The organism is Microbacterium sp. Root166 (assembly GCF_001427145.1).
In the GTDB taxonomy this organism is placed as follows: domain Bacteria; phylum Actinomycetota; class Actinomycetes; order Actinomycetales; family Microbacteriaceae; genus Microbacterium.
Window position 1 is genome coordinate 1 of sequence record NZ_LMGL01000003.1, and the last position, 113,296, is coordinate 113,296.

The following is a 113,296-nucleotide window of genomic DNA, read 5'->3' on the forward strand; positions in this document are numbered from 1 at the left end:
CGATGAAGGTGCACGGCGCCGACATTCAGACGTTGACGTCGAACTTCTTCGCGGAGTTCTCCGCCCTGAACTTCGGAGATGACTGATGAGCGCGCTCAAGCCGATCCTTCGTGAACTCAAGCAGGCTGCTCTCAAAGGGGGCGTGCATGCTCGAGACAGGCTCCACCAGCTGAGCGACAACATGAACGATCATCTCGACGCGGTGGTGCGACAGGTCCGGGATGCCGACCAGTTCAACAACTCGATCGACGTCAGTCTCAAGCGCTTCAAGCGGAACCGGAATCACGACTCTGCCGAGTACAACCGGCAGTACAACGAGCAGATGGACACTCTGCAGAACATGACGGTCGGAGACTGGTTGCGGAACCGGATCGAGTACCTGGAGAACGGCCGCACTCCTGACTCCCTGCAGGCGCAGCGGACCGCTCGAGACAGTGCCCTGAACGACAAGTACGATGAGCTCCGCGATGAGGGTCTCAGCCCGCAGGAAGCGCAGCAGGCTGCAGAGAGATGGCTCGCCACTCAGGCCGCCACGCACCGTCTTGACGGCATCGCCGGGGGCGACGTCACCGACGTCTCGGGTGTCGGAGACAGCAGGATCAACTCCTCGCTGGGATCCCAGTGGAGGTCTCGCGTCGGCGACATCGACAGCGCCGTCGTCGGCTACGTCGATGCGAACCCGGGCGTGGACCTCGACAACGTCTTCATCAACGTCGTGCTCCGATAGGTTGGAAAGATGATTGAGATCGCCGATTTCGTTGTGCACGCGCCAGTTCCGGCGGAGGTCATCGACGAGTATCGAGGTCGGGTTCCGGATGAGCTCGTCGATATCTGGGAGCAATACGGGTACGGCACATTCGCCGAGGGCTTTCTGCGTGTCATCGACCCGAAGCTGTACGAGACCGAGGTCGGCGACTGCATCGGCAAGACGCAGGGTGACGGCATTGCTATCCCCATCATGGTCACGGGCCTAGGGGATCTGATCACCTGGGAACCGAGCCTCGGCATCGTCGCCATCCAATATCGACTTGGCACCACCTACGGTCTCGGCACGCGATTCCGGAGCGTTTTCAGGCTCGTCGAGGATGGTCTTATCCTCAGTCGCTTGCGCGCCGAGATCTTCCCCGAGGCGGTGGCCGCGCACGGCGAATTGCCGTACGACGAATCCTTCATCTTCGTTCCGCTGTTGTCGCTCGGCGGTCAGGCGAAGGTCGAGAACCTGCACAAGCGCAAGACGATCGCCGCGATCCAAGTGGCTGTGGATCTTCAGGGCGTCATCGGGCACTGACTCGGCGATCAGACAGACGATCTTCGGGTTCCGACTCATCGGCGGATGGGGATTTCGCCCCATCGAGGGCGCGACGAGGCTCGGCTAGCGTCTTCGATGGATCCCCTCTCCTCCCTGGCCGACGGCTTCGGAAGCGGCGTCCTCGGATAGGTTGGAAACATGGTTGAGATCGTCGATTTCGTGACGCGCACGCGCGTCCCGAACGGGCGCCGATGATCTGGGAGATCGATGATCAGGAGCGCGTCGTCGAGGGAGTCGACGCCGCGGGACGCCCCGACCCTGCGTACGCCGCTGCTCTCGGCCTCGTCCGCGCGCCCTTCGGGCGCCGGTCCCTGGCATTCGCTTGCGACGTAGCGATCTGGATCGTCCTGCAGCTTCCGCTGTGGCTCGGCGCCGTCCCGCTTCTGCTCAAGCTTCTGTCGGGTTCCGTCTCCACGTACGGGTTCGTCAACCATCCCGACTTCGTTCTCAGCGTGATCTTCGCGTCGGTCAGCGCCTTCCTCTCGCTCGTCTTCCTCATCGTCCAGTGGGTGCTCAATGGTCGCAAAGGCGTCACGGCGGGCAAGTCCGTCACCGGCATTCGCACGGTGAATGTGCGCACCCTCGAGCGCCCCGGCGTCGGAGCGATCCTGCTGCGCTTCCTGATCGTGATGGCCGCCGGCATCGTGCCCGCGGGTACCGCCGTCATCCTGGCATCGCCGACCTTCGACGCCGGACGCCGCGGGCGCGGCTGGCATGACAAGGCGACCGGTGTGTGGCTCGTCGACGTGCGCAACGGGCTGAATCCCTACGACGAGAAGCGCATGCGTCTCGCGCGCAAGAAGGTGAAGATCGAACCGCTTCCCGAACGTTCGGAGCTGCCGTCTCTCGCGACCCCACGGGATCCGAGAGCGCAGCCGGAGTACCGTCCCGGAAATCGCATCAGCGCGGGCGTGCTCGGGGTGGCACGACCGCCGGAGGAGCTGCCCGTCATCGAACCGGCTCCCGCGACGATGGCCCAGCCGCAGGCGCCGCAGGCCCAGTTCCCGCAGCTGCTCACACCGACCCCGGCGCCGAACGCCGGCGTCCCTGGCCCGCTCCCGGCACCCCAGCCGGCCCCGCAGCCGCAGTCCGCATGGCAGCCGCCGGCGCTCCTGCCCCCCGCCGACGCGCCGCCGGCACCCGACGCGCCCGCGACACCGGCGCCGTCGCCCCGGCTGGCGGCGACCGCGATGCGCTTCGAGCTTCGCCTCGACACCGGCGACAGCATCCGCGTTTCCGAGCCGATCCTGCTCGGTCGCAACCCTGACGCCGCCGATCATCCAGGAGCGCGACCGATCGCCGTCGCCGACGCGAGTCGGTCGCTCTCAAAGACGCACATGTTCGTGCGGCCGGTCGACGGAGGGCTCGAGGTCGTCGACTGGCACTCGACGAACGGGTCCGCCCTGATCAGCAACGGCGTCGAGCACGCGCTCCCGCCCGGTGTGCCGGTTCAGGCAGCCGAGGGCGACAGGATCCGCCTCGGTGACCGCCTCGCAGATGTGATCCGCATATGACTCGCTGCGCACTGAAGACCTATACCGGGCGGCGCTGCCGTGTCGGAGGAGAGCCATGAGACTGAAGCTGACCCTGCACCGTCATGCGAGCGACCCCGTCGACATCGTCATCACGACGGACTCCACCGCCACGGTCGCCGATGTGGCACGCCACGTCGCCGAGGCCGATCCGGCCCGGTCCGTCGCCTTCACGGAGGGGGACGTCCTCACCCTCGCCGTCGCCCCGCCCACGGGCAAGCGCATGATCTCGCTCCAGCCGCACGTCCCGATCGGCGAGGCTCCGATCGGCTCGGGCTTCGCGGCATCCATCATCAACTACGGCCCGGGCTACACGGCATCGGAGCAGCGCGAGATCGTCGGAACGCTCCGCGCGATCGCCGGACCCCTGGCCGGCCAGGAGTTCCCGATCGCAGCCGGGCATGTGTCGCTCGGCCGCGTTGCCGGCAACGACATCGTCCTCGCCGACCCGATGGTCTCGAAGCATCACGCCCGGCTCGAGGTGGGCGCCCACGTCGAGGTGGTCGACCTCAACTCGGCGAACGGCGTGCTGGTGGACGGGGTTCAACTGCAGCGTGTGCGCGTCGAGGACGGCGGGCCGTTCGTGATCGGCGGCACGACCCTGGTGCTCTATCTCACCCGGTCGTTCGACGGATCCGCCGACGAGGAGCCGATCATCGAACGCGGTGGGGGACTGCTGTTCAACCGCAGCCCGCGGGTCGAGGTGAGATACCCGGGCACCAAGTTCAAGGCCCCGCGTCTGCCCACCGAGAAGATCGGCAAGATCTTCCCGTGGGCGATCATGGTCGCCCCCATCCTGATGGGCGGCGCGCTGTTCGCGATGAACGGCAACCCCCGCTCTCTCCTGTTGATCGTGATGACGCCGCTGATGGCGTTGATGAACCTCGTCAACCAGTCGATGCAGAGCAAGAAGAGCGAGGGGCACGAGTTCCTGCTCTTCGAGCGGCAGTACGAACAGCTCGAAGAGGACCTCTTCCGCGGCAAGCCCGAGGAAGAGGCGGCGCGCAGCATCGAGGCGCCGCCCGTCGCGGAGGTCTTCGATCAGGCGATGCGCCTCGGCCCGATGCTGTGGACGAGACGCCCCGAGCATTGGAACTTCCTCGGTCTGCGGCTCGGCAGCTGCCGGCTCCCGGCGCGCAACGCGATCGAGGCTGCCGAGACGCCCGACGGACTTCCGGAGTACATCGACCGCATCGACCGGCTGCGCGAGCGCTACGAATTCGTCGACGACGTGCCCGTGTTCGAGATGCTGTCGGCCGCCGGATCGATCGGGATCGCCGGGCCGAAGGCCCTCGTCGCCGACTCGATGCGCGGCGTCGCGGTGCAGCTGTTCGGGCTGCACGCTCCCAACGACGTCGTCGCGGTCGCCTTCGCGGACTCCGCGTGGACGCCGGAGCTGGAGTGGCTCAAGTGGATGCCGCACACCTCGAGTGAGCGCAGCCCGTTCCGCGACAAGCCGCTCGCCGACTCCGCGCCCACCAGCGCCGCGCTGCTGAGCGCGCTCGAGGACTTCGTCGGCCGCGCCGTCGCGGCCGCCGGGAAGCCCGAGCCGCGTGGGCCGTTCAAAGAGGACTGGAGCCCGCTGCTGTTCGGCACCGACGTTGCTCGCGCGGCGGGCGAGACCGCACGCACGGCCCCGGTCTCGATCATCGTCTTCGTGACGGGCGACGCACCCGTGGATCGCGGCCGGCTCATCGACGTGCTGGAGCGCGGAGCGGATCACGGCGTGCACGCCGTGTTCGTCTCGCCCACGGTCGAATCGCTGCCTGCTGTGTGCCGCAGCTACATCGAGCTGTCCACGGCCCTCGACGATGCGCGCGTCGGCCTGGTGCGCAACGGAGAGGCATTCGAGCACGTCCGCGTGGAGGGGGTGTCGAACGCGTACATGGAGATGTTCGCGCGGCGCCTCTCGCCGGTCGTCGACGTGAGCACGGTGGTGCACGACGCGTCCGACATCCCGAGCTCGGTCATGTTCCTGCAGCTGATCGACCCCGCGATCGCCGAGGACCCGAACGTCGCGATCGAGCGCTGGCGCCAGAACACGACCATCATCGACCGATCCACCGCTCCGCGGCCGAGGCTGAAGAAAGCCGGCACGCTCCGCGCGGTCATCGGCCAGGGCGCGAGCGACGCGATGGCGCTCGACCTGCGCACGCAGGGCCCGCACGCGCTCGTGGGCGGTACGACCGGTGCCGGAAAGTCGGAGTTCCTGCAGGCATGGGTTCTCGGCATGGCCGCGGCCCACAGCCCCGATCGCGTCACGTTCCTCTTCGTCGACTACAAGGGCGGGTCCGCGTTCGCCGACTGCGTCGACCTGCCGCACTGCGTGGGGCTCGTGACGGACCTGAGCCCGCACCTGGTCAGCCGCGCCCTGACCAGCCTGCGCGCCGAGCTTCAGCACCGTGAGCACCTGCTGAACCGCAAGAAGGCCAAGGACCTGCTCGAGCTCGAGAAGCGCCAGGATCCCGAATGCCCGCCGGCGCTCGTGCTGGTCATCGACGAGTTCGCGGCACTGGCCTCGGAGATGCCGGAGTTCGTGGACGGGGTCGTCGACATCGCCCAGCGGGGCCGGTCCCTCGGCATCCATCTGATCATGGCCACGCAGCGGCCCGCCGGTGTCATCAAGGACAACCTGCGCGCGAACACCAACCTGCGCATCGCGCTGCGCATGGCAGACGAGTCCGACTCCCGCGACGTCGTCGACGACGAGATCGCGGCGAGCTTCCCGCCGAGCATCCCGGGCCGCGCGATCGCCAAGACCGGTCCCGGCCGCCTGGTGCCCTTCCAGTCCGCGTACACGGGCGGCTGGACGACGGATGACGAAGCCGCCGTCGCGGAGGTGCGCGTCGCCGAGCTGCGCTTCGGGGCCACGCGCGAGTGGGAGGCCGACCGTCCGGCCGAGTCCGACGCGCACGAGCACGATCTCGGGCCGAACGACCAGCGGCGCATCGTGTCTACCCTGGTCCGTGCCAGCGATCTCGCCGGGCTGCCGCGACCCCGCCGGCCGTGGCTCGACGACCTGTCGCCGCTCGTCGACCTGCAGGACCTGCCGAACGAGGGCGACACCCGCATCCCCATCGCGATGATGGACGTGCCCGAGAAGCAGCTGCAGGAGTCGGCCGTGTTCGTGCCCGACCGCGACGGATCGCTCGTCGTCTACGGCACGTCGGGCTCCGGCAAGTCCACCCTGCTCAAGACCATTGCGACAGCCGCGGGCATGCGTCCGGATCGCGGACGGGTGCAGGTGTACTGCCTGGACTTCGCCTCGGGTGCCCTGGGCGCCCTGGCCGCGCTTCCGCACGTCGGATCCGTCGTCGACGGCGCTGACGTCGAGCGCATTCAGCGCCTGCTCCGCACGCTCGACCAGGAGATGGACCGTCGAGCCGCCGCCTTCTCGTCGGCCAGCGCGGCATCCGTGCAGGAGTACCGCGAGCTCGTCGATCCGAACATGCCCCGCATCGTGCTGATGATCGACAACTACCCCGAGTTCAAGAAGGACTGGGAGGTCGCGCCGGGCCGCGGGCCGTTCTATCGGACCTTCATGCGGATCGTCGGCGAAGGACGCACCCTCGGCCTGCACGCGGTGATCACGGCGGACCGCGGCAACGCGGTGCCGAGCGCCGTCTCCGCGAACATCTCGCGCCGCGTGGTGCTGCGCATGGGTGACCCGAGCCAGTACATGCTGCTGGGTGCGCCGCGCGACATCCTCGACGAGCAGTCCGCACCCGGCCGCGCGGTCATCGACGGGCATGAGGCGCAGATCGCCGTGCTCGGTGGCACGTCCAACGCTGTGGAGCAGACCAAGGCGCTCGCCGCACTCGGCGCTCGCCTGCGCGGCATCGGCGTGCGCGACCTGCCCGAGATCGGTGCGCTGCCGACGATGATCCCGACGGTCGAGATGCCGGCGCACGTCGAGGGGATGCCGGTCTTCGGCGTCGCCGACGACACGCTCGCGCCGCGCGGATTCGAGCCGATCGGATCGTTCGTGATCTCGGGGCCGCCCGCGTCGGGACGGACGAACACGCTGAAGGCCCTGGTCGTCGCCATGGAGCGCTTCGACCCGGCCGTTCGGCTGTACCACTTCGGCAGCCGCCGAGCGGACCTCAAGGACTTCCGGCCGTGGGTGCGGAGCGCCACGAAGCCCGAAGACGAAGCGGAACTGGCCGCGGAGCTGACCCAGCTCGTGATCAGCGACGAGCCGGGCGAGCGCATCATGATCGTCATCGAGGACATGCCCCATCTGGCGGACGGCCCGGCCGATCGTCCCATGCGCACGCTGCTGCAGGCGATGAACAACAGCGAGCACATGCTGATCGGCGAGGCCGAGATCAGCCGTGCGAGCGGCAGCATCGGAGTGCTCGGCGAATGGAAGTCGGGCCGCCAGGGAATCGTGCTCAAGCCCGACACCTACGACGGCGAGGCGATCTTCAAGAACCCGTTCGGCCGCGTCAAGCGCTCGGACTTCCCGGTCGGGCGCGGCATCTTCGTGCAGGCCGGCCGTGCGGTCACGATGCAGGTCCCGCTCGTCGTCGAGCCCGTGAGCGCCGAGACGGTCGTGCCGGCGGCCGCCACGCGCGCCGAGACCAAGCGCGCAGCGACACATGGGTAGTTCTCCCCATGTGCGGGTTTGCGAACCTTCGCTAGCCTCAATGTGTGAGGGTCAGAAAGACCCGAACAGGACGAACGCTGGGAGGCGGGTTTCATGGCCGGACATGACTTCGGAGCAACATACAGCGAGATGGAGACTGCGGCGCAGCGTCTGCGCGACGGGCGTCAGACCGTCACGGACACGCTGAAGGAACTGCAGGGCATCATCGACGACCTCGTGCAGGACGGCTTCAAGACCGAGAACGCGTCGGATGCCTACGCCACCGCGTACTCGGAGCTGACGACGTCGCTCGACGACGCCTCCGAGGCTGTCAACGACATGGCAGATGCCCTCGACCGCATGGCCGACAAGATCCGCGACACCGACGCGGAGATGGCCGGCGGCTGAGCCGATACATCGTCAGAGGTCGTGGTGCGATCGCACCACGACCTCTGCTGTGTGCGGCCGCCGGATAGGATCACAGACATGAACGGAGCGCTGAGTCGATGAGGGCATCACAGAGCTACTGGTACAACCTCACGACGCAGTCGGTGCAGCGCGCCGACGAGCGTCCTTCCGAGGACACGATCGGCCCGTTCGCCTCCGCCGAAGAGGCCGAGGAGTCACCCGCCGTGCTGCTCGAGTACGCGCGTGCGTGGCTCGACAGCGAAGAGAGCGAACCGTTTCGCGAACTCGCCGCTGAGAGCGACGACGGCGTCGACCTCGTGTGAGGGTCGACGCGTGAGATTCCACCGCGGTGTCGCGGCCGCGGGCGTCGTGCTGCTGCTCGCCGGCCTGGCCGCGTGCGCTCCGTCGCTGCCCGCCACCGTCGTGCCCGACACCAAGGTCACGGTGGGCTGGCCGGGCGCGCTGACGTCGCTGAACGCCGCCGCTGCCCCGACGCCCGGGAACCTCGACATCGCGGCGGCGACCCGCGGCACCTTCGGCGACACCGTCGACGGCTCGTTCGTGCCCGACGAGGGCTTCGGTAAGGCCTCGATCGTCGGCGACGACCCGTTCACGGTCCGGTACGACCTCGCCGAGCCGGCCTGGTCCGACGGCATCCCGCTCGACGCCGCGGATCTGATCCTCGGCTGGGCGGGTGCCAGCGGGTACTTCGCCGAGGACGTCGACGCCGAAACGGATGCGGATGCCGCGCCCGTCGTCTCGGCACTGGACGAGTTCGCCCGGGCGATCGAAGTCACGTTCCCGGAGCCGACGATCGCGTGGCAGAGCGCCGTCACCGTGTCGGTCCCCGCCCACGTCGTCGGCCAGCGCGCGTTCGGCCTGGACGATGCGATGGAGGCCAAGCAGGCTGTCATCCGTGCCGTTCAGGAAGAGGATGCCGCGGCGCTCGCTGAGATCGCCGAGGTATGGAACCAGGAGTTCGCCGTCGCCGAGAAGACCGACGTCGCCGCCGATCTCCTGCTCTCGAGCGGCCCGTTCCAGATCGACGGAAGCACGCTCTCCGCCGACGGCCGGAGCGTGACGCTCGTGCCCAATCCCTCGTACCGCGGTGCCGCGGGTCCGCAAGTCGCCCAGATCGAACTCGTGCCGCCCGGGGATGACCCGATCGCGACGCTCGGCGAAGACCTGGATGTCGTGCAGGTCGCACCGACCTCGGCGAACCGGGCCGCGATCAGCGAACTCGAGCGCCGCGACTTCCCGGTGCAGACGACCCACGACGGGGGCGTCTGGACCGTCCTGCTCAGACCAGCCGGCGTCTTCGCGCAGCCGGCTGCGCGCAGCACGTTCCTGCGGTCCATCCCCGCCCGCGAGGTGGTGGAGGCCGCTGCCGGCGAGTGGTCGTCGGCCTACACGGCGACGACCTCGGTGGTGGCGGCGCCGGGTTCCCCGGCCTACGACATCGTCGCCGAGGACTCCGGCTTCGCGACCTCGCTCGGCGCGCCCAGCGAGGAACCGGCGCTGGAGCGTGAGGCCGCGGGCGTCGTCGCCGGCACGCCGGTGTGCGTGCTCTACGACCGCGGCAGCGAGTTCGCCGCGGGGGCGTTCGCGGCGATGCGGGACGGACTGGGCGCCGAAGGGTGGAACCTGACCGACTGCGGCAGCGACGACGTCGACGCGGCTATGGGCCAGGGCGGGTGGGATGCCGTGATCGCGCGCGTTCCGATCCCGCAGACGCCCGAGGAGTTCGCCGCGCAGTGGGGCGGTGGGAGCGCGGCATCCCTCACCGGCCATGCCGACGCCAACCGCGACGCCCTGATCGCTCAGCTCGCCCAGACCGTCGACGTCTACGAGGCGAGAGAGGTGCTCGCCCAGATCGAGTCCACGATCGTCGGCGCCGCCGTCGCCCGCCCTCTCGCGGTCAGCCCGCAGGTGACGGTCACAGACCGCGAGGTGGCAGGCGTCACCGCGCGGAACGGTTCGCTCGCGCCGCTGCTGTACGGGGTCGCGCAGTGGACCGCGGTGCCATGATCCGCCCCTGAACCGCGACCACGGCCATGTCCGATTTCCGCGAGCGGATGTCGGCGGCCCGTGTCAGGCTGGGGTCATGAGCATCCCGGCCATGACCTTCGACGAGCGGTACCGCGCCATCGACTCGCGCGACTCCCGCTTCGACGGGCAGTTCGTCACGGCCGTCCGCTCGACCGGCATCTACTGCCGCCCCAGCTGCCCGGCCCGCACGCCCAAGCCGGTGAACGTCACGTTCTATCCGACGAGCGCGGCTGCCCACGAGGCGGGCTACCGTGCGTGCAAGCGGTGCCTGCCCGAGGCGGCGCCAGGCTCGCCGCAGTGGAATCTTCGGGGCGACACCGCGGGCCGCGCCATGCGCCTCATCGCCGACGGGGTCATCGAGCGTGAGGGCGTTCCGGGGCTCGCCCGCCGGCTGGGCTACTCGCCCCGGCATCTCACGCGGCTCCTCTCCGACGAGCTCGGCGCCGGACCGCTGGCCCTGAGCCGTGCGCACCGCGCGCAGACGGCGCGCATGCTTCTGGTGGGCACCGGGATGGCGGCGGCCGATGTCGCGTTCTCGTCGGGGTTCGCGAGCGTCCGGCAGTTCAACGACACCGTGCGCGAGGTGTTCGGCATGACGCCGCTCGAGCTTCGGGCACGACGCCGCGTGAGTGGAGCCGACGCTGCGCCCGGCGCGATCGACCTCGTGCTGCCGCACCGCGGTCCACTCGACGCCGAGGGTCTGTTCGCCTGGATGGCGGCGCGCGCAGTCTCGGGTGTCGAGACGGCGACGGCCGAGACCTTCTCCCGGGTTCTGCGGCTGGACGGCGGCCCCGCCTGGTTCGAGCTGCGCGTCGACGACGCCGGGCGCGTTCGCCTCCGGGCCAGGCTCACGCAGCTGTCCGATCTGTCGACGCTCGTCACCCGCGCGCGGCGGCTGTTCGACCTCGACGCCGACCCCATCGCGATCGACGAGGCCCTGTCGCGGCATCCCGAGCTCGCCGACGTCGTGAGCGGACTGCCCGGCATCCGGGTGCCCGGCGCCGCCGATCCGCACGAGATGCTGATCCGCGCGATGGTCGGCCAGCAGATCACAGTGGTGGCGGCGCGCACCGCGCTCACAGCGCTCACCGCAGAGCTGGGCGAGCCCGTCGACGGCTTCGACGGCGTGACGCGCCTCTTCCCGACGATGGCCGCGATCGCCGAGCGCGGTCACGAAGTGCTGCGCGGACCCGCGGCTCGCATCCGCGCGATCACCGGCGCGGCTGCGGCGCTCACCGACGGCACGCTCACGCTCACGACCGGCGACGACGGGCCGCAGCAGCGCGAGACGCTTCTGGCCATGCCGGGAATCGGTCCATGGACCGCCGACTACGTCCGCATGCGGGTGCTCGGCGACCCCGACGTCACGCTCCCGGGCGATGTCGCCGTCCGCAGCGGCGCAGCCGCCCTCGGGATTCCCTCCGACCCCGCGGGCCTGACGGCCTGGGCCGCCCGCACCGCCCCGTGGCGCAGCTACCTGACCGCGCATCTCTGGCGCGCCGTGCCGCCCAAGCCCAAGCCCATGCGCGCGCCGAAGACGGCACGCGCACTCCAGCCCGCCCGCATCACCGCCCCGAAGGAGCAGTTCGCATGAGCACCGCGACCATCCAGACCATCGACACCCCCGACGGCGCGTTCACGATCCTCGCCGACGACGACGGACGCGTGCTCGTCTCCGGCTGGACCGACGATGTCGAGCGGGTCATCGGGCGCCTCCGCGCCGCCGACCGTCCCGCCACCGTGCGTCACGGGCGAACGGATGCCGCGGCCGCTGTGCAGGCGTACTACGACGGCGACCTCGGCGCGATCGACGACGTGGCGGTCGCCCAGCGGGGCACGCCGATGCAGCTGATCGGCTGGGCCGCCCTCCGCCGCATCGAGCCGGGGCATCCGCTCACCTACGCGGAGTTCGCTGCCGAGCTCGGCTCGCCCCAGGCCGTGCGGGCGGCGGCATCCATCTGCGCGCGCAACGCGCCCGCGCTGTTCGTGCCGTGCCACCGCGTGCTGCGCACCGGGGGAGCGCTCGGCGGCTTCGCCTGGGGGCTCGACGTCAAGCGCCGGCTCCTCGACCGCGAGGCCGGAGTGCCCGCGCTGGTCTGATTCTCCGCGCCGGGGATCGATGCCGGTGTTGCGTTCAGCGAACTCCCAGGTCTAGGCTGGAGGGCTGTCGCGTCGTTCGCCCGTCGCGCAGTCCCGTCCGCTCTCACTTTGGAGGATGCCATGTATCAGGCCGCCATCGCCGCGAAGACCGCCTTCGTCCTCCGTATCGCTGGGCCGCAGCGCCGCCGCATCCAGGGGTAATCGCACCCCTTTTCGCGTGCCGGCTCATGCCGGCTTCGGCATACCGCCGCCCTCGGGAGCGTTCCCTTCATCAGCGCTCCGTCGCGCCTCGCGCACCGTCGACCCCATCCGGGTCATCCGCACTCCATCCCCACAAGGATCATGACCACCACCGCACCTCCCTCGCTTCCTCAGCCGTCGTCCGCGCCGCCGAAATCCACCCTCGCCGCGCTGGCGCGGCTGCTGCCGTTCGCCAAGCCCGTACTGCCGCGCCTCATCCTCGGAGCCGTCAGCGCGCTCGTCGCGAGCCTCCTCGCGCTGTCGATTCCTCTCGTCCTCGAGCAGATGGTCGAGGGTCCCATCAGCTCGGGCGACTTCACCCTCGTCGTCTGGGGTTCCGTCGCGATCCTCTTCCTCGGCCTCGCCGAGGCGCTCATGGTCTGGCTGCGTCGCTTCTTCGTCGTCGGACCCGCCACCAAGGTGGAGTACGACCTCCGCCGGGGCTTCTACTCGCGCCTGCAGCGCCTGCCGGTGTCGTTCCACGACCGGTGGCAGTCCGGTCAGCTCCTCAGCCGCATGATGCAGGACATCAGCATGCTCCGCCGCTGGATGGCGTTCGGCATCGTGCTGCTCGTCGTCAACGTCATCACGGTCGCCGTCGGCACGCTGCTCCTCTTCCGCTGGCACTGGCTGCTCGGAATGATCTTCCTCGTCACCTCCGCGCCGCTGTGGTACACGGGCTACTGGTTCGAGAAGACCTACGGCAGCCTTGCGCGCCAGAGCCAGGACCAGGCGGGGGACCTCGCCACCTCCGTCGAGGAGAGCGTCCACGGCATCCGCGTCCTGAAGGCCTTCGGCCGTGGCAAGCACGCGCTGCAGAAGTTCACCCGGCAGGCCGAGACGCTGCGCGAGACGGAGCTGAGCAAGGCCCGCGCGATCGGCTGGATCTGGTTCTGGCTCGTGCTGCTGCCGGACATCGCCTTCGCGCTGTGCCTGGGCGCCGGCATCTACCTCACCTCGATGGGGCAGCTGCAGGTGGCCGAGCTCATCGCCTTCTTCGCGATGGCCACGGTGCTGCGCTGGCCGATGGAGTCGATCGGCTTCCTCTTCTCGTTCACGCTCGACGCGCGCACGGCGACCGACCGCATCTTCGAGGTGTTCGACGAGGACAACACGATCGTCGATCCCGCCTCGCCGAAGACCATCGACCGCCCGCGCGGGGAGCTCGTCTTCGAGGGCGTGCACTTCCGGTATCAGGATGCCGCGACCCGCGAACGCGATCTGCTCGACGGCATCGACCTGGCGCTGCGTCCCGGCGAGACCATGGCGCTGGTCGGCCTCACCGGGTCGGGCAAGACGACGCTCACCACGCTCCCGGCACGCCTGTATGACGTGACCGAGGGCCGCGTGACGCTCGACGGCGTCGACGTGCGCGACCTGACGCTGGACGAGCTGCGCCGCCACGTCGGCATGGCGTTCGAGGACGCCACGCTGTTCTCGCAGTCGGTGCGCGACAACATCCTGCTCGGCCGTGAGGACCTCGCGCCCGGCAGCCCCGAGGCCGAGGCCATCCTGCGCGAGGCGCTCGACGTGGCCCAGGCGGGCTTCGTCGACGAGCTCCCCGACGGCGTCGACACGATCATCGGCGAAGAGGGCCTGTCGCTGTCGGGCGGTCAGCGGCAGCGGCTCGCCCTGGCACGTGCCGTCGCGGCTCGACCCGCCGTGCTCGTGCTCGACGACCCGCTGTCGGCGCTCGACGTCGACACCGAGGCGCTGGTCGAAGACGCGCTGCGCGAGGTGCTGCACGCCACCACCGCACTGGTGGTCGCGCACCGCCCGTCCACGGTCATGCTCGCCGACCGCGTCGCCCTCCTCGAGTCCGGACGCATCACGGCCGTCGGCACCCATTCCGAGCTGCTCCGCGAGAGCGAGCACTACCGTCACGTGATCTCGAGCCTCGAGGTCGAGCAAGCCCGCCTTCGGGAGAGGGAGGTGAACCTGTGAGCACCGCAACCGTCTCCGGCACCAGCGGCGAAGACCGCTCCGACTACACCCGCGACGAGAGCAAGGCGATCCGCAAGCGGTCGCTGCGCCTTCTCGGCACGCTCGTGACGCCCGTGCGCGGGCAGCTGTGGCTCGCCGCCATCGTGCTGGTCGTGTCCACGGCCTTCCGGGTCGCCGGTCCTGCGCTCATCGCGTACGGCCTCAACCAGGCACTGCCCGCCGCCGTGAACCAGATGAACTGGCTCCCGACGATCGGCGTCGTCGTGGTGTACCTCGTCACGGGCATCGCCGGCGCAGCGCTGATCGGCTGGTACGTGGTGGTGGCGGCTCGGCTGACCCAGGCCGTCATGCTGGACCTGCGCAAGCGCATCTTCCTGCACACCCAGCGCCTCAGCCTCGAGTTCCACGAGTCGTACACGTCCGGCCGCATCATCTCTCGTCAGACGAGCGACCTGGACTCCATCCGGGAGCTGCTCGACGGCGGCCTGAACGAACTCGTCTCGGGCCTCCTGTACGGCGGCTTCACGCTCGTCGCCCTGCTGCTGCTCGACTGGCAGTCCGGCGTCATCCTCGCGGTGATGGGCATCCCGCTGTTCCTGCTCATGCGCTGGTTCTACCTCAACTCGCAGGTCGCCTACCGCGAGTCCCGCGTGGTCAGCGCGAAGGTCATCGTCAAGTTCGTCGAGACCATGACCGGCATCCGGGCCGTCAAGGCCTTCCGCAAGGAGACCCGCAACGACGACGAGTTCGGCCAGCTGGCCAGCGACTACCGCGACGTCAACATGCGCTCGATCCGCCTGTTCGGCATCTTCGAGCCGGGACTCATGGCCGTGGCATCCGTCACGGTCGCCCTCGTGCTGCTCTGGGGCGGCTACCGGGTGCTCGACGGCACGATGCTCATCGGAACGCTGCTGGCAGCCGTCGTCTACGTGCGCAACTTCTTCTCGCCGCTGCAGGAGGTCGCGTTCTTCCTGAACTCGTACCAGTCCGCGACGGCCGCCCTCGAGAAGGTCTCGGGCGTGCTGGAGGAGGAGCCCACCGTTCCCGATCCTGCGAAGCCGGTCGACCTGTGGGCCGCGCGCGGGCACATCGAGTTCCGCGACGTGCTGTTCGGGTACTCGAAGGACCGCGTCATCCTGCCGGACTTCTCGCTCGACATCCCGGCCGGGCAGACCATCGCGCTCGTCGGCACCACGGGCGCCGGCAAGTCGACGCTCGCGAAGCTCGTGTCGCGGTTCTACGACCCCACCGAGGGCCGGGTGACGCTCGACGGCGTCGACCTTCGGTCGCTGCACCCCAAGGACCTGCGCCGCGCGATCGTCATGGTCACGCAGGAGGCCTACCTGTTCAGCGGCACGGTCGCCGACAACATCGCGCTCGGAAAGCCCGACGCGACGCTCGACGAGATCGAGGCGGCCGCGCGGGCTGTCGGGGCGGATGCCTTCATCCAGGCGCTGCCCGACGGCTACGCCACCGACGTCAACAAGCGCGGCGGCCGGGTGTCGGCGGGGCAGCGTCAGCTGATCTCGTTCGCCCGGGCCTTCCTCGCCGACCCGGCGGTGCTGATCCTCGACGAGGCGACGGCCTCGCTCGACATCCCGAGCGAACGCCAGATCCAGGACGCCCTGCAGACGCTCCTGGCCGACCGCACGGCGATCATCATCGCGCACCGCCTGTCGACGGTCGCGATCGCCGACCGCGTCCTCGTGATGGAGCACGGCCGCATCATCGAGGACGACGCGCCCGAGGCGCTCATCGGCGGCGACGGCCGCTTCGCCAGGCTGCACGCGGCCTGGCGCGAGTCGCTCGTCTGATCCCCGTCACGGATGCCCCGCCCGCGCCTCGCGCGCGGGACGGGGCATCCGTCTTTCCAAGCCCGTCCCTCGGTCAGACGCGCGCGTTCGACACGGCCGTGGCGAGCGGATGCCCCGTCCCCAGGTCGAGCAGTGCCATGACGCCGTCGATGCCTTCGCCTGCGGGCTCGCGGAGCGTGACCTCGAGCGGGCTGGACTCCAGGCGCTCGACGAAGGCGTCGTGCAGCATCGCAGACCGGAAGACGCCGCCGATCGCGCACACGTCGGCGGGCTCTCCCTCATCGAGGACACGGCCCAGAGCTGCCTCCACACTGTGGGCGAGTTCACGGCCCGCGCGGACGGAGATGTCGCGCGCGACCTCGTCGCCCGCTGACGCGAGCCGCGCGACCTGCGCGGCGAAGGAGGCGACGGTCGAGACCCGGTCGTCCGAGGACTGGAGGTCGATGTATGCCTCGGACAGGTCCGGCCAATGCTGCTGTGCGACGTCGCGCAGTGCCGTCTCCGGGCCCCGGCCGTCGTAGGCGCGCATCACTGCCGCGAGCGCTTCGCGGCCGATCCAGAAACCGCTGCCGGCATCGCCCATGAGGTAGCCCCAGCCGTCGACGCGAGCGACCTCCGTGCGGCCCACCGCCAGGGTGACGACGCCACCGCCCGCCGCGACGACCGCGCCGCGGGCGTCGCTCATCGCGCCGAGGAAGGACGTGGTGGAGTCGTGAGCCAGGGCCACCTCGCGCACCGACGAGCCGTCGAGGAGGGTGAGCAGTGCCGAGGCATCCGCTTCCCTCGATGTCAGGCCGGACACGCCTGCCGCCACCGCAGTGGCACGCACGCCCGTCCGGTCGAACGCCTCGCGAGCAGCTGCGGCCAGCTGTGGAAGGAGGGGCTCGGCGGTGCGGATGCCGGGGAGGAGGATGTCTTCCGAGCCGCCTCCCTGACGGACCCGGACCTTGATCCCCGTCTGCCCGGCGTCGAGGGCGAGCATGCGCGTTCGTCCGCTCATCGCGGACCTACGGTGGGGGTCAGGTCGAATCGCGGCACGACGTTCACCCTAGCCCGCCGGGCAGCAGTGCCCCGGGGACGAAAGAAAGGGCGACGGGGCCTCGATGGGGGAGGGGTATTCGAGACCCCGCCGCCGGCTTCGGGCGCCCGTGGCGGACTATCTCGCCAGGCGCTTCGCGGTCGAGGCGTTGCGCGAGATCAGAACCTGACCTCTGCGATGACCTCACCGTACTCGGTCTCCCCGACCGGAGTGAAGCCCATTCTCTGGAAAAATGCCTCGGGTCCGCCCTCGCCGGCCTCGTAGATGACGCACAGGCGGTCCATTCCGCGGTTGCGCGCCTCTTCGAGCAGCTGCTGCACGGCGAACCGGCCGACGCCGCGACCCTGGTCGTCGGCGTCCACGTTGATGCGCCAGAGCACGGAGCGGAAGTGATCCTGGGGTGCTTCGGGGTCGAAGTTCGCACTGACGAACGCGACGACCTCTTCGCCGTCGAGCACGACGCGCTGCCACGTCGTCTGCGGGTTGACCACCGTCGCGGCGATGCCGTAGCTGACCGGTGCGAGGTACTGCTCCTGGCCGGGCTTCAACGAGAGGTTGTTGACCGCCACGATCGTGGATGCGGACAGTTCGACGAGTCGGAGGTCACCCATACTCCACAGGCTAGCCCGGATACGTCGTACGGGCACGAATCGGTTCTCCACGTAACGAGGAGTTCATCTGCCGAGATATCTCGATATCGAGATAAATCGCCATTGCGATAGTCTGGAAACACGACCCGAACGGAGACGAACCCGGTGACCGACTCGACCATCATCTACACGTACACGGACGAGGCCCCGGCTCTCGCGACGGCATCGTTCCTGCCGATCGTGCAGGCCGTCGCAGGTCAGGCCGGCGTCGACATCGAGACCCGCGACATCTCGCTCGCGGGCCGCATCCTGTCGGCGTTCCCGCAGAATCTCACGCCCGAGCAGCAGGTCGGCGACGCGCTCGCCGAGCTCGGCGGACTCGCCACGCTCCCCGAGGCGAACATCATCAAGCTCCCGAACATCTCGGCGTCGATCCCGCAGCTGAAGGCGGCCGTCGCCGAGCTGCAGGCCGCCGGCTACGACATTCCGGACTACCCGGACGACGCCGAGAGCGTCGAAGACAAGGACATCCGCGCGCGCTACGACCGCATCAAGGGCTCCGCCGTGAACCCGGTGCTCCGCGAGGGCAACAGCGACCGCCGTGCGCCCCTGTCGGTGAAGAACTACGCCCGCAAGCACCCGCACCGCAACAAGCCGTTCGCCGACGGATCCAAGACCCGCGTCGCAACCATGGGCCGCGACGACTTCCGCTCCAACGAGAAGTCCTTCGTCTCGCCCGCCGACGACGTGCTCACCATCCAGCACGTCGCCGCCGACGGCGCCGTCACCGAGCTGAAGACCGGCCTCAAGGTGCTGCCCGGCGAGATCGTCGATGCGACGTTCCTGTCGGCATCCGCTCTCGACGCGTTCCTCGCGCAGACCCTGAAGGATGCCGCGGCCGACGACGTCCTGTACTCGGTGCACCTCAAGGCCACGATGATGAAGGTCAGTGACCCGATCATCTTCGGCCACGTGGTCAAGGCGTACTTCGCCGACGTGTTCGAGACCTACGGCGACAAGATCGCCGAAGCCGGACTCACCCCCAACGACGGCCTCGGCGCGATCCTGGCCGGACTGCCCTCGGTCGAGGGCGGCGACGAGATCGTCGCGGCCATCACCGCCGGTCTCGCGCGCGGTCCCCGCCTCTCGTACACCAACTCCGACAAGGGCCTCACGAACCTGCACGTCCCCTCGGACGTCATCGTGGACGCCTCGATGCCGGCGCTCATCCGCAACGGCGGCAAGCTCTGGGGCGTCGACGGCGGCGAGGACGACACGCTCGCCGTGATCCCCGACTCGTCGTACGCCGGGGTCTTCCAGACGGTGATCGACGACGTGAACGCCCACGGCCCGCTGGACCCCGCCACGATCGGCTCGGTGCCCAACGTCGGCCTCATGGCGCAGGCCGCCGAGGAGTACGGCAGCCACGACAAGACGTTCGAGATCGCGGCCCCCGGCGTGGTGCAGGTGCGCAACGCCGCCGGCGACGTGCTGCTCGAGCACGACGTCCAGCCCGGCGACATCTGGCGCGCGACCCAGACCAAGGACATCGCGATCCGCGACTGGGTGAAGCTGGCGGTGACCCGTGCGCGCGCCAGCGCGACCCCCGCGGTGTTCTGGCTCGACGAGACCCGCTCGCACGACGCCGAGCTCATCACCAAGGTCAAGACGTACCTCGCCGAGCACGACACCGACGGCCTCACGATCGAGATCCTCGCTCCGGCCGCCGCGACGCAGTACTCGCTCGACCGGCTCCGCAAGGGCGAGGACACCATCTCGGTGACCGGCAACGTGCTCCGCGACTACAACACCGACCTGTTCCCGATCCTCGAGGTCGGCACGAGCGCCAAGATGCTCTCGATCGTTCCGCTGCTCTCCGGCGGCGGGCTCTTCGAGACGGGCGCCGGCGGCTCTGCACCCAAGCACGTCCAGCAGCTCGTGTCCGAGAACTACCTGCGCTGGGACTCGCTCGGTGAGTTCTTCGCGCTGGCAGCCTCGTTCGAGCACCTGGCGACCTTCACCGGCAACATCAAGGCGCAGGTGCTTGCCGACACGCTCGATGCCGCGACCGGGACGTTCCTCGAGAACGACAAGTCGCCGGGCCGCGCGCTCGGCACTATCGACAACCGCGGCAGCCACTTCTATCTCGCCCTGTACTGGGCGCAGGAGCTGGCCGCGCAGCAGGTCGACACCGAGCTCGCCGCGGCCTTCGCCCCGGTGGCCGAGGCCCTCGCCGCGAACGAGGCGACCATCGTCGCCGAGCTCAACGCCGTGCAGGGTGCGCCCGCCGAGATCGGCGGCTACTACCGTCCCGACCACGAGCTGGTGACCGCCGTCATGCGCCCGTCGAAGACCTTCAACGAGATCATCGACGGCCTCGCCTGATCAGACGAACGAGAAGAGCGGATGCCCCGGCCTGGGGCATCCGCTCTTCTTTTGTCTGCGGTGTTCTGCGCGGGTCAGCCGTGGACCCAGACCTCGGTTCCGACGGGGGCCCAGCGGTACACGAACTCGGCGACGTTGGTGGGCATGTTGACGCAGCCGTGGCTCATGGGGTTGCCGAAGTTGTTGTGCCAGTACGTGGCGTGGAAAGCGATGTCAGGGGCGAACCAGGTGAGCCACTTCACGTCCTTGGTGCAGTAGCTGTCAGTGCGGCTGGGGTCGCGGCAGGCGGCACCCAGGTCCTGCTCGGCAGTGTGTGCGTACACGCGGAAACTGCCCGTCGGGGTCGGCGTGGCCGAGCGCCCCGACGAGATCGCGTACGACTGCACGAGGTTGCCGTTCTCGAACATGTACGTGCGCTGGTCGCCGAGGTCGACCTCGATGCGGCGCGCGAGCGCGACCGTCGTCACCGGCACCTCGTTGACCGGGAGCGCGAACGCGCCGCTGCCCTCGGCGAGCTGGGACGCGAAGTCCGAGGCGACGTTCGACGTGTCGCCGACTTCGCGCCCGCTCTGGCCGCCGGATTCCTCGCGGAGCACCTTTCCGGCGGAGTCGGTGATGACCTTGGCGTTCTCGGGCGCGCGGTTGACCGCCGCTGCGAGCGTGTCGACGTGAGGCTGGATCGCTGCGGCGTCGGCGGTGATCTCGAAGGTGTCGTCGTCGCCGGGAGCGACCGTGAGCCACGAGGCCGCGGTAGCGCGGTCGATCGGCACAGTGCGCTCGGCGCCGATGTAGAACCCGGCGGTGTCGAGGATCGTGTTCAGCTGCCCGACGGTGCCCTCGGCGACGTGCGTGGGGATGTCGGCTTCGACCGGGACGGCTTCGACCGGGAGCTCGATCTCGCTCTGACCCGACGCGAAGGCGTCCGTCAGAGCCTGGCGGACCGTTTCGAGGTCGATGCCCGAGCCGGGCTCGGCGGGCACGGTCACGTAGGACGTGCTCGCGGCGTCGAATTCGACCTGTGCGTCCACGGGGTCGGCGTAGAGCTCGGGAGCAGCGGCTCGCAGGACGGACGTGGCGGCCTCGTCGTCGAGCTGGACCACGACCTCGTCGGCGGGCGGGAACCAGGCGGTCACATTCCACATCGGGTGCTCGGCGAAAGCGGTCTCGGCCAGGCCCGTGGCGTCGACGGACGCTCCGAGGTCGGCTCCGGTCACTTCGACGTCGCCGCCGGCGCCGGTGAGGACGATCGTCGTGTTCGCGAGGCGGGCCTGCACGGCCTCGGCGGCTGCGCCCGGCGTGAGCCACCCCACCGAGACGCCGGCGATCGAGGTGCCGGGTGCGATGAGAACGAGGGATGAGGCGACGAGACCGGTCACGGCGACGCCGGCGCCGAGCCCGATCCACAGGGCCTTGCGGCTCTTGCGCGGCTTCGGCTCGGCGGGCGCCCAGGCGTACGCCGGCGCATCCGGGCCGTTTCCGGTGGGAGCGGCGCCGACGTGCGTGCTCTCCATCGCGACGGTGGCGTCTTCGACCTCGCCGGTGGCGTCGGCCGGGTCGGCATCGGCCGGGTCGGCGTCGACCGGGTCGGCGTCCCGCTCGACCGCGGGCTCGTCGAGGACGACGGTTGTGTCTTCGGGAGAGGCATCGTCGAGGACGACGGTGGTTTCTTCGGGGGAGGTCTCATCGACGACCTCGTCGGTGCCGTCGACATCGGCGGTCTCGGGCTCGACGGCGGACTCGGGCTCGACAGTGCTGCTCTCGACAGTGCTGCCCTCGACGTCCGCCTGATTCTCGCCATCGACGACGGGCGGAGTGCCCTTGGGCAGCTCCGCATCTGCGTCCGGCTTGGTCGCCAGATCCGTCACGTCATTCACCCCCCGGCTAAGAGCAACGATGCTCTCATGGTACGGGACCTATATAACGATTCGGTTGTGGAGCCGCCTGCGGCCGATGTCTCACTCTGCGGGGGCGCAGAGCTCCTGGAACTGGGTGGTCGTCTCCTGGAACTCGGCACCGAGCTCTTCGATCTCGCCGAGGCGATCGGTCTCGCCGGCGACGATGGCCGCCATCACGTCCGCGACCTGCTCGAACATGCTCTGCAGGGACGGCACGAGCGCCGCCACCTCATCGTTGGTGATCTCCGCAGAGACGTCGGACAAACTCTGCGCCGCGGCCTCCATGGCCTCGACGGCGGCGGCGGGATCGTCGGTGTCCAGGCCCTCGAACTCGGCCGTCGCGCCGCTGATCGTCTCCTGCACGATGGTGCACGCCTCTTCGGTCGTCTGCTCTCCGCCCGAGTCCTCGGCCGGCGCGGAGCTTGACGATTGCGGTGCCCCGGAGCCGTTCGACGCGGCCGTGCAGCCGGTGACCCCCAGCAGGGCGACGGCAGCGAGCGCCAGTCCGACGAAGCGGGGGGAGGTGAGCGTGCGCATCGCTCCACTCTAACCCCGCCCGAATGTAACAGTTTTGTAAACACCCCGTGCAAATGCATCCCGAGGCTTGCGGGGACTTTGTTCGTAAGGTCTACTAACAAACATGACTGCATCGGAAGCGCAGCGCGGCCCTTCCACTCTCGAGTTGCCGCGCCTCACCGGACCCCACGGTCGCGCCTTCGGGCCCGGAGGGGCCCTTCGCCAGGGCGGCAAGGTGCTGCCCGAGCATGCACGCGGCCACAACCGGGCACTCCTGCTGCAGACCCTCTTCCACCAGGGGGCCATGAGCCGGGCCGACCTCTCCCGTGAGACCGGCCTGACCCGCGTCACGATCTCGGACCTCATCGCGGAGCTGATCGCCGACGGCTTCGTCGCCGAGATCGGCGTCCGCGAGGCCTCCGGTCCCGGCAAGCCCGCGATGCTCGTCGACCTCGACCGTGCCGGCCACCGGATCGTGGGCATCGACCTCTCCGGAAGCGACACGTTCATCGGCGCCGTCCTCACGCTCGACGGCGACATCGTCGCCCGCCGGGAGGTGGCGCTTCCGCCCGCGGGCGATGTCGTGGCCACCGTCATCGAGCTCGCACGCGAGCTCGTCGCCGACTCACACGCTCCGGTGCTGGGGATCGGTGTCGGCGCCCCCGGTGTCGTCGACGATCGCGGCGTCATCCTCACCGCGCCCAACTTCGGCTGGGCGGGCTTCGACCTCGAGGGTGCGCTGCAGGAGGCGCTCGGCCTTCCCGTCCTGGTGGCCAACGACGCCAACGCGGCGGTGCTCGCCGAGTACACGTTCGGCGGCGCCGGCGACGACGTGCTGCTGGTCAAGGTCGGGCGCGGTGTGGGCTCGGGTCTGCTCGCCGCCGGGCAGCCGATGCGCGGCAGCCGCTTCGCCGCCGGCGAGATCGGCCACGTGACCGTGGGCACCGATGGCGGCCCGACCTGCGTGTGCGGCAAGGTCGGATGCCTCGAGGCCTGGCTCTCGGTGCCCTCGCTGACCGCGCGGCTGGCCGAGGCATCCGTCTCCTCCGAACGTGACGGCATCCTCCGCGATGCGGGGGAGCGCCTCGGAATCGCACTGGCGCCCGTCGTCGGTGCTCTCGACCTCTCGGAGATCGTGCTGTCCGGCCCGCCGGAGCTGCTCGGCGGAGCGCTCGCGGAAGCGACGGTGGAGACCCTTCGTGCGCGCACGCTCGCGCAGTTCCACGACAGCGTGCGCGTTCGGATGACCGAGCAAGGCCAGGACATCGTGCTTCGCGGCGCCGCGGTCATGGTCCTCTCAGGACAGCTCGGCGTGTCCTAGCAGACACGACCGATCTCGCCAGGGGCCACGGCCCCGGGCAATTCCCCCCGGATGGGTCACCCGGCCCTTCCAAAACCAGCAAGTGAACACAAAGGAAGACACCATGAACAAGAAGCTCGGAGGCCTCGCCCTGCTCGGTGCGACGGCGATCGCGCTCGCCGGCTGCGCCGGCGGTTCCGGCTCGCCCTCCTCGTCGGAGGAAGGCGCGGAGATCCGCGTCTGGCTCAATGGAACCGACACGCCTCAGGAGGCGCGGGACTACCTGGTCGAGACCTTCGAAGAGGAGAACCCGGGTTCGACCCTCGTCATCGAGGAGCAGACCTGGGATGGCCTCGTCGACAAGCTGACGACCAGCCTGTCCAGCTCAGACAGCCCCGACATCGTCGAGTTCGGCAACACGCAGGCCCCGGCCTTCACGTCGGTCGGCGCACTGCTGCCCCTCGACGACATCTACGAGGACCTCGGTGGCGAGGACCTGCTGCCCGGCTTCGTCGAGGCCGGCTCGTACGACGACACGTTCTACGCCCCGCCGCTCTACTCGGGTGCGCGCGTCGTGTTCGCGGACCCCGCGTTCGTGACCGAGGCGCCGGCCGACCTGGACGCGTACGTGACGGCCGCCAAGGACCTCGCCGCGGCGAACCCGGGCAAGTCGGGCATCTATTTCGCCGGCCAGGACTGGTACAACGCCCTGCCCTTCATCTGGGAGAACGGCGGAGAGCTCGCCGTCGCCGACGGCGAGGAGTGGGACGCTCAGCTGAGCTCGCCTGAGTCCGTCAAGGGCCTCCTGCAGGTGCAGGAGCTCATGACCACCGCCTCGCTGGCGCCGAAGGACGGCGACAACGCCGAGCCGTGGACGCCGTACTGCGAGGGCACCTCGATCCAGTTCTCGGCGCCGAACTGGGCGCTGGGTCTAGCAAGCGAGTGCGAGACGGCCGCTCCGCCGGCTGCTCCGTTCGTCTACGCGCTCCCCGGCATGGAGGGCGGCGCCGCCCAGGTGTTCGCCGGCGGTTCCAACATCGGCATCTCGGCGAAGTCCGAGAACCCCGACCTGGCCAAGAGCGCGCTCGAGATCATCCTGAGTGACGAGTTCCAGACGATCTACGGCGAGAACGGCCTCATCCCGGCCAAGAAGTCGCTGGCATCGACGCTGGGTGACACCCCGCAGGCGAAGGCGTTCACCGAGGCCGCGAGCAACGCCAAGCTCACGCCGGCGTCGCCCAACTGGGCCGAGGTCGAGGCGTCGCGCGTCCTCGAGGACTTCTTCGTCAAGATCGCCCAGGGCGGCGACGTCGAGGCCCTCGCGGTCGAGGTCGATGCTCAGATCGAGGACATCCTCAACGGCTGACCGTCACGCGGACGCAGTCCGCATCCCGGTGCCCCTCCTCGCAGCGGGCATCGGAAACCGGGCCGGCGGCGCATTCGCCGTCGGCCCGGTACCCTGTCGCCCAGAACCCAGGAGTTCCCATGTCAACGCCACCCGATGTCGGGCCGGTCGTCAGTGCGATCGAAGGCGAGCGGATCGTCGCCCCCGAGCCGCGGCAGACCGGGCGTCGTGCGACCCGCAGGGCCGGATCGTTCACGCCGTACGCGCTGCTGACCCCCGCGCTCATCGTCCTCGCGGCGATCACCGGGTGGCCGCTGATCCAGCTCGTGATCATGTCGTTCCAGGAGTTCGGCCGCGCCCAGGTCTTCGGGGCACCCCCCGAGTTCGTCGGCCTGCAGAACTACATCGACATCCTGACCGATGACGAGTTCTGGCAGGTGCTGAGTCGCTCGGTCTGGTTCGCGGCGATCTGCGTCATCGCGACGATGGTGCTCGGCATCCTGGTCGCTCTTCTCATGCAGCGCCTGGGCAAGGCGCTTCGCACTCTCGTCTCGGTCGGTCTGCTGCTCGCGTGGGCGATGCCTCCGCTGTCGGCGACCATCGTCTGGGGCTGGATCTTCGACACCCAGTACGGCGTCCTCAACTACGTGCTCGTCAACTGGTTCGGCCTGACCCAGTTCGAGGGTCACTCCTGGCTCATCGACCCGCTGAGCTTCTTCTTCGTCGCCACGATCATCATCGTGTGGGGTGCGGTGCCCTTCGCGGCGTTCACCATCTACGCCGGCCTCACCCAGGTCTCCGACGAGGTGCTGGAGGCCGCGCAGCTCGATGGCGCCAACGCCTTCCAGCGGTTCTTCCTGGTGGTCGTGCCCTCGATCCGCTCCATCCTGGTGATCGTCACGATCCTCCAGGTCATCTGGGATCTCCGCGTGTTCACGCAGATCTACGCACTGCAGTCGATCGGCGGCATCGCCGAGGAGACCAACACCCTCGGTGTGTACATCTACCGCGTGTCGCTCGGCTCGGGCGACTTCGGCGCCGGCGGCGCGATCTCGGTCTTGGTGGCCGTCCTCCTCATGCTGATCTCGATCTACTATGTGCGCCGCAACGTCAAGGAGGAGGAGCTGTGAGCCTCGCCGTAACCCCCCGCCCGGTGCAGGACGCCGGCCGCCGCTTCCGCGCCTCGCGCCGGACCGGGTCGGTCCTTGCGGCGATCGCCGCGGTGATCGTTTTCGCGTGCTCCGTCTTCCCCGTGTACTGGATGGTCAACACCTCGTTCCAGCCCAATGCGCAGGTCCGTGGCAGCGAGCTGCACTTCTGGCCCGACAACGCGACCATCGAGAACTACACGAACGTGATCTTCGATCACGCACGTGCACCATTCCTTCCTGCGCTCGGCAACTCGGTCGCCGTCACGCTGCTGAGCGTTGCCGTCTCGCTGGTCTTCGCCTTCTTCGCCGCGCTCGCGGTCACCCGGTTCCGCTTCAAGTCGCGCGCCGGGTTCATCGTCACGATCCTGATCATCCAGATGATCCCGGCCGAGGCGATGATCATCTCGACGTTCCGGCTCATGGACAGCTGGCACCTGCTGAACTCCGTCATCGGTCTGACAGCGGTCTATGTCGCCACGGTGCTGCCGTTCACGATCTGGACGCTGCGCGGGTTCGTCAACGGCGTGCCGGCCGAGCTCGAGGAGGCCGCCATGATCGACGGCCTGAGCCGGTCGCAGGCGTTCTGGCGCATCACCTTCCCGCTGCTGGCTCCCGGCCTCGTCGCGACGGGCGTGTTCGGGTTCATTCAGGCCTGGAACGAATTCATGTTCGCGCTGGTGCTCAACCCCCGGCCCGAGGCGATGACTCTGCCGGTGTGGCTGCGCACCTTCCTGGACCCGAACGGGGGAGTGGTCTGGGCCGAAGTGATGGCCGGGTCCACGCTCGTCGCCGTTCCCGTGATCATCTTCTTCCTCATCGTGCAGGGGCGCATGACCAGCGGCCTGGTCGCCGGGGCGGTCAAGGGCTGATGTGCGTGCGGGCGGGAACCGGCTCCCGAGCGGAGGCGGGACCATGAAGGTCGGTCTCGACATCGGCGGAACGAAGACCGATGTCGTCGCGGTCGACGATCTCGGCCGGATCACCGCGCGCATGCGGGTCGCCACCGGATGGGGACCGGATGCCGTCACCGCGACGGTCATCGAAGCCGTCCGCGCGCTCGCGGCTCAGGCCGGCCTCACCGCCTCGGCGATCCGCTCGGTCGGTATCGGCATCCCCGGTCAGGTGGAACCGGGCACCACGCGGGTCGTCCACGCCGTCAACCTGGGAGTCGACGAGCTCGATCTCGCAGAAGCGGTGGGTCCGGCGCTCGGCGTACCGGTCCACGTCGAGAACGACGTCAAGGCGGCGGCCGTCGGGGCGTACGCGCTGCACGGCGGCTCGGGCTCGATGGGGTACCTCAACCTCGGGACGGGCATCGCCGCGGGCATCGTGTCGGATGGCGTGCTGTGGCGCGGCGCCCGGGGTACCGCCGGCGAGGTCGGTCACATCTCGGTCGATCCGGCCGGACCGCTGTGCCGGTGCGGCCAGCGCGGCTGCATCGAGGCGCTCGGCGGTGGCGGCTCGATCGCCCAGCGATGGGGGCGGGATGCCGCGCTGCCCGTGCTCGACGTGTTCGACGCCGCGGACGCCGGTGTCGCACTGGCGATGGAGCTGCGCTCCGGGCTCGCCCGGGCGGTCGCGGCGGCCGTGCGCGTGCTGGTGCTGACGGCCGATGTCGACGTCGTGGTGCTCGGCGGTGGAGTGACGGCGCTGGGTGATCGCCTGATGGGCGACGTCGCGGGGGAGCTGGCCGCGAGCGCCGAGACGTCGTCGTTCATGCGCTCGCTGCGCCTCGAGGAGCGGGTCGAACTTCTGCCGGCCGGCTCGCCTGCCGCTGCGCTGGGCGCCGCGCTCATCGGTGCCAGCCGTGATCCTGAGGAAGCGCTCGCGCACGGCTGAGCCGGGTCAGAACACCTTGCCCGGGTTCAGGATCCCCTGCGGGTCGAAGACCCGCGTGATCTGTCGCTGCAGCTCCCACTGATCCTCGCCGAGCTCGTCCACGAGCCACCGGCGCTTGAGCACACCGACGCCGTGCTCGCCGGTGAGCGTGCCGCCGAGGCGGAGCGCCGAGCGGAAGAGGTCGTCGGCCGCGTCCCAGATGTGCGCCGGCACGGCGATCTCACCGGAGTCGTCGAGGACCGGCTCGAACACGAAGTTGGGGTGCAGGTTGCCGTCCCCGGCGTGCGCCACCGTCGGGATCGTCAGGGAGTGCTCGCGCTCGATGCGGGCGATCTCGTCGAACATCGCCGGCAGGGCGCTGCGCGGCACCGAGACGTCCTCGATGAGGGTCGTCCCGAGCCGCTCCATCGCCGGGTGCATCGAGCGGCGGATGCTCAGCAGACGCTCACCCTCTTCGCGTTCGTACGACACCGAGACGGCACCGCCCGCACCGCGAAGGATGCCGGTGATCCGCTCGGCCTCGGCCACCGCGGCCGGGCCGTCGGTCTGGATCGTGAGCTGTGCCGCTCCTCGGGTCGGCGGTCGCAGCGACAGCAGCGCATGGACGGCGGCGAGGGACGCGGCATCCATCAGCTCCATGATCGCCGGCTGCGCACCCGAAGCGGTGACGGCGGCGGATGCCTCGGCCGCCGCTCGGACACCGGGGAACGTGGCAGCGATCGTGCAGACCTCGCCGGGGACGAGTCGGCGGAGTTTCAGGGTCGCGCCCACGATGACGCCGAGCGTGCCCTCGGAGCCGATGACGAGGGAGGTCAGGTCCAGGCCGGTGACGCCCTTCACCGTCCGGTGCCCCAGGCGCAGCAGCCGTCCATCGGCCAGCACCAGGTCGACGCCCAGCACCGCGTCGCGCACGACGCCGTACTTGGCGCACAGCAGCCCGCCCGCTCCGGTGGCGATGTTGCCGCCGACCGTGGAGATGGCTCGGCTCGCCGGGTCCGGCGCCCACCACAGGCCGTGAGTGGCCAGCGCGGCGTTGAGGTCGGCGTTGAGGATGCCGGGCTCGACGACGGCGAGGAGGTCGTCCGGTCGCACCTCGAGGATGCGATCCATGCCGCGCAGCGACAGTGCGATCTCACCCGCGCCCGCGTTCGCACCGCCCGCGAGGCCCGTGCCCGCTCCGCGCGTCACGACGGCCGTCGACGTGGCGCCGGCGATCCGCAGGGTCTGCTGCACATCGGACACCGAGCGCGCGTGGACGACTGCGAGCGGCATGCCCGCTGCGGAGTGACCCGACTTGTCGGTGCGGGCGGCGTGCAGGGCGGGCGGACTCGTGTCCACCCGATCGCCGAGTGCGTTGCGCAGCTGCGCGACGACGTCGGCGGGGGCGCTCATGCGAAGCGGCGCCGTCCTGCGATCACGCCGACGGTGACCGCGACGATGCCGAAGATCAGGCCGATCCAGGCCTGCCCGAGACTCCACCAGGCGATGGTGGCCGAGGCGTAGACGAGCAGCTCGACGAGGGCGCGGACGAACGGGTGCACCGAGAAGACGGCCCGCGGTGAGACGAACAGCGCCCAGACCAGGATCGCGAGGACCGGGGCGCCGATGCCGGCGACGATGTTCCACGGGAACGGCCACGCGACGAAGCCCCAGATCGCGAGGGTCGCGAAGGCGAAGAGCTCGCAGACGAAGGCGAGGATGTCGATCGCCGACAGCGGCGCGCGCATGCCCGGCGTGGGCTCGGAAGCGGCGGCGGAACGGGCGGAGTCGGACATGATCTCCAGTTTAGGGCGGCGGATGCGGCCGCCCCGCCGCTCAGAGCAGCTCGCTCAGGGGAGCGCCGGTCATCGCACCGGGGTGGCCGCCGTCGGTGTATCGCACCTCGACCCGCGCATCGACCTGGAGGTCCTGCGCGGTGGGCTGCAGCGTCAGGGGCGCGGTTCCGTCGGGGCCGATCGTCGCGGAGCCCGCGACGACCCCGCGGATGCGGGCCTGGATGACCGCACCGGGCTCTCCAGAGACGGTGAAGTGGACGAGTGTCTGTCCGGCGACCGATGACGACGGGCTCGAGGCGATCGACAGCGTCGCACTGATCGGAGTCACGGGGACGACGCCGTTGCTGTTGGTGATGCCGCTGTCGGTGATGCCGCTGTTGGTGTTGCCGCTGTGCACGGTGCCGTTGTTGGTGCCGTCCGGGGCATTGCCCTGTCCGACATCCGCGGGTGCCGAACTCGGGTGGGTGCTGGGCGTCGTGCCCTTTCCCTTGTCGGCGGACGGCGTGCCCGCGCCGTTCTCGGAGCCCGCTGTTCCCGTGGTGCCGGCGGTGTCGTCTCCGGCAGGGGAGTCGGAGCCGGGTTCGGTGGGCAGTTCGGGGACATCGCCGGGCGCAGGTCCGTCCGCATCGCCGATTCCCGGAAGCATTGTGTCGGCCTCGGCGTCGAGCGGTCCTTGCGCTGACGCGTCGTCCGCGGCGGTCTCGGTGATCGCGGCGGTGGCCAGGTCGAGGCGTTCGGTCGCGTCGGGCAGCGCCACGGCTGCGACCACGGTCGTCGCCACGACGAGTCCGGCAGCGGCGAACCCGGCGATCCCCGCCCCGGACAAGAGTCCGCCTGTCACGCCGGTGACGGCCGCGGTCGATCCTGCCGCGGCGATTGCGCCGGCAGCGGCTCCGGTCGCGCCTGTCGCACCCGCCGTGCCGGCGGCGGTGGCCGCCACGCCCGACCCGCCGGAGGCCAGTGAGCCGCCCGCGCCGACCGCGGCCAGCCCGGAGCCGCCCGCGCCCTGTGTCACGGCTGCCGGCATGCCCGCAAGAGCGACCGCCGGGGCTGCGACGCCCTGCAGTGTCGCGAGATAACCCGCGGTGCCGGCGACTCCGACGGTGAGGGGAATCAGTACGAGAGCAAGCCGGCTCGAGACCTCTTTGGCCTCGCTGGCCACGACCGCACACCGCGTACAGCCCGACAGATGCGCCTCGAGCTTGGCCCGATCACGTCGGCCGACGTTGGCGCGCGCGTACGCACCCAGCCGCTCGATGGACCACGCGCAGTCCGAGCCGTCGGCGACGGTGCGCAAGTGCGCCTGGATCCACGCTTCGCGCAGGCCCTCGCGGGCCCGGAACGTGAGCTGCGCGACGGCGGTGGCCTTCATGCCGAGAAGCGGCGCGATCTCAGCAGGCTTCATCGCCTCGATCTCGGAGTACCAGAGCACCTCCTGCCACCGTGTCGGGAGGCTGCGGAAAGCCTGGTGGGTGAGGCTGCGATCCAGGGAATCCGCCGTCGCCTGCTCGCTCGTCGCAGGGTCCTCAAGGGCCTCGAGCGCGTCGATCGTCGTCTCCCGGGTGGATCGTCCCCAGCCTGCGGCGGTGTTGCGGATGCTCGTGAACAGGTAGGCGCGGAAGGACCCGGTCGGTCCGCCGCCCTTGATGATGGCGTGGTAGATCCTCGTGTACGCCTCTTGCACGAGGTCGTCGGCGTCTGCACCGGGAGAGATGCTGCGGGCGACGGCGATGCCGGACCGGTAGTGGCGACGCCACAGCTCGCCGAACGCGGTGCGGTCGCCGGATCGGCTGCGCAGCACCAGGTCGGCGTCGCTCACCGCGCCGGGCTCGCGGCCGGCTGCATCATCGTCGTCGATCATGTGTCTCCCGGGTGGCCGGCGCTCCCCATGCAGCTGCCGAGCCGGATGCCGGCCGCAACGGTGGCCTGCGAGCCTCATTCTCACCCCGAATCCGGGTTTTGACCAGATGCGACGGCGAATCGGCCTCCGCGTCCGAAAACATTCCGGCAACACGCGTAATAGATGGGCGATGCCGCCGTCTCATGATCAGGAGGTGTTCAGCGCTCCGATGGGGGTCAACGCGAACACCGATTGCGAGGGCTCAGCGCACCTCGCATCCGGAGGCGGGGCAGGCGGTAACTCGGGGGAGGGCCCGCCGGCCCCGCCCCTACTCCGGATACGAATGCAACCGTCCCGAAGCGGTTGCCCCAGAGCTCCGCCCGCCGCGCACCCCAACCGCGCGGCGGGCGGTCCCATCTCAGGCGGGGCTGCCCGCGATCCACACCCGCTGCACCTCGAGTGCAGCATCGAGCAGCACGGCATCGGCGATGGCCCCGATGCCGAGGCTGCCGAGATCCGCGCGCCCGATGGCGCGCGCCGGTGCTGCCGTCACCGCATGGACGGCCTGCGCGAGCGGAACCCCGGCCGCGACGACACGGCGCAGCGCGTCGTCCTGCGTCAGGGTGGACCCGGCGATGGAGCCGCCGCCCGCGAGTCTGGCCACGCCGGCCTCGACGGTCACCTCCAGCCCGCCGAGCTCGTACCGGCCGTCTCCGGCACCCGCTGCCGCCATGGCGTCGGTCACCAGTGCGATCCGGCCGGGCGCCGCCGCGAAGGCGACGGCGATGAGCTGCAGGTCCACGTGGACGCCGTCGGCGATGAGCTCGAGCGTCACGCGATCGTCGCGCAGGGCGGCGACCACCGGGCCCGGGGAGCGGTGGTGGATGCCGGGCATGGCGTTGAACGCGTGCGTGAGGATCGTCGCACCTGCCTCGATCGCGCGCTGCGCGGCCGGGGCATCGGCATCCGTGTGTCCGATCGCGACTGCGACGCCCTCCGCCACCAGAGAGGCGATGGCCTCGTGGGCGCCGGGGAGCTCGGGAGCAAGGGTGATCTGGCGGATCGTGCCGCGACCGGCTGCGAGCAGCGCCGTCACGGCGGCGGCGTCGGGCGCTCGCAGCAGCGACTCGGTGTGCGCGCCCTTGTGGCCCGGGTCGAGGAAAGGGCCCTCGAGGTGCGATCCGAGGATCGTGGGGTCCGCCTCGGCGATGTCCGCGACCATGGCGGCGCGGGCGGCGAGATCCTCGATCGACGCGGTCACCAGCGAGATCACCGCCCGGGTGGTGCCGTGCGAGCGATGCAGCGCCCGCCCCTGGGCGATCGCCGCCGGGCCGTCGTCGTAGGAGGCTCCGGCGCCGCCGTGGCCGTGGATGTCGATGAAACCGGGGGTGAGGCATCCGTCCCCGCCGTCGACGATCTCGTCGGCGTCCGGCCGCTCCGCCCCTGTGCCGCGTGCCGCGACGCGCCCGCCGTCGAACAGCACCCAGGCGTCATCGGTGATGCGGCCGTCGTCGACGAGCCGCACCGAGTGGACGAGTGTGCTCATTCGGTAGCCCAGGGGATCTCGTCGGACGGGTGGAACGCGATGCCCTGGCTCGCCCACAGCGGGCCGAGCCCGCCCACGCGGGTGCGGAAGGAGTCCCAGGTGCGCAGCTCGCTCGTGCCCGTCGCCGGCGACCAGGCCGCCTCCGCGGCGGCGCCGATCCGCGGGAAGGCCATGGTGTCGATGTCCTCCGCGGTGCGGAGGGTCTCGGCCCACAGCGGAGCCTCGACGCCGAGGATGTCGGACTCCTCGACACCGTCGACGATCGTCCCCGGCTCCCACGAGTACGCGCGCTCGACGCTCGTCGGCCCGTTCGCCCACGCGAGACCGAGGTCGGCCTTGCCCGGGTACTGCATGTCCAGGTAGATCGCGTCTGCCGGCGAGAGGATGAGGCCGCCGCCGTTCTGCACGAACGCGCGCGCCTTCGCATCGGCGCCGTCCGTGGGCCGCACGTAGCCCCAGTACTGACCGACGGTGCTGGGGGCGAGGCCCGGCGCGTCGCCTGCCTCGTGCCACGCGACGGGCGTCTTGCCGAGGTCGGCGATGATCCCGCTCGCCCGTGCCACGAACGCGGCGAAGTCGTCGGGATCGGTGCCGAGGGCCTCGTCGCCGCCGAGGTGCAGGTAGGGACCGGGGGTCATCGCGGCGAGCTCGCCGAAGACGTCGGCGACGAAGTCGTAGGTCGCTTCATCGTCGATGCGCAGCGACGAGAAGCCCACGGCGAGGCCTTCGTACGGCGTGCCCTTGGCGGGAAGCCCGCCGCCGAACTCCTGCGCCACCCGGCGGATCTCGTCGCTGATCACGGGCTCCTCGACCAGCGTGGGATAGGCGAGACCGACGGCGTGCGTGTGCCCGGGCATGTCGATCTCGGGCACCACGATCATGTGCCGCGAGGCCGCATGCGCGACGATCTCGCGGTAGTCGGCCTTCGTATAGAAGCCGCCGGGATCGCCGCCCACCGCCATCCCCGAGGCGAGTTCGGTGAGCTCCGGCCGCGAGTCCAGCTCGATGCGCCAGCCCTGGTCGTCGGTGAGGTGCAGGTGCAGCGCGTTGAACTTCAGCGCCGCGGCCCGGTCGATGTAGCCCTTCACCGTCTCGACCGAGTGGAAGTGCCGCGCGACGTCGAGCATCACCCCGCGGTAGGCGAAGCGCGGGGCGTCGTCGATCTCGACCGCCGGCACGATCCAGCGCTCACCGTCGCGGGCGACCAGCTGGCCGAGCGTCTGCACTCCGTAGAACAGGCCCGCGGGATCGGCGGCCGTGACGACGACGGATGCCGCATCCGCCGTCAGCCGGTACGACTCCGCCACGCCGCCCGGCTCGATCCGCAGGCTCACGGTGGCGTCGCCGGTGCCGTCCGGCGTGAGGCCGGCGCGGGCCTGGACCAGCGCGAGGAGGGCGGCCGCGGCATCCGGATCACCTTCGATCGATGTGTCTGCGGAGAGCTCGAACGGATCGCCCTCGACCTGCTCGAGCGCAGCGGGCAGGGGAACGAGGGCGAGGTTCGGCACAGTGCCTCCATTGTCGTCTGCGGGAGCGCAGCCCGCCATCAGCGCGAGGGCGATGCCCGCCGCGGCGAGGCCCCGTCCGCGATGACGTTTCATGTAAAGAGTCCTAACAAAAGGAATGCGGTCAGCCTAGCAGGGCGTCATCGTGGGCGCCCAGGCCGGGGCATCCGTTATGCTCGGCATGTCGCGACTGGCGTTGAGGTGGACCACCACCGGGGAGCGGCTGACTACGGCATTCGACCGCGCGCCTGGGCCGATGTGATTCCCGGCAACCCGCCGCGTACCCCGAAAGCCGCAGTCAAGGAGATCGTCATGACCGATCAGTACTTCAACGCCTCGCTCGCCGAGGTCGACCCCGAGATCGCGGAGGTGCTCGAGCGCGAGCTGCAGCGGCAGCGCGGCTACCTCGAGATGATCGCCTCCGAGAACTTCGTGCCCGTCTCGATCCTGCAGTCGCAGGGTTCGGTGCTCACGAACAAGTACGCCGAGGGCTACCCCGGCCGCCGCTACTACGGCGGCTGCGAAGAGGTCGACGTCGCCGAAGAGCTGGCGATCGCCCGCGCCAAGGAGCTGTTCGGGTCGGAGTTCGCCAACGTCCAGCCGCACTCCGGCGCGACCGCCAACGCCGCCGTGCTGCACGCCATCGCGCGTCCCGGCGACACGCTGCTCGGCCTGTCGCTCGATCAGGGCGGCCACCTCACGCACGGCATGAAGATCAACTTCTCCGGCCGCCTCTACAACATCGTCGCCTACGGCGTGGACCCCGAGACCTCGACCATCGACATGGACGAGGTCCGCCGCCTCGCGATCGAGCACCAGCCCAAGGTGATCATCGCCGGCTGGTCGGCCTACCCCCGCCAGCTCGATTTCGCGGCCTTCCGCGCGATCGCGGACGAGGTCGGCGCGCTGCTGTGGGTCGACATGGCCCACTTCGCCGGCCTCGTCGCGGCAGGGCTGCACCCGAACCCGGTCCCGCACGCGCACGTGGTCTCCTCGACCGTGCACAAGACGATCGGCGGCCCGCGCTCGGGCTTCATCCTGACCAATGACGCCGACCTCGCCAAGAAGCTCAACACCGCGGTGTTCCCGGGCCAGCAGGGCGGGCCGCTCATGCACGTCATCGCCGCCAAGGCGACCGCGTTCAAGCTCGCCGGCACGCCGGAGTTCAAGGAGCGCCAGGAGCGCGTGCTGCGCGGCGCCCACATCATCGCCGAGCGGCTGTCGCAGCAGGACGTGAAGGATGCCGGGATCTCGGTGCGCTCGGGCGGCACCGACGTCCACCTGGTGCTCGTCGACCTCCGCAACGCCGAGATCGACGGCAAGCAGGCCGAGGACCTCCTCCATGAGATCCACATCACGGTCAACCGCAACGCCGTGCCCAACGACCCGCGCCCGCCGATGGTCACCTCGGGTCTGCGCATCGGAACGCCGGCGCTCGCGACCCGCGGATTCGGCGACGCCGAGTTCACCGAGGTCGCCGATGTCATCGCTCTCGCGCTGCTGCCCGGCGCCGATGTCGACTCGCTGCGCGCCCGCGTCGGCGCACTCGCCGAGCGCTTCCCGCTCTACCCCGGGCTCGCCCAGTAGTAGCCGTCGCCCGTGAGCACGCCTTGCCGCGGCATCCGGTCTTCCGGACGATCGCTGGTGAGGCAGGCGGATGCCGACGAGGCAGGCGGATGATCGGCACGTCTCGACCGGCATGGCATGTCTCAGTGAGAATGCCGACGGTGAGGCACAGAACCAGGAGGACGAACGGATGACCGCACAGAAGCTCGACGGCAAGGCCGCAGCAGCCGAGATCAAGGAAGAGCTGCGTCAGCGCGTCGCTGCGCTCGCCGAGCGGGGGGTCGTCCCCGGCATCGCGACGGTCCTCGTCGGCGCCGACCCGGCCTCGCAGCTGTACGTCGGCATGAAGCACCGCGACTCGCTCGCGATCGGCATGAACTCGATCCAGCGCGAGCTGCCCGCCGATGCCACGCAGGCCGAGGTCGAGGCGCTGATCGACGAGCTGAACGCCGACCCGGCCTGCCACGGCTACATCGTGCAGCTGCCGCTGCCCAAGCACATCGACACCGACGCGGTGCTCGAGCGCATCGATCCGGCCAAGGACGCCGACGGACTGCACCCGACGAACCTCGGGCGCCTCGTGCTGAACGTGAACGCGCCGATCACGTCGCCGCTGCCCTGCACGCCTCGCGGCGTGATCGAGCTGCTGCTGCGCAACGGCTACGACCTCAACGGCAAGCACGTCGTCGTCGTCGGGCGCGGCGTCACGATCGGCCGGTCGATCGGCCTGCTCCTCACCCGTCGCGAGTACAACGCGACCGTGACGCTCACGCACACCGGCACGACCGATCTCGCGCACCACCTGCGCGAGGCCGATGTCGTGGTCGCTGCCGCAGGGGTCAAGCACATCGTCCGCGCCGAGGACGTCAAGCCCGGCGCCGCGGTGCTCGACGTCGGGGTGACGCGCGAGGTCGACCCCGAGACGGGCAAGTCCAAGGTCTACGGCGACGTCCACCCCGACGTCGCCGAGGTCGCGGGCTGGCTGTCGCCGAACCCCGGGGGAGTGGGCCCGATGACGGTGTCGCTGCTCATGACGAACGTGGTCGAGGCGGCGGAGCGCTCGGTCGCCTGAGACCGGGTCCCGGTCAGGCGTCCTCCCGCAGCCCGGCGGCGACGTCGAGGATGGCGGGCAGAGCTCGCTCGATCATCTCCATCGTCGCCGTGAGCGACATCCGGAAGTGGTGCGGCTGGTCGAACAGCGTGCCCGACATGACGTAGACGCCGCGGGCGCTCAGCGCATCGCAGAACGCCTGCGCGTCGCCTCCCGGCGCCCGGCCCCAGAGGTAGAACGTCCCCTCGGGGCGCGTGATCTCGAATCCGGCGGCGGCCAGAGCGCCGTACAGCCGGTCGCGCTTGCGGGTGAGCTCGGCCATGTCGAGCGACACCGTCTCGAGCACCGGCACCGAGTACTGCATCACGGCGTCGGGGAAGCCCCAGCCGATCGCGAGGCCGAGCGGCATGAGGGCCTCGCGCAGCTCCCGACGCTCCGCGGCCGGCACGCGGGGGGACAGGGCGAGGTACCCGAGCCGCTGCCCGGGCGCCAGGAGCACCTTGCCGTAGCTGTAGTCGATCATCGTCCACGGGTACGCGGCAGCGGGGCTCGCGAACTCCACGCCGTCGAAGCGGATGCGCCGGTAGGGCTCGTCCGAGAGGAGCCAGATCCGGCGTCCGTTCGCCCGCGATGCGTCCTCGAGCACGACCGCCAGGGCGTCCCACGCCGACTTCGGGTATACGCGGCCCGTGGGATTGGAGGGCGAGTTGACGATCACGATCCTCGTACGCGGCGTAATCGCCCGGGCGATGGCATCGACGTCCAGGTCGAAGGTCTCCGCATCGAGTGCCGCGCGCACGGGGACGAGGTTCATGGAGTGCAGCATCGGCTCGTAGCAGAACCACCCCGGCAGCGGGATGACGACCTCGTCGCCGGCATCTGTGAGCAGGGCGAACGCGAGCGAGATCGCACCGAAGGCGCCCTGTGTCATCGCGATGTCGTCGGGCTCGAAGTCGAGCCCGAGCTCCGCCCTGAGGCCGGCGGCGATCGCCTCCTGCGCTGCGGGCTCGCTCGTCTTGTACGCGAACCAATCCACCGAACGAGGTTCGAGCTGTTCCCGCATCGCGGCCGGCAGTGCCGGAAGCGCAAGCTCGTGCGGGTTGCCGAACGTGAAGTCCAGCGCATCGGGATCGCCGGCAAGCGCCTCGATCCGCGCGAAGAACGTGGTCACGACGTCCACCGCGGCTTTCGCCCGGGATGCGCGAGCAGACAGCACCACGGCAACCACCTCGTCCCCAGCTCATCGAGCAACGGTCACAGCATCCCAACGGCGACGGGCGGCGTCAACGGGTGCGGCTCGGTGTGGGCGCGCTCAGAGGAGCCGCGCCTCGGCCGCAGCGAGCGCGGCCTCTGCACCCGACGTCGGAGCGATCGCCACGAGGCCCCGGTAGAGCGTCACGATCGCGGCGACGTCGAGCTCGCCGGTGCGGGCGCGGTCGCAGTGCACCGACTGGATGGCCGCTTCGAGCTGGAAGCGTCCGAGCGGCCTGCCGAGCGCCGACGCCCGGCGCAGCAGCGCGCCGGCCTCGGCGATGAGCGCGGCATCCCATGAGGCGGGGTCCTGCTCGTCGATCGGTGGCCACGGCGTCGTCGCGCGGGCGGGTGCGCGCGACTGCGCGTAGGTCAGCAGCGCCGCCAGGCCCCAGGCCTCGGGCTCGTCGTCGAGCAGGCTCGCGGCCAGCACGGCGAGCCAGCGTGCCTCGTCGGCCAGCGATCCCCTCGGCTCCTCACCCTGATCGAGCCACCCGATCGCGTACGCGCCGTAGATCGCCTCGAGCACGGCGGGAAGCCGGGCAGGCATGTCATCGCGCGTGGGCACGGCGAACGGGATGCCCGCGTCGCGGATGCGCCGCTTGGCCCGGACGAGCCGCTGCGCCATCGTCGACGGATTGACCCCGAAGGCGCGTGCCACGTCGGCGGAGTCGAAGCCCAGCACGGTCTGCAGCATGAGCGGGGTCCGCGCGGCGGGGTCGATCGCGGGGTGCGCGCAGGCGAAGAGCAGCTCGAGCCGCTTGTCGGGGATCTCGTCGAGCCGCTCGACCAGGGCGGCTCCGTCCAGGGCGCGATCATCCGCGAGCGTGGCGGCCACCGCCTCGTCGAGCGCGGAGGACGTGCGACGGGCCGACGAGCCGAGCACATCGCGCAGGCGGTTGCGTGCCACGGTGAACAGCCACCCTTCGGGATTGGCGGGGATGCCGGAGCCGGGCCACGCGCGCAGCGCGCGCTCGAACGCGTCCGCCAGGGCGTCCTCGGCGAGTGCGACGTCGTGCGTGCTCGCGGCGACCAGCGCGAGGAGTCGACCGTACGACGAGCGGGCCGCTTTCTCTGCGGCGACCCGCGCGTCGTCGGCCGGAGCCATCAGCGCCCGGACGCCGTCCAGGCGCCGTCTTCGAAGCGCGTCGCGGACGGCCGGATCTCGACGGCCCCCCAGGTGAGCGACGGCGCCTTCGCGGCCCACGCGATCGCCGCGTCGAGATCTTCGACGTCGATCACGAAGGTGCCGCCGAGCTGCTCCTTGGTGTCGGCGAACGGGCCGTCCTGCACGCGCAGGGCGCCGTCCGAGGCGGTCACGGTGGTGCTGGCGACGGACGGCTGCAGCACCTCGGCCGAGATGAGGGCGCCGGCCGCTTCCAGTGCTGTGGCGTAGGCGTCGAACTCGCGCATGGCCTCGGCCATCGCCTCGGCCCCGAGGTCGCTCGGGGGCATCTCGGGGTAGTGGAGGAGGAGGGTGTACCGCATGATGTCGTCCTTTCGTCAGTGCTGCGACACTGCGATGACGATCGACGGACGCGACGATCGACAGGCGGCCGGAATTCGCCTCAGCTCGTGCCGAGCTCGTCGAGCATGCGACGCTGCTCGTCGGTGAGTCCGTCGTGCAGCTCGCGCCTGCCTGCGGCGGCTTCGGGACTCGGGATGCCGGGGGCCGCGGCATCAGGAACCGTCTTGGCCCTGTCACCGGAGGCCTTGTCGTACAGCGCACCGGCGTGCGCCTCGACCCGGTCGTCGATCGCGTCGTAGATCGCCCAGCCGATGAGCAGGATCACCGGAGGAAGGACGTAGCCCCAGAAGGCGCTGAAGATGCTGCCGCCGATCGAGACGCCGGAGAGCCACACGGTCACCATCCACACCAGGAAGGCGACGACGAAGGCGAGGAAGAACTCGACGAGCTTCTCGCCCGCCTTCGTGCGGCGATGCGCCGACTTCGCCGCCATCGACGTGAACCACTTGTGGATGAGGGGCTTGATCCAGATCGACAGCGCGGTCAGGACGATACCGGCCCACAGGGCGGCCCAGCCCACGCGCGCCGGGGTCAGGAAGCCGATGGCGAGCAGCACGACGACGTTGAAGACCAGCAGCGACACGAAGCGGACGACCCATTTCCTCATGCGTTCACTGTACGGCGGGGCCGCGTCGGCGCGGGAGACCTCAGTGGATCGACACCAGCTCGGTGATGTCGTCGTCGGGAAGCGCGTCGGCCACCGCCGTCACGGTCACCTCGACGAGATCGGCCCGCCCGGAGGTGACGGTGAGGAAGGCGGTGTCTGCGGCATCACGGCCCGTCGCGATGCGCACCAGTGTCGACCGGGGGGCGAGGGTCGTCGCATCGACGGCGCGCCAGGCGTCGCCGATCCATGCCTCGGCGACGGCGTGGAAATCCATCGGGTACACCCCCGGCGCATAGACGGCGGCCATGCGGGCGGGGATGCCGAGCCCGCGCAGCAGCGCGACGCACAGGTGGGCGTAGTCCCGGCACACGCCCTGACGTGCGAGCAGCGTCCGGGTGGCCCCGTCGGTCGGCAGCGATGAACCGGAGACGTACTGCAGCCTCGTGCCGACCCAGGACGAGACCGAGCCGAGGAGCTCGGCGGGATCGGTGATGCCCGCGAACTCGCCCCACGCGGTCGGGCCGAGCGCGTCGGACTCGGCGTAGCGGCTCGGGCGTGCGTAGACGAGGAGATCCTGCTCGGTGGCGGCGTCGGTCGACGCGGTGCCCTCGATGTGCGCGGTGTACGAGACGACCAGGCGCCCCACACCGCTGCGCAGCACGTGCACCCGCGTCCCGTGGGAGTCGGCGACCTCGTGCACCTCGACCGCCGCTCCGTCGAGGGAGGCGACGAAAGCCTCCGTCGGCGCGGCGTACTGCGCGCTCACCGCGATCGCGAACGCCAGTTCCGCGGGCTCGGTGATGTCGAGGACTATCCGGCTCGAAACGTCGCGCTGCATGGGCCCAGCCTGGCACGGCACGGTGTCGCCCGGGTGAACGGGCCGAGGGGTTGACAACCCGGCGCATCGGCGGCGATCACGGGTGGGTGGATTCCCGCGCGACCACCGCGACGCTCATCATGACGTGACGGGCCTCGACGGGTCCGCGCGGAGCGTCGAGGCGCCGCATCATCGCGTCGACGATGGCGTCGGCCATGGCGTCGTTGCCGGGCTCGATCGTGGTCAGCGCCGGCGTCGAGAAGCCGCTCGCGCGGACGTTGTCGAACCCGATGAGCTGGACGTCGTCGGGCACCTTCGTCTCGCGCTCGTGCAGCGCCCGCAGGGCCCCGAGCGCGGAGGAGTCGGTCAACGCGAAGACGCCGTCGAATGTCACTCCGCTCTCGAGCAGCTCCCTGGTCGCTCGGTAGCCGTCCAGCATGTCGAGGCCGCACGACACGATGAGCCGCTCATCGACGGGATGGGCGGCCGCCCGGTGCGCGTCGAGGTATCCCCGTGTGCGCAGCGTCTGCACCGAATCCCCCGCGGCGAGGGACCCGCCGAGGACGACGATCGATCGGGCCCCGCGGTCGAGCAGATACTCGGTGGCCAACCGGCCGCCGCCGACGTTGTCCATGAGCACGTGGTCGAATCGGGTGGAGAAGGCCCGCTCGCCCAGGAGCACGATCGGCTTGCTCGCGGGGATGCTCTCGAGATCGGCCGACTCGCTCGCCGCGACGGCCAGGATGAAGCCGTCGTAGGTCTCGAGGTGCGATGCGGCCAGCGATTCGACCTCGGCCCTGACCGCACCGCCCGTGTTCTCGGTGACCAGCCGCATGCCGCGGGATGAGAACCCTCGCGCCAGCCGCTCGGCCAGCTCTCCGTAGTACTCCGAGGCCAGCACGGGCAGCCCGAGGCCGACGAGGCCGGTCCGGCCTTTGCGGAGCGAGCGCGCGCTCTGGTTCAGGCGGTAGCCGAGTTCGCCGATCGCCCGCGTGACTCGGTCGATCGTCTCGGCGCCGACATGTTCGGTGCGGCCGTTGACCACGTTGGAGACGGTCTGCGGGGAGACCCCGGCGCGTGCGGCGACGTCGCGCATGGTGACCGGCGGGCCGGACTGGCTGCTGTGGATTGTTGGCATCGGACCTGTATCGCCTGCGGAGCACGCTCACAGCGACTCTAGTCGGGGCTGATCCGGTGCTCCTTTCGATCGGGTCTTGCCGTCTGCAACTGTGACCGCTAACATTCCGAGGACCGCCCTCTCCCGCGTCGAACGAAGCTGTGCGCGGAGCATCTTCTCAGGCCGCCGGCAGGACCCCCGCCGGCTCCTTCAGAGTGCCTTTGGAGCGCGCGGGCGAAGAGTGGTTGATCGATCAACGAGGAGGAATCTTGACCAGTCGCAGTACACCTACGACGGCGGTGCGCCGGAGGCGGATGGGCATCGTCGGTGCAGCCGTAGCCGCCACAGCCCTCATCATGAGCGGCCTGGCGATGCCGGCCGTCGCAGCCGACGAGGAGCTGATCGTCAACGGCGGCTTCGAGAGCGGACTCGACGGATGGTTCGTCAACAACGGCAACCCGACGGACACCGGCGCGCTCTCGATCGTCGCCGACGCCTACAGCGGTGCCGCGGCGGTGCGGGTCACGGCCCGCACGACCACGGGATCGGGACCGATGCAGGACGTCACCGGAAAGGTGCAGGCGGGCATGACCTACAACCTCAAGGCGCGGGTCAAGTACGACAACCCGAGCAGCCCCGCCAGGAAGCAGTTCTTCGTCACGATGCACTACGGCGGCGGCACCTACACCAACCTCGGCAGCGCGACGCCGGCACGCGGTCAGTGGGGCTACATCAACACCACGTTCACGATTCCCGCCGGGCAGAGCGTGGCCACCGCACGCATCTTCGTCGAGACCCCGTGGACGGCCACCCCGTCGGCGGATCCGAACACCCACCTGATGGACTTCACGGTGGACGACGTGTCGCTCGTCGGCGCACCGCCGCCCCCGCCGCCCTCGAAGACGGTCGAAGTCGTCGGCAAGCTGCCGGGCGAGCACAACCCGCTCATGGGCCACAAGTTCGGCGCCGACGGCTTCGGGTATGCCGAGGACGGTCGCGTGTACATGTACATGACGAACGACACCCAGGGCTACGCACCGGATCCGGTCACCGGCATCTCGCCGTCGATCAACTACGGCAGCATCAACCAGGTCACGCTGATCTCGTCCGAGGACCTCGTCAACTGGACCGACCACGGTGAGATCCAGGTCGCAGGCCCCCAGGGCGTGGCGCCGTTCACCGCGAACTCGTGGGCGCCCGGCTTCACCAAGCGGGTCGTCGACGGTGTCGAGAAGTACTTCCTGTACTACGCCAACGGCGGTGGCTCCAGCAACGTGATCACCGGCGCCAGCCCCCTCGGCCCCTGGACGAGCGAGCGCACGAGCACGCTCATCAATGGCACCACCCCCGGAGCCGAGGACGTCGCGTGGAAGTTCGACCCCGCCCCGCTCGTCGACGGCGACCAGGGCTACCTCGTCTTCGGCGGCGGCCCCGCCTCGACGTCCATGCCGGCGGCCGAGCGCTACAACAACCCGAAGAACATCCGGGTCATCGAGCTCGCCGACGACATGGTCAACACGCAGGGCACGGCGGCCGTCGTCGACGCTCCGGTGGCCTTCGAGGCCGGTCACATCTTCGAGCGCGAGGGCAAGTACTACATGTCCTACTCGTCGCACTTCGGAGGAACCGACTTCGGCGGAAACCAGACGCCGCTTCCCGGGTACCCCGGCGGCGGGCAGATCGGCTACATGATCTCGGACGACCCGATGGTCTGGCCGAAGGAGACCTACGCCGGCGTGCTGTTCCCGAACCAGTCCCAGTTCTTCGGCTCGGGCACCGGTGGCAACAACCACCAGTCGGTCTTCGAGTTCGAGGGCAAGCACTACTTCACGTACCACGCGCCCACCCTGAACAAGCGGATCAACGGCAACACCACGCAGGGCTACCGCAGCCCCCACATCCAGGAGCTCGCGTTCAACGCGGACGGGACCATCCAGCAGGTCGTCGGCACGTACGCCGGCGTCGAGCAGGTCCGCGACTTCGACCCGTACCGCGTGTTCGAGTCGGAGACGTTCGGCTGGAGCAAGGGCATCGCCACGGCGAAGGTCGACAACGGCTCGGCCCAGTTCGGCGCCGCGTCGCCGAACCTCGTGGTGAAGGACATCGACAACGGAGACTGGACGGCGCTGTCGTCGGTCGCGTTCGGCGATGCCGGAGCCGAGTCGGTCACCGTCAAGGTCAAGCCGCTGCAGGCGGGCGGCTCGATCCAGGTGCGGTCGGGCAGTGAGACTGGCGCGATCCTCGGCACGATCCCCGTCACCGGCACCGCCGGTGCGTGGACCGAGCTCACCGCGCCGCTGTCGGGTGCAGTGGGCACGCAGGACGTGTTCTTCACCTACACCGGCGCTGCGGGCGACCTGCTCGAGCTCGACACGTGGTCGTTCGCGGAGGCGCCGAGTGCGCCGACCGTGGAGGTCTCGGCCACGGCGTCGACCCGGTGCGTCGCCGGCAAGGCGGTGCTCACGGTCAAGGTGACCAACGAGGACGCCGTGTCCATCGGCGCGACCGTCTCGACCTCCTACGGATCGAAGACGTTCTCGTCGATCGCGGCCGGGAAGTCGGCTGCGCAGGCGTTCACGACCAGGCTGGCCGGCATCCCCACGGGTGTCGCCACGGTCGCGGTCACGGCGACCGTCGCGGGGCAGCCCGTATCGACCACGGTCGAGGCGGACTACGCCGCACACAGCTGCGGCTGATGCAGGACCGGGTGGCGGCCCCGATCGGCTGGGCCGCCACCCACTCTCCGCGCCCCCGCGGTGCGGCCCACGTCGGCGTCCGGACGGTCCGGCTGCTGAAAGAAGGAGCGGTGGAGGCCCGCCGGAGATGGGAGAACAACGAATGAAGAAGCCAGGAATGCTCGACCGCGCGTCGCTTCGGGCCCGGAGCCGGCGTCGCACGCTCCGGTCGACAGCGGCCGCCAGTGCGGCCGTGGTCGCCGCGGGGCTGCTGCTCGCGGTCGCACCCTCGCAGGCCGCCGAGCCGTGGCAGCCGGACTCCGGCTACACCTCGACCGACAAGGGCGACGGCAGTTACACGGTGCCGCTGATCAACGCCGACGTCCCCGACGTCTCCGTCGAGCGGATCCCGGCATCCGAGAACGACGAGGGCCGCGACATCTACTACATGATCAGCACCACGATGCACCTCAGCCCCGGTGCGCCGATCATGAAGTCGTACGATCTCGTCAACTGGGAGATCGTCAACTACGTCTTCGACCGCGCCGACATCAGCGACTCGTTCTCGCTGCGCAACGGTCAGTCGTCCTACGGCCAGGGACAGTGGGCGTCGTCGATCCGGTACCACGGCGGCAAGTGGTACGTGGCGTTCAACACCAACAACCTCGGCGGCTCGTACCTCTACGTCACGGACGACATCGACGAGGGGTCCTGGGAGCGGATCGCCCTCGGACGGGCCTACCACGACCCCTCCCTCTTCTTCGACGTCGACGGAACGCCGTACATCTTCTACGGCTCCGGGTCGACCAGCGCGGTCAAGCTCAGCAGCGACATGAAGACCGTCGTGGCCGAGTACCCGCAGGTCCTCCGCACCTCCGACTACCCCGGCGCATCCTTCATCGGAGGGCTCTTCGAGGGTGCGCAGGTGCAGTACATCGACGGCAAGTACTACATCGTCATCATCACGTGGCCCTCGGGGCAGGGACGCCAGGTCGCCCTGTTCCGTTCCGACACCCTCCTCGGCCGCTATGCGACCGTCGACGGCAGCAACCCCTACGAAGCCAAGGGCGTGCTCAACTCCAACGGATTCGCCCAGGGCAGTCTCGTCCCCATCGCGGCCGAGGACGGCGCCACCGACTGGTCGGGGATGTTCTTCCGCGACACCTTCCCGATCGGCCGCATCCCGGCGCTCATCCCGGCCACGTGGTCGGACGGCTGGCCGACGTTCGGCAACAACGGCTCGGTGCCCGTCAACGGGGCGTTCGCCAAGCCCATCGAGCTCAGCCCTGAGGAGGCCCTGTACGAGCGCCAGAAGAGCATCGTGGTCTCGGATGACTTCGACAACGACGCCCCGCACCGTGCCTACATGGACGAGGACTGGACGATCCCCGCGCCGCCGAACGTCGATCAGTCCCTGCTCGGGGTCGAGCTGCTCGCCAACCCCGGATTCGAGAGCGGCACGCAGGGGTGGATCGTCAACGACACGGCGACGATCGCCGCGACGACGGATGCCGCCACCGGCGCCGGCGCGCTGCAGGTGACCGGGCGCACCACGACGGGATCGGGCCCCGCCCAGGACGTCTCGGGCAAGGTGCAGCACTCCGTCACCTACGACATCTCGGCGAAGGTGAAGTACGTCAACCCGAACAGCCCGGCGACGAAGCAGTTCTTCGTCACCGCGCGCTACGGCAGCAGCACCTTCACCAACCTCGCGAGCGTCACCGCGACCCGCGGTCAGTGGGCCACGATCTCGGGCAGCTTCACGGTTCCCGCCTCGCAGAGCCTGTCGTCGATGCGGATCTTCGTCGAGACGCCGTGGACGGCCACCCCCTCGACCGCGCCCGACACGCACCTGATGGACTTCACGGTCGACGACGTCTCACTGAAGGGCCGTCCGCTCACGACCGAGCTGCCGCACCCCGACGAGATCGCGCCGAACGGGTCGCGCCTCGCGCTGCCCTGGGAGTGGAATCACGCCCCGGACAACCGGTACTGGTCGCTGACCGATCGTGACGGCTGGCTGCGCCTGGAGACCGGCAAGGTGCTCACGGGCAACCTCAAGCACCTGAAGCTCGCGAACGACGACGAAGCCACCTATCTCGAGGAGGCGCGCAACACCCTGTCGCAGCGCACCTTCGGGCCGCGGCAGTCGGCGGAGACCAAGCTCGACATCTCCGGCATGAAGGACGGGGATGTCGCCGGCCTCGCCGCCTACAACCGCGGGTTCTCGTACGTCGCGGTCAAGCGCGTGAACGGCGTGAACACGGTCGGCGTCGTCAACCGCAGCCAGCCCTTCACGACGGCCATCGACCAGGCGGCGATCGAGTCGTTCGTGCCGGGCACGACCGCGGCGGTCGGCTCGGCATCCGAGGTGCACCTGAAGGCGGATCTGGACTTCGCGAACCCGACCGGACAGCTGTGGACGACGTTCTCCTACAGCCTGGACGGCGTGTCGTGGAATCAGCTCGGCAATCGTGTCGGGCCCCAATCCCTCGACGGGAGCCTGACGCACTTCATGGGTCACCGCGTGGGGCTGTTCAACTACGCGACCCAGCAGGCCGGCGGGCACGTCGACTTCGACCACTACCTGCTCAGCGACACGCTGACCGCGCAGAACCTGCCGCTCGACGAGAGCGACCTCGACGCGGCCATCGCGTACGCCGGGACGCTGGAGGAGAGCGACTACCCGGAGGCCGACTGGGCCGAGCTCGAGGAGCTGCTCGCCGCAGCCGAGCAGGCTGCCGCGAGGACGCCGGGCACGCAGAACCAGATCGACGCACCGGAACGGGCCCTCAGCCTGCAGCTCGCCCGACTGGGCGTGGTGAAGGAGGCGGACCCGACGCTGCAGGTGGCGGCGACGGCGTCGACGCGGTGCGTGGCGGGCAAGGCGGTGCTCACGGTCAAGGTGACCAACGAGGACGCCGTCGCCGTCGCGGCGACCGTATCGACGACCTACGGGTCGAAGACGTTCGCGTCGATCGCCGCCGGGAAGTCCGCTGCGCAGGCGTTCACGACCAGGCTCGTCGGCATCCCGACGGGAGTCGCTCAGGTCGCGGTCACGGCGACCGTCGACGGGGAGCCGATCTCGACCGCCGTCGAGACGACCTACCCCGCGCACAGCTGCGGCTGACGCACGACATGATGGCGGTCGCCGGTCACCGGCGGCCGCCATCGTCGTTGGTCGAAGGCAACGCGAGCTGCCAGATGAGGCCGCATGACGGATGCCGCAGCCCGCGTCCTCTGGCAACTCGAGGGATCGTGGAGGGCGGCCCGGCGGGTTCAGTAAGAGGGGCGATCCGGGCCGGAGTCGTCGGCGCCGATGAACGCCGTCGCCAGGGCCTCGGAGCCCCGGGCCAGGAGCGCGACGTCCGCCCCGACGAGGATGAACCGCGCTCCCGCGTCCAGGTAGGACCGTGCCGCGGCCGGGTCGAAGGCGTTGACGCCGACGGGTGTGCCGGTGGCCCGCACGGCGTCGAACGCCCGCAGCACGGCGGCCACGACATCCGGATGCGTCTGCTGCCCGAGCAGGCCCATCGATGCCGCGAGGTCGCTGGGGCCCACGAAGACGCCGTCGATCCCGTCGACGGCGGCGATCTCGGCCGCGGCCTCGACCCCCCCGACGGTCTCGATCTGGACGAAGAGCGAGACGTGGTCGTCGGCCCCGGCGAGGTAGTCCTCGACACGGTTCCACCGCCCCGAGCGCGCGAGGGCCGACCCGACGCCGCGGCGTCCTCGCGGCGGATACCGCACCGCCGCGACGATCTCCGTCGCCTCCGCGGCGGACGACACCATGGGCACGAGGATGTTCTGCGCCCCGAGGTCGAGGACCTGCTTGAGCGTGACGACGTCGCCGATCGGCACGCGCACGACCGGGGTCACCGGGTAGGCGGCGACGGCCTGGAGCTGCGCGAGGACCGACTCGAGGCCGTTGGGGGAGTGCTCCATGTCGATGAGCAGCCAGTCCAGGCCCGCGCCGGCGCAGATCTCGGCGACCAGCGGCGATCCCGAGCACACCCACATCCCGGCGAGAGGGCGCTCGGCCGAGGCCAGTGCATCGCGGAAGGTCGGGTTCAGGTGATGCGGCATTCGATCACTCCCATCGGTCCGTAGTCGCAGCGCACGACGTCGCCCTGCGAGACCCACACCGGGCGCGTGAAGGAGCCCGCGAGGATGATCTCGCCCGCCTCGAGGCGCGCTCCGTGCTGATGGAGCTTGTTCGCGAGCCACGCGACGCCGCGGGCCGGATGGCCGAGGACGCCGGCGGCGACGCCGGTCTCTTCGATGTCGCCGTTGCGCGAGAGGACGCCGGGAACCCAGCGCAGGTCGATCTCGTCGGGGCGCTTGTGCGTCGTGCCGAGCACCATCGCGCCATAGGCCGCGTTGTCGGCGATCGTGTCCACGATCGTGCGGCCCGCGAGCTCGATGTGGGAGTTCAGGATCTCGAGGGCGGGAACGGCGTAGTCGATCGCGCGCAGCGCGTCCTCGAGCTCGCAGTCCGGTCCTTCGAGCGGCTCCTTGAGCACGAATGCCAGCTCGACCTCGACGCGCATGTTCGAGAACTGCTCGGCCGGGATATCCGCGCCGCTCTCGAACGCCGTGTCGGCGAACATCACGCCGTAGTCCGGTTCGGTGATGCCGGTCGCCTCCTGCATCGCCCGCGAGGTCAGGCCGATCTTGCGCCCCACCAGGCGCCGTCCGGCCGCGAGGCCGGCATCGCGCCAGCGGGCCTGGATCGCGTACGAGTCCTCGATCGTCGCGTCGGGGTGGCGCGCGGTGATCCGCTCGATCACGCCGTGCGTGCGGTCGGCCTCGGCCAGCTCGTCGGCGAGCCGGGCGATCACGTCGGGGTGCAGCATCCGTCCTCCTTCAGGTCACGTTAGGGGTCACAGCTGGTGGCCGAGCTTGTACTCGCCCTGCTTCCAGCTCGGCAGCTCCTCGTCCGGCTCGTCGGGACGGGTGTACGAGAACCCGTCGGCGCCGATCGTGACCGCCATCTCGGAGTCGTCGGTGCGTGAGACGAGCGGCTGCGGATTGCCGTCGAGGTCCAGGACGAGCGATGCCTCGGTGTACCAGGAGGGCACGACGGGGTTGCCCCACCAGTCGCGCCGCTGGTTGTCGTGCACGTCCCACGTCACCACCGGATTGTCGGGGTCGCCGGTGTAATAGTCCTGGGTGTAGATCTCGACGCGGTGCCCGTCGGGGTCGCGAAGGTACAGGTAGAAGGCGTTGCTCACGCCGTGCCGCCCGGGACCGCGCTCGATCGCGTCCGACCGCCGCAGTGCCCCGAGCTTGTCGCAGATCGCGATGATGTTGTGCTTCTCGTGGGTCGCGAACGCGACGTGGTGCATGCGCGGCCCGTCACCGCCGGTCATCGCGGTGTCGTGCACGGTGGGCTTGCGGCGCATCCAGGCGGCGTAGACCGTGCCGCCGGCATCCTGGATGTCTTCCGTCACCCGGAAGCCGAGGTCCTCCATGTAGGCGACCGCCCGCGGGACGTCGGGCGTGACCTGGTTGAAGTGGTCCAGCCGGACCAGCTCGCCGGGGGTGTGCAGGTCGTACCGCCAGGAGAGGCGCTGCACGTGCTCGGTCTGGAAGAAGAACTCATACGGGAAGCCGAGCGGATCCTCGACGCGCACCGAGTCGCCGATGCCCTTCGTGAAGCCTTCCGGGCGGCGCTCGACGCGGCATCCGAGCTCCTCGTAGAACGCGACCGCCCGGTCGAGATCCTCCGGGGTGCGCACGCGGTACGAGAAGGCCGCCACTGCCGCAGTCTCGCCCCTGCGCAGCACCAGGTTGTGGTGGATGAACTCGTCCGTCGACCGGAGGTAGATCGCGTCGTCGTCCTCCTCGGTGACGTGCAGGCCCAGCACATCGACGTAGAAGATCCGGGATGCCGCCAGGTCGGTGACGACCAGTTCCATGTACGCGCAGCGGAGGATGTCGGGCGCCGGTGCGGCCGGAGCGGGAATGCGGTTCGTCATGTCAGCGTCCTCGCTTGCCGAAGGTGGGGTTGTGGGCGGCGCCGAGCGTGATGTGCACGGCCTGCTGGTCGGTGTAGAAGTCGATCGAGCGGTAGCCGCCCTCGTGCCCGAGGCCGGATGCCTTCACTCCGCCGAACGGGGTGCGGAGGTCGCGCACGTTGTTGGAGTTCAGCCACACCATGCCGGCCTCGATGGCCTGCGAGAAGTTGTGGGCGCGGCGCAGGTCGCTCGTCCAGACGTAGGCCGCCAGCCCGTACTTCACGCCGTTGGCGAGTTCCAGCGCCTCTTCGTCGGTGTCGAACGGGGTGATCGCCACCACCGGCCCGAAGATCTCCTCCTGGAAGATCCGGGCATCGGGAGCGACGTCGGCGAACACCGTGGGGGCGACGTAGTTGCCGGTGGGGAAGCCCTCGGGCCGCCCGCCGCCCGCCACCAGGCGGCCCTCGGTCTTGCCGATCTCGATGTAGCTCATGACCTTGTCGTAGTGCTCGGGGTGCACGAGCGCGCCGACCTCGGTCGCGGGATCCTGCGGGTCGCCGACGATCACGCGCGAGGCCTGGGCGGCGTAGCGCTCGACGAACTCGTCGTAGATCTCGCGCTCCACGAGGATGCGCGATCCGGCCGTGCAGCGCTCGCCGTTGAGCGAGAAGACGCCGAAGATGGTCGCGTCGATGGCGGCGTCGAGGTCGGCGTCGGCGAAAACGACCGCGGGCGACTTGCCGCCGAGCTCCATCGACAGCCCCTTCAGGAACGGCGCGGCGTTCGCGAAGATGAGCTGTCCGGTGCTGCTCTCGCCGGTGAACGAGATCAGTGGGACGTCAGGATGCTTCACCAGGGCGTCGCCGGCATCCTCGCCGAGTCCGTTCACGAGGTTGAAGACGCCCTTCGGCACTCCGGCCTCTTCGAAGATCCCGGCCCACAGCGACGCCGAGAGGGGGGTGAACTCGGCCGGCTTGAGAACCACGGTGTTGCCGGTCGCCAGCGCGGGGCCGAGCTTCCACGACTCGAGCATGAACGGCGTGTTCCACGGCGTGATGAGCCCGGCGACGCCGATCGGCTTGCGGTTGACGTAGTTCAGCTGCCGTCCGGGCACCTTGTACGCGTCGTCGGCCTGCGCCACGATCAGGTCGGCGAAGAATCGGAAGTTCTCGGCCGCGCGTCGCGCTTGCCCCAGAGCCTGGGTGATCGGCAGGCCCGAGTCGAAGGACTCGAGTTCGGCGAGGCGGGTGTCTCGCGACTCGACGATGTCGGCGATGCGGTGGAGGATCCGCGAGCGCTCCCGCGGCAGCATCCGGGGCCACGGCCCCTCGGTGAAGGCACGCCGCGCGGCGGCGACGGCCCGGTCGATGTCGGCCTTCTTCCCCGCGGCGGCCCGCAGGTACGTCTCGTTGCTCACGGGGTCCAGCACGTCGAACGTGTCGCCGTCGGCCGAGTCGACGAACTCCCCGTCGATGTAGTGCTGGATGCGGCTGGGCAGATCGTCGGGCAGGTGGCGCTCGGTGGCGCGTGAAGCGGTGTCGGTCATGGGCTTGCTCCTTCGCGGAAGGTCAGAATGCCGGGAGGCCGAGGGCCTCGTCGGGGTGCTCGTGGATCATGTAGGCGTCCAGCGTGGCCGACCGGTGGCGCCGGGCGGCCTTCTCGATCTCGCCCAGCGGCGCGCTGGTCTCGATGAGCTGGAGGATGTTCTCGTGCTCGCGCACCGACTCCTGGGCGCGGCCGGGGACGAAGCTGAACGTCGAGTCGCGCAGGTGCCCGAGGCGCGCCCACTCACCGTGCACGAGGTCGAGGAGGCGCGGATTGGCGCACTTCTCGAAGAGCGCGGCGTGGAACTCCTGGTTGAGCGCGGTGAACGCTCGCGGGTCGAAGTGCTCGAGCGTCTCGATCATGAGTTCATTCACCTCGCGCGCACGCCGGATGTCCTCGACCGTCAGCCGCCGCGCGGCCAGCGCGGTCGCGGCGCCCTCGAGGATCGACAGCGATTGCATGCTGTCGCGGTACTGGGTGTCGTCGACCATCGACACCCGTGCTCCGACGTTGCGCTCGAACATCACGAGCCCCTCGGCTTCGAGCTGTCGTATCGCCTCGCGCACCGGGACGACGCTCATGTCCAGGTCGCCGGCGAGGCTGCCGAGCACGAGCCGGTACCCGGGGGTGAACTCCTGCGAGGCGATGCGCTCCTTGATCCAGCGGTACGCGCGCTGCGACTTGCTCAGTGCGGCCGGGTCCATCGCCCCGTCCGCTCGTGTCACTTCGATTCCCGCCATGCGCGGTACCTCGCCTTCCACTCCTCGTTCATCGGGAAGAGCCCGTCGATCGGATGCCCCTCCGCAACGCGCTGCGCGATCCAGGAGTCCTCGTCCTCCTGGTCGAGCGCGGCGTCGACGACCTCTTCGACGAGGCCCGGCGGGATGACGATCACGCCGTCGGCGTCGCCGACGATGACATCGCCCGGCTGGACGGTGGTACCGCCGCAGCCGATCGTGACGTCGTGGTCCCACGGCACGTGCCTGCGCCCGAGCACCGCAGGGTGGGCGCCGGCCGTGTACACGGGGATGCCGACCGCGGTGACGGCGTCGACGTCGCGCACGCCGCCGTCGGTGACGATGCCCGCGGCGCCGCGTGCGTGGGCGCGGATGGCGAGGATGTCGCCCAGGGTGCCCGAGCCTGTCTCGCCGCGCGCCTCGATCACGATGACTTCGCCCTCGCCGACCGCATCGAACGCTCGCTTCTGCGCGTTGAAGCCGCCGCCATGCGATGCGAAGAGGTCCTCGCGCAGGGGCACGAAGCGCAGCGTGCGGGCAGTGCCGACGAGTTTGGCCTCGGGATGGAGCGGCCGCACGCCGTCGATCGTGACGTCGTTCAGTCCGCGCTTGCGCAGCTGGGCGGAGAGGCCGGCGACCGGTACGGACTCGAGCTTGGCGCGGAGTTCGGGGGAGAGGGCCGTGCGCGCACGCGCGCCGCCGGGGAGCCCTGCCGCCGCTCTGGACCCCCATGCCTCGGTGCGCTGGAGGTCGTCGACGGCGGGCAGCGAGCCGAGCTCGGGGTCGAAGGCCGCCTCGCCCTGCACGACGGTGGTGACCAGCCGCCCGGTGCTCGGTCCGCCGGACGCGTCGACCTCGACCTCGACGACGTCGCCCGGCCCGGCGACCGACGAGCCGGCGGGAGTGCCGGTGAGGATCACATCGCCCGTCTCCAGGGTGAAGTGCTGCGACAGGTCGGCGACGAGCTGGGCGAGGGGGAAGAGCAGTCCGGCGGTCGTGTCTTCCTGCACGAGGGCTCCGTTGAGCCACGTGCGGACGCGCAGTCCGGCCGGGTCGACCGTGCGGGCGTCGATGACTGCCGGGCCGAGCGGGGTGTAGCCGTCGCCGCCTTTCGAGCGGACGTTGGATCCCTTGTCGTTCGCGCGGAGGTCGTAGAGCCCGAAGTCGTTCGCTGCGGTCACCCAGCCCACATGGCTCCACGCGTCGGCGAGCGGCACGTGCCGCGCGGGAGTGGCGATGATCAGGGCGATCTCGCCCTCGAAGGCCAGGAGCTCGGTGCCGGCGGGCCGTTCGATGGTCGAGCCGGAGGCGGCGACGGAGCTCGATGGCTTGAAGAAGTACGAGGGATGCTGCGGCCGGCGCCCGCGCTGGTCTGCGCGTGAGGCGTAGCTGAGGTGGATGGCGATGATCTTGCCGGGACGCCCGGGGAGGGCGCTGTAGCGCGGATCGCTGGCATCCGTCGTGTTCTCGTCCATCAGGAGCGTCCTCACTCTTGCGTCGTATCTGAAATCGTATATCATCGTGTCACCTCCGGCAACCACCCGCGTCGAGCGCATGCCGGCGGACGAAGTCGTCCACCCAGACAGAGGAGTCACCCATGAGCATTCCCCCGGACACTGCGGGATTCACGCCCACCGGGACCATCGCCAGCCCCGTCGATCGACGTCGCGTCGTCTTCGCTACGGTGGTCGGAACCACCGTCGAGTGGTACGACTTCTTCATCTACGCGACCGCCGTCGGCCTGGTGTTCGGCCAGTTGTTCTTCGCACCGCTCGGTCCGAACAGCGCCATCGTGGCCTTCGCCACCGTCGGCGTCAGCTTCCTCTTCCGTCCGCTCGGAGCGTTCCTCGCTGGGCACTTCGGTGACAAGTACGGCCGGAAGGTCGTGCTGATGTGGACGTTGATCCTCATGGGAGCCGCGACGGCGCTCATCGGCGTGCTGCCGACCTATGAGGCCATCGGCGTGTGGGCTCCCATCTTCCTCGTGCTGCTGCGCATCCTCCAGGGGATCTCGGCCGGCGGCGAGTGGGGCGGTGCGGTCCTCATGGCGGTCGAGCACGCGCCCCGGAAGCGTCGTGGGGTCTTCGGCGCCTCACCGCAGATCGGCGTGCCGCTCGGGCTGCTCCTCGCCTCCGGCGTCATGGCGCTGATGGCGATGATCGCGCCCGGCGACGCGTTCCTCGAGTGGGGCTGGCGGGTGCCGTTCCTGCTGAGCGTGGTGCTGATCTTCATCGGCTGGTATGTGCGGCGCCGCGTCGAGGAGAGCCCGGTGTTCACCGAGCTCGCTCAGCGCAAGGAGAAGGCCAGGACGCCGATCGTGCAGCTGTTCGCCAAGCACGCGCTGCTGGTGTTCATCGCGGCGCTCGTGTTCGCCGGCAACAACGCCGTCGGCTACATGACGACCGGCGGATACATCCAGGGCTACGCGACGAACCCCGACGGGCCGCTCGTGCTGGAGCGCGGTCCGGTGCTGTGGGCCGTCGCGGGCTCCGCCGTCACATGGCTGCTGTCGACGCTGGCCGCGGGCTTCATCTCCGATCGGATCGGGCGTCGCACGACCTACATCATCGGCTGGGTGCTGCAGCTCGTCGGCGTGTTCCTGCTCTTCCCCCTCGTCAACACCGGTGACATCTGGCTGCTGTTCACGGGTCTCGCGATCCTCACGATCGGCCTCGGTTTCACCTACGGTCCCCAGGCCGCGCTGTACTCGGAGCTGTTCCCGGCGTCGATCCGCTTCTCGGGCGTCTCGATCTCGTATGCGATCGGAGCGATCCTCGGCGGTGCTTTCGCGCCGACGATCGCCACGGCGCTGGTGCAGGCCACGGGCTCCACCCTGTCGGTCACGTGGTACCTCGCCGGCATGACGGTGATCGGACTCATCGCGACCTTGCTGCTGCGCGACCGCTCGGGCATCCCGCTCGGGCCCGATCACGAGGCCGCGCAGTCGGCGAGTCCGATCTACGGACTCTCGAAGGCCTGACGCTCGCCCGCCTCAGCGGGTCCGGAGTCCGTCGAGCACGACCGTGACGACGTCGTGCGCGAGGCGCTCGCGGTCGACGGACCCGCCGGGGCGGTACCACTCGACGATCGAGTTGACCATGCCGAAGATCAGGCGCGTCGCGACCGGGCCGTCGATGTCGTCGCGCACGAGTCCCTCGCGCTGCGCCTCGGCGACGAGCGCGGTGACGCGGTGGTCGAACGCCCGGCGACGTTCGAGGGCTGCGCGCTCGACGTCGCTGTTCCCGCGCACCCGCAGCAGCAGCGTGACCGACGGCAGGTGGTCCACGAGCACCCGCACGGCACCGCGCAGCACGGCGCCGAGCCGCTCGGCGGCGGTTCCCGACCGGGCCTCGGGCTCGTCGAGCACACCCTCCAGGCCGCTGAGCGCCTCATCGAGCGCGAGCGAGAGGAGCTGCTCCTTCGAGTCGAAGTGGTGGTACAGCGCCGACTTCGTCAGGCCTAGGCGGGCCGCGAGATCGGCGACCGACGTGGCGTCATAGCCCTGCTCGTTGAACAGCGCGACGGCGACCTCGAGCACCCGGGCGCGGTCGTAGCCGGGGCGTCCTCGGCGGGGGCCGGGATCGGACGGGCGGTCCGGGACGGGAAGGGCCATGGCCCCAGTGTGGCATCCGCAGGAGTTCCGCATCGGCATCCGATCTGGAATACTGAACGATCGGTAGGCAATTCGGATGTGCGCGAGGGTGCGCACCAGGGAGGGATGACGGATGCCGCGTCCGCAGGGCAGCGAGCCGGTCCATGGCTGAGGCGCTCCACGTCGAGAGCGGCGATGACCGCGTGATCGCGACGCTGTCGCGCCCCCACGTGCGCAACGCGATCGACCAGGCGATGATCGACGACTTGCACGCGCTCTGCGAGAAGCTCGAGCAGCGGCCGCGCACGCTCATCATCGCCGGATCCGACGGCGTCTTCGCCTCCGGCGCCGACATCGCGCAGCTGCGGGACCGCCGCGCCGAGGATGCCCGCCGCGGCATCAACACCCGTGCCTTCCAGCGGATCGCCGGCCTGCCGATGCCGGTCATCGCCGCCGTCGACGGCTACGCGCTCGGGGGAGGAGCCGAGCTCGCCTACGCCGCCGACCTGCGCATCGGCACTCCGAGGCTCAAGATCGGCAACCCCGAGACGGGCCTGGGCATCATCGCCGCCGCCGGAGCCACGTGGCGGCTGCCGCGCATCGTCGGCGACGCCCGCGCCGCCGAGCTGCTGCTGACCGGGCGCATCCTCGACGCACAGGAGGCGCTGGCCTGGGGGATCGTGTCGAGCCTCCACGAGCCCGACGACCTGCTGCCCGCTGCGCACGCGCTCGCCGATCGCATCGCCGCGAACGATCCGCTCGCGACCCGCCACACCAAGACCGCGCTCGCCGCACCTGCCGACGCGCACCCCGAGATCGAGCTCGAGCTGCAGGCCGAGCTGTTCGAGAGTCCCGAGAAGCAGCGCCGCATGACGGCCTTCCTCGAAAGGCGGACCCGATGACCGGGGCCGCGGGCGTGCCCGCGCGCGTCGGCGTGATCGGCGGCGGCCGGATGGGCGCGGGCATCGCGCACGCCTTCGTCCTCGCCGGCGCCGAGGTGATCGTCGTCGAGCGCGATCCCGAGGCGGCGGATGCGGCATCCGCTCGCCTGATGGAGAGTCTGCGGCGCTCGGTCGAGCGCGAGGCCACGCCGCGCACGCTCGACTCGCTCGCCGGTTCGGTCGCCGCGGTGACGGATGCCGCGGCCCTCGCCGGCTGCGGCCTGGTGGTCGAGGCGGTCCCCGAAGATCGTGACCTGAAGGTCGAGGCGCTCTGCCGTGCCGAGGGAGTCCTCGACGCCGGTGCCGCGCTCGCGACGAACACGTCGTCCATCTCGATCGACGACCTCGCCGCGGGCCTCTCGCGGCCTCACCGGCTCATCGGCCTGCACTTCTTCAACCCCGTCCCCGCCTCGGCCCTGGTCGAGATCGTCGTGGGCGCACGCACCGACGGTGCCCTCGTCGACGACGCGCGCGGGTGGGTCGAAGCGCTCGGCAAGACGCCGATCGTCGTGAAGAACTCGCCCGGCTTCGCCTCGAGCCGCCTCGGCGTCGCGCTCGCGCTCGAGGCCATCCGGATGCTCGAGGAGGACGTGACCTCGGCCGCCGACATCGATGCGGCGATGGAGCTGGGCTACCGGCATCCGACCGGACCGCTGCGCACGACCGACATCGTCGGTCTCGACGTGCGACTGGGCATCGCCGACGAGCTTCACGCGCGGCTGGGGGAGCGCTTCGCGCCGCCCGAGCTGCTGCGGCGCATGGTCGCCGAGGGGCGCCTCGGGCGCAAGAGCGGACAGGGATTCTACGAATGGAGCGAACGATGACCGACATCCTTCCCAGCTACGTGGAGGACGCCTGGTGGACCCCTGCCGATCCGCACCACGCGGCGACCGTGCTCGACGCCGCAACGGGCGAGGACGTCGCCCGGGTGAGTGCGGCGGGCCTCGAACTGGGGCGTGTGCTCGAGCACGCCCGCACGGTCGGCCAGGCGAGTCTCGGCACGCTGAGCTTCCACCAGCGGGCCGTGCTGCTCAAGCAGTTCGCGCAGGCCCTGACCGAGCGGAAGCAGGAGCTGTACGACCTCTCGAAGCACGCCGGCTCGACCGAGCGGGACTCGCTCAACGACGTCGACGGCGGAATCGGCGTGCTCTTCACGTTCTCGTCGAAGGGCCGCCGCGAGCTGCCGAGCGGCCAGGTGTACCTCGACGGCCCGGTGGAGACGCTGTCGAAGGACGGCTCGTTCCTCGGCCGCCACGTGTACACGAGGCTGCCCGGCGTCGCCCTGCAGATCAACGCCTTCAACTTCCCGATGTGGGGCGCGCTCGAGAAGTTCGCGCCGGCCTTCCTCGCGGGCGTGCCGACCGTGGTCAAGCCCGCGACCCCGACCGCCTACGTCGCGGAGGCATGGGTGCGGATCCTCGTCGAGACCGGGCTGCTGCCCGCGGGGTCGCTGCAGCTGATCAGCGGCAGCGTGCCGAAGATCTTCGAGCACCTGCGGCTGGGCGACATCGTCGGGTTCACCGGCAGCGCCTCGACGGCCGAGCGGCTGCGCTCTCACGAGAGCGTGCAGACCGGCGGGGTGCGGTTCACGAGCGAGACCGATTCGATCAACGCCTCGGTGCTCGGTCCCGACGCGGTCGCCGGCACGCCCGAGTTCGACGCGTACGTCAAGCAGCTGCTGTCGGAGCTGACCACCAAAGCCGGGCAGAAGTGCACGGCGATCCGGCGGGCGATCGTGCCCGAGGGTTCCGTCGACGACGTCGTCGCGGCGGTGCGGGCCAAGATCGCCGAGCGCGTCGTCCTCGGCGATCCGCATGCGCCGGGCGTCACGATGGGGCCGCTCGTCTCGCTCGAGCAGCGCGACGAGGTGCTGCGCAGCGTGGCCGAGCTCGAGGCGGAGGGCGGCCGGCTGCTGCTCGGCTCGGTGCAGCCGCCCCGGGTCGTGCGTGCCGACGGCTCGGTCGGCGTCGCCGAGGACGGGGCGTTCCTCGAGCCCCTGCTCATCGGATTCGCGGATGCTTCGACCCCCGCAGCCCATCAGGTGGAGGCTTTCGGACCCGTCGCCAGCGTGCTCGGCTACCGCACGGTCGAAGAGGCGGCCGACCTCGTGAGCCTCGGCGGCGGGTCGCTGGTCACGAGCGTGGCCACGAACGATCCCGGCGTCGCCGCGACGCTGCTCTCGCGCATCGCCGCCTACAACGGGCGCCTGCTGTTCCTCGACCGCGATGACGCCAAGACGTCGACCGGCCACGGCGCACCCGTGCCTCACCTCGTCCACGGCGGCCCCGGCCGGGCGGGCGGCGGCGAGGAGCTCGGCGGCATCCGGGCCGTCCTGCACCACATGCAGCGCACGGCCGTGCAGGGATCGCCCGAGATGCTCACGGCCCTGACGGGCGTGTGGCATCAGGGTGCGGCATCCCGCAATGACCGGCATCCGTTCCGCAAGTCGCTGGCCGAACTTGCGGTCGGCGATCAGATCGTGTCGGCCTCGCGCGTGGTGACCCTCGACGACATCGAGACCTTCGCGCACTTCACGGGCGACCTCTTCTACGCGCACATGGACGAGGCCTCGGCGGCGGCCAACCCGTTCTTCCCGGGTCGCGTCGCGCACGGCTACCTGCTGGTGTCGTGGGCGGCCGGGCTCTTCGTCGATCCCGAGCCCGGTCCGGTGCTCGCCAATTCGGGCCTCGAGAACCTCCGCTTCGTGACGCCGGTCTCACCCGGCGACGAGATCCGCGTGGTGCTCACCGCGAAGCAGATCACGCCGCGCGAGACCGACGAGTACGGCGAGGTGCGCTGGGACGCGGTCATCCGCAACCAGAACGACGAGCTCGTCGCCGCCTACGACGTGCTGACGCTCGTCGCCAAGGAGCTGGAGACGGCGGCATGACCGATCCGGCGATGTGGTTCCACGGTCAGCGGCCTCTGCTGCGCCGCGACCACGCGTCGGCGGCACTCGGCATGGTCGTCGAGCGCGACGAGCCGGGCGAGGCGATCGTCTCGATGCGCGTGCGCGAGGACATGCTCAACGGCTTCGCGATCACCCACGGCGGGCTGGTCTTCGCCCTCGCCGACACCGCCTTCGCGATCGCCTGCAACGAGGACGACGGCGTGACGGTCGCGGCCGGCGCGGACATCGCGTTCCTCGCGCCCACGGGCGTGGGACAGACCCTGACCGCGCACGCCCGTCGCCGCGCGGTGGTCGGTCGGGCGGGTCTGTACGACGTCACGATCACCGACGAGACCGGAGCCGTGGTCGCCGAGGTGCGCGGCCGTTCGCTCACGACCAGGCGGACACCGCCGGATGCCTGAGCGATCCGCCGCGGTTGTGGCCGCGGCATCCCGGAGCTAAACTTACTGAACGAACGGTCTGTAAATGAGGAGTCGACGATGACCACCGCACCCGACCTGACCGTGGCGCAGCCCGACGAAGCCGCCGCCCAGGCGACGTTCGACGCGCTGATCGAGGCCGAGCAGCGCATCGAGCCCCGCGACTGGATGCCCGAGGCGTACCGCAAGACGCTGATCCGCCAGATCTCGCAGCACGCGCACTCCGAGATCATCGGCATGCAGCCCGAGGGCAACTGGATCACGCGCGCGCCGAGCCTCAAGCGCAAGGCGATCCTGATGGCCAAGGTCCAGGACGAGGCGGGCCACGGGCTGTACCTGTACTCGGCGGCCCAGACCCTCGGCATCACACGAGACGAGATGACCGATCAGCTCATCGCCGGCAAGGCCAAGTACTCGTCGATCTTCAACTACCCCACCCCGTCGTGGGCCGACATGGGCGCCATCGGCTGGCTCGTCGACGGCGCCGCGATCTGCAACCAGGTGCCGCTGTGCCGAGCGTCGTACGGGCCGTACGGCCGCGCGATGGTGCGCATCTGCAAGGAGGAGTCCTTCCACCAGCGGCAGGGCTTCGAGATCCTGCTGCAGCTCATGCAGGGGACGCCCGCACAGCGGCAGATGGCACAGGATGCCGTGGACCGGTGGTACTGGCCGAGCCTGATGATGTTCGGCCCGCCCGACGACGAGTCCCCGAACTCGGCGCAGTCCATGGCGTGGAAGATCAAGCGGTTCTCCAACGACGAGCTGCGCCAGCGCTTCATCGGGATGCTCGTCCCCCAGGCCGAGGTGCTCGGCGTCACGCTGCCCGATCCGAACCTCGCCTGGAACGAGGCGGATCAGCGGTGGGACATGAGCGAGATCGACTGGACCGAGTTCCACGAGGTGCTGCGCGGACGCGGGCCCATGAACTCCGAGCGGCTGCGGCACCGCCGCACCGCGCACGACGACGGCGCCTGGGTGCGCGAAGCCGCCGCCGAGTACGCCCGCAAGCAGGCCGAGCGCGCCGAGAAGAAGGTGGCATGATGACGACCCCTGGTGCATCCCCGCGCGAGACGTGGCCCCTGTGGGAGGTTTTCGTGCGCGCGAACCGCGGACTCAGCCACGTGCACGCCGGATCCCTGCACGCGCCCGACGCCGAGCTCGCGCTCCGCAACGCCCGCGACCTCTACACCCGCCGCGGTGAGGGCACCTCGGTGTGGGTCGTGCCCGCCGACGCCATCACGACCAGCGACCCCGACTCGAAGGGCGCGTTCTTCGAGTCGCCCGCGGGCAAGAACTACCGGCACGCCGTGTACTACACCGCGTCCGAGGGGGTGCCGCACCTGTGACGGAGGCATTCGCGAAGCCGGCCCCGCCGGCAGACCCGCACGGCGACGTCAGCGTCGACCGTCTCGAGCTCAGTGCCGAGCTCGTCGGCGAGGGCGGACGCGCGGCCACGGCCGACGTCGCCGAGTACGCGCTGTGGCTCGGCGACGACGCGCTGATCCTGTCCCAGCAGCTCGGCTGGTGGATCGCGCGCGCCCCCGAGCTCGAGGAGGACGTCGCCCTGGGCAACATCGCCCTCGATCTGGTCGGGCACGCCCGGTCGTTCCTCCGCTACGCCGGCTCGTTCGACGGCCGCACCGAGGACGACCTCGCCTACTGGCGGGACGAGGCGCAGTTCCGGAGCGCGTGGCTCTTCGAGCAGCCGAACGGCGACTTCGCCCAGACGATCGCGCGGCAGTTCGCGGCATCCGTCTTCCAGTTCGAGCTGTACTCGGCGCTGCAGCGGTCGTCCGACGCCGTACTGGCCGCGATCGCCGCGAAGGCCGTGAAAGAGGTCGAGTACCACCGCGATCACGCCGTGCAGTGGACCCTGCGGCTCGCCGGCGGCACCGAAGAGTCGCGGGCGCGCATGATCAGGGCGATCGGGGACGTCTGGCCGTACGTCGACGAGCTGTTCCGCGATGAGCCGCTTCTCGAGCGCCTCGGCGATGCGGCGATCGCGCCCTCGTCGCTGCGCGAAGGATTCGACTCCGTCACCGCCGCCGTCTTCGCTGAGGCCGGTCTCGAGGTTCCGGCCGGCTTCGTGTCGGCGGGCGGCGGCCGCCACGGCCGCCACTTCTCGACCATGGGCTATCTGCTGGCCGAGATGCAGGTGCTCGCCCGTCAGCACCCGGGGGCGACGTGGTGAGCCTGTCCGAGCAGCAGGAGCGGGCGGCCCCCGCCCCGGTCGCCGCGACCGTCGCCTGGCGTATCGCCGCGGCCGTGCCGGACCCGGAGGTTCCCGTGCTGTCGATCGAGGACCTCGGCGTGCTGCGCGACGTAGCGGTCGACGGCGAGCGGGTCACGGTCACGATCACCCCGACCTATTCGGGATGCCCGGCTGTCGACGCGATCCGCGACGACATCGTGCTCGCCCTCACCGCCGCGGGCTTCGCCGAGGTCGATGTGCGCCTGACCCTCACCCCCGCCTGGACGACCGACTGGATGAGCGACGCCGGCAAGGACAAGCTGCGCGCGTACGGCATCGCTCCGCCGACCGGCCGGGCCGCGGCATCCGGAACAGGTCCCATCCGTCTTCAGATGGCCGTGAAGTGCCCGCGCTGCGGGTCGCTCGACACGAAGGAGCTGGCCCGCTTCGGCTCGACCTCGTGCAAGGCGCTGTACGAGTGCCGCGCGTGCCTCGAGCCCTTCGACCACTTCAAGGTGCACTGATGGCGGCGCAGAACCTGACCGAGCCGCGCAACGAGCGCATCGCCGAGAGCCTGCTCGCGAGCGCCGTCGGCGGCCCGAGCGGCTCACGGCGCCGCGCGCGGTTCCACACCCTGCGCGTCGCGGCGGTGCGTCCGCTGACGGATGCCGCGGCCGAGGTCACCTTCGCCATCCCCGAGCAGCTGCGCGGTGAGTACGAGTACCTCGCCGGGCAGCACGTCGCCCTGCGGACCACGCTCGACGGCCACGAGGTGCGCCGGTCGTATTCGCTCTGCCGCGCGGTGGATGCCGGCGGAGGCGGCGACGGCCCGCAGACCATCAGCGTCGCCATCAAGCGCGATCAGGGCGGCCGGTTCTCGACCTGGGCGCTGTCCGAACTGGCGGTCGGCGATGAGCTCGACGTCATGAGCCCGCAGGGATCGTTCACCTCGGGGCTCGCCGATCTCGACGGCGCCCACGTCGCCGGCATCGCCGCGGGTTCGGGCATCACGCCGCTGATGGCGCTCGCCGCCACCGTGCTCGCGCGGTCCGAGACGTCGAGGTTCACGCTGGTCTACACGAACCGCTCGACGACGGACGTGATGTTCCTCGAGGAGCTCGCCGACCTGAAGGACCGCTACCCGTCCCGGCTCGCGCTGCACCACGTGCTCTCGCGCGAACAGCGGGCGGCGCCGCTGCTGTCGGGGCGCATCGACGAGGAGCGCCTGCGGCGGATCCTCGATGCGCTCGTCCTGCCCGACACCGTCGACGAGTGGTTCCTGTGCGGTCCGTTCGAGCTCGTGCAGCTGTGCCGCGACACCCTCGCCGACGTCGGCGTCGCGCCCGAGCACGTCCGCTACGAGCTGTTCACCACGGGGGAGGGCGGCCGCGTCGAGGCGCCGTCGGGGCGCCCGGTGCAGGTCCGGGAGGACGAGCCCGTCCGCCGCATCGAGGTCACGCTCGACGGCCAGTCCTCGACCATCGAGAGCCCCGTCGCCGCGCACGAATCGGTGCTCAACGCCGCGCTGCGCGTGCGGCCCGACGCGCCGTTCGCGTGCGCGGGCGGCGTGTGCGGCACGTGCCGCGCGCGCCTGGTGGAAGGCTCCGTCACGATGACCGAGAACTACGCCCTCGAGCCCGACGAGCTCGACCGCGGGTACATCCTCACCTGCCAGTCCCACCCCACGACCGACCGCGTCGTGGTCGACTACGACGTCTGAGGCGCCATGATCTCTCTCTCGCTCGACGGCGCGCTCGCCGAGATCACGCTGGATGCTCCCGAGAAGCTCAACGCCCTCTCGCTCGAGGCGATCGCCGAATTGGATGCCGCGTACGCCGAGGCCGCGGCATCCGGTGCCCGTGCCCTGATGCTGCGCGGCGCGGGACGCGCGTTCTGCGCCGGCCGCGACATCGCCGGCGTCGACCCCGAGACCGATGACGTGCTCGGGTACCTCGGTGCCGTCGAGGCGCTGATGCGGCGGATCGCCGCCTTTCCGGCGCCGACGTTCGCGGCGGTGCAGGGGGCATGCCTCGGCGTGGGGCTCGGCCTCGCGATCGCGAGCGATGTCGTCTACGTCGCCGGCACCGCCAAGATCGGGTCGCCCTTCGTGAACCTGGGCGCGACGCTCGACTCGGGTGGCCACGCGCTGCTCTACGAGCGGCTCGGCGCGCACCGCGCCCTCGATCTGATCTACACCGGCGAGCTGCTGACGGGGGCGCAGGCGGTGGAGTCCGGTCTCTTCAGCCGGTCGGTCCCCGCCGACGAGCTGCTCGCGTTCACGCGCGAGCGCGCGGTCCGCGCGGCCGCCGGACCGACGCAGGCGTTCCTCGCGTCGAAGCGACTGATCGATCGCCTGCGCGACGAGGCGCTGTGGCGCGTGGTCGCCGAGGAGAACCGGGCGCAGGCCGAGTTGCGCGACACCGCCGACTACCGCGAGGGCTTCGCCGCGTTCCAGGAGAAGCGCAAGCCCGGCTTCACCGGCTCCTGAGCCACCCCTCTCCGTCCCGGCTGTCCGCGAGAATCGGTCCGGGGTCCGGGAACCCGTGCGTCGCGGCGAGCCTCAGCCGCCCGGCCGATTCTCGCGAGCCGGGAGCGAGGGCCGGGCGCGGCATCCTGTCAGGCGTCGAACCGTCGCCAACGGTCGTCTGGATCCGTTGCGGGCGACCACACGCGACGGGTCGGCGCCGTGTCGACGACCGCCAGGCCGCCCGCGACACCGAGAGGCCACCTGACGTCGTTCTCGCGGGCCTGAACGCGCCCGGACTGGCGACTCGGCCGCCAGCTCGGCGCGGGGCGGGTGCCGAGGGCTACGAGTTCACGCGGATGATCTCGTGCTGGTACGGCGCGACGACCGTGCCCGAGATGCGGCAGTCGAGGACCAGGAAGCGACGGGATGCCGCATCCTCGGCGGTCCAGGAGGCGAGCCGGTCGAGATCCTCCAGCGTCCGGACGACGACACCCTCGGCTCCGACGCCGCCGGCGAGGGCCGCGAAGTCGACCTCGGGGATGAGCATCGGGTCCTGTGCGAGGCCCTTGCGGCCGTACAGGTGGACCTCGGCGCCGTAGGCGGCGTCGTTCCAGACCACGGCGATGCCCCGGCCCGCGGCGACCCGCACCGCGGTCTCGAGGTCGGCGAGGGCCATGAGCCCGCCGCCGTCGCCGGTGGTCAGGACGACGGTCGAGTCCGGCCGCGCGAGCGCGGCGCCGGGCACCGACGGCCAGCCGAGCCCGATCGACTGGAACGCCGTGCCGATCATCATCATGCGGTCCGGCGAGGCGACCGGCCAGAACATGTTCGCCCAGCCGATGAAGTGGCCGCCGTCCGAGACGACGACCCGGTCTTCGGGCAGCAGCGTCGCGATGCGCGCCGCCACCGACCTCGGGTCGAGGCGCCCGTCCTCGGCGACCCCGGCTCCGGAATCCTGCGCGCGCGCGGCAGCCACGTCGACCGACTCCCGCCAGCCGCTCGGCGCGGTGCCCCGATCCCGCAGGGCTGAGGTCAGCGAGCGGGCGACGGTCGCGGCATCCCCCCGCACATATCCGCCGACGTGCGGGTGGGTCGCCGCCGGGGCGACATCGATCTGGAACACCCGGGTGCCGGGCGCGAAGAGGTCGCCGAACCGCATCGTGAACTGGTTGAGCGATGCCCCGAACACCACGGCGACATCGGCCTCGCGCACGAGTTCCATGGCCGCCTCGGCGCCGAAACCGCCGGTCACGCCGAGGTCGAACTCGGACGCGGGGAAGACGCCGCGGCCGAGGGCGGTCGAGGCGGTGAGGGCGCCGGTCAGGTCGGCCAGCTCGCCGAGCGCCTCGCCGGCGCCGGAGATCCAGGCGCCGCGGCCGGCGAGCAGGAAGGGCCGCTCGGCGCCCGCCAGCGCGGCGGCGATGTCGGCGACGGCGCCGGCGGCGAAGGGGCCCGCGGGCGTGAGAGGCTCGGGCAGACGCGGTTCCGGCGCTTCCGGCACCGGCCCCGCGTCGCGCGCGGCCACGTCGTAGGGGATCGCGAGCACCGTCGGCACCCGGTACGTCAGGGCGTGCTCGATGGCGATGACGGTGGTGGCCGCGGCATCCGCTCGGCCGACCGTGTAGGTGCGCGCGCCGACCGCCGACGCGAGCGCGATCTGGTCGACGTCCCACGGCCTCGGGCCCGAGGTGGGCTCGTCGCCGACGACGAGCACGAGCGGCACGTGCGCCTGCACGGCCTCGGCGAGGGCCGTCAGCGTGTTGGTGAACCCGGCGCCGTACGTCGAGGTCGCGGCGGCGAGCCGCCCGGAGGCGCGGTGGAACGCGTCGGCGGCGACGACCCCGCCGGCCTCGTGCCGCACCGCGGTGAACGACACGTCGGTCGACCGCTCGAGGGCGTCGAGGAAGTAGGCGTTGCCGTTGCCCATGACCCCGAAGACGTGGTCGATGTGACGGGCGATGGTGAGCGCGACGTGCGCCGAGACGGTGGGCATGGGGGAACTCCTGCAAGACGGAACGGGGGTGAGGCCGTATGTGTCTCGCGCGTTCGCGCTGCGTGCCCTTTTTTCGAGCACCGGCGGGGCCATTCCTGCCGGACGACTTCGAGTATAGGCGCGGCGCCACGGCATGATGGAGGGCATGAGGACCATCCAGCTGCGCCGGTACACGCTCGTCGACGGAGAGTACGACGCGTTCGTCGCGTGGTGGCAGGACTCGATGCCGCGGGTGCGTCCGGCGGCGGGCTTCGCCATCGACTTCGCGTACGGCCTGCCCGCGACGAACGAGTTCGTCTGGGCCGTCAGCGCCGAGGGCGACGAGGGGGCCTTCCTCGCGCTCGAGAAGGAGTACATGGCATCGGATGCCCGGGCCGAGGTCTTCGCCGGGGTGCCGCAGCGCGTCGCGGCCTACGACATCGCCTTCGTCGGGGAGCGCTTCGCCTGAGCCGCCCCGTCAGCCCGCGCCCTTGGCGGGCGTGTCGGCTCAGCTGCCGAGCGCGGCCCGGATGATCGTGGCGGACCGCTCGAGACGCCGGGCGATGTCGGCGGGTTCGTGGGAACTCGCGAGATAGACGACCGCGATCGCGGCGGGACCTCGCCCGCGGATCCCGAGCGGCACCGCGACGGCGCGCAGGCTCGGCACGACTTCGTCGTGGCTCTCGAACCAGCCGCGGGCCGCGGCATTCGTCACCTCGTCGCGCAGGTGCGCCCCGGCCGAGGCAGGCCATGACGCAGGAGGCACAAGAGACAGGATCGCCTTGCCGGGCGCTCCGCGCGTGACCGGATGCCGCGTCCCCGGCCGCTGAGCCACCGAGGCCACTGCGTGTCTCGGCTCCACACTCGCCAGCGTCACGCAGTCGTCATGGTCGAGCACGCTCAGGAAGCACGTCATGCCCAGCCCGTTCGCGAGCTCGGTGAGCTCGGGGAGCGCCTCGGCCTGCAGGTCGTGCGCGATTCCCGCCGCGAGGGCCGCCAAGCGTGCGCCGAGGGCTATGCGGCCGTTGCCGTCCCGCGTGATCAGCCCATGCTCCTCGAGGGTGCGCAGCAGACGGTACGCGACCGAGCGATGGACGCCGAGGCGACGGGCGATCTCGTCGATGGAGAGCGGTTCGCGCGCATCGGCGAGGACCTCGAGAATCCGGATGCCGCGGCTCAGCGTCTGCGATGCGGGAGCGTTCGCCTCGGCCACGGGCTCTCCTCGGTCCGCCGGCCCTTGTCGGCCCGCAGACGGTCGTATACGATGTGTTCCATACTAGAACGTTGTGTTCGAATATAGAACGCGCGCCTCCCCATCGCAAGCACCGCCGCCGCGAGCAGTCGACACCGCAGTCGGAACAGGAGTCAGGGTCATGCAGTTCCACCACCATGGGTACGTCTCCGGAGAGCCGCGCGTACAGGATGCGGCCGGATCGGGCATAGATCGCCCTGCCGACCTCCCCGACGAGATGGACGTCCTCATCGTCGGCTCCGGCCCCGCCGGGATGCTGCTCGCCGCCCAGATGGCGCAGTTCCCGGACGTGGTGACCCGCATCATCGAGCGCCGCGACGGACGGCTGGTGCTCGGCCAGGCCGATGGAATCCAGCCGCGCAGCGTCGAGACGTTCCAGGCCTTCGGCTTCGCTGAGCGGATCGTCGCCGAGGCCTACAACATCGCCTACATGAACTTCTGGGGTCCGGATCCGGAGGACCCCGCCCGCATCGTTCGCACCTCGCGCACCGAGGACTACGCGTTCAAGATCAGCGAGTTCCCGCACCTGATCGTCAACCAGGCCCGGGTGCTGGACTATTTCGCCGAATCCGCGGCGAACGGGCCGGGGCGCATCGTCCCCGACTACGGCGTCGAGTTCGCCGGGCTCACCGTCCACGAACACGGCGACCACCCCGTCGAAGTCCGGGTGCGGTACACCGCGGGGGAGCGCGCCGGACAGGAGCGCACGGTCCGCGCGAAGTACGTCGCCGGGTGCGACGGCGCCCGCAGTGGCGTGCGCGAAGCGATCGGGCGCACGCACGTCGGCGGTGCCGCGCTTCACGCGTGGGGCGTCATGGACGTGCTCGTCAACACCGACTTCCCCGACTGGCGCACCAAGTGCGCGATCACCTCGCAGGCGGGCAGCATCCTGCACATCCCGCGCGAGGGCGGCTACCTCAGCCGCATGTACATCGACCTCGGTGCCGTCGCACCGGACGACGATCACCGCGTGCGTCGCACGCCCATCGACGAGATCATCCGCCGAGCCAACGAGATCCTTCACCCCTACTCGATCGATGTGAAGGAGGTGGCCTGGCACAGCGTCTACGAGGTGGGGCACCGTGTCACCGATGGATTCGACGACGCTCCGGAGGGATCGGGCCGCAGCCCCCGTGTGTTCCTCACCGGCGACGCCTGCCACACCCACAGCGCGAAGGCGGGGCAGGGCATGAACGTGTCGATGCAGGACGGGTTCAACCTCGGCTGGAAGCTCGGGCACGTCCTCACCGGCCTGAGTCCCGCCTCGCTGCTGTCGACGTACTCGGCGGAGCGCATGCCGGTCGCGCAGCAGCTCATCGACTTCGACAAGGAGTGGTCCGCCCTCATGGCGCGCAAGCCGGAGGAGATCACCGACCCGCAGGATCTCGCGACGCACTACCTCGCGACGGCCGAGTTCCCCTCCGGATTCATGACCCGGTACGGCCCGTCGATGATCGTGACGGATGCCGCGCACCAGGCTCTGGCCGCGGGATTCCCCCTGGGCGCGCGGTTCAAATCCGTCGAGGTCGTGCGGGTGTGCGACGGCAACGCCGTGCACCTCGGCCACCACGCCAAGGCGGACGGACGCTGGCGGATCTACGCGTTCGCCGACGCATCGCCGGCGGGCGCGGAGTCGAAGCTCGCGACGTGGGCGGAGTGGCTCGCGTCACCCGAGTCGCCGGTGACCAGGCACACGCCGCACGGCGCGGACGTCGATGCGGTCTTCGACGTGAAGGCGATCTACCAGCAGCGCTTCGAGGACGTCGACATCTCGCGCGTGCCCGACATGTTCCTGCCGCGCACCGGCCCGCTCGGCCTCATCGACTGGGAGAAGGTCTACGCCGCCGGGCCCAGCGCCTGGACGAGTGCCGACATCTTCGCCGAGCGGGAGCTCTCGCGCGACGGCGTGGTGGTCGTGGTGCGACCCGACCAGTACGTGGCGGCCATCCTGCCGCTCACGGCGACCCAGGAGCTGTCCGACTTCTTCGGCCGCACTCTGGTCGATCAGCGCGCGCTCGCGACGCGGAGTTCTTGAGTGTCCGCGGGGGAGCGTTCAACCCCCGAGCTGTACATCACGTATACCGGCCGCGTTCGTGGCCACCGGGCAGAATAGCCCGGACGCAACGACGACGGATGCCGCGGCATCCGTCCATCGACGAGGGAGTTCCCGTGACCGAGAACCGTGAGACCGCGCTGCTGGAGTCCGTCCCGGACGGCCTGTTCATCGGCGGCGAGTGGCGCCCGGCGGCGGGGGGCAAGACGCTCAAGGTCTACGACCCCTCCAACGGCGCCGTCGTGAAGGAGATCGCGGATGCCTCCCCCGAGGACGGCACCGCGGCCCTCGACGCGGCCGTCGACGCGTTCCCGGCGTGGGCGGCGACCCCGGCGCGCGAGCGGGCCGAGATCCTCCGCCGCGCCTTCGACCTGCTGCAGGAGCGCAAGGAGGAATTCGCGCTCCTCATGACGATCGAGATGGGCAAGCCTCTGGCCGAGGCGCGTGGCGAGGTCGCCTACGGCGGTGAGTTCCTCCGCTGGTTCAGCGAGGAGACCGCCCGCGTGCAGGGGCGCTACGGCGCGAACCCCGAGGGCACCGGCCGCATGATCGTGTCGCAGCACCCGGTCGGCCCGTGCTTCCTCATCACGCCCTGGAACTTCCCGCTGGCCATGGCGACCCGCAAGATCGCGCCCGCGCTCGCCGCCGGCTGCACGGTGGTCATCAAGCCCGCCGAGCTCACGCCGCTCACAACGCTCGCGTTTGCGAAGCTGCTCGAGGACGCCGGTCTGCCCAAGGGCGTCGTGAACGTGTTCACGACCTCGACCTCGGGCGCCGTGTCGGAGCCGATCATCCGCGACCCGCGGCTGCGCAAGCTCTCGTTCACCGGCTCGACGCAGGTCGGGCAGCGCCTGCTCGAGCAGGCCGCGCAGGGCGTGATCCGCACCTCGATGGAGCTCGGCGGCAACGCCCCGTTCGTCGTGTTCGACGACGCCGACCTCGACAAGGCGGTCGACGGTGCCATGCTCGCGAAGTTCCGCAACATCGGCCAGGCGTGCACGGCGGCGAACCGGTTCATCGTGCAGCGCTCGGTGGCAGAAGAGTTCGCGCGCCGGGTGACCGAGCGGGTGCAGGGCATGAAGATCGGCCGCGGCACCGAAGACGGCGTGACCATCGGCCCGCTCATCAACCAGGCGGCCGTCGACAAGGCGCGCACCCTCGTCGACGACGCCGTCCAGCGCGGCGCGTCGGTGCAGACCGGCGGCAAGGAGCTCGAGGGCGAGGGCACGTTCTACGAGCCCACGGTGGTGACCGACGTGCGGCCGGGCAGCGACATCCTCCGCGAGGAGATCTTCGGCCCGGTGCTGGCGATCATCCCGTTCGACGACGAGGACGACGCGGTGCGCATCGCCAACGACACCGAGTACGGACTGGTCTCGTACGTGTTCACCGAGAGCCTCGCCCGCGGGCAGCGGATGATCGAGCGGCTCGAGACCGGGATGATGGGCCTCAACGTCGGGGTCGTGTCCAACGCGGCGGCGCCGTTCGGCGGGTGGAAGATGTCGGGGCTCGGCCGCGAGGGCGGTGCCGAGGGCATCCACGAGTACCTGCAGACGAAGTACACGCTCACGGCGAACCCCTTCGCCTGACCGCGGTCGAGTCCATCTGTGCGAAATCGCCGCTCGCGCCTGCCGCGAGACGCCGACTCGCACAGATAGGCGGCGGTGCGCGTGTCGGCACGCCACGCCATGATGGGGGCATGATCCCCGTCGCGACCCTCCGTGAAGAGCGGCTCCGGTCGCATCGGCTGAGCGCTCCGGCGCCCACCGTCGCAGACGCCGCGTCGCACATGCTGGCGACGCAGGCGCAGGAGTTCTGGGGCGGCCGCTGGGCGATCGCCTCGCGCACGGCGGGCACCCCGACGGTCCGCGATGTCGACGCGGCCTTCGACCGCGGCGAGATCGTGCGGTCGTGGACCCAGCGCGGCACCATCCACCTGCTTCCGGCGCGCGACCTCGCCTGGGTGCTCTCGATCACCGGTGAGCGTCAGAGCAGGCAGGCCGCGGCCGTCAGGCGGGCCGAGAACATCGACGACGCCGAGATGGCCCGCGCCGAGCGGCTGGCCCGCGGCGCGCTCGCCGGCGGCAACAGGCTGACGCGGAAAGAGCTGTTCGACGTCTTCGAGGCGGGCGGCGTGAGCACGGCGAAGCAGCGGGGCTACCACCTGCTCGTGTCGCTGTGCCTTCGTGCGATCGTGTGCCAGGGCCCCGTGGTGCCGCGCGAGAGCGGTCCGACGCGCGAGCAGTACCTGGTCCTCACCGAGGAGTGGGTGACGGATGCCGTGACCCCGGCCGACCCTCACGCCGAGCTCTTCTGCCGGTTCATCGACTCGCACGGCCCCGCCGGCGTGCGCGACTTCGCGTGGTGGACCGGGCTGCCGCTCGGGGTATCGCGGGCCGCGGCGGAAGCGGCATCCGATCGACTGGTGCTCGTCGACGACGAGCCCGAGCCGCAGTACCTCGCCGCCGGTGCCCGCCCCGAGGTCGACCCGGCCGCGCCTCCGGTGCTCGCGCTCCCGCCGTTCGAGGAGTACTACCTGTCGTACGCCGACCGCTCGGTGCCGTGCGCGCCCGAGTTCCTCACCGCCATCGGTCCGAGCATGAACGGCATCGTCCGGCCGATCCTCGTCGCGCGAGGGGAGGCGATCGGCGTGTGGACCCATTCGGTGGCGGTCGGACGCCACGCGGACCACCCGATACCCGAGCTCTTCTCGACGGATGCCGCGACCGACGAGGAGGTCGCGGCCGCGCTCGCGCGATACCGCGACTTCATCACGGCGTGATCACGACCTGATCACGACATATGCCGGTCGCGGTACATCGTTACCCGACCGACACCGGCCTCCCAGTGAGACCGCAGGTTTCGCCCAATACCTTGTGCGCATGAATCACCTCGCCGTGAACGAAGCATCTTCCCCGCGGCGCCCCCGCGCCCCGCGCTCGACCGCCTTCGTCTCCCTCGCGCTGATCGCCCTCGGAGTGGTGGGCTGCTCTGCCGGCGGAGGTTCGTCGGCCGATGAGGCGGGCGACTTCTCTTCCGAGGTCCAGGGTTCGGGCGGCCGCGAGGACGCCGACGCCGCCGCCGAATCCGAGGGTGAGAGCGATGAGCCCCGCGTCGTGATCATCGACGGCACGATGACCATCGTCGTCGACGACGTGACCGAGGCCACGAACGCCGCGATCGAGATCGTCGATACCGCCGAGGGCAGAATCGACGGACGCCAGGAGTACAGCGGCGGGGGAGACGGCGGCTCCGCCTACAGCACCATGGTCCTGCGCATCCCCGCGGAGTCGCTCGACGGTGCCATCGCCGAACTGCGCGCCCTCGGGACGGTGGAGTCGGTCGAAACGGCGACCACCGACGTGACCTCCGATGTGGAAGACGTCGACTCGCGCATCGCCGGCCTCCAGTCGACGATCGCCCGGCTGCAGTCCTTCCAGGCGGAGGCGACCTCGGTGTCGGATCTGCTGACGATCGAGGCTGAGATCGCCACGCGACAGACCGAGCTGGAGAGCAGCCTCACGCGTCAGGCCGCGTACGCCGACCAGATCTCGTACTCCACGCTCACGCTGACCCTGCAGTCCGAGCCGGCGCCGATCCAGCCGGAGGCCACCGGCCCCGACTCCTTCTGGAGCGGTCTCGGCGTGGGGTGGACATCGCTGATGACCTTCCTCGGCGGCCTTGCGATCATCCTCGGGGTGGCGCTGCCGTGGCTGGTCGGAATCGGCCTTCTCACGGCGGCGATCATCCTCATCGTGCGGGGGATCGGACGGCGACGCGCGAAGCGGCAGCCGGCCCCGCCGGCACCGCCGATGACCGCCATGCGCCAGGACGACCCGGCCGCTCCGGTGGGAGCGGGAAGCATGCCGCCCGCCCCTTGACGCCCGAGGCGATTTGGACGGACCCGCCCGGTCACGTAGACTCGTGGCAACCGAAGACCGCCGGTCATCAGCGTGCGCGCAAGCGCACATGATCGAAGCACTGCATCGCAGGGGCCCGCGCAGGACACGAACGTTACGGCGAAAGCCGATTTCCGCTCCGTGCGCTTGCGCCGGGGCGTTTTGTTTTGCCGTGTGAGACAGATGAGCGGATGTCGAGGCCGACGCCCCGCCATCGCGGTGCGTCACGTAGACCACAAGGAGTGACCATGGCGCAGAAGGAAGCATCGGTCGCCGAGCTCACGAAGAACTTCGAGAACTCGAACGCCGTTCTGCTGACCGAGTACCGCGGTCTGACGGTTGCCCAGCTCAAGCAGCTGCGCAACAGCATGCGTCAGGACGCGGAATACGCCGTGGTGAAGAACACGCTGACCAAGATCGCCGCGAACAACGCGGGGATCACGTCGCTGGACGACGACCTCAAGGGTCCGTCGGCTGTGGCGTTCGTGCACGGTGACTTCGTCGCCGCTGCGAAGGCGCTGCGTGACTTTGCCAAGGCAAACCCGCTTCTGGTGATCAAGGGCGGCGTGTTCGAGGGCAACTCCCTCAGCGCCGACGAGGTCAACAAGTACGCCTCGCTCGAGAGCCGTGAGGTTCTGCTGGCGAAGGCGGCGGGCATGATGAAGGCGACGATGGGCAAGGCTGCGGCCACCATCGACGCGCTTCGCGAAAAGCTGGAGACCGCCGAGGCCGCGTAAGCGACCGGCGATCCCTTTCACAAACCCCATCAACGTAGGAGAAACATCATGGCGAAGCTCACCACTGAGGAACTGCTCCAGCAGTTCGCCGACCTGACCCTCATCGAGCTCAGCGAGTTCGTGAAGGCGTTCGAGGAGAAGTTCGACGTCACCGCTGCCGCCCCCGTCGCCGTTGCCGGCGCTGCTGGTGGCGCGGGTGCCGCTGAGGCCGAGGAGGAGAAGGACTCGTTCGACGTCATCCTCGAGGCTGCCGGCGACAAGAAGATCCAGGTCATCAAGACGGTCCGCGAGCTCACCTCGCTCGGCCTCGGCGAGGCCAAGGCTGTCGTCGACGGTGCCCCGAAGGCCGTCCTCGAGGGCGTCAACAAGGAAGCCGCCGAGAAGGCTCAGGCCGCTCTGCAGGAGGCTGGCGCGACGGTTACCCTCAAGTAATCTCGTTCTTCCCCGAAGGCCCCGGATGCATGCATCCGGGGCCTTCGTCGTTCATCCGCAACGTGTTCTGCGAATGCCCTTTCTCGATTCGTGCGCGTAGATCTCATTGATTTTCCGCACAACTGTTGCGCCACCGCATCCGGCCTGTTAGAAATAGGAGCGCATTCGAGAATGCGCTTTCTCACATCGAAGACGATGAACCGGAGGATCACGGTGACGACGACGCACCGCCACGAGCAACGGCCCTCACGCGCCGACCGCGTGGCAGCCGCATGAGTGCGGTCAGCGAGCTCGGCAAGCTCAAGAACGTCAAGGACGACGGCAAGAAGCAGAACAAGGCCGCCTATCTCTTCCTGCTCCCGTGGTTCGTCGGGCTGGTGCTCGTCACCATCGGGCCGATGGTGGCCTCGTTCGGGCTCTCGTTCACGCGCTACAACCTGCTGAGCCCCCCGAAGTGGATCGGCTTCCAGAACTACGCGCGGATGTGGGAGGACGAGCGCCTCCACACGGCGCTGCAGGTGACGTTCACCTATGTGTTCGTCTCGCTTCCGCTGCAGCTCGCCGCCGCGCTCTTCCTGGCGCTCGTGCTCGACCGCGGCCTTCGCGGTCTGGCGTTCTACCGCTCGGCCTTCTACCTGCCGTCGCTGCTGGGCGCCAGCGTCGCCATCGCGATCCTGTGGCGCCAGATCTTCGGGATCGACGGCCTGGTCAACCAGGTGCTGCGGATGTTCGGCATCGAGGGACAGGGGTGGATCTCCAACCCCGACACGGCGCTCGGCACGCTGATCATCCTGAACGTGTGGACCTTCGGCTCGCCGATGGTGATCTTCCTGGCCGGGCTCCGGCAGATCCCGACGATGTACTACGAGGCCGCGTCGGTCGACGGGGCGAGCCGCCGCCAGCAGCTGCTGCGGATCACGATCCCGCTGCTGACGCCGATCATCTTCTTCAACGCCGTGCTCCAGCTGATCGGCACCTTCCAGTCCTTCACGCAGGCGTACATCGTCTCGGGCGGCACCGGCGGACCGGTCGACTCGACCCTCTTCTACACGCTGTACCTGTATCAGCAGGGCTTCACCAACTACAACATGGGCTACGCGTCGGCGATGGCATGGCTCCTGCTCATCATCATCGCCGTGCTCACCGTCCTGATGTTCTGGACCTCGAGGTATTGGGTTTTCTACGATGACCAGGATTGACGACGGTCCCGTGACCGCATCCCTCCCGACCGAGACGCTCGTCACCGGACGCGCACCCGCCCGCCGACGCAATCCGTTCCGCCGGCCGGCGACGAGCATCCTGCGCCACGCCCTGCTGCTCGCACTCGCGGCGGGCATGCTCTACCCGGTCATCTGGATGGTGGTCAGCTCGCTGCGGCCCAACGACGAGATCTTCCGCGATCCGGGCATCATCCTCGACAGCTTCGAGGTCTCGAACTACGTCGACGGCTGGACGGCGCTGAGCTACCCGTTCAACGTCTACCTGTGGAACTCGGCGATCATCGTCGCCGGATGCATCATCGGCAACCTGGTGTCGTGCTCGATGGCCGCCTACGCCTTCGCCCGCCTGCACTTCACCGGCAAGCGCATCTGGTTCGGCGTGATGCTGCTGAGCATCATGCTCCCGATCCACGTGATCATCGTGCCGCAGTACGTGCTCTTCTCCCAGCTGGGCTGGATCAACACCTTCCTGCCGCTGATCGTTCCGAAGCTGCTCGCCGTGGACGCGTTCTTCATCTTCCTGATGGTGCAGTTCATCCGCGGCATCCCGAAGGAGCTCGATGAGGCCGCCCGCATCGACGGCGCCGGCCACCCGCGCATCTTCGTGCAGATCATCCTGCCGCTGATGGTGCCGGCCCTCGCGACGACCGCGATCTTCACGTTCATCTGGACGTGGAACGACTTCTTCTCGCAGCTGGTGTTCCTGACCAAGCCCGAGCTGTACACGGTTCCTCTCGCGCTGCGCTCGTTCGAGGACTCGCAGGGCACCACCAACTACGCGCAGATGTTCGCGATGAGCGTGGTCTCGCTCATCCCGATCTTCCTGATCTTCCTGTTCGGCCAGAAGTTCCTCATCAAGGGGATCGCCACCACGGGAATCAAGTGACGAATCGTCACGCACCTCTTCGCGGGCCCGCCCCGGGCTCACCCTCATCACAGGCACCACACACACAACCGACTTCGGTCGAAAGGATGCAAGACATGCGACGCACCAGAACCGCACACCGCTGGTTGCTGTTCACCGCTGTCGGCACAGCGACGACGCTGGCGCTGACCGCGTGCGCGGGCACCACCGAAACCCCGAGCACGGCCCCCACGCTGTCTGACGAGCCGGTGACCCTGAGCTTCACCTGGTGGGGCAACGACGTCCGCCACGAGATCACCGAGCAGCTGATCGCCGCCTTCGAGGCCGAGCACGAGAACATCACCATCGAGCCGCAGTACACGGACTGGGCCGGGTACTGGGACAAGCTCGCAACGACCGTGGCCGCCGGCGACGCCCCCGACATCATCCAGATGGACGAGAAGCAGCTGTCGACCTACGCCGCCAACGGCGTGCTGCTCGACCTCGGCTCGCTCGGCGAGGGCCTGTCCACCGGCGACTTCCCCGAGGCCGTGCTCGGCACCGGTGCGCTCGACGGCACGCAGTACGGCATCCCGGTCGGGATCAACAGCTACACGATCATGGCGAACACCGACCTGCTCGAGGCCAACGGGATCGACCTGCCCGACGACGAGACGTGGTCGTGGGACGACTTCGCCGACTACGCGGTCGAGGTCAGCGAGGCCAGCGGCGGCGCCGTGGTCGGCTCGCAGTCGTGGGGCTTCGAGGACGGCGGCCTGAACAACTGGCTCCGCCAGCACGGCGAGTCCCTGTACGCCGAGGACGGATCGCCGGAGGTCGCGGCATCCAAGGAGACGCTCGCCTCGTGGTGGGAGTTCCTCCTCGAGGTGACCGAGGCCGGCGGCACGCCGGACCCGTCGGCGACGATCGAGCGTGAATCGGCCGGCCTCGCCGAGTCGTTCACCGCCACGAACCAGTCGGCGTTCGGCCCGTGGTGGTCCAACCAGGTCGCGGCGCTGCGCGACGCCAGCGGACAGAACCTCGAGCCGCTCATGGTCCCCACGCCCGACGAGGGCGAGGACGCTTCGGCGTACTACAAGCCCTCGATGTTCTGGTCGGCTTCGGCCAAGACCGAGCACCCGGGCGAGGTCGCGCTGTTCCTCGACTGGCTCGCCAACAGCGAGGAGGCAGCGGACCTGCTGCTGGCCGAGCGCGGCGTCCCCGCCAACGAGAAGATCCGCGAGTACATCACGCCCGAGCTGGGTGAGATCGACCAGGAGGTCGTGGCCTTCCTCGACGAGATCGCGCCGCGGGTCGGCGGCGCCCCGCCGGCGACGCCCCCGGGCGGCGGGGCCATCGAGACGATCATCGACCAGCACACCCAGAAGGTGCTCTTCGGCGAGCTCACTCCCGAGGCAGCGGCGGAGAGCTTCATCGCCGAGCTGCAGCGGGCGCTCGACGACGCCGCCATCTGACAGACAGCGGGCGCGCATCGACCCGGGATGCGCGCCCGACCCCAGACCGCACGGGGCCGGATCGAAGTGATGAGGGGTCCGGCCCCGGGCGGCACCGAACCGGTGGAGCGCGAATGCGCCCCACCCCGGTCGCGCACGCCCATGATTGACACACGAAGGACGAGGAGACCCTGTTGACCGAGGTCACATCGCGCCCCATCACGATGGCGCAGGTCGCGCAGCACGCCGGCGTCTCGCAGGCGTCCGTATCGCGGGTGCTCAACGGGGTCGCCACCGTCGACCCCGTCATCGTCGCGAAGGTGAACCGAGCGGTCGCGGCGCTGAACTACTCGCCCAGCGAAGCGGCGCGGAGCCTCGTGCGGGGGAGCAGCCACACCATCGCTCTTCTGGTGCCCGACCTCGAGAACCCGATGTTCCAGGGCGTGCTGAAGGGGCTCACGGTCGCGGCGGCCCGCGACGGCTATCGCGTGCTCGTGGCCGACAGCGCCGAGGCGGTCGGCGTGGAGGCCGAGATCGCCGTCGAGGCGCGCAGCAAGTGCGACGCGCTCGTGCTCGTCTCGCCCCGGATGCCGGACCCCGAGCTTCAGGACCTCATCCAGCGCACCACTCCGGTCGTCGTCGTCAACCGCAAGGTCGACGGCAGTCCGGCCGCCCAGCTCGCCGTCGACTACGGCACCGCGGTGAAGGAGCTCGGCGTCCATCTGCGAGGGTTCGGTCACCGCCGGATCGCCTACCTCGCCGGGCCGCCGCTCAGCCATGCGAACGACCAGCGGGCGCAGGGCCTCGGCGAGCTCGCTCGTGAGTTCCCGGACCTCGAGTTCATCACCGTCCCCGCGGGCTCCAGCATGGAGGCCGGCTACGACGCCGCCGACGCCGTGCTCGAGACCGGCGCCACGGCCGCGATCGCCTTCAACGACCTCGTCGCCCTCGGGCTGCTGTCGCGCCTCGGCGAGATCGGCGTCGAGGTCCCGGAACAGCTGTCCGTCGTCGGCATCGACGACATCCCGCAGTCCCGCTTCGCCGCGCCGCCGCTCACGACGATGTCGGTGCCGCGCATCGAGATCGGGCGGCAGGCCTGGAATCGCATGCGGCAGGCGCTCGACGGCGAGAGTGCGGGGCATCCGCTCTACTACCGCCCGGTGCTGGTCGCCCGCCGCAGCTCCGGTCCCGCATCCCACGCGAGCGGCTGGGTGGGCCCCGCCCGGCCCGTGCTCCGCCTCGGGTCGACGGTCGTCGCGCAGTACGAGGAGGGCACGAGCGTGGACTCGGTCCTCTCGCCCCGGCCGTTCCTCGACAACGTCGTCTCGCGCGGCGGCACGCCGCTGTCGGTGACCGAGCCCACCGATCACCCCCACCACCTCGGCGTCAGCCTCGCCATCCCCGACGTGAACGGCACGTCCTACTGGGGCGGGCGCACGTACGTGCGCGGCGAGGGGTCGATCATGGTGCCCAACCACGGTCGGCAGCGCCGCGACCGGCTCAGCATCGACGGTCATCGGCTCGACGAGCGCCTCAGCTGGGTCGACCACGAGGGCACCACGCAGCTCGTCGAGGTGCGCGAACTCCGCTCCGCCGAGCTCGAGGGCGGCTGGGCGCTGCGGTGGCGCAGCCACCTCAAGGCGACGATGGATGCCATCACCTTCGGCTCGCCCGCGACGAACGGCCGCGAAGGCGCGGGCTACGGCGGCCTGTTCTGGCGGTTCGCCCCCGAGATCGCGCGCGTCTTCAGCCCGGCGGGCGATACCGAGCGGGACGTGCACGGCGCGGCCACGCCGTGGCTCGCCTTCGCCTTCCCGGAACGCGGCACCACCGTGATCCTGGCGCAGGGCGATGATCCGCTTCCCTGGTTCGTCCGCTTCGCGGAGTACCTCGGCGCCGGGCCGTCGATCGCCTGGGACAGCCCCCGGACGATCCCCGAAGGCGGCGAGCTGAACCTCGAGCTGACCGCCTTCGTGCTCGACGAGGAGCTGCCGGACGCCTCGGCCGTCGAGCGGATCCTGCCCGGGCTCCGCACGCGGACGGGCCTGTGAGCGCACAACTCCGGGTCGGCATCGCCGGCGTGCACGGCCACGGCCGCAGCCACGTCGAGGCCGCGCTGGCGCTCGGCGATGCCGTCCGCCTGGTCGCCGTCGCCGACCCCCGCGGCGGAGGCGACGTCGATACCGACGTGAGGGTCCATGCCGACGCCCGCGACATGCTCGACGCCGGCGACCTCGACATCGCGATCCTCAGCACGCCCATCCCCACGCACGCCGACCTGGCGGTGCGGGCCCTGGCGGCCGGCGCCCACGTGCTGCTCGAGAAGCCCCCGGTGGTCTCGACCATCGAGCACGACAGAGTGGATGCCGCGGCCCGCGCCGCGGGACGCTCGGTGCAGGTGGGGTTCCAGTCGCTCGCCGGCGAGGGCGTCGCGGCGGCGCGCGACCTCGCCGCGTCGGGAGAGCTCGGAGATCTCGAGCACCTCGGCGCGGTCGGGCTGTGGTCGCGTTCCGAGCAGTACTGGCGTCGCAGCCCGTGGGCGGGTCGGCGCCACAGCGACGACGGGGGAGTGGTCGCCGACGGAGCGGTCACCAATCCGCTCGCGCACGCCGTCGCGACCGCGCTGGCGATCGCCGGCGCTCGGCAGGCAGCCGACATCGCCGGCATCCGTGCCGACCTCCACCGCGCGAACGACATCGAGACCGACGACACGTCGTCCCTCGTGATCGAGCTCACCGATGCGACCCGCATCGCCGCCGCGCTCAGCGTGACGGCCCCGCGCCGGCACGAGCCGTACGTCCTGCTGCGCGGCTCCCGCGGCCACGCGCTGTACTTCTACACGCTCGACCTGCTCCAGGTTCATCGCCCCGGCGCGGTGCTGCCGCAGGCCTTCCAGTTCCGCAGAGCAGGCCTGCTCGCGGACCTCGTCTCGCATGCGTCCCGGGGGACTCCGCTGGCGGTTCCGCTCGCCGACACGGGCGCCTTCACGCGCGTGCTCGAACACGTCGTCGCGTCACCGCCGCCGCGGGTGGCGGCATCCGCTCACGTCTCACGTGTGGCGCGCGGCGACGAGGCGTTCCGCGTCGTCGATGGCATCGAGCACTGGTCGGAGCGGGTGGCGTGGGAGGGCCGCACCTTCAGCGAGCTGGGCGCGCCCTGGACCGTGACGGACTGATCAGGGACCGACGCCGATGATGGCCGATGCCGCGTCGTCGACGGCGGCCGTCGAATTGCGCACGATCAGCGGCGACGACTCGTAGATCCGGTGCGTCGGAGCCGTCGGGTCCTCGAGCTGCCACATCAGCAACTGGACCGCGGCCCGGCCCTGCTGATGGGGCCGCTGCTGCAGGGTCGTCAGCGAGAACATCTCGGCGTACGAGTGGTCGTCGATGCCGACCACGCTGAGATGCTCGGGCACGCGAAGCCCGAGGCGTCGCGCGGCGATGATCGCCCCCACCGCGACCTCGTCGCAGACCCCGACGATCGCCGTCGGCCGCGCGCGGCGATCGCCCAGCAGCTTCACCGCCGCTCCGTATCCGCCGGGCACGGTGACCTCGGCCGGGGTGTGATGAACGGATGCCTCGAGCCCTGCGCCGCGCATCGCGGAGAGATAGCCGGCGAGACGGTGCTGATCGCCGAAGCTCGTCCGCCGTCCGTCCGGGTCGCCGCCGAGGAAGGTGATCGAGCGATGTCCGAGGCCGATGAGGTGCTCGGTGGCGATGCGGGCCGCGGCCTCGTCGTCGATAGAGACCGCATGCGTGCCGACGTCGTAGCCACCGACGCTGACCACGGGCCGGTCGAAGGCGACCAGGCGCTCGAGCTCGTGCGCGCTGGGCTCGATGCCCACGGCGATGAGCCCGTCGAACCGCTTGCGGGCGAGGATGTGCTCGAACATCTCGCGTCGTGCATCCGACTCGGGCGCGGCGCCGTAGAGGGCGAGGTCGTACCGCCGCTCCCGCAGTGCGTCCTGGATCCCCTCGAGCACCTGGGCGAAGAACCAGCGGTCCAGCGCCGGCACGACGACGCCGACGGTCTGCGTCCGCCCGGTGACGAGACTGACGGCGCTGGTGGTGGGCACGTAGCCGAGCGCGGCCGCCGCTTGCTGCACACGGGCGCGGGTGCCGTCCGACACGTAGCCGGCGCCCGTGAGCGCCCTGCTCGCGGTCGATTTCGACACGCCCGCCGCGCGTGCGACATCGGCGATGCCCGCCATCGGGCCTCCTCGATAATTCGGTGGACGACGGCGTCGACCGACGAAAACCTGGAACCGTTTCCATGCACATCATGGCGCGCGATACGCAATCCCGCCACCCCGCGAGCCCTGTTTACCGAGTTGTGACCCAGGCTGATTGTTTCCCGCTCGCACTTCCCCTAGCGTGAACATGGAATCGGTTCCGGACTTCGGTCGGAGCCCGAGCGTTGGGGCGCTCCGGGAACTCAAAGAGGAGGACGCATGAAGACATCCACACGAGGCCGGCTTCTCGCTTCGGTCGCGGCCATCGGGGTCACGGGCATCGCCCTGGCCGGCTGCACCGGCGGACCCGGCGTCGACGACGGCGGCGACGAGGGAGGGAACGGCGAAGACGTCGTGACCGTCTACGGCACGATCGTGACGCCCGAGCAGGAGCTGCTCGAGGAGTCGTGGGCCGCATGGGAGGAAGAGAACGGCATCGACATCCAGTACGAGGGGTCGAAGGAGTTCGAGGCGCAGATCGCCGTGCGCGCCCAGGGCGGCACGCCGCCCGACCTCGCGATCTTCCCGCAGCCGGGTCTGCTCGCAGACATGGCCAGCCGCGACCTCGTGCTGCCGGCACCCGAAGGGGTCGCCGCGAACGTCTCGGAGTACTGGACCGAGGACTGGGCCGGCTACGGCACGGTCGACGGCACGCTGTACGGCGCTCCGCTGATGGCGAGCGTCAAGGGCTGGGTCTGGTACTCGCCGGCGAAGTTCGCCGAGAACGGCTGGGAGATCCCGACGGACTGGCAGGGCCTGCTGGACCTGACCGCTCAGATCCAGTCCGAGACCGGTGAGCAGCCGTGGTGCATCGGGTTCAACTCCGACGCCGCCACCGGCTGGCCGGGCACCGACTGGATCGAAGACATCGTGCTCCGCCAGTCCGGCACCGAGGTCTACGACCAGTGGGTCGTCAACGAGGTGCCGTTCACGTCGCCCGAGATCAAGTCGGCGTTCGAGGAGTTCGGCAAGATCGCCCTGAACCCCGATTACGTCAACGCAGGCTTCGGCGGACTCGACACCATCGTCACCACGCCGTTCGGCACCGACCCGGCGGCCGCACTGGCCGACGGCTCATGCACCCTGCACCACCAGGCCTCCTTCTTCGACGGGTTCCTCGTCGATGCGGGCGCCGAGGTGGGCGAGGACGGCGACATCTGGGCGTTCCTGACCCCGCCGTTCGCCGGCGGAGGCGAGGCCGAGGGCGACGTCGTGACCGGCGGTGGCGAGATCGTGGCCGCGTTCGACGACTCCGAGGCCACTGTCAAGGTGCAGGAGTACCTCTCGAGCCCCGAGTGGGCCAACAGCCGGGTGTCCCTCGGTGGCGTGATCAGCGCCAACAAGGGCCTCGACCCCGAGAGCGCGTCCAGCCCGATCCTGCAGGAGGCCATCTCCATCCTGCAGAGCGACACCACGACGTTCCGCTTCGACGCCTCCGACCTGATGCCGGGTGCGGTCGGTGCCGGAACGTTCTTCAAGGGAATGGTCGACTTCGTCAACGGCACTCCGGTCGACACCGTGCTCGAGCAGATCGAGTCCGGCTGGCCGGCCGCCGAATGATCGACTGACTATCGGGGCCGCCCCGCACAGGGGCGGCCCCTCCACTCCCGCCGGGTCGCTGCCCGGTTCGACGGCGCTGTCGAAAGGAAACCATGTCCGCGTTCTTCAAGTGGCTGAGCACGCTCAACCCGTGGGTGGAGATCGTCGTCCTCGTCGGCGTGTTCCTCGTGGTGGTCGCCGTCATCCTCTTCTTCATCGAGATCGCCCCTCGCCCGGGCCGGATGTACACGATCATCCGGCTCGCCGCGTGCGTCGCCTTCCCGGCGCTGATCCTCTGGGCGCTGCAGTCCTATCAATGGGCGATCGGGGCGGCCGCCGTGCTGGGCCTTCTCTTCTTCTTCCTCGACAAACGCGCCAAGGGCGGCGAAGGGTCGCTCTTCCAGCTGTTCGGATTCCTGACTCCAGCGATCCTGCTGCTGATCGTGGGGCTCATCGTCCCGACGATCCAGACGATGTTCCAGGCCTTCATGAACTCCCGTGGGACGACCTTCGTCGGCCTCGACAACTTCGTCTGGATCTTCTCGCAGCCCCAGAACGTACGGGTGATCGTCAACACGATCATCTGGGTGCTGGTGGCACCGCTGGTCTCGACGATCGCGGGCCTGGCGTACGCCTACTTCATCGACAAGACGCGCGGCGAGCGGATCTACAAGATCCTCGTGTTCATGCCCATGGCCATCTCGTTCGTGGGTGCCTCGATCATCTGGCGCTTCATGTACACGGCCCGCCCGGCGGGCCAGGAGCAGATCGGCTTCCTCAATCAGGTCATCGTCTGGTTCGGCGGGCAGCCGCTGAACTTCCTGGCCGTCGAGCCGTGGAACACCCTGTTCCTCATCGTCGTGCTCATCTGGATCCAGACCGGATTCGCGATGGTGATCCTCTCCGCCGCCATCAAGGGCGTCCCGTCCGAGCAGTTGGAGGCCGCCGAGCTCGACGGCACCAACGGTTGGCAGAAGTTCACGAACGTGATCGTTCCCGGCATCCGTCCCGCGCTCATCGTCGTGCTCACCACCATCTCGATCGCCTCGCTCAAGGTGTTCGACATCGTCCGCACGATGACCGCGGGCGCGAACAACACGTCGGTGATCGCCAATGAGATGTACACGCAGTTCCGCAGTTTCGAAGCGGGGCGCTCCGCCGCCTTCGCCGTGATCCTGTTCCTGCTGGTGATGCCGATCGTCATCTACAACGCCGTGCAACTGAAGAAGCAGAGGGAGCTGCGCTGATGAGTGCCGTGATGCCCGTCGACCTTCCGCTCGACGACGACGCCAAGAAGGAACTCGAGCGCGGTGCGCGCAAGGCCGACAAGGACATGTTCGGCCGCACCAAGCGCCGGCTGACCTCGCGATGGGCGACGTTCGCCGCGCTCATCATCGCTGTGCTGTGGACCATTCCGACGTTCGGACTGCTGATCAGCTCGTTCCGGCCGCGCGAGCTCATCCAGACCACCGGCTGGTGGACCGTCTTCGAGAACTGGGGCTGGACGCTCGACAACTACGCCACGGCGCTGCAGTCCGGCAACAGCCAGCTGACGATGGCCCAGGCGTTCGTCAACTCGTTCGCCATCACGATCCCGGCGACGATCATCCCGATCTCGATCGCGCTCCTGGCTGCGTATGCGTTCGCCTGGATGGACTTCCGCGGCAAGAACATGCTGTTCGTGCTCGTGTTCGCCCTGCAGATCGTGCCCATCCAGATGGCACTCATCCCGCTTCTCCAGCTGTTCTCGCAGGGCAAGATCTTCGGCGTGCCCGTCATCCAGGCGCTCGGCTCCGCCGGGTACGCGCAGGTGTGGATCGCGCACACGATCTTCGCCCTGCCGCTGGCGATCTTCCTGCTGCACAACTTCGTGTCGGAGATCCCGGGCGAGGTCATCGAGGCCGCGCGGGTCGACGGCGCGGGCCACGGCCAGATCTTCTTCCGGATCATCCTGCCGCTGACCATGCCGGCGATCGCCTCGGTCGCGATCTTCCAGTTCCTGTGGGTATGGAACGACCTGCTCGTGTCGCTGATCTTCGCCGACGGCAACGTCGCGCCGATCACGAAGCTGCTCGCGGAGATGACCGGAAACCGCGGTCAGGACTGGTATCTGCTCACGGCCGGTGCCTTCATCGCCCTGATCGTGCCGCTGATCGTGTTCATCTCGCTGCAGCGGTTCTTCGTGAGGGGGCTCCTCGCCGGCAGTACGAAGGGCTGATGCTCAGCCGCAGCCGAGCCGCTGCTGGATCGACTCCATGGCGTCGATCTCGGCGGTCTGACCGTCCTTGATGCTCTGGGCGACCTGCAGCGGACGCGGCTCGGTGCCGAGCTCCAGGAGTGCTTCCGCCATCGGGATGGCGCCTTCGTGGTGGCGGATCATGAGCTCGAGGAAGAGGCAGTCGGCCTCGGTGCCGGTGGCCTCCTGAAGCTCACGCAGCTCGGCATCCGATGCCATGCCCATGGCCTCACGCGCTTCGTCCGCGGTCAGGGGCTCGTCGGCGGAGCCGCCGTGGGCGTGACCCTCTTCAGAGGCGTTCATCCAGGCCATGGTGTCGCCGCCGCCCTGGGGCAGGTTCCATTGCACGAGCCAGTCGTACATCTCGCCGCGCTGTGCCGCCTGGCCGGTCGCGATGTCGTAGCTGAGGACGCGCAGGTCGTCGTCCTCGGTCTTGCGATAGATCTCCATCGCCATCTCGATCGCCTGGGCGTGGTGCACCTGCATGTCGCGGGAGAACCCGGCCTCGGGCGAGCTGCTTCCCGGAGCACTGCTCTGGCCCTGGGCGCCGAATGTCGAGAAGCGGCCGATCGCGAACGCGAGGGCGGCCACCGCGAGCAGGACGAGCGCGACGACCCACCAGCGCACGGCAGCCGGGGGCTGCGTGGGCGCGGTCGGAGTCGCGCGCTCGTCCTCGCTCATCGCGGGGTCAGCGCTTGCCCGGTGCGTCCATCGCGCCGCTGCACGAGGCGCCCGGCTCGGGGACGTCGGCGCTGCGCCAGTACTCCTCGAAGAACTCACCGATGCGCTCGTCGTCGGCAGAGTCGACCTTGAGCTGGTGGTTCCAGTTGCTGATGGCGATCGGCGCGTCGAGGTCCTCGTAGGGGGAGAGGATGACGTAGCTGTCGGGGAGCTTGCCCTCGAGGGTCTCGAGCTCTTCACCCGACACCTCGGCGGGGTTGTAGGTCACCCAGACGGCGCCGTGCTCGAGCGAGTGGACGGCGTTCTCGTTGGGAACCGGCTGGTCGTAGATGCCGCAGTTGAGCCACACCTGGTTGTGCGGTCCGCCGGCAGGGGGTGACTGCTCGTAGTCGACCGTGCCCTCGACGTGCTCGGTCACGTTCTCGAAGGTCTCGACGCCTTCGATCTCGGCACCGTCACCGCCCGGGGTGTACGAAGCCGGCGGCGCGGGCGCGAACACGATCGAGGCGACGATGAGGCCGATGATGACGACCGCGGCGGTGACGCCGACGACCCACCACACGAGCTTGCTGCGGCGACGCTTCGCGAGCTGCTTCTGGTACTCGGCGAGCTTCTGCTGGCGCTTCTGCTCGCGCTGCTGCTTCACCGTGAGGTTGATGTCCGCCTGCGTGGACGGGTTGCCGCTCGTGCGCTTGTCGGCGGGGCTCGGGGGTGTCGGGGTCATGTTCCGTGATCTCGGCTCGGGCACCCGGCGCGGCGTGAACGGCGACGCGGGTAGGGGACAGGACACCGCAATCCTATGCGAGCGCATGTGCAGCGGACTGGGAACGGGCCGACAGGACGCCTCGAAGCGGCGGAGGGGTCCGGTATCATGGTTCGAATCGATTCGATCGTTCTAGATCGAACTCTCGCGCCACTGCCACCACCTGCCGCTGAAACGAAGAAACTCCTTGCTCGATACCGCCTCCATCCCCACTCAGCACGCAGCCGGCTCGGCTGAGCGTCCCGCCGGCCCCTCGTCGACGGGTGCGATCCGCACGCTCGGCGCCAACCCGGCGACCGCGCCGATCGTCCTGCATCCGGGCGACTCGATCCCGCACCGCCGCCGCGTGCTGTACATCGTGCTGCTCGGCGCGCTCACCGCCCTCGGCCCGTTCACGATCGACCTCTACCTGCCCGCCTTCCCGGTGCTGCAGGAGGACTTCGGCACCACCGAGGCGGCCATCCAGCTCACGCTCGCCGGCACCATGATCGGGTTCGCCCTCGGTCAGCTCGTGGTCGGTCCCCTCAGCGACAAGGTCGGCCGCAGGCTGCCGCTGCTCATCGTCACGGCGCTGCACGTCGTCGCCAGCGTTGCGGCCGCCCTCGCACCGACCCTCGAGCTGCTCTCGGTGGCGCGCGTCTTCATGGGCGCCGGTGCCGCAGCCGGAGGCGTCGTCGCGGCGGCGATCGTGCGCGACCTCTTCGGCGGTCGCCGCCTCGTCGTGATGCTCTCGCGCCTCGCCCTGGTTTCCGGCGTCGCGCCGGTGCTCGCACCCCTTGTCGGCTCGGCGCTGCTGCTGCTCATGCCGTGGCGGGGCATCTTCGTCGTGCTCGGCATCTACGGCAGCATCATGCTCGTCGCCGCGGCCATCTTCATCCCCGAGACCCTGCCCCCCGCCCGCCGCCACGAGCGCGGCGCGACCACGGTCTGGCAGCGTTACAAGAGCGTCTTCAGCGACCGCGTCTTCATCGGCGTCCTCATCATCGGCGGCATGACCTTCAGCGGCCTGTTCTCCTACCTGTCGTCGTCGTCGTTCCTGTTCCAGGGCCTCTACACGCTGTCGCCGCAGGAGTACGGCATGCTGTTCGCCATCAACTCGCTCGGCGTCGTGCTCGGCGTTCAGGCCGCATCGCGCCTGGCCGCCCGCTACGGGCCGCAGTGGGTGATGGCCTGGTCGACGGCGATCATGCTGGTCGCGGCATCCGTCATCATCCTCACCGATCAGCTCGGCCTCGGGCTGTGGGGGACCGTGATCCCGCTGTTCTTCTTCATGACCGGCTGCGGCTTCACCTTCCCGTGCGTGCAGGTGCTCGCGCTGGACCGCCACGGCAAGGCGGCGGGCACCGCGCAGTCGATCATCGGAGCGACGAACTTCGGCGTCGCGGGCATCATCTCGCCGCTCGTCGGCTGGCTCGCCGCCGGATCGGGCATCACCGCCACGACGATGGCCTCGGTCATGGTCGGCTGCGCGGTGATCGGCGTGCTCGCGCTCTGGTTCGTCGTGCGTCCGCGCACGGTCGCCCGGCTCGCGCCGTAGAGCAGACGGATGCCGCGGCCCGGCCGCGCCGACCGGGTCAGAGGCGGACGGGCTGCAGGATGAACAACCGGACCGTACGGCCCGATTCGCGCTCGTAGTTGCGGTAACCGGGCCACTGCTGCTCGATCCGCGCCCACACCGCGTCGCGCTCGTCGTCGGGCACCGGACTCGCCCGCACTGCCATGCGCTTTCCCCGGACCGTGATGGCGGCATCCGGGTGCGCCAGCAGGTTCGCCGTCCAGGCGGGATGCCGCTGCCCGGCGAAGTTGGTGCCGGCGACGATCGCGCGCCCTCGGCCGTCGGGGCAGTACATGAGCGGCGCATCGCGGGGCTCGCCGGACTTGGCGCCGACGGTGTGGAGCACCAGCGAGGGCACGAGCAGCCCGCTCACCTGCACCCGTCCGCGCGAGAGCCACGACACGAAGCGCTCGACCGGCGGGAGCAGCAGCGGGCCGAGCACGCGCCGGAAGAGGCGCGTGCGGGTCAGCGGCGAGACGAGGATCCGGACGACATCGACGGCGCGGGTCATGTGCTCCATCCTCCTCCGCATACCGTTCCGGCGTGGCTTTGCCAAGACGCAGACACCGGCGCGGCCGCCGGGCAGAATGGGCGGATGACGGACGACCGCGAAGCAGAGCCCCGCGAAGCAGAGCCACGAGCGACAGGTTCTCGCCCCGCGCTGGTCTATCTTCTCGCGGGGTTGGTGCTGCTGGCGCTCTCGGTCGGCTTCGGGATGTGGATCGCATCCCGAGCGGACGAGCCGTTCACGATCGATCTGTGGTGGAACCGGATCATCCTCGAGTTCGCGGGCCCCGGGCTGATCGTGTTCGCACAGATCATGAACTGGCTCGGCGGCGGCTGGTTCGGCGTGCTCGCCGTTCCCATCGCCGGAGCCGTCGGCCTGGTGCTGCTGAGGCGTCCGTGGGCCGCCGCGTTCTTCGTGACCGCGGCCGCGGTCTCGGCAGGCTGCGTGCAGGTGCTCAAGCACCTGTTCGGGCGCGTGAGGCCGGAAGAGATCATCGTCGTCACCGACTACGGCTCCTTTCCGTCGGGGCACGTCGCCAATGCCGCCACCCTGGCCGTCACGGCGATCATCCTGTTCCCGAAGGTCTGGGTGTGGATCGCGGGCATCGCGTGGGTGGTGCTGATGGCCATCAGCCGCACGCTCGTCAACGCCCACTGGGTCAGCGACACCGTCGGCGGGGCCATGGTCGGAGCGGGGGCCGCCCTCGTCGTCGCGGCGGTGTTCGCCGTGCCGATGGCCCGGGAGAACGCATCCCTCGCCGCCAGGAGGGCGTCGCTAGGCTGAGCGCATGACCGCGCCCGAGACACCTGATCCGACCGTCGCCGAGGCCGAACTGGCGCGGCTCAGGGCCGAAGCCGAAGCCGCCGAGGCCCAGTCCCGAGCGGCGCAGGCTCGCGCTGCGCTCGCGGCAGCCGAGGCTGAGGCGGCGAAGGCCCGAGCCGGTGGAGCTGCCGGCGAAGGAACCTCCGCGGTAGAGCCGCAGGAGACCGAGGCGGTGCAGGAGCCGATCGCCCAGCCCGCGCCTTCGCAGACGCCCGCCGGCCCGCTCGCTCAAGAAGACATCGACAAGATCACCACCGGGTACGCGTTCGAGTCGACGACCCTCGACCTCGGCGCGCTCGTCAACGGCGATCCCGTGCCCGCGGCGCAGATCCGGATCCCGCTCGCGATGATGAACCGGCACGGACTCGTTGCGGGCGCGACCGGCACGGGCAAGACCCGCACGCTCCAGGGCCTCGCCGAGCAGCTCGCCGCCAAGGGCGTTCCGGTGTTCGCCGCCGACATCAAGGGAGACCTGTCGGGCGTCGCGACACCGGGCGAGTCCAGCGAGAAGCTGCTGGCCCGCACCACCGGGATCGGGCAGGACTGGAAGGCCGAGGCATCCGTCACCGAGTACTTCGCGCTCGGCGGGATCGGCAAGGGCGTGCCCGTCCGGGCGACCGTCTCGGGCTTCGGACCGCTGCTGCTGAGCAAGGTCCTGGGGCTCAACGAGACGCAGGAGTCGAGCCTCGGGCTCGTGTTCCACTACGCCGACCAGCAGGGCCTGGCGCTCGTCGACCTGGCCGACCTCCGCGCCGTGCTGACGTACCTCACCGGCGACGAGGGCAAGGCCGAGCTCAAGGAGCTCGGCGGACTGTCGGCGGCGACGGCCGGGGTGATCCTGCGCGAGCTGATCACGTTCGCCGACGAGGGCGCCGACGTCTTCTTCGGCGAGCCCGAGTTCGAGGTCTCGGACTTCCTGCGCCTCGCGCCGGACGGCCGCGGCATCATCAGCCTGCTCGAGGTGCCCGGCGTCATCGACAAGCCGGCGCTGTTCTCGACGTTCCTCATGTACCTCCTGGCCGAGCTGTTCGAGGTGCTGCCCGAGGTCGGCGACGCCGACAAACCGAAGCTCGTGTTCTTCTTCGACGAGGCCCACCTGCTGTTCAAGGACGCGTCGAAGGACTTCCTGAGCGCGATCGTGCAGACGGTCCGCCTCATCCGCTCGAAGGGCGTCGGCGTCTTCTTCGTGACGCAGACGCCGAAGGACGTGCCCTCCGACGTGCTCGCGCAGCTCGGTTCGCGGGTGCAGCACGCGCTCCGCGCGTTCACGCCCGACGATGCGAAGGCGCTCCGCGCGACCGTCGGCACCTACCCGAAGTCCGGCTACGACCTCGAGCGCGTGCTGCAGGAGCTCGGCACCGGCGAGGCGATCGTGACGGTCATGAGCGAGAAGGGCGCGCCGACCCCGGTCGCCTGGACCCGGCTGCGCGCGCCGCAGGGACTCATGTCTCCGACACCCGACCCTCAGATCGAGGCGGCGGTGAAGGCGTCCCCGCTGCTGGCCAAGTACGGCACGGCCATCGACCGCGAGTCCGCGCGCGAGATCCTGACCGCGAAGATGAAGGCCGCCGACGACGCCGCCGCGGCCGAGGAGGCCGCGCTGGCCAAGGCCAAGACGGACGCCGAGTTCGCCAAGCAGCAGGCCGCGATCGACAAGGCCCAGGCCGCCGCCGAGAAGAAGGCGCAGCAGGAGTACGACCGCCTGCTGAAGAAGACGCAGGGCACGACTCGCACGTCGCGGAGCACGCAGAAGTCGCCGATCGAGCAGATCCTCGGGTCGAAGGCGACGCAGACGATCCTCGGCGGAGTGATCCGCGGGATGTTCGGCACCGGCCGGCGCTGACCGCCCGGGCACCGCCTAGCCTGGAGGAATGGCGACGAAGCCCCCGAAAGCCGACATCGACGAGACGCAGGTCCGCGTCACGAAGCCGAAGAAGACGGCGGTCGGCGTGCCCGCCGTGCTGCACGCGCTGCAGATCTCGCAGCAGCAGATGGGCGTCGGCCGCTCGGTGCAGACGCTGCTGCGCGTGAACCAGAAGGACGGCTTCGACTGCCCGGGCTGCGCGTGGCCCGAGGAGGACAAGCGGCACGTCGCCGAGTTCTGCGAGAACGGCGCGAAGGCGGTCGCCGAAGAGGCCACGCAGCGCCGGATCGGCCCGGAGTTCTTCGCCGCGCACTCGATCGACGAGCTGCGCGGGCACGATGACTGGTGGCTCGGCCAGCAGGGCCGGCTGACGCAGCCCGTCGTGCTCGACGAGGGCGCCACCCACTACCGGCCCATCTCGTGGGACGACGCGCTCGCCGAGATCGCGGCCGCGCTCGCCGCACTCGACGACCCGGACGAGGCGGTCTTCTACACCTCGGGCCGCACCTCCAATGAGGCCGCATTCCTCTACCAGCTGCTGGTGCGAGGCCTCGGCACCAACAACCTGCCGGACTGCTCGAACATGTGCCACGAGTCCTCGGGATCGGCGCTCACCGAGACCATCGGCATCGGCAAGGGCACCGTCTCGATCGACGACATCCACGACGCCGACCTGCTCATCGTCGCGGGGCAGAACCCGGGCACGAACCACCCGCGCATGCTCTCCGCACTCGAGAAGGCGAAGTCGCGCGGCGCGACCATCATCGCGGTGAACCCGCTGCCCGAGGCCGGGCTCATCCGCTTCGAGAACCCGCAGACCGTCCGCGGCATGGCGCTCGGCGGCACCAAGCTCGCCGACCAGTTCGTGCAGATCCGCCTCGGCGGCGACCAGGCGCTGTTCCAGGCGATCGGCAAGCACCTGCTCGAGGCCGAAGCCCGGGAGGGCGGCGTCCTCGACCACGCCTTCATCGCCGAGCACACCAGCGGCTTCGAGGCCTACCGTCAGGCGATGTCGGATGCCGAATGGGCCGACCTCGTCGAAGCCACCGGAATCCCCGAAGCCCGGCTGCGCCAGGTCGGCGATGCCGTGAAGAGGTCGCGCGCGACCATCGTGTGCTGGGCGATGGGCCTCACCCAGCACAAGCACTCGGTGCCGATGCTGCGCGACGTCGTGAACGTGCTTCTGCTGCAGGGCAACATCGGCCGCGCCGGCGCCGGGGTCTGCCCGGTGCGCGGTCACTCCAACGTGCAAGGCGACCGCACCGTCGGCATCTACGAGAAGCCCTCGACGGCTTTCCTCGATGCGCTCGAGGCCGAGTTCGCCTTCGCGCCGCCCCGTGAGCACGGCTTCGACACCGTGCAGTCGATCCGCGCCATGCGCGACGGCCGCGTGCGGTTCTTCATGGGCATGGGCGGCAACTTCGTCTCGGCGACTCCCGACACCGCCGTCGTCGAGGCGGCCATCGCACGCATCGACCTGAGCGTGCAGGTGTCGACCAAGCTCAACCGCTCGCACGTGGTCACCGGGAGGCGCGCGATCATCCTGCCGACGCTCGGCCGCACCGACCGCGACCGCCGCGGCGGCCGGGAGCAGCGGGTCACCGTCGAGGACTCGATGGGCGCCGTGCACTCCTCGCGCGGCCGCCTCGCGCCGCCGTCGGACGACCTCCTCAGCGAGGTCGCGATCGTGGCGCGGCTGTGCGGCCTGCTGTTCGCAGAAGCGGGTGCCGCGGCATCCGCATCCGGACCTGCCGAGCTCGCGCGACCCAATGCTCCGCGCGCGGACTGGGCCGCGCTCGAGGCCGACTACGCGCTCATCCGCTCGCACATCGAGGCGGTGGTCCCGGGCTTCGACGACTTCGAGCGGCGCGTCGACAAGGGCGGCACCCTCCGGCTGCCCAACGGCCCGCGCGACGAGCGCCGCTTCGCCACCGTCGACGGCAAGGCCCGGTTCACCGTGAACGAGCTCGAGTACCCGCGCATCCCGGCCGGACGCCTGCTGCTGCAGACGCTGCGCTCGCACGACCAGTACAACACCACGATCTACGGCAAGGACGACCGCTATCGCGGGATCCACGGCGGGCGCCGCGTGGTGATGGTGAACGCCGCCGACATCACGGCGCTCGGGTTCGAGGACGGCGAGATCGTCGACCTGGTGTCGGAGTGGGCCGGCCCGGACGGGGTGCAGGAGCGGCGGGCCGAGGAGTTCCGCATCGTCGCCTACCCGACCCCGCGGGGGAACGCCGCCGCGTACTACCCCGAGACCAACGTGCTCGTGCCGCTGGACTCGGTCGCCGACGTCAGTGGCACGCCGACCTCGAAGTCGGTGGTCGTGCGCCTCGAGCGGCGGCGGCATCCCTCGCCTGGCGCCGTGTCTAGGCTGGACGCATGACCCGCGCCGCCGTCATCACGGTCTCCGACCGCTCGTCCGCGGGCGAGCGCGCCGACGCCAGCGGCGCCATCGCCGTCGACGCGCTGCGCACGGCCGGCTTCGACTGCGCCGACCCGGTCGTGGTGCCCGACGGCGCCGACAGCGTCGAGCGGGCGCTGCAGGCCGAGATCGTCGCCGGTGTGAAGCTCATCGTCACCACGGGCGGCACCGGTGTCGCGCCGCGCGACCAGACGCCCGAGGGAACCCTGCGCGTCATCACCCGCGAGATCGCCGGCATCGCTGAGGAGCTCCGCCGTCGCGGCGTCGCAGAGAAGCCCGCCGCGATGCTCACGCGGGGCGTCGCGGGCGTCGTCGACCCGCACGGCGTGCTCGTCGTGAACCTTCCGGGTTCGCCGAAGGCCGTGGCCTCCGGTATGCCCGTCATCGTCTCGGTCGCGGGCCACGTGCTGGATCAGCTCGGCGGGGCGGACCACTGATGCCGGCCGTGCGCCTGGCCGCCATCAGCGCTGAGCCCCTGTCGCTGGACGCGCATCTGGCGGCCGTCGACGACGCCTCCGCCGGCGCCGTGACGACGTTCGTCGGCCGCGTCCGTGACCATGATCCGGATGCCGCGACCCGCGTCGTCGCGCTCGAGTACTCCGCGCATCCCGACGCCGAAGCCGCCCTGCGTCGCATCGCCGAAGCCGCGGCCGGCGACACCGGCGCCATCGTCGCGGTGTCTCACCGCGTCGGCCGGCTCGGCGTCGGCGACGCGGCCGTGGTGATCGCCGTCGCCTCCGCACACCGGGCCGTGGCCTTCGAGGTCTGCCGGGCCGTGATCGAGACCATCAAGACCGAGCTCCCCGTGTGGAAGCGTCAGATCGAGGCCGACGGCACGTCCACCTGGCTGGGCCTCGGCGGCTGAGCCGGCCTTAGCCGCCGAGGCACGTCCACCTGGCTGGGCCTCGGCGGCTGAGCCGGCCTTAGCCGCCGGCGAAGGGCGGCAGCACGTCGACGAGGTCGTCCTCGCCGAGCACCGTGGCGTCGTCGACGCGCGCGCCCCCGACGAGCACCGCGCACCTGGGCAGGATCGGGCCGAGGCCGGAGTGCTCGGCGCTGACGGCGCGGCGAAGATCGCCGAGCGTGGTCTCAATGCGCCGCTCGGTGTCGCGGCCCGCGGCCTCCTGGGCCGCGGCGAAGTAGCGGACGACCGGCACTAGTCCTCCCAGGCGGCGGCGAGGGCGGCGACGGCCTCGAGGGCCTCGGTGATGGCGGCGGGGTCGGTGCCGGCGCGGCCGGCGACGAGTCCTGCGACGAAGGCGCCGAGCGGCGCGGCCGGGCGCGCGACGCCGTTCGCGACGTCGCGGGTGGCGTCGAGGACGGCGGCCACGGGGACGTCGTCCTCCGCGAGATCGAACCGCTGCCGGAGCGTGGCCGCCCAGGCGTCGAGGGCCTCCGGAGGAAGTGTGCGTGACTGCTCGCTCATGACTGCTCCTCTGTCTCGCCGGCGGCGCGGGCGCGGGCCTGTTCCAGATCCTGCCATGTGTCGACGTCTCGGGTGAGGTCGTCGGGTGCGGCGATCACCGTGATCGCGAGATCGGCGAGCAGTGCGCGCACCGGGGCGTCGCGACCCCGGTCGGGGAGAGCGGATGCCGCGGCCCGCAGCGCCCGCGTGCGGTACACGCCGGTGAGCCATTGCGGCCTGCTCGAGGCGTCGCCGAGGCACAGACCGTCGGCGTCGGAGGGGAGGAGCACGATATCGGCCAGCAGTCGGCGCACCGCCGCGCCGGCGGCAGGGAGATCGCAGGCCAGCAGCAGCGTCCATTCGGGGTCGGGCGTCCCCGCGCTGACCTCGTCCTGCAGCGCCGCCACGACGGCGGCCGCGGGACCTCCGAACGGCGGATCCTCGCGCACCCAGGTGACGTCCGCGACGTGCTCGGCGGGTGGACCGACGACGGTGATCGGATGTGCGCCCGCTTCGGATGCCGCGCCCACCGCGGCGTCGAGGAGCGTGCGCCCGCCGACCTCGAACAGCGGCTTGGCCGCGCCGTCCACACGGGTCGCGCGGCCGCCGGCGAGCAGGATCGCGCCCAGCGTGCCGGCCGGGGCGGAGTGCGAGGAGCGGAGTCCGGTCATGGCCCGGGTTCAGTCCTCGTCGGGACGGTGCCAGTCACCGCTCTTGCCACCGGTCTTGGCGATGATCCGGACGTTCTCGATGGAGGTCGCCTTGTCGAGGCCCTTCACCATGTCGACGATCGCGAGGCCGGCGACGGCCACGGCGGTCAGCGCCTCCATCTCGACGCCGGTGCGGTCGGCGGTGCGGACGGTCGCCTCGACGGCGACACCGTCGTCCTCGATCGCGAGGTCGACAACGGCGCCGTGCACGCCGATGACGTGGGCCAGGGGCAGCAGCTCGGGGGTGCGCTTCGCGGCCTGAATCCCGGCGATGCGGGCAACCGCGATCACATCGCCCTTCGGCGTGGTGCCGTCGCGCAGTGCGGCGACCACTTCAACCGAGCACCGCACGAAGCCGCGGGCGGTCGCCGACCGGACGGTGGGCTGCTTGTCGGTCACGTCGACCATACGAGCGTGACCGGCGTCGTCGAGGTGGGTGAAGCTCATGAGATCAGCATGACATCGACGAGATCGCCCGGCTCGACCGTCTCGACGGCGGCGGGGACGACGGCATAGGCCTCCGCACGCCCGAGGCCGCCGGCGAGGTGGGAGCCGCCGCGGGTCGCGGGCACCACGGTCCAGCGCGCCGGGTCGGACCGGTCGATGACGATCGGCAGGTACTGCGTCCGCCCCGGCGGTGTCCGCCACCCCGCGGCTGCGGGCAGGACGATCGCGGGCCGGTCGATGCTCGCGCGCCCCTGCATGCGCAGCAGAGCCGGGCGCACGAAGGCCTCGAACGAGACGGCGGCGCTGACGGGATTGCCGGGCAGGCCGAACAGCAAGGTGCCAGCGGGAGATCGGCCGAAGCCCTGCGGCTTGCCCGGCTGCATGCGGACCTTCGTGAAGGCCATCGCGTCGCCGAGGGTGTTCTTGACGACCTCGTACGCCCCGGCGCTCACTCCGCCCGAGAACACGACGACGTCGGCACCGAGCAGCTCGGCCGCGGCGATGGCCTCGCGTGGTCCGTCGCCGGCATCGGGCACGCTCACTCGAAGCACCACCTCGCCTCCGGCGTCCGCCACCAGCCCTGCCAGGAGCTCGCTGTTGGACTCGGGGATCTGGCCGTGCTCGAGGGGAGTGCCCGGTGCCACCAGCTCCGAGCCGGTCGAGACGACCGCGACCCTCGGCATCCGGCTGACGGTCACCTCCGCGACTCCGGCGGCCGCTGCGGCGGCCAGCTGCCACGAGCCCAGCACCACGCCGGCGGGCAGCAGCTCGTCGCCGGTGCGCGCATCCTCGCCACGGCGGCGGACGTGCGCTCCGGGTCCGCGCGGCGCGCGGAGCACCGCGATGCGGTCCAGTGAGTCGTCGAGGCCGCCCGCGGTGTCCTCGAACGGCACGATCGCGGTCGCATCGGTCGGCACCGGCGCGCCGGTCATGATTCGCGCCGCCTCGCCTGCGGCGAGTGGCGGATCGTCGCCGGTTCCCGCGGGCAGATCGGCGACGACCCGGAGCGTCGCCGGGGCGGCGGCAGAGGCATCCGCCACGTCCTCGAGGCGCACCGCGAACCCGTCCATCGCGGAATTGTCGAAGACCGGGATGTCGACCGCGGCCCGCACCGGCTCGCGCAGCGTGCGTCCGCGCGCCGCCGCGACCGGCACGGTCGCCGACTCGAGCTCGGTGACGGCACGCAGCACGACAGCCAGGTGCTCGGCGATCTCGATGAGGCCGTCGCCGCTCACGCGTCCACCCGGGCCGCGGACTCCGCCGTCCACGCGTCCATACCGCCCGCGAGCACGGCGGCGTCGACGCCGGCCGCGCGCAGGGCGCGTGCCGCGCGGTCCGCTCGCACCCCCACCTGGCAGACCACGATGACGGGACCGGCGCCGGCCAGTGCAGGCTCGGCGAGCAGCCGTCCGAGCGGCAGCTCGACAGCGCCGGGGATCACCCCTCGAGCGGTCTCATGCGGCTCGCGGACGTCGATCAGGGTCGCTCCGCCGGCCAGCGCAGCCCGGGTCGCGTCGGCGTCCAGATGCGGAACGTCTGCGGCAGCGGGCGGGGCCGACACGCGCACCGCGGGCGCAGGCGCCGTCGCGGGTCGCAGCGGGACCTCGTCGGTGCGTCCGCGCAGCGCGTCGATCACGACGACGCGGCCGAGCAGCGGCTCACCGACGCCGGTGATGAGCTTGACGGCCTCGGTCGCGAGCAGCGCGCCGACCTGCAGGCACAGCGAGCCGAGCACGCCGACCTGCGCGCAGGTGGGCACGTCCCCGACCGTCGACGTCGGATACAGATCGCTCAGCCGCACTGGCGCGATTCCCGCGGGCGGCGCCGACCAGAACACCGTCGCCTGTGCGTGGAACTCCTGCACGACCCCCCATACGAGAGGCACCCCGAGCTGCTCGCAGGCGGCGGCCACGGCATCCCGGGTCTCGAAGGTGTCGGTGCCGTCCACGACGACGTGCGCGCCCGCCAGGAGCTCGGCGGCGTTGTCGGGGGTCAGCCGCACGGCCACCGGACGCACGACGGTCCCGGGGGACAGGTCGCCCGCGACGCGTACGGCGGAGTCGACCTTGGGTCGCCCCACATCGGCCACGCGGTGCATCACCTGGCGCTGCAGATTGGATGCCTCGACCTCGTCGTCGTCGATGACCGTGAGCGTTCCGACGCCCGCTGCCGCGAGAGCGAGGACCGTCGGGGACCCGAGGCCTCCCGCGCCGACGACCGCCACGTGCGCGGCCGCCAGCCGGCGCTGCGCGATGTCGCCGAATCCCGCGAGGGCGACGTGCCGCGCCGTCCGCGTGCGCTCGGCGTCGTCGAGGGTTTCGACGGGCGCGACGAGCGGGGGAAAGGGCATGGCTCCAGGGTATCCGCGCGAGAGCACGGGCGGCCGGGCTCGCGACACGGCCGGAAGCAGACGCAGATGCGGCTGATGAGCACTGGAATCTCCGCTGACGCGGGTGCTAGCGTGCCACTATGCCCGCCTACAAGGTTTCCGAAGCCGCCCGCCTGCTCGGGGTGAGCGACGACACCGTGCGTCGCTGGATCGATGCGAGCGCCCTCGAGACCACCGGTGAGTCGCCGGTGATGATCCCGGGCGCCGCGCTCGCGGCACGGGCGGTCGAGCTGGCGGCATCCGCCGCGGCAGCGCCCGACGTGCTCTCGAGCGCGCGCAACCGCTTCGTCGGACTCGTCACCCGCGTGCAGCGCGACGGACTCATGGCGCAGGTCGACATCCAGGCGGGGCCCCACCGGGTCGTCTCGCTGCTGTCCGCCGAGGCCGTGGACGAACTCGGCCTCGAGGTGGGGTCTCTCGCGGCGGCGGTCGTCAAGGCGACCAACGTCATCATCGAAACGCCGAAGGGCTGAGGATGCCGCGTCCCCGCGTTCCCGGGCGCCGCACGCGCGCCGTCCTCACGGCATCGCTCGTGCTGCCGCTGATCGCGGGCTGCGCTGCCGGAGGGGTTGCCGCGAGGTCGGGGACCGCCGCCGACCCGAGCGGACCCCTGACCGTCTTCGCTGCGGCCTCACTGCGCGGAGCGTTCGACGAGCTCGCGGTCGAGTTCGAGCAGCGGCATCCCTCCGTGGACGTGCGTCCGATCTCGTACGACGGCTCCAGCACGCTGGCGACCCAGCTGATCGAAGGGGCGCCGGCGGACGTGTTCGCCTCCGCCGACGAGCAGACCATGGATGCGGTCGTGGCGGCGGGTCTCGCCGCGCCGGCCGAGGTGTTCGCCACGAACACCCTCGTGATCGTCGTGCCCGCGACGGGCGGAGGAACGATCGAGACGCTCGACGACCTCGCCGACCCGAGTCTGACCGTCGTGCTGTGCGCTCCGGCCGTGCCGTGCGGCGCGGCATCCGGAACGCTCCTCGATGCTGCCGGTGTGGCGGTCGAGCCGGCGAGCCTGGAGCAGAACGTGACCGCCGTGCTGACCAAGGTCGCGGCGGGCGAAGCCGACGCCGGGCTCGTCTACGCCACCGACGTGCGCGGTCGCGACGACGTCCGGGCCATCGTTCCGGCGGGGGCCGATCGCGTGGTCAACCGCTATCCGATCGCGGCACTCGGCGAGGCCGCCAATCCCGAAGCCGCGGACGCCTTCGTGGCGTTCGTGCTCTCGGAGGCGGGCCGCGCCGTGCTCGACGACTTCGGATTCGGGGCGCCGTGACCCACGCCCGCGACAGAGTCGGCTTCGTGCCGCGCATCCTCGCGCTGCCCGCGATCGTCGGGCTGGCGCTGCTCACTCTGCCGCTCATCGCCCTGGTGCTGAGGGTCGACTGGTCCACCGTGTGGACGGACGTCACGGCGCCTGAGGCCCTCTCGGCGCTGTGGCTCTCGCTGGCGACGGGACTCACCGCCACCGCGGTGTGCGTCGTGCTCGGGGTTCCGCTCGCCCTCGTCATCGCCCGCAGCGGCGCGCGCACCGCGGCGGTGCTGCGGGCGGTCGTGACGGTGCCGCTGGTCCTCCCGCCGATGGTCGGCGGCGTCGCGATGCTGTTCCTCTTCGGCCGGACCGGCTGGCTCGGCGAGGCGCTGGCGGAATGGGGCATCCGGATCCCGTTCACCACCACCGCCGTGGTCATCGCGCAGACCTTCGTCGCGCTGCCCTTCCTCGTGCTCGCGCTCGAGGGGTCGCTGCGCTCGACCGGCACCGGCTACGAGCAGACGGCCGCGGCCCTCGGCGCGGGGCGCTGGCGCATCCTCGGCACCGTGACGCTGCCGCTCGCCATGCCGGGCCTCGTCGCGGGCGTGGTCCTGTGCTTCGCGCGGGCGATCGGCGAGTTCGGCGCGACGGCGCTGTTCGCCGGGAATGCGCCCGGCGTCACGCAGACCATGCCGCTCGCCATCTACACCGCGTTCAACGGCGCCGGGGTCGGACAGGGCACGGCCGTCGCGCTGTCGCTGCTGCTGCTCGTGACCGCGATCGCCGTGCTGCTCCTCGTGCGCGCCTGGCGTCCGGAGGCGCAGCGATGACGCGCGTTCTCGAGGCGCGGGTTGTGGTCGACCGCCCCGGCTTCCGGCTGGAAGCCGAGCTCGCCGTCAAGCCGGGCGAGGTCATCGCCGTGATGGGGCCGAGCGGTGCAGGCAAGTCCACTCTGCTCGGAGTGCTCGCCGGCCTGGTCGGTCTCGACGAGGGGAAGGTGAGCCTCGGCGACTCCGTCCTCGACGAGGCACCGCGACCGCGCGTGCGCATCGCGCCTTCCGCGCGGGGCATCGTGCTGCTCGGGCAGGACCCGCGCCTCTTCCCGCACCTGTCGGCGCATGCCAACATCGCGTTCGGGCTGCGCGCGCGAGGGGCGGGCAAGACCGCGGCGCTCGCCGAGGCCGATGACTGGCTGTGGCGGGTCGGGCTGGACGGCATGGGGGCGCGGCGGCCCGCCGAGCTCTCGGGCGGGCAGCAGCAGCGGGTCGCTCTCGCGCGTGCCTTGGCGACTTCGCCGGCGGTGCTGCTGCTCGACGAGCCGCTGGCCTCGCTCGACCCCGAGACCGCCGGCGACATCCGCGCTCTGCTGCACGACCAGCTCGCCGTCACCCACACCACGGCGATCGTCGCGACCCACGATGCGGTCGACGCCGTCTCGCTCGCGCAGCGGCTCGTCGTGCTCGAGGGCGGGCGGGTGACGCAGACCGGCGGCGTGCGCGATGTGCTCGGTGGTCCTGCCACCCGCTTCGTCGCCGCCGTCGCCGGCCTCAACCGCGTGGAGGGAACCGCGCGGGCCGGCCGCTGGACGAGGGGAGGAATGACGCTCCGGATCCCGCCAGCCGGCGGGGACGCGGCATCCGATCAGGGTTCGCCCGTCGAGACGGCAGCCGTGTTCCGCCCCTCGGCCGTGCGACTCGACCGGGCCGAGGCCGAGACCTGGACCGGTGCGCTCCGGCTCTCGCCTCCCGATGCCGCCGGGGAGTGGCTCGCGCGCGTCACCCGGCTCGAGCAGACGCCCGCGGGGGTGAGGGTGCGCACCGCCGACCCCGACGTGGCCGTCGACGTCTCCGCGGACCGCGTCGCCGAGCTCGCGCTGGCGCCGGGCGTGCCGGTGCGCCTTCGGGTCGATCCCGCCGATGTGCGCCTGGTTGCGATCGCGGACGCGGCGGGCTCGGCCGGTCCCGGCCCCGGCTGAGGGCACTCAGCCGAGCCAGTCCGCCCTGTCGGTCAGCGGGACGAGCGAGGGTCGCTCGACGGTCGTGCGGACCGGAAGCCGCAGTCCGGTGCGCGCCGACTCGAGGAGGGTGTCCATCACGTCGAACGCGTGCAGCGCGATGTCGCCGCCCGCGCGGGACGGCCGCTCCGCGGTCGCGGCGACGAAGTCGAGCAGTCCCGCTCCTCGCGCGCCATCGACGTACCCGGCAGAGATCGGAACGGTCTCCCACTCCTTGTCGCCGTTGCGCGCGAGCCGGACTTCGCCGGCGAACTGGTTCGGGTCGGGCGCCGTGAGCGAACCGAGCTCGCCGTGGATCTCGATCGGCGACGCGGTGGTCGCGTTGCCGTCGAAGCTCGTCGTGATGGTCGTCAGAGCTCCGCTCTCGTGCTCGAGCACGCCGGTCACGTGGGTCTCGACCTCGACGACGATCTGCTCGCCCGAGCGCGGGCCGTTCGTGATGGTGCGTTGCGGTCGCAGGCGGCTGGCGGAACCGATGACGGAGCGCACCGGCCCCAGGACGTGGATGAGGGCGGAGATGTAGTACGGGCCCATGTCGAGCATCGGACCGCCGCCCGGCTGGTAGTAGAAGTCCGGATGGGGATGCCAGCGCTCGTGTCCCGGTGTGACCATCGTGGCGGTGGCGGCCAGGGGGCGGCCGATGAGGCCGGCCGCCACGGCGGAGCGAGCGGTCTGGGTTCCCGTGCCCAGGACCGTGTCGGGGGCCGAGCCGATCCGCACGCCGGCATGCGCAGCCGCGCGCATGATCGATTGTGCGTCGGAGATGGAGGTGGCGATGGGCTTCTCGCCGTAGACGTTCTTGCCCTGCGCGATCGCGGCGAGGGCGATCTCGGCGTGAGCGGCCGGAATGGTCAGGTTGAGCACCGTGTCGACCGTGTCGCTGCCGAGCAGCTCCGCCACGCTCATCGCTGCGGTGCCCGGAAGTGTCGCGGCGACGGCGTCCGCCCGGGAGCGGTCCAGGTCGGCGACCGCCGTGATCCGGATCGAGCCGCTGTCGCGGAGTGTCTCGAGATAGGCGCCCGAGATGACGCCGAGCCCGATCACTCCGATGCGGTGCGGGTTGCCCACAGCATTCCCCTCTCGATGATGGTGCGCACGCTCGGGTGCCGCAGGATGTCGGGCGTGTGCCCCGGGGTGCAGACGACGATCCGGCCCAGGCCCCAGCGACGGGTCCACACTGCGGGCGATGTCACTTCGCGGTGCCACGGGTGCCATGACGGAGCCGGATGGGTCGTGGTCGCGAGGACGTCGTTGAGGTCGTCGTGGAGCACCCAGTACTGCTCGGTGTGGAGCTCGAAGTCCTCGAGTCCCGCGGTGATCTCGTGCTCACGGCCGAGCGCGGTCATCCCCACCGCGTAGGTGAGGGTGTGCTTGTCCTCGTCGGACACGATGGCGGGGTCGCGCGAGGGATGCGAGGCGAACTGGCCGCCGATGAGGTGAAGGTAGTCCGACGAGCTGCGGTAGGAGTCGGCGATGCCTCCGTGCCACCCGACGAGCCCGACGCCGCTTTGGACCGCAGTCCGCAGCCCGGCGAGTGCCTCGTTCGAGATGTCGCCCATCGTCATCGACTGGACGATGAGATCCGTCTGGGTCATGGCCGCATCGTCGGCGTACACGTCCGGGGACGACTCGATCCGGACCTCATAGCCGTTGGTCTCGAGGAACGGGATGAACAGCTCGGTGCTCTCGACCGGGTGGTGCCCCTCCCACCCTCCTCGAACGATCAGGGCGTGTCGTGAACCCATGGGGGTGTGTCCTTTCGTCGGCGAAGGCCGGGGGCGATCCGCGCCCGATACGAGGATCCCAGCCGAGACGCTCGCCGCCAACACGAGGCCGGGGTGCCCTAGGCTCGGTCGATGCCTCGCATCCGCCCCTTCCGCCCCGGCGATGAGCCGGCGCTCGCCGACATCTGCCTGAAGACCGCGGATGACGGAGCAGACGCCACCGGCGCGCTCGAGGACGACGACCTCTGGGCCGAGATCTTCGTCCTGCCCTATGTCGCCCGGCACCCCGACCTGGCCTTCGTCGTGGAGGCCGACGACGGCCGCGTCGTGGGCTACGTCGTAGGTGCTCCCGACACCCGCGAGTTCGAGGAGTGGTTCCGCTCGGAGTGGTGGCCGCGCCACGTCGAGCGCTGGCCGCTGCCGGATGCCGAGCGCACCCGGCAGGACGGCATCCTGATCTACGCCTACGGTCGTCGCGCCGGGGCCGAGCCCTACGGCGATACCTACCCCGCGCACCTGCACATCGATCTGCTGCCGGAGGCGCAGGGCCAGGGCTGGGGCCGGCGCCTCATCGAGACGCTGGCCGAGGCGCTGCGCGAGCGAGGCGTGTCGGGGCTGCACCTGGCGGCCTCCAGCGGCAACACCGGTGCGATCGCGTTCTACCCGCGGCTCGGGTTCGCCCCGCTGCCGTCGCATGAGGGCGTGCAGGCGTTCGGGATGCCGCTGGCCTGAGGTCTCGGGCAACCCGATCCGGCCCTCGGTGGCCCGAGACGGGCGTAGCCTGCCGACATGGACGACCTCTCCGCGCCGACCGGTCGTGAGCCGGAGCTGGCGGCGCTTCCCCGCCCGGACGGAACCGCGCCGCGGGCGCTCGTCATCGGCGCCACCGGGTACATCGGCGGTCGTCTGGTGCCCCGGCTGCTCGCCGCGGGCTACGACGTGCGGGTGCTGGCGCGGGATGCTTCGCGCGTGGACTCGGCGGCCTGGGGGAGCCTCGTCGAGGTCGTCACGGGCGATGCAGCGGATGCCGCGGCCACGGCCCGCGCGACCGAGGGCGTCGACGTGCTCTATTACCTCGTCCATTCGATGTCGGCAGGGAAGGGCTTCGCCGACGCCGACCGCCGTGCCGCCGAAACCGTGGCCCAGGCAGCGGCTGCCGCGGGGGTCGGGCGACTGGTGTACCTCGGCGGGCTCCACCCCGAGGGCGTCGAACTGTCGCCGCACCTGCGCTCGCGCGTCGAGGTGGGCGAGATCTTCCTCGCGAGCGGCGTCCCCACCCTCGTGCTCCAGGCCGGCGTGGTGATCGGCTCGGGGTCCGCGTCGTTCGAGATGGTGCGCCACCTGACCGAGGTCCTGCCGTACATGCCGGCTCCGAAATGGGTGCGCAACCGCATCCAGCCGATCGCCGTGCGCGACGTGCTCCACTATCTGCTCGGGGCGGCCCGCGTGCCCGCCGATGTGAACCGCGCGGTCGACATCGGCGGTCCCGACGTGCTGCGCTACGGCCAGATGATGAACGGCTACGCGCTCGAGGCCGGGCTGCGCCAGCGCCCGATCGCCGCGCTGCCGGTGCTCACGCCGCGCCTCGCCTCGCTCTGGGTGAACCTCGTCACGCCGATCCCGGCCGCGATCGCGCGCCCTCTCGTCGAGTCGCTCCAGAACGAGTGCGTCATGAAGGACCACGAGATCGACGGGCTCGTCCCGCCGCCCGCCGACGGGCTGACCGGGTACCGCGCGGCCGTGCGCCTGGCGCTCGGCCGGGTGGAGGGCGACAGCATCGAGACGAGCTGGCAGGACTCCGAGGTGCTCGGGGTGCCGAGCGACCCGCTGCCGGGCGATCCGGACTGGGCGGGCCGGGTCGTGTTCACCGACTCGCGCACCGCGCGGACGTCCGCGCCGCCCGAAGCGCTGTGGCGCGTCATCGAAGGCATCGGCGGAGAGAACGGCTGGTATTCATCGCCGGTGCTCTGGGCTATCCGCGGCTGGATGGATCGCCTCGTCGGCGGGATCGGACTGGCGCGTGGACGACGCTCCAAGGCACGACTCGGAGTCGGCGACGCGCTCGACTTCTGGCGGGTCGAGGCGATCGAGCGCGGATCGTTCCTGCGACTGCGCGCCGAGATGAAGGTCCCGGGCCTCGCGTGGCTCGAGCTTCGCGCGACGGCGGATGCCGAGGGCTCGCGGTACGACCAGCGTGCCGTGTTCTTCCCGCTCGGCCTGGCCGGCCGGCTCTATTGGCTGGCGGTCCTGCCGTTCCACGGCTTCATCTTCGCCGGCATGGCGCGGCGCATCGCCGACGCCGCCGAAGAGGTCAGCGCGGCGGAGGCGCGTCGCTGAGATCGCGCACGCGCCGCCGCTCGAAGAGCACGTGCCCGACGCCGTCGATCCGGCGCTCGTCGGTCATCGTGCCGCCGTCCTCGAGCCACCCGTGCCGCTCGTAGAACGTCGCGGCGCGCGCGTTGCGGTCGAGCACCCAGAGGTGCGCGCGGGTGAAGCCCACCCGCCGCAGGCGCTCCTCGGCCGCGGCCAGCAGAGCGTGCCCGACGCCCTGCGCCCAGTGCTCGGGCAGGGCGTAGATCGCATAGACCTGGCCGTTGTGAGGCAGGTCGTCGTCCATCGAGGGGCCGATCGCCGCCCAGCCGGCGAGCACGCCGTCGATCTCGGCGATGAGCTCGGCACCGCGCGTGTCGGCGTGCAGCTCGTCCCACCGGTCATGGCGCAGCTTCGTCTCGCGCTCGACGTCCATCCGGTCGAGGATCTCGTCGGCCATCAGCCCGGTGTACGCGGCACGCCAGGTCTCGACGCGGACGCGGGAGATCGCACCGGCGTCCTCGCGGACGGCGTCGCGCACGGTCACGGTCATGCCTCGACCGTATCGGAGCGGGACCGCGGTCCTCGAGTTGCCGGTCGTGGTCGGCACGCGGCGCGGAAACCGGCATCGAGCGGCAACTCGGCGATCGATCGCCCACGGCCTCGACGATCCCGCCGCGGGCTACCCTCGAACCATGGCGGCACAGCGATCGGCGGGGCGCGCATGAGCGCGATCCCCGTCACGATCGCGCCCCGGGTGCCGCAGCCGGCCGCGCGCGCCGCAGGAGCCCTCGGCGATCCGCTCGTCGACACCCACGGCCGCGTCCACCGGGACCTTCGCGTCTCGCTCACCGATCGCTGCTCGCTGCGCTGCACGTACTGCATGCCCGAGCAGGGCAACGAATGGCTCGCGAAGACGAGCATCCTGACGCTCGACGAGATCGAGCGGATCGCCCGCGTCGCGGCGGCCGACGGCATCACGACGTTCCGGCTCACGGGCGGCGAGCCGCTCCTGCGGGCAGACATCGTCGAGGTCGTGCGCCGGCTCGCCGCGATCACCGGCCCGAGCGGCGAGCCGGTCGACATCGCGATGACCACCAACGGCATCCGGTTGGGTGAGGTGCTGCCCGACCTCGTCGACGCGGGCCTGCGCCGCCTCAACATCTCGATCGACACGCTGAACCGCGAGCGCTTCCGCGACCTGACCCGGCGCGATCGGCTCGACGACGTGCTGGACGGCATCGCGGCGGCCGCGGCATCCGGTCTGCGTCCTCTGAAGCTCAACGCCGTCGCCATGCGCGACGTCAACGACGATGAGCTCGTGGACCTCGTCGAGTTCGCGATCTCGCACGGGGCGCAGATGCGCTTCATCGAGCAGATGCCCCTCGACGCCGGCCACACCTGGGATCGCTCGCGCATGGTCACGCAGGACGAGATCCTCCGCACGCTCTCGGCGCGCTGGACGCTCGAGCCGGTTCCGGGCCGCGCCGGCGCCCCGGCCGCGCGCTGGACGCTCGACGGCGGCCCGCATACCGTCGGCGTCATCGCGTCGGTCACCGCGCCGTTCTGCGGCGACTGCGACCGGCTGCGGCTCACCGCCGACGGCCAGCTGCGCAACTGCTTGTTCTCGAGCACCGAGTACGACCTGCTGCCGATCCTCCGGGCCGACGGCGGCGCGCCGGGGGATGAGGGCATCGACGGGATGCTGCGTTCCTGCGTCGCCGGCAAGCTCCCGGGGCACGCGATCAACGATCCCGCGTTCCTGCAGCCGGCCCGGGGCATGAACGCGATCGGCGGCTGAGGTGGGCCGCCTCACGGTCAACCGGCCGGTGGTCAAGATCACCCTGGACGGCGAAGTCCCCGGCGAGCGGCGGCGCAGTGATGCCCTCGCCGTCGAGGAGCCGCTGGAGATCCGCGTCGGCGGGCACGCGCTCACCATCACGATGCGCACCCCGGGCCACGACGTCGAGCTCGCCGCCGGGTTCCTCGTCTCGGAGGGCGTGATCGCGCGCGGCGAGCAGTTCCGCTCGGCGATCCACTGCGGCGGTCCCGGCACCGGCGGTCCCGCCGCGGGCACGCCCGAGAACACGTACAACGTGCTCGACATCGCGCTGGCGCCGGGCGTCTCGCTGCCCGAGGCGTCGCTCACCCGGAACTTCTACACCACGAGCTCATGCGGCCTCTGCGGCAAGGCGTCCATCGACGCGGTGGAGACGGTCTCGACCTACGACGTGGCGACGGATGCCGCGATCCTGCCTGCCGCGGACCTGCTGGCCATGCCCGACCGACTGCGTGCCGAGCAGGCGGTCTTCGGCAAGACCGGCGGCCTCCACGCGGCGGCCCTGTTCGACGCGGCGTCCGGCGAGCTGCTGGTCGCCCGCGAAGACGTCGGGCGCCACAACGCGGTCGACAAGGTCATCGGCTGGGCGGTGCTGGCCGACCGGCTGCCGCTGCGCGGCACCGTCCTGCAGGTCTCCGGACGCGCGAGCTTCGAGCTGGCCCAGAAGGCCGTGATGGCCGGCATCCCGATCCTGTCGGCGGTGTCGGCGCCGTCGTCGCTCGCGGTCGAGCTGGCCGAGGCGTCCGGACTCACCCTTGCGGGCTTCGTCCGCGGGACGTCGATGAACCTCTACGCCCGCGCGGACCGCGTGCTCAGAAGATGAAGAGCTGGCCCATGATCAGGATGGCGATGAAGAACACGGCGACGATGGCCGTGATGATCCCGAGGGTCTTGCCCGAGAGCTTCGCCACACCCCAGCCCACCAGGAACGGCAGCGCCAGCAGGAAGATCGCGACGATCCACCAGAAGGCGACGTAACCGCCCGTCGAGGCCTCCGAGAGCCGGCCGGCGAACAGCTGCTGGCTGTTCGGGTGGGTCGCGTACCGGACTGCCGCGGAGATCGGTACGGCGACGAAGGCGAAGACGATGAGCCCGATCAGGGCTCCCCACAGTCCGGGGCTGCCGCCGCCGCTGAGTACGCCGCCGTGTCCCGGGGTGCTCTCGTAGTGGTCCGTCTGCTGCTTGCCTGATGCCATGCCGACGACCCTAGCGGGACGCGGTGGCCCGCCTTGTCACCCGGCAGGGATGAAATAGCGCTGCCCACCGTCTCGGCAGGAGAGGTGGGCAGCGTCGAGCGCTTCTGGATCACCGCTTAGGCGTACGGTTCTCCGCGCTCACCATCCACGAGAGCTGCTCGACGCGTTCAAGGATCGCGTGGAGGATGTCAGCACTGGTGGGGTCTTCTTCGTCGACGTCGTCGTGGACGTCGCGACAGGTCTGGGCGACCGAGTCGAGTCGCTCGGTCATGAGGTCGATCACCTCGTTCGTGGCGATCTCGCCCTGCGGGAACTCGGGCAAGGTCGTGGTCTGCGCCACCTGGTCGCTGCGACCGTCCGGCAGGGCGTGCAGCGAGCGCATGCGCTCGGCCACGGTGTCGCCGAAGTCGCGCGCGGCCTCGATGATCTCGTCGAGCTGCAGGTGCGTGTCGCGGAAGTTGCGGCCCACGACGTTCCAGTGAGCCTGCTTGCCCTGCAGCGAGAGCTCGATCAGGTCGACCAGCACCTTCTGCAGGTTCTCGCTGAGCGATTCGGATGCCGTGAACCCCTGTTCGGCGTTCTGTTCGTCGGTGAGCTCGGCACCGGCTCCGCCTCGCGCCGTCCGGCGCTTGTTGCCCGGAGTGGAGGCTGCTCCGCCGGACTTGGTGGTGCTCGTCTTCTTCGCGGTGGTCGTGGCCACGGTCTCTCCCATCGTTCGGAATGCCTCGAACCTAAAACGACCGCGCGCCGAAGACCCGGGGATTGATTCGGTGACGGCGTCGTGCTACCCGCGGCCGTCCCGGGCGATGATCGGTCCGCCCGCCTAGGATCGAGACCGGGCCCTCGAATCCGGGGCACGACGAGGAGGACCCGAGTGAGCGACAGCGACGACCGCACCACCTGGGTGCTGGTGGACGGCGAGAACATCGACGCGACACTCGGCGGCTCGATCCTCGGACGCCGGCCGCAGCCCGATGAGCGGCCCCGATGGGACCGGCTGACCACCTTCGCCGCCCAGACCTGGCGGCAGCCGGCCCGCGGCCTCTTCTTCCTCAACGCCAGCACCGGCATCCCGATGCCGTTCGTCCAGGCGCTGAAGGCCATGGACTACCAGGTCGTCCCGCTGTCGGGTGCCCCCGACGAGAAGGTCGTCGACATCGCGATCCAGCGCACGCTCCGTGCGCTCGCCGACCGTGCCGACGACGTCATGCTGGTCAGCCACGACGGGGACTTCCTCGAAGACATCGAGGCGCTCATCGACGACGAGCGCCGGGTCGGCCTGATCGCGTTCTCGGAGTTCCGCAACGCCGGCTTCGCCTCGCTCGCGGGGCTGGAGCGCTTCGACCTCGAGTTCGACGCCCGCGTCTTCGACGCGCCGCTCCCGCGGGTGCGCGTCATCCCGATCGACGAGTTCGACCCGACCGTCTTCCT

The 113,296-nt window shown here is 70.5% G+C and carries 101 protein-coding genes and 1 riboswitch (1 of these 102 cut by a window edge); of the genes, 62 read left to right on the forward strand and 39 right to left on the reverse strand.

Features of this window, described 5'->3' with window-relative positions; genetic code table 11:
* Positions 1-85: 85 nt before the first annotated feature.
* The 11 genes from ASD56_RS11780 (at position 86) to ASD56_RS11830 (ending at position 15,984) form a co-directional block, all read left to right on the forward strand.
* Positions 86-727: a polymorphic toxin type 15 domain-containing protein gene (locus tag ASD56_RS11780; RefSeq protein ID WP_055965959.1), complete on the forward strand. Its 642-nt coding sequence runs from the start codon at positions 86-88 to the stop codon at positions 725-727.
* Positions 728-736: 9 nt separating this feature from the next.
* On the forward strand, positions 737-1,288 hold the full coding sequence (locus ASD56_RS11785) for a GAD-like domain-containing protein (protein ID WP_055965962.1): 552 nt from the start codon (positions 737-739) through the stop codon (positions 1,286-1,288).
* Positions 1,289-1,500: 212 nt separating this feature from the next.
* Positions 1,501-2,823: an RDD family protein gene (locus tag ASD56_RS16570; RefSeq protein WP_055965964.1), complete on the forward strand. Its 1,323-nt coding sequence runs from the start codon at positions 1,501-1,503 to the stop codon at positions 2,821-2,823.
* 55 nt (positions 2,824-2,878) lie between these two features.
* A complete protein-coding gene (locus ASD56_RS11795; protein ID WP_055965966.1) occupies positions 2,879-7,450 on the forward strand; it encodes an FtsK/SpoIIIE domain-containing protein in 4,572 nt (1,523 codons plus the stop codon).
* Between the two features lie 93 nt (positions 7,451-7,543).
* Positions 7,544-7,837, forward strand: a complete 294-nt coding sequence (locus ASD56_RS11800) for a WXG100 family type VII secretion target (protein WP_235565690.1) — start codon at positions 7,544-7,546, stop codon at positions 7,835-7,837.
* A 98-nt stretch (positions 7,838-7,935) separates the two neighbouring features.
* A complete protein-coding gene (locus tag ASD56_RS11805; RefSeq protein ID WP_055965970.1) occupies positions 7,936-8,160 on the forward strand; it encodes a hypothetical protein in 225 nt (74 codons plus the stop codon).
* A 10-nt stretch (positions 8,161-8,170) separates the two neighbouring features.
* On the forward strand, positions 8,171-9,865 hold the full coding sequence (locus ASD56_RS11810) for a hypothetical protein (protein WP_055965972.1): 1,695 nt from the start codon (positions 8,171-8,173) through the stop codon (positions 9,863-9,865).
* A gap of 76 nt (positions 9,866-9,941) precedes the next feature.
* Entirely contained in the window at positions 9,942-11,480 is a 1,539-nt protein-coding gene (locus ASD56_RS11815) for a DNA-3-methyladenine glycosylase 2 family protein (RefSeq protein WP_055965974.1), read from the forward strand.
* Positions 11,477-11,986 carry a methylated-DNA--[protein]-cysteine S-methyltransferase gene (locus tag ASD56_RS11820; RefSeq protein ID WP_055965976.1) on the forward strand — a complete coding sequence of 170 codons (510 nt, stop codon included), beginning with the start codon at positions 11,477-11,479 and terminating at the stop codon, positions 11,984-11,986. Before ASD56_RS11815 ends, ASD56_RS11820 begins: the two co-directional genes overlap by 4 nt.
* 342 nt (positions 11,987-12,328) lie before the next feature.
* Positions 12,329-14,170, forward strand: a complete 1,842-nt coding sequence (locus tag ASD56_RS11825; protein WP_055965977.1) for an ABC transporter ATP-binding protein — start codon at positions 12,329-12,331, stop codon at positions 14,168-14,170.
* Positions 14,167-15,984, forward strand: a complete 1,818-nt coding sequence (locus ASD56_RS11830; protein ID WP_055965979.1) for an ABC transporter ATP-binding protein — start codon at positions 14,167-14,169, stop codon at positions 15,982-15,984. Before ASD56_RS11825 ends, ASD56_RS11830 begins: the two co-directional genes overlap by 4 nt.
* A gap of 73 nt (positions 15,985-16,057) precedes the next feature.
* Here ASD56_RS11830 and ASD56_RS11835 read toward each other — a convergent pair whose 3' ends face one another.
* Positions 16,058-16,984 (reverse strand): N-acetylglucosamine kinase, encoded by a 927-nt coding sequence (locus ASD56_RS11835; protein ID WP_055965980.1) that lies wholly within the window; start codon positions 16,982-16,984, stop codon positions 16,058-16,060.
* Positions 16,985-17,181: 197 nt separating this feature from the next.
* Positions 17,182-17,634: a GNAT family N-acetyltransferase gene (locus tag ASD56_RS11840; RefSeq protein ID WP_055965982.1), complete on the reverse strand. Its 453-nt coding sequence runs from the start codon at positions 17,632-17,634 to the stop codon at positions 17,182-17,184.
* A 144-nt stretch (positions 17,635-17,778) separates the two neighbouring features.
* Here ASD56_RS11840 and ASD56_RS11845 point away from each other — a divergent pair, with 144 nt between their 5' ends.
* Positions 17,779-19,998 (forward strand): NADP-dependent isocitrate dehydrogenase, encoded by a 2,220-nt coding sequence (locus ASD56_RS11845; protein WP_055965985.1) that lies wholly within the window; start codon positions 17,779-17,781, stop codon positions 19,996-19,998.
* Positions 19,999-20,072: 74 nt separating this feature from the next.
* Here the strand turns inward: ASD56_RS11845 and ASD56_RS11850 are convergent, their stop codons facing one another.
* Both ASD56_RS11850 and ASD56_RS11855 read right to left on the reverse strand, forming a co-directional pair.
* Positions 20,073-21,872, reverse strand: coding sequence for a L,D-transpeptidase family protein (locus ASD56_RS11850; RefSeq protein WP_235565692.1), 1,800 nt, complete (start codon positions 21,870-21,872; stop codon positions 20,073-20,075).
* An 81-nt stretch (positions 21,873-21,953) separates the two neighbouring features.
* Positions 21,954-22,430, reverse strand: coding sequence for a hypothetical protein (locus tag ASD56_RS11855; RefSeq protein ID WP_055965988.1), 477 nt, complete (start codon positions 22,428-22,430; stop codon positions 21,954-21,956).
* Between the two features lie 103 nt (positions 22,431-22,533).
* Here ASD56_RS11855 and ASD56_RS11860 point away from each other — a divergent pair, with 103 nt between their 5' ends.
* From ASD56_RS11860 to ASD56_RS11880, 5 genes are all read left to right on the forward strand, one after another.
* Positions 22,534-23,730 carry an ROK family transcriptional regulator gene (locus ASD56_RS11860; RefSeq protein ID WP_082541443.1) on the forward strand — a complete coding sequence of 399 codons (1,197 nt, stop codon included), beginning with the start codon at positions 22,534-22,536 and terminating at the stop codon, positions 23,728-23,730.
* Between the two features lie 103 nt (positions 23,731-23,833).
* Complete coding sequence (locus ASD56_RS11865) at positions 23,834-25,075, forward strand: extracellular solute-binding protein (protein WP_055965993.1); 1,242 nt, start codon at positions 23,834-23,836, stop codon at positions 25,073-25,075.
* A gap of 119 nt (positions 25,076-25,194) precedes the next feature.
* Positions 25,195-26,184 (forward strand): carbohydrate ABC transporter permease, encoded by a 990-nt coding sequence (locus ASD56_RS11870; RefSeq protein WP_055965994.1) that lies wholly within the window; start codon positions 25,195-25,197, stop codon positions 26,182-26,184.
* Positions 26,181-27,074 (forward strand): carbohydrate ABC transporter permease, encoded by an 894-nt coding sequence (locus ASD56_RS11875; RefSeq protein WP_235565694.1) that lies wholly within the window; start codon positions 26,181-26,183, stop codon positions 27,072-27,074. Before ASD56_RS11870 ends, ASD56_RS11875 begins: the two co-directional genes overlap by 4 nt.
* A gap of 43 nt (positions 27,075-27,117) precedes the next feature.
* Complete coding sequence (locus ASD56_RS11880; RefSeq protein ID WP_055965998.1) at positions 27,118-28,044, forward strand: ROK family protein; 927 nt, start codon at positions 27,118-27,120, stop codon at positions 28,042-28,044.
* 6 nt (positions 28,045-28,050) lie between these two features.
* On the opposite strand, the gene ASD56_RS11885 is transcribed toward ASD56_RS11880, so the two are convergent.
* The 5 genes from ASD56_RS11885 to ASD56_RS11905 all read right to left on the reverse strand — a co-directional run bounded on the left by ASD56_RS11885 (position 28,051) and on the right by ASD56_RS11905 (position 34,806).
* Complete coding sequence (locus tag ASD56_RS11885; RefSeq protein WP_055966000.1) at positions 28,051-29,436, reverse strand: FAD-binding oxidoreductase; 1,386 nt, start codon at positions 29,434-29,436, stop codon at positions 28,051-28,053.
* Positions 29,433-29,819 carry a YrdB family protein gene (locus ASD56_RS11890; RefSeq protein ID WP_055966003.1) on the reverse strand — a complete coding sequence of 129 codons (387 nt, stop codon included), beginning with the start codon at positions 29,817-29,819 and terminating at the stop codon, positions 29,433-29,435. The genes ASD56_RS11885 and ASD56_RS11890 overlap by 4 nt, the downstream gene beginning before the upstream one ends.
* A 40-nt stretch (positions 29,820-29,859) precedes the next feature.
* Complete coding sequence (locus ASD56_RS11895; RefSeq protein ID WP_055966006.1) at positions 29,860-31,680, reverse strand: sigma-70 family RNA polymerase sigma factor; 1,821 nt, start codon at positions 31,678-31,680, stop codon at positions 29,860-29,862.
* A 397-nt stretch (positions 31,681-32,077) separates the two neighbouring features.
* Positions 32,078-33,205: an N-acetylglucosamine-6-phosphate deacetylase gene (gene nagA / locus ASD56_RS11900; protein ID WP_055966008.1), complete on the reverse strand. Its 1,128-nt coding sequence runs from the start codon at positions 33,203-33,205 to the stop codon at positions 32,078-32,080.
* A complete protein-coding gene (locus ASD56_RS11905) occupies positions 33,202-34,806 on the reverse strand; it encodes a family 20 glycosylhydrolase (RefSeq protein WP_442922402.1) in 1,605 nt (534 codons plus the stop codon). Before ASD56_RS11905 ends, nagA begins: the two co-directional genes overlap by 4 nt.
* A gap of 80 nt (positions 34,807-34,886) precedes the next feature.
* A riboswitch (ZMP/ZTP riboswitch) is annotated at positions 34,887-34,971 on the forward strand.
* A 51-nt stretch (positions 34,972-35,022) separates the two neighbouring features.
* Between ASD56_RS11905 and glyA the strand changes: the two genes are divergently transcribed.
* Positions 35,023-36,297, forward strand: coding sequence for a serine hydroxymethyltransferase (gene glyA / locus ASD56_RS11910; protein ID WP_055966010.1), 1,275 nt, complete (start codon positions 35,023-35,025; stop codon positions 36,295-36,297).
* Positions 36,298-36,466: 169 nt separating this feature from the next.
* A complete protein-coding gene (locus ASD56_RS11915; RefSeq protein ID WP_055967091.1) occupies positions 36,467-37,348 on the forward strand; it encodes a bifunctional methylenetetrahydrofolate dehydrogenase/methenyltetrahydrofolate cyclohydrolase in 882 nt (293 codons plus the stop codon).
* A gap of 13 nt (positions 37,349-37,361) precedes the next feature.
* Here the strand turns inward: ASD56_RS11915 and ASD56_RS11920 are convergent, their stop codons facing one another.
* The 6 genes from ASD56_RS11920 to ASD56_RS11945 form a co-directional block, all read right to left on the reverse strand.
* Positions 37,362-38,546 carry an aminotransferase class I/II-fold pyridoxal phosphate-dependent enzyme gene (locus ASD56_RS11920; protein ID WP_055966012.1) on the reverse strand — a complete coding sequence of 395 codons (1,185 nt, stop codon included), beginning with the start codon at positions 38,544-38,546 and terminating at the stop codon, positions 37,362-37,364.
* A 93-nt stretch (positions 38,547-38,639) separates the two neighbouring features.
* Entirely contained in the window at positions 38,640-39,686 is a 1,047-nt protein-coding gene (locus ASD56_RS11925; protein WP_082541445.1) for an RNA polymerase sigma factor, read from the reverse strand.
* A complete protein-coding gene (locus ASD56_RS11930; RefSeq protein WP_055966014.1) occupies positions 39,686-40,066 on the reverse strand; it encodes a YciI family protein in 381 nt (126 codons plus the stop codon). Before ASD56_RS11930 ends, ASD56_RS11925 begins: the two co-directional genes overlap by 1 nt.
* A gap of 80 nt (positions 40,067-40,146) precedes the next feature.
* Positions 40,147-40,713: a hypothetical protein gene (locus ASD56_RS11935; protein WP_055966016.1), complete on the reverse strand. Its 567-nt coding sequence runs from the start codon at positions 40,711-40,713 to the stop codon at positions 40,147-40,149.
* A 40-nt stretch (positions 40,714-40,753) separates the two neighbouring features.
* Positions 40,754-41,551: a transglutaminase-like domain-containing protein gene (locus ASD56_RS11940; protein WP_055966018.1), complete on the reverse strand. Its 798-nt coding sequence runs from the start codon at positions 41,549-41,551 to the stop codon at positions 40,754-40,756.
* A 76-nt stretch (positions 41,552-41,627) separates the two neighbouring features.
* Positions 41,628-42,668 (reverse strand): LacI family DNA-binding transcriptional regulator, encoded by a 1,041-nt coding sequence (locus tag ASD56_RS11945; protein ID WP_055966020.1) that lies wholly within the window; start codon positions 42,666-42,668, stop codon positions 41,628-41,630.
* A 248-nt stretch (positions 42,669-42,916) separates the two neighbouring features.
* On the opposite strand from ASD56_RS11945, the gene ASD56_RS11950 reads away from it, so the two are divergent.
* Together ASD56_RS11950 and ASD56_RS11955 are read left to right on the forward strand one after the other, a co-directional pair.
* On the forward strand, positions 42,917-45,343 hold the full coding sequence (locus ASD56_RS11950) for a family 43 glycosylhydrolase (RefSeq protein ID WP_200947516.1): 2,427 nt from the start codon (positions 42,917-42,919) through the stop codon (positions 45,341-45,343).
* A 142-nt stretch (positions 45,344-45,485) separates the two neighbouring features.
* On the forward strand, positions 45,486-48,452 hold the full coding sequence (locus ASD56_RS11955) for a family 43 glycosylhydrolase (protein WP_200947517.1): 2,967 nt from the start codon (positions 45,486-45,488) through the stop codon (positions 48,450-48,452).
* A gap of 149 nt (positions 48,453-48,601) precedes the next feature.
* Here ASD56_RS11955 and ASD56_RS11960 read toward each other — a convergent pair whose 3' ends face one another.
* Genes ASD56_RS11960 through ASD56_RS11985 form a run of 6 tightly spaced genes read right to left on the reverse strand, consistent with a single transcriptional unit; the run spans position 48,602 to position 55,039 of the window.
* A complete protein-coding gene (locus ASD56_RS11960) occupies positions 48,602-49,408 on the reverse strand; it encodes an HpcH/HpaI aldolase family protein (protein WP_055966027.1) in 807 nt (268 codons plus the stop codon).
* Positions 49,393-50,178: a 2-keto-4-pentenoate hydratase gene (locus ASD56_RS11965; RefSeq protein WP_055966028.1), complete on the reverse strand. Its 786-nt coding sequence runs from the start codon at positions 50,176-50,178 to the stop codon at positions 49,393-49,395. The genes ASD56_RS11960 and ASD56_RS11965 overlap by 16 nt, the downstream gene beginning before the upstream one ends.
* Before the next feature lie 27 nt (positions 50,179-50,205).
* Positions 50,206-51,303, reverse strand: a complete 1,098-nt coding sequence (hpaD, locus tag ASD56_RS11970) for a 3,4-dihydroxyphenylacetate 2,3-dioxygenase (RefSeq protein WP_082541446.1) — start codon at positions 51,301-51,303, stop codon at positions 50,206-50,208.
* 1 nt (position 51,304) lies between these two features.
* Complete coding sequence (gene hpaE / locus ASD56_RS11975; protein ID WP_055966030.1) at positions 51,305-52,828, reverse strand: 5-carboxymethyl-2-hydroxymuconate semialdehyde dehydrogenase; 1,524 nt, start codon at positions 52,826-52,828, stop codon at positions 51,305-51,307.
* A 22-nt stretch (positions 52,829-52,850) separates the two neighbouring features.
* A complete protein-coding gene (locus tag ASD56_RS11980; RefSeq protein WP_200947518.1) occupies positions 52,851-53,567 on the reverse strand; it encodes a GntR family transcriptional regulator in 717 nt (238 codons plus the stop codon).
* Complete coding sequence (locus ASD56_RS11985) at positions 53,549-55,039, reverse strand: fumarylacetoacetate hydrolase family protein (protein WP_055966035.1); 1,491 nt, start codon at positions 55,037-55,039, stop codon at positions 53,549-53,551. The genes ASD56_RS11980 and ASD56_RS11985 overlap by 19 nt, the downstream gene beginning before the upstream one ends.
* Before the next feature lie 122 nt (positions 55,040-55,161).
* Between ASD56_RS11985 and ASD56_RS11990 the strand changes: the two genes are divergently transcribed.
* Entirely contained in the window at positions 55,162-56,544 is a 1,383-nt protein-coding gene (locus tag ASD56_RS11990) for an MFS transporter (protein ID WP_055966038.1), read from the forward strand.
* A gap of 12 nt (positions 56,545-56,556) precedes the next feature.
* Here the strand turns inward: ASD56_RS11990 and ASD56_RS11995 are convergent, their stop codons facing one another.
* On the reverse strand, positions 56,557-57,177 hold the full coding sequence (locus ASD56_RS11995) for a TetR/AcrR family transcriptional regulator (RefSeq protein ID WP_055966040.1): 621 nt from the start codon (positions 57,175-57,177) through the stop codon (positions 56,557-56,559).
* A 143-nt stretch (positions 57,178-57,320) separates the two neighbouring features.
* On the opposite strand from ASD56_RS11995, the gene ASD56_RS12000 reads away from it, so the two are divergent.
* From ASD56_RS12000 to ASD56_RS12045, 10 genes are all read left to right on the forward strand, one after another.
* A complete protein-coding gene (locus ASD56_RS12000; protein ID WP_055966041.1) occupies positions 57,321-58,058 on the forward strand; it encodes an enoyl-CoA hydratase/isomerase family protein in 738 nt (245 codons plus the stop codon).
* Positions 58,055-58,921: a 3-hydroxyacyl-CoA dehydrogenase family protein gene (locus ASD56_RS12005; protein ID WP_055966043.1), complete on the forward strand. Its 867-nt coding sequence runs from the start codon at positions 58,055-58,057 to the stop codon at positions 58,919-58,921. The genes ASD56_RS12000 and ASD56_RS12005 overlap by 4 nt, the downstream gene beginning before the upstream one ends.
* Positions 58,918-60,987, forward strand: a complete 2,070-nt coding sequence (paaZ, locus tag ASD56_RS12010; protein WP_082541447.1) for a phenylacetic acid degradation bifunctional protein PaaZ — start codon at positions 58,918-58,920, stop codon at positions 60,985-60,987. The genes ASD56_RS12005 and paaZ overlap by 4 nt, the downstream gene beginning before the upstream one ends.
* Positions 60,984-61,409 (forward strand): hydroxyphenylacetyl-CoA thioesterase PaaI, encoded by a 426-nt coding sequence (paaI, locus tag ASD56_RS12015; protein ID WP_082541448.1) that lies wholly within the window; start codon positions 60,984-60,986, stop codon positions 61,407-61,409. Before paaZ ends, paaI begins: the two co-directional genes overlap by 4 nt.
* A 78-nt stretch (positions 61,410-61,487) precedes the next feature.
* Positions 61,488-62,468, forward strand: a complete 981-nt coding sequence (gene paaA / locus ASD56_RS12020; RefSeq protein WP_055966045.1) for a 1,2-phenylacetyl-CoA epoxidase subunit PaaA — start codon at positions 61,488-61,490, stop codon at positions 62,466-62,468.
* Complete coding sequence (gene paaB, locus ASD56_RS12025) at positions 62,468-62,773, forward strand: 1,2-phenylacetyl-CoA epoxidase subunit PaaB (protein ID WP_055967105.1); 306 nt, start codon at positions 62,468-62,470, stop codon at positions 62,771-62,773. Before paaA ends, paaB begins: the two co-directional genes overlap by 1 nt.
* Complete coding sequence (gene paaC, locus ASD56_RS12030) at positions 62,770-63,618, forward strand: 1,2-phenylacetyl-CoA epoxidase subunit PaaC (RefSeq protein WP_055966048.1); 849 nt, start codon at positions 62,770-62,772, stop codon at positions 63,616-63,618. The genes paaB and paaC overlap by 4 nt, the downstream gene beginning before the upstream one ends.
* Before the next feature lie 2 nt (positions 63,619-63,620).
* Positions 63,621-64,142 (forward strand): 1,2-phenylacetyl-CoA epoxidase subunit PaaD, encoded by a 522-nt coding sequence (gene paaD / locus ASD56_RS12035; RefSeq protein WP_082541492.1) that lies wholly within the window; start codon positions 63,621-63,623, stop codon positions 64,140-64,142.
* The gene (gene paaE, locus ASD56_RS12040; protein WP_082541449.1) at positions 64,142-65,338 is read left to right on the forward strand and encodes a 1,2-phenylacetyl-CoA epoxidase subunit PaaE; all 1,197 of its coding nucleotides are present in this window, start codon (positions 64,142-64,144) and stop codon (positions 65,336-65,338) included. Before paaD ends, paaE begins: the two co-directional genes overlap by 1 nt.
* Positions 65,339-65,344: 6 nt before the next feature.
* The gene (locus ASD56_RS12045) at positions 65,345-66,106 is read left to right on the forward strand and encodes an enoyl-CoA hydratase/isomerase family protein (RefSeq protein WP_055966050.1); all 762 of its coding nucleotides are present in this window, start codon (positions 65,345-65,347) and stop codon (positions 66,104-66,106) included.
* 319 nt (positions 66,107-66,425) lie between these two features.
* Here ASD56_RS12045 and ASD56_RS12050 read toward each other — a convergent pair whose 3' ends face one another.
* Positions 66,426-68,078 (reverse strand): thiamine pyrophosphate-binding protein, encoded by a 1,653-nt coding sequence (locus tag ASD56_RS12050; protein ID WP_055966052.1) that lies wholly within the window; start codon positions 68,076-68,078, stop codon positions 66,426-66,428.
* A gap of 145 nt (positions 68,079-68,223) precedes the next feature.
* Between ASD56_RS12050 and ASD56_RS12055 the strand changes: the two genes are divergently transcribed.
* Positions 68,224-68,526, forward strand: a complete 303-nt coding sequence (locus ASD56_RS12055; RefSeq protein WP_055966054.1) for a hypothetical protein — start codon at positions 68,224-68,226, stop codon at positions 68,524-68,526.
* A gap of 39 nt (positions 68,527-68,565) precedes the next feature.
* Here ASD56_RS12055 and ASD56_RS12060 read toward each other — a convergent pair whose 3' ends face one another.
* A complete protein-coding gene (locus ASD56_RS12060; RefSeq protein ID WP_055966056.1) occupies positions 68,566-69,270 on the reverse strand; it encodes an IclR family transcriptional regulator in 705 nt (234 codons plus the stop codon).
* Between the two features lie 160 nt (positions 69,271-69,430).
* Between ASD56_RS12060 and ASD56_RS12065 the strand changes: the two genes are divergently transcribed.
* From ASD56_RS12065 to ASD56_RS12115, 11 genes are all read left to right on the forward strand, one after another.
* Complete coding sequence (locus ASD56_RS12065; RefSeq protein ID WP_055966058.1) at positions 69,431-71,344, forward strand: FAD-dependent monooxygenase; 1,914 nt, start codon at positions 69,431-69,433, stop codon at positions 71,342-71,344.
* Between the two features lie 98 nt (positions 71,345-71,442).
* On the forward strand, positions 71,443-72,951 hold the full coding sequence (locus tag ASD56_RS12070; RefSeq protein WP_055966060.1) for an NAD-dependent succinate-semialdehyde dehydrogenase: 1,509 nt from the start codon (positions 71,443-71,445) through the stop codon (positions 72,949-72,951).
* A gap of 110 nt (positions 72,952-73,061) precedes the next feature.
* Positions 73,062-74,144, forward strand: coding sequence for a winged helix DNA-binding domain-containing protein (locus tag ASD56_RS12075; RefSeq protein WP_055966063.1), 1,083 nt, complete (start codon positions 73,062-73,064; stop codon positions 74,142-74,144).
* A 100-nt stretch (positions 74,145-74,244) separates the two neighbouring features.
* On the forward strand, positions 74,245-75,243 hold the full coding sequence (locus ASD56_RS12080) for a DUF4349 domain-containing protein (RefSeq protein ID WP_055966065.1): 999 nt from the start codon (positions 74,245-74,247) through the stop codon (positions 75,241-75,243).
* A 266-nt stretch (positions 75,244-75,509) separates the two neighbouring features.
* Complete coding sequence (gene rplJ / locus ASD56_RS12085) at positions 75,510-75,998, forward strand: 50S ribosomal protein L10 (protein WP_055966067.1); 489 nt, start codon at positions 75,510-75,512, stop codon at positions 75,996-75,998.
* A 48-nt stretch (positions 75,999-76,046) separates the two neighbouring features.
* Entirely contained in the window at positions 76,047-76,430 is a 384-nt protein-coding gene (gene rplL, locus ASD56_RS12090) for a 50S ribosomal protein L7/L12 (RefSeq protein WP_055966069.1), read from the forward strand.
* Between the two features lie 272 nt (positions 76,431-76,702).
* On the forward strand, positions 76,703-77,629 hold the full coding sequence (locus ASD56_RS12095; RefSeq protein ID WP_055966071.1) for a carbohydrate ABC transporter permease: 927 nt from the start codon (positions 76,703-76,705) through the stop codon (positions 77,627-77,629).
* Positions 77,616-78,536: a carbohydrate ABC transporter permease gene (locus ASD56_RS12100; protein WP_055966073.1), complete on the forward strand. Its 921-nt coding sequence runs from the start codon at positions 77,616-77,618 to the stop codon at positions 78,534-78,536. Before ASD56_RS12095 ends, ASD56_RS12100 begins: the two co-directional genes overlap by 14 nt.
* 95 nt (positions 78,537-78,631) lie before the next feature.
* The gene (locus ASD56_RS12105; RefSeq protein WP_055966075.1) at positions 78,632-79,969 is read left to right on the forward strand and encodes an ABC transporter substrate-binding protein; all 1,338 of its coding nucleotides are present in this window, start codon (positions 78,632-78,634) and stop codon (positions 79,967-79,969) included.
* A gap of 173 nt (positions 79,970-80,142) precedes the next feature.
* Entirely contained in the window at positions 80,143-81,999 is a 1,857-nt protein-coding gene (locus ASD56_RS16280; protein WP_162249519.1) for a DUF6807 family protein, read from the forward strand.
* Positions 81,996-83,123, forward strand: coding sequence for a Gfo/Idh/MocA family protein (locus tag ASD56_RS12115; protein ID WP_055966077.1), 1,128 nt, complete (start codon positions 81,996-81,998; stop codon positions 83,121-83,123). The genes ASD56_RS16280 and ASD56_RS12115 overlap by 4 nt, the downstream gene beginning before the upstream one ends.
* Here the strand turns inward: ASD56_RS12115 and ASD56_RS12120 are convergent, their stop codons facing one another.
* The gene (locus tag ASD56_RS12120; RefSeq protein ID WP_055966079.1) at positions 83,124-84,161 is read right to left on the reverse strand and encodes a LacI family DNA-binding transcriptional regulator; all 1,038 of its coding nucleotides are present in this window, start codon (positions 84,159-84,161) and stop codon (positions 83,124-83,126) included. It lies immediately after the preceding gene.
* Positions 84,162-84,401: 240 nt separating this feature from the next.
* Between ASD56_RS12120 and ASD56_RS12125 the strand changes: the two genes are divergently transcribed.
* The 3 genes from ASD56_RS12125 to ASD56_RS12135 all read left to right on the forward strand — a co-directional run bounded on the left by ASD56_RS12125 (position 84,402) and on the right by ASD56_RS12135 (position 87,939).
* On the forward strand, positions 84,402-85,742 hold the full coding sequence (locus ASD56_RS12125) for an ABC transporter substrate-binding protein (protein ID WP_055966081.1): 1,341 nt from the start codon (positions 84,402-84,404) through the stop codon (positions 85,740-85,742).
* Between the two features lie 92 nt (positions 85,743-85,834).
* On the forward strand, positions 85,835-86,968 hold the full coding sequence (locus tag ASD56_RS12130; RefSeq protein ID WP_055966083.1) for a carbohydrate ABC transporter permease: 1,134 nt from the start codon (positions 85,835-85,837) through the stop codon (positions 86,966-86,968).
* Positions 86,968-87,939, forward strand: coding sequence for a carbohydrate ABC transporter permease (locus tag ASD56_RS12135; protein ID WP_055966084.1), 972 nt, complete (start codon positions 86,968-86,970; stop codon positions 87,937-87,939). The genes ASD56_RS12130 and ASD56_RS12135 overlap by 1 nt, the downstream gene beginning before the upstream one ends.
* A gap of 3 nt (positions 87,940-87,942) precedes the next feature.
* Here ASD56_RS12135 and ASD56_RS12140 read toward each other — a convergent pair whose 3' ends face one another.
* Complete coding sequence (locus tag ASD56_RS12140) at positions 87,943-88,638, reverse strand: DUF305 domain-containing protein (protein ID WP_055966087.1); 696 nt, start codon at positions 88,636-88,638, stop codon at positions 87,943-87,945.
* Positions 88,639-88,645: 7 nt separating this feature from the next.
* Positions 88,646-89,362, reverse strand: coding sequence for a DUF3105 domain-containing protein (locus tag ASD56_RS12145; RefSeq protein WP_055966090.1), 717 nt, complete (start codon positions 89,360-89,362; stop codon positions 88,646-88,648).
* 226 nt (positions 89,363-89,588) lie between these two features.
* Here ASD56_RS12145 and ASD56_RS12150 point away from each other — a divergent pair, with 226 nt between their 5' ends.
* Positions 89,589-90,938 (forward strand): multidrug effflux MFS transporter, encoded by a 1,350-nt coding sequence (locus tag ASD56_RS12150; protein ID WP_082541452.1) that lies wholly within the window; start codon positions 89,589-89,591, stop codon positions 90,936-90,938.
* A 37-nt stretch (positions 90,939-90,975) separates the two neighbouring features.
* Here ASD56_RS12150 and ASD56_RS12155 read toward each other — a convergent pair whose 3' ends face one another.
* Positions 90,976-91,467, reverse strand: coding sequence for a nitroreductase family deazaflavin-dependent oxidoreductase (locus tag ASD56_RS12155; protein WP_055966092.1), 492 nt, complete (start codon positions 91,465-91,467; stop codon positions 90,976-90,978).
* 84 nt (positions 91,468-91,551) lie between these two features.
* On the opposite strand from ASD56_RS12155, the gene ASD56_RS12160 reads away from it, so the two are divergent.
* Genes ASD56_RS12160 through ASD56_RS12180 form a run of 5 tightly spaced genes read left to right on the forward strand, consistent with a single transcriptional unit; the run spans position 91,552 to position 97,446 of the window.
* Positions 91,552-92,247, forward strand: coding sequence for a phosphatase PAP2 family protein (locus ASD56_RS12160; protein WP_082541453.1), 696 nt, complete (start codon positions 91,552-91,554; stop codon positions 92,245-92,247).
* 4 nt (positions 92,248-92,251) lie between these two features.
* Positions 92,252-94,129, forward strand: coding sequence for a helicase HerA-like domain-containing protein (locus ASD56_RS12165; RefSeq protein ID WP_055966094.1), 1,878 nt, complete (start codon positions 92,252-92,254; stop codon positions 94,127-94,129).
* A gap of 28 nt (positions 94,130-94,157) precedes the next feature.
* Positions 94,158-96,542, forward strand: coding sequence for an FdhF/YdeP family oxidoreductase (locus ASD56_RS12170; RefSeq protein WP_055966096.1), 2,385 nt, complete (start codon positions 94,158-94,160; stop codon positions 96,540-96,542).
* Positions 96,539-97,018 carry a MogA/MoaB family molybdenum cofactor biosynthesis protein gene (locus tag ASD56_RS12175; RefSeq protein ID WP_055966099.1) on the forward strand — a complete coding sequence of 160 codons (480 nt, stop codon included), beginning with the start codon at positions 96,539-96,541 and terminating at the stop codon, positions 97,016-97,018. Before ASD56_RS12170 ends, ASD56_RS12175 begins: the two co-directional genes overlap by 4 nt.
* Positions 97,018-97,446: a molybdenum cofactor biosynthesis protein MoaE gene (locus ASD56_RS12180; protein ID WP_055966101.1), complete on the forward strand. Its 429-nt coding sequence runs from the start codon at positions 97,018-97,020 to the stop codon at positions 97,444-97,446. The genes ASD56_RS12175 and ASD56_RS12180 overlap by 1 nt, the downstream gene beginning before the upstream one ends.
* Before the next feature lie 58 nt (positions 97,447-97,504).
* Here the strand turns inward: ASD56_RS12180 and ASD56_RS12185 are convergent, their stop codons facing one another.
* From ASD56_RS12185 to ASD56_RS12210, 6 genes are read right to left on the reverse strand one after another with little or no spacing between them, the layout of a single operon-like run.
* On the reverse strand, positions 97,505-97,738 hold the full coding sequence (locus tag ASD56_RS12185; protein WP_055966102.1) for a MoaD/ThiS family protein: 234 nt from the start codon (positions 97,736-97,738) through the stop codon (positions 97,505-97,507).
* A complete protein-coding gene (locus ASD56_RS12190) occupies positions 97,738-98,007 on the reverse strand; it encodes a DUF6457 domain-containing protein (RefSeq protein WP_055966104.1) in 270 nt (89 codons plus the stop codon). The genes ASD56_RS12185 and ASD56_RS12190 overlap by 1 nt, the downstream gene beginning before the upstream one ends.
* Positions 98,004-98,657: a molybdenum cofactor guanylyltransferase gene (gene mobA, locus ASD56_RS12195; protein ID WP_055966106.1), complete on the reverse strand. Its 654-nt coding sequence runs from the start codon at positions 98,655-98,657 to the stop codon at positions 98,004-98,006. Before mobA ends, ASD56_RS12190 begins: the two co-directional genes overlap by 4 nt.
* Positions 98,658-98,666: 9 nt before the next feature.
* Positions 98,667-99,143: a cyclic pyranopterin monophosphate synthase MoaC gene (gene moaC / locus ASD56_RS12200; RefSeq protein WP_055966108.1), complete on the reverse strand. Its 477-nt coding sequence runs from the start codon at positions 99,141-99,143 to the stop codon at positions 98,667-98,669.
* The gene (locus ASD56_RS12205) at positions 99,140-100,378 is read right to left on the reverse strand and encodes a molybdopterin molybdotransferase MoeA (protein WP_055967121.1); all 1,239 of its coding nucleotides are present in this window, start codon (positions 100,376-100,378) and stop codon (positions 99,140-99,142) included. The genes moaC and ASD56_RS12205 overlap by 4 nt, the downstream gene beginning before the upstream one ends.
* Entirely contained in the window at positions 100,375-101,493 is a 1,119-nt protein-coding gene (locus ASD56_RS12210) for a ThiF family adenylyltransferase (RefSeq protein ID WP_055966110.1), read from the reverse strand. Before ASD56_RS12210 ends, ASD56_RS12205 begins: the two co-directional genes overlap by 4 nt.
* Positions 101,494-101,612: 119 nt before the next feature.
* Between ASD56_RS12210 and ASD56_RS12215 the strand changes: the two genes are divergently transcribed.
* The 4 genes from ASD56_RS12215 to ASD56_RS12230 are packed head-to-tail and all read left to right on the forward strand — an operon-like array spanning position 101,613 to position 104,756.
* Positions 101,613-102,005, forward strand: a complete 393-nt coding sequence (locus tag ASD56_RS12215) for a TOBE domain-containing protein (protein ID WP_055966112.1) — start codon at positions 101,613-101,615, stop codon at positions 102,003-102,005.
* Between the two features lie 2 nt (positions 102,006-102,007).
* A complete protein-coding gene (modA, locus tag ASD56_RS12220) occupies positions 102,008-102,805 on the forward strand; it encodes a molybdate ABC transporter substrate-binding protein (protein WP_055966114.1) in 798 nt (265 codons plus the stop codon).
* A 26-nt stretch (positions 102,806-102,831) separates the two neighbouring features.
* Positions 102,832-103,611 (forward strand): ABC transporter permease, encoded by a 780-nt coding sequence (locus ASD56_RS12225; protein ID WP_442922403.1) that lies wholly within the window; start codon positions 102,832-102,834, stop codon positions 103,609-103,611.
* A complete protein-coding gene (locus ASD56_RS12230) occupies positions 103,608-104,756 on the forward strand; it encodes a sulfate/molybdate ABC transporter ATP-binding protein (protein ID WP_200947519.1) in 1,149 nt (382 codons plus the stop codon). The genes ASD56_RS12225 and ASD56_RS12230 overlap by 4 nt, the downstream gene beginning before the upstream one ends.
* A 6-nt stretch (positions 104,757-104,762) precedes the next feature.
* On the opposite strand, the gene ASD56_RS12235 is transcribed toward ASD56_RS12230, so the two are convergent.
* Both ASD56_RS12235 and ASD56_RS12240 read right to left on the reverse strand, forming a co-directional pair.
* Positions 104,763-105,863, reverse strand: a complete 1,101-nt coding sequence (locus tag ASD56_RS12235; protein WP_055966118.1) for a Gfo/Idh/MocA family protein — start codon at positions 105,861-105,863, stop codon at positions 104,763-104,765.
* Positions 105,836-106,540, reverse strand: a complete 705-nt coding sequence (locus ASD56_RS12240; protein WP_055966120.1) for a ThuA domain-containing protein — start codon at positions 106,538-106,540, stop codon at positions 105,836-105,838. The genes ASD56_RS12235 and ASD56_RS12240 overlap by 28 nt, the downstream gene beginning before the upstream one ends.
* Before the next feature lie 111 nt (positions 106,541-106,651).
* On the opposite strand from ASD56_RS12240, the gene ASD56_RS12245 reads away from it, so the two are divergent.
* Positions 106,652-107,251 carry a GNAT family N-acetyltransferase gene (locus ASD56_RS12245; protein ID WP_055966122.1) on the forward strand — a complete coding sequence of 200 codons (600 nt, stop codon included), beginning with the start codon at positions 106,652-106,654 and terminating at the stop codon, positions 107,249-107,251.
* 57 nt (positions 107,252-107,308) lie between these two features.
* Positions 107,309-108,856 carry an SDR family oxidoreductase gene (locus ASD56_RS12250; protein WP_055966124.1) on the forward strand — a complete coding sequence of 516 codons (1,548 nt, stop codon included), beginning with the start codon at positions 107,309-107,311 and terminating at the stop codon, positions 108,854-108,856.
* Here ASD56_RS12250 and ASD56_RS12255 read toward each other — a convergent pair.
* The gene (locus ASD56_RS12255) at positions 108,831-109,382 is read right to left on the reverse strand and encodes a GNAT family N-acetyltransferase (protein WP_055966126.1); all 552 of its coding nucleotides are present in this window, start codon (positions 109,380-109,382) and stop codon (positions 108,831-108,833) included. The two genes, ASD56_RS12250 and ASD56_RS12255, sit on opposite strands and share 26 nt — an antisense overlap.
* A 171-nt stretch (positions 109,383-109,553) precedes the next feature.
* On the opposite strand from ASD56_RS12255, the gene moaA reads away from it, so the two are divergent.
* Entirely contained in the window at positions 109,554-110,630 is a 1,077-nt protein-coding gene (moaA, locus tag ASD56_RS12260) for a GTP 3',8-cyclase MoaA (RefSeq protein ID WP_055966128.1), read from the forward strand.
* Position 110,631: 1 nt separating this feature from the next.
* Positions 110,632-111,492: a formate dehydrogenase accessory sulfurtransferase FdhD gene (fdhD, locus tag ASD56_RS12265; protein WP_055966129.1), complete on the forward strand. Its 861-nt coding sequence runs from the start codon at positions 110,632-110,634 to the stop codon at positions 111,490-111,492.
* Here the strand turns inward: fdhD and ASD56_RS12270 are convergent.
* Together ASD56_RS12270 and ASD56_RS12275 are read right to left on the reverse strand one after the other, a co-directional pair.
* Complete coding sequence (locus ASD56_RS12270) at positions 111,482-111,865, reverse strand: hypothetical protein (protein WP_055966131.1); 384 nt, start codon at positions 111,863-111,865, stop codon at positions 111,482-111,484. The two genes, fdhD and ASD56_RS12270, sit on opposite strands and share 11 nt — an antisense overlap.
* Positions 111,866-111,974: 109 nt before the next feature.
* Positions 111,975-112,577 (reverse strand): Dps family protein, encoded by a 603-nt coding sequence (locus ASD56_RS12275; protein ID WP_055966133.1) that lies wholly within the window; start codon positions 112,575-112,577, stop codon positions 111,975-111,977.
* Positions 112,578-112,739: 162 nt separating this feature from the next.
* Between ASD56_RS12275 and ASD56_RS12280 the strand changes: the two genes are divergently transcribed.
* Positions 112,740-113,296: the 5' portion of an NYN domain-containing protein gene (locus tag ASD56_RS12280; protein WP_055966135.1), read on the forward strand. The gene runs 7 nt beyond the window's last position; the window shows 557 of its 564 coding nt (coding positions 1-557); its start codon is at positions 112,740-112,742; its stop codon lies beyond the right edge, outside the window.

Excerpts from the sequence above, each read along its gene's own strand:
- paaI (WP_082541448.1), top strand. The coding sequence starts at position 60,984 with ATGACCGATCCGGCGATGTGGTTCCACGGTCAGCGGCCTCTGCTGCGC.
- paaA (WP_055966045.1), top strand. The coding sequence starts at position 61,488 with ATGACCACCGCACCCGACCTGACCGTGGCGCAGCCCGACGAAGCCGCC.
- ASD56_RS12045 (WP_055966050.1), top strand. The coding sequence starts at position 65,345 with ATGATCTCTCTCTCGCTCGACGGCGCGCTCGCCGAGATCACGCTGGAT.
- ASD56_RS12275 (WP_055966133.1), bottom strand. The coding sequence starts at position 112,577 with ATGGGAGAGACCGTGGCCACGACCACCGCGAAGAAGACGAGCACCACC.
- ASD56_RS11880 (WP_055965998.1), top strand. The coding sequence starts at position 27,118 with ATGAAGGTCGGTCTCGACATCGGCGGAACGAAGACCGATGTCGTCGCG.
- ASD56_RS12155 (WP_055966092.1), bottom strand. The coding sequence starts at position 91,467 with ATGACCCGCGCCGTCGATGTCGTCCGGATCCTCGTCTCGCCGCTGACC.
- ASD56_RS12250 (WP_055966124.1), top strand. The coding sequence starts at position 107,309 with ATGGACGACCTCTCCGCGCCGACCGGTCGTGAGCCGGAGCTGGCGGCG.
- ASD56_RS11865 (WP_055965993.1), top strand. The coding sequence starts at position 23,834 with ATGAACAAGAAGCTCGGAGGCCTCGCCCTGCTCGGTGCGACGGCGATC.
- ASD56_RS12120 (WP_055966079.1), bottom strand. The coding sequence starts at position 84,161 with ATGGCGGGCATCGCCGATGTCGCACGCGCGGCGGGCGTGTCGAAATCG.
- ASD56_RS11800 (WP_235565690.1), top strand. The coding sequence starts at position 7,544 with ATGGCCGGACATGACTTCGGAGCAACATACAGCGAGATGGAGACTGCG.
- ASD56_RS12125 (WP_055966081.1), top strand. The coding sequence starts at position 84,402 with ATGAAGACATCCACACGAGGCCGGCTTCTCGCTTCGGTCGCGGCCATC.
- ASD56_RS12210 (WP_055966110.1), bottom strand. The coding sequence starts at position 101,493 with ATGCCCTTTCCCCCGCTCGTCGCGCCCGTCGAAACCCTCGACGACGCC.
- ASD56_RS11795 (WP_055965966.1), top strand. The coding sequence starts at position 2,879 with ATGAGACTGAAGCTGACCCTGCACCGTCATGCGAGCGACCCCGTCGAC.
- ASD56_RS11960 (WP_055966027.1), bottom strand. The coding sequence starts at position 49,408 with ATGCCGCATCACCTGAACCCGACCTTCCGCGATGCACTGGCCTCGGCC.
- ASD56_RS12215 (WP_055966112.1), top strand. The coding sequence starts at position 101,613 with ATGCCCGCCTACAAGGTTTCCGAAGCCGCCCGCCTGCTCGGGGTGAGC.
- ASD56_RS12165 (WP_055966094.1), top strand. The coding sequence starts at position 92,252 with ATGACCGCGCCCGAGACACCTGATCCGACCGTCGCCGAGGCCGAACTG.
- moaC (WP_055966108.1), bottom strand. The coding sequence starts at position 99,143 with ATGAGCTTCACCCACCTCGACGACGCCGGTCACGCTCGTATGGTCGAC.
- mobA (WP_055966106.1), bottom strand. The coding sequence starts at position 98,657 with ATGACCGGACTCCGCTCCTCGCACTCCGCCCCGGCCGGCACGCTGGGC.
- ASD56_RS11965 (WP_055966028.1), bottom strand. The coding sequence starts at position 50,178 with ATGCTGCACCCCGACGTGATCGCCCGGCTCGCCGACGAGCTGGCCGAG.
- ASD56_RS11840 (WP_055965982.1), bottom strand. The coding sequence starts at position 17,634 with ATGGGTGACCTCCGACTCGTCGAACTGTCCGCATCCACGATCGTGGCG.
- moaA (WP_055966128.1), top strand. The coding sequence starts at position 109,554 with ATGAGCGCGATCCCCGTCACGATCGCGCCCCGGGTGCCGCAGCCGGCC.
- ASD56_RS12180 (WP_055966101.1), top strand. The coding sequence starts at position 97,018 with ATGCCGGCCGTGCGCCTGGCCGCCATCAGCGCTGAGCCCCTGTCGCTG.
- ASD56_RS12095 (WP_055966071.1), top strand. The coding sequence starts at position 76,703 with ATGAGTGCGGTCAGCGAGCTCGGCAAGCTCAAGAACGTCAAGGACGAC.
- ASD56_RS11780 (WP_055965959.1), top strand. The coding sequence starts at position 86 with ATGAGCGCGCTCAAGCCGATCCTTCGTGAACTCAAGCAGGCTGCTCTC.
- ASD56_RS11835 (WP_055965980.1), bottom strand. The coding sequence starts at position 16,984 with ATGAGCGGACGAACGCGCATGCTCGCCCTCGACGCCGGGCAGACGGGG.
- ASD56_RS12240 (WP_055966120.1), bottom strand. The coding sequence starts at position 106,540 with ATGGGTTCACGACACGCCCTGATCGTTCGAGGAGGGTGGGAGGGGCAC.
- hpaD (WP_082541446.1), bottom strand. The coding sequence starts at position 51,303 with ATGACGAACCGCATTCCCGCTCCGGCCGCACCGGCGCCCGACATCCTC.
- ASD56_RS12105 (WP_055966075.1), top strand. The coding sequence starts at position 78,632 with ATGCGACGCACCAGAACCGCACACCGCTGGTTGCTGTTCACCGCTGTC.
- ASD56_RS12135 (WP_055966084.1), top strand. The coding sequence starts at position 86,968 with ATGAGTGCCGTGATGCCCGTCGACCTTCCGCTCGACGACGACGCCAAG.
- ASD56_RS12070 (WP_055966060.1), top strand. The coding sequence starts at position 71,443 with ATGCCGCGGCATCCGTCCATCGACGAGGGAGTTCCCGTGACCGAGAAC.
- ASD56_RS11785 (WP_055965962.1), top strand. The coding sequence starts at position 737 with ATGATTGAGATCGCCGATTTCGTTGTGCACGCGCCAGTTCCGGCGGAG.
- ASD56_RS16570 (WP_055965964.1), top strand. The coding sequence starts at position 1,501 with ATGATCTGGGAGATCGATGATCAGGAGCGCGTCGTCGAGGGAGTCGAC.
- ASD56_RS11995 (WP_055966040.1), bottom strand. The coding sequence starts at position 57,177 with ATGGCCCTTCCCGTCCCGGACCGCCCGTCCGATCCCGGCCCCCGCCGA.
- ASD56_RS11985 (WP_055966035.1), bottom strand. The coding sequence starts at position 55,039 with ATGGACGAGAACACGACGGATGCCAGCGATCCGCGCTACAGCGCCCTC.
- ASD56_RS12175 (WP_055966099.1), top strand. The coding sequence starts at position 96,539 with ATGACCCGCGCCGCCGTCATCACGGTCTCCGACCGCTCGTCCGCGGGC.
- ASD56_RS12140 (WP_055966087.1), bottom strand. The coding sequence starts at position 88,638 with ATGAGCGAGGACGAGCGCGCGACTCCGACCGCGCCCACGCAGCCCCCG.
- ASD56_RS12055 (WP_055966054.1), top strand. The coding sequence starts at position 68,224 with ATGAGGACCATCCAGCTGCGCCGGTACACGCTCGTCGACGGAGAGTAC.
- ASD56_RS12100 (WP_055966073.1), top strand. The coding sequence starts at position 77,616 with ATGACCAGGATTGACGACGGTCCCGTGACCGCATCCCTCCCGACCGAG.
- ASD56_RS11805 (WP_055965970.1), top strand. The coding sequence starts at position 7,936 with ATGAGGGCATCACAGAGCTACTGGTACAACCTCACGACGCAGTCGGTG.
- ASD56_RS11915 (WP_055967091.1), top strand. The coding sequence starts at position 36,467 with ATGACCGCACAGAAGCTCGACGGCAAGGCCGCAGCAGCCGAGATCAAG.
- ASD56_RS11855 (WP_055965988.1), bottom strand. The coding sequence starts at position 22,430 with ATGCGCACGCTCACCTCCCCCCGCTTCGTCGGACTGGCGCTCGCTGCC.
- ASD56_RS11905 (WP_442922402.1), bottom strand. The coding sequence starts at position 34,806 with ATGAAACGTCATCGCGGACGGGGCCTCGCCGCGGCGGGCATCGCCCTC.
- ASD56_RS12080 (WP_055966065.1), top strand. The coding sequence starts at position 74,245 with ATGAATCACCTCGCCGTGAACGAAGCATCTTCCCCGCGGCGCCCCCGC.
- ASD56_RS12075 (WP_055966063.1), top strand. The coding sequence starts at position 73,062 with ATGATCCCCGTCGCGACCCTCCGTGAAGAGCGGCTCCGGTCGCATCGG.
- glyA (WP_055966010.1), top strand. The coding sequence starts at position 35,023 with ATGACCGATCAGTACTTCAACGCCTCGCTCGCCGAGGTCGACCCCGAG.
- ASD56_RS11890 (WP_055966003.1), bottom strand. The coding sequence starts at position 29,819 with ATGTCCGACTCCGCCCGTTCCGCCGCCGCTTCCGAGCCCACGCCGGGC.
- ASD56_RS11885 (WP_055966000.1), bottom strand. The coding sequence starts at position 29,436 with ATGAGCGCCCCCGCCGACGTCGTCGCGCAGCTGCGCAACGCACTCGGC.
- paaE (WP_082541449.1), top strand. The coding sequence starts at position 64,142 with ATGGCGGCGCAGAACCTGACCGAGCCGCGCAACGAGCGCATCGCCGAG.
- ASD56_RS12270 (WP_055966131.1), bottom strand. The coding sequence starts at position 111,865 with ATGGCATCAGGCAAGCAGCAGACGGACCACTACGAGAGCACCCCGGGA.
- ASD56_RS11935 (WP_055966016.1), bottom strand. The coding sequence starts at position 40,713 with ATGAGGAAATGGGTCGTCCGCTTCGTGTCGCTGCTGGTCTTCAACGTC.
- ASD56_RS11895 (WP_055966006.1), bottom strand. The coding sequence starts at position 31,680 with ATGATCGACGACGATGATGCAGCCGGCCGCGAGCCCGGCGCGGTGAGC.
- nagA (WP_055966008.1), bottom strand. The coding sequence starts at position 33,205 with ATGAGCACACTCGTCCACTCGGTGCGGCTCGTCGACGACGGCCGCATC.
- ASD56_RS11980 (WP_200947518.1), bottom strand. The coding sequence starts at position 53,567 with ATGGCGGGAATCGAAGTGACACGAGCGGACGGGGCGATGGACCCGGCC.
- paaB (WP_055967105.1), top strand. The coding sequence starts at position 62,468 with ATGACGACCCCTGGTGCATCCCCGCGCGAGACGTGGCCCCTGTGGGAG.
- ASD56_RS12245 (WP_055966122.1), top strand. The coding sequence starts at position 106,652 with ATGCCTCGCATCCGCCCCTTCCGCCCCGGCGATGAGCCGGCGCTCGCC.
- ASD56_RS12190 (WP_055966104.1), bottom strand. The coding sequence starts at position 98,007 with ATGAGCGAGCAGTCACGCACACTTCCTCCGGAGGCCCTCGACGCCTGG.
- ASD56_RS12005 (WP_055966043.1), top strand. The coding sequence starts at position 58,055 with ATGACCGGGGCCGCGGGCGTGCCCGCGCGCGTCGGCGTGATCGGCGGC.
- ASD56_RS11955 (WP_200947517.1), top strand. The coding sequence starts at position 45,486 with ATGAAGAAGCCAGGAATGCTCGACCGCGCGTCGCTTCGGGCCCGGAGC.
- ASD56_RS12000 (WP_055966041.1), top strand. The coding sequence starts at position 57,321 with ATGGCTGAGGCGCTCCACGTCGAGAGCGGCGATGACCGCGTGATCGCG.
- ASD56_RS11820 (WP_055965976.1), top strand. The coding sequence starts at position 11,477 with ATGAGCACCGCGACCATCCAGACCATCGACACCCCCGACGGCGCGTTC.
- ASD56_RS11940 (WP_055966018.1), bottom strand. The coding sequence starts at position 41,551 with ATGCAGCGCGACGTTTCGAGCCGGATAGTCCTCGACATCACCGAGCCC.
- ASD56_RS12130 (WP_055966083.1), top strand. The coding sequence starts at position 85,835 with ATGTCCGCGTTCTTCAAGTGGCTGAGCACGCTCAACCCGTGGGTGGAG.
- ASD56_RS11930 (WP_055966014.1), bottom strand. The coding sequence starts at position 40,066 with ATGCGGTACACCCTCCTCCTCCACTACCCCGAGATGCCCCCGAGCGAC.
- hpaE (WP_055966030.1), bottom strand. The coding sequence starts at position 52,828 with ATGACCGACACCGCTTCACGCGCCACCGAGCGCCACCTGCCCGACGAT.
- ASD56_RS12065 (WP_055966058.1), top strand. The coding sequence starts at position 69,431 with ATGCAGTTCCACCACCATGGGTACGTCTCCGGAGAGCCGCGCGTACAG.
- ASD56_RS11825 (WP_055965977.1), top strand. The coding sequence starts at position 12,329 with ATGACCACCACCGCACCTCCCTCGCTTCCTCAGCCGTCGTCCGCGCCG.
- ASD56_RS12160 (WP_082541453.1), top strand. The coding sequence starts at position 91,552 with ATGACGGACGACCGCGAAGCAGAGCCCCGCGAAGCAGAGCCACGAGCG.
- ASD56_RS11870 (WP_055965994.1), top strand. The coding sequence starts at position 25,195 with ATGTCAACGCCACCCGATGTCGGGCCGGTCGTCAGTGCGATCGAAGGC.
- rplL (WP_055966069.1), top strand. The coding sequence starts at position 76,047 with ATGGCGAAGCTCACCACTGAGGAACTGCTCCAGCAGTTCGCCGACCTG.
- ASD56_RS11945 (WP_055966020.1), bottom strand. The coding sequence starts at position 42,668 with ATGCCAACAATCCACAGCAGCCAGTCCGGCCCGCCGGTCACCATGCGC.
- rplJ (WP_055966067.1), top strand. The coding sequence starts at position 75,510 with ATGGCGCAGAAGGAAGCATCGGTCGCCGAGCTCACGAAGAACTTCGAG.
- paaZ (WP_082541447.1), top strand. The coding sequence starts at position 58,918 with ATGACCGACATCCTTCCCAGCTACGTGGAGGACGCCTGGTGGACCCCT.
- ASD56_RS11925 (WP_082541445.1), bottom strand. The coding sequence starts at position 39,686 with ATGGCTCCGGCCGACGACGCGCGGGTCGCCGCAGAGAAAGCGGCCCGC.
- ASD56_RS12145 (WP_055966090.1), bottom strand. The coding sequence starts at position 89,362 with ATGACCCCGACACCCCCGAGCCCCGCCGACAAGCGCACGAGCGGCAAC.
- ASD56_RS12255 (WP_055966126.1), bottom strand. The coding sequence starts at position 109,382 with ATGACCGTGACCGTGCGCGACGCCGTCCGCGAGGACGCCGGTGCGATC.
- ASD56_RS12170 (WP_055966096.1), top strand. The coding sequence starts at position 94,158 with ATGGCGACGAAGCCCCCGAAAGCCGACATCGACGAGACGCAGGTCCGC.
- ASD56_RS11990 (WP_055966038.1), top strand. The coding sequence starts at position 55,162 with ATGAGCATTCCCCCGGACACTGCGGGATTCACGCCCACCGGGACCATC.
- ASD56_RS12230 (WP_200947519.1), top strand. The coding sequence starts at position 103,608 with ATGACGCGCGTTCTCGAGGCGCGGGTTGTGGTCGACCGCCCCGGCTTC.
- modA (WP_055966114.1), top strand. The coding sequence starts at position 102,008 with ATGCCGCGTCCCCGCGTTCCCGGGCGCCGCACGCGCGCCGTCCTCACG.
- ASD56_RS11860 (WP_082541443.1), top strand. The coding sequence starts at position 22,534 with ATGACTGCATCGGAAGCGCAGCGCGGCCCTTCCACTCTCGAGTTGCCG.
- ASD56_RS12050 (WP_055966052.1), bottom strand. The coding sequence starts at position 68,078 with ATGCCCACCGTCTCGGCGCACGTCGCGCTCACCATCGCCCGTCACATC.
- ASD56_RS11815 (WP_055965974.1), top strand. The coding sequence starts at position 9,942 with ATGAGCATCCCGGCCATGACCTTCGACGAGCGGTACCGCGCCATCGAC.